This window comes from Pseudomonas sp. PS01301 (assembly GCF_029960215.1).
GTDB classification, from domain to species: Bacteria; Pseudomonadota; Gammaproteobacteria; order Pseudomonadales; family Pseudomonadaceae; genus Aquipseudomonas; species Aquipseudomonas coleopterorum.
In genome coordinates this window covers 1-114268 of sequence record NZ_JASCPM010000005.1, presented here as the reverse complement: position 1 = coordinate 114268, position 114268 = coordinate 1, and the positions used below count along the sequence as shown (strand labels likewise).

General features: G+C 61.5%; 106 protein-coding genes and 1 rRNA gene (1 of these 107 cut by a window edge). 52 read left to right on the top strand and 55 right to left on the bottom strand.

Annotated elements, in window-relative coordinates; all coding sequences use genetic code 11:
• The 6 genes from mnmG to rpmH form a co-directional block, all read right to left on the bottom strand.
• Positions 1-1255, bottom strand: partial view of a tRNA uridine-5-carboxymethylaminomethyl(34) synthesis enzyme MnmG gene (mnmG, locus tag QMX89_RS04195; protein WP_282347120.1) — the 5' portion only. It extends 644 nt beyond the left edge of the window; only the first 1255 of its 1899 coding nucleotides appear in the window; the start codon lies at positions 1253-1255; the stop codon falls past the left edge of the window.
• A 460-nt stretch (positions 1256-1715) separates the two neighbouring features.
• On the bottom strand, positions 1716-3086 hold the full coding sequence (mnmE, locus tag QMX89_RS04190) for a tRNA uridine-5-carboxymethylaminomethyl(34) synthesis GTPase MnmE (protein WP_049860456.1): 1371 nt from the start codon (positions 3084-3086) through the stop codon (positions 1716-1718).
• A gap of 79 nt (positions 3087-3165) precedes the next feature.
• A complete protein-coding gene (gene yidC / locus QMX89_RS04185) occupies positions 3166-4851 on the bottom strand; it encodes a membrane protein insertase YidC (RefSeq protein WP_282347118.1) in 1686 nt (561 codons plus the stop codon).
• Positions 4852-4853: 2 nt separating this feature from the next.
• A complete protein-coding gene (gene yidD, locus QMX89_RS04180) occupies positions 4854-5099 on the bottom strand; it encodes a membrane protein insertion efficiency factor YidD (protein ID WP_082223633.1) in 246 nt (81 codons plus the stop codon).
• The gene (rnpA, locus tag QMX89_RS04175) at positions 5092-5496 is read right to left on the bottom strand and encodes a ribonuclease P protein component (protein WP_043192022.1); all 405 of its coding nucleotides are present in this window, start codon (positions 5494-5496) and stop codon (positions 5092-5094) included. Before rnpA ends, yidD begins: the two co-directional genes overlap by 8 nt.
• Before the next feature lie 13 nt (positions 5497-5509).
• Positions 5510-5644, bottom strand: a complete 135-nt coding sequence (rpmH, locus tag QMX89_RS04170; RefSeq protein WP_043192020.1) for a 50S ribosomal protein L34 — start codon at positions 5642-5644, stop codon at positions 5510-5512.
• Between the two features lie 627 nt (positions 5645-6271).
• On the opposite strand from rpmH, the gene dnaA reads away from it, so the two are divergent.
• From dnaA to QMX89_RS04145, 5 genes are all read left to right on the top strand, one after another.
• Entirely contained in the window at positions 6272-7780 is a 1509-nt protein-coding gene (gene dnaA, locus QMX89_RS04165) for a chromosomal replication initiator protein DnaA (RefSeq protein WP_056844846.1), read from the top strand.
• A 38-nt stretch (positions 7781-7818) separates the two neighbouring features.
• A complete protein-coding gene (gene dnaN / locus QMX89_RS04160) occupies positions 7819-8922 on the top strand; it encodes a DNA polymerase III subunit beta (protein ID WP_049860460.1) in 1104 nt (367 codons plus the stop codon).
• Positions 8923-8933: 11 nt separating this feature from the next.
• A complete protein-coding gene (recF, locus tag QMX89_RS04155) occupies positions 8934-10037 on the top strand; it encodes a DNA replication/repair protein RecF (RefSeq protein ID WP_282347109.1) in 1104 nt (367 codons plus the stop codon).
• A 4-nt stretch (positions 10038-10041) separates the two neighbouring features.
• Positions 10042-12459 carry a DNA topoisomerase (ATP-hydrolyzing) subunit B gene (gyrB, locus tag QMX89_RS04150; protein WP_282347108.1) on the top strand — a complete coding sequence of 806 codons (2418 nt, stop codon included), beginning with the start codon at positions 10042-10044 and terminating at the stop codon, positions 12457-12459.
• A gap of 237 nt (positions 12460-12696) precedes the next feature.
• Positions 12697-14034: an MFS transporter gene (locus QMX89_RS04145; protein ID WP_282347106.1), complete on the top strand. Its 1338-nt coding sequence runs from the start codon at positions 12697-12699 to the stop codon at positions 14032-14034.
• A 236-nt stretch (positions 14035-14270) separates the two neighbouring features.
• Here the strand turns inward: QMX89_RS04145 and QMX89_RS04140 are convergent, their stop codons facing one another.
• Positions 14271-15158: a LysR family transcriptional regulator gene (locus tag QMX89_RS04140; protein WP_282347104.1), complete on the bottom strand. Its 888-nt coding sequence runs from the start codon at positions 15156-15158 to the stop codon at positions 14271-14273.
• A gap of 138 nt (positions 15159-15296) precedes the next feature.
• Between QMX89_RS04140 and QMX89_RS04135 the strand changes: the two genes are divergently transcribed.
• Both QMX89_RS04135 and QMX89_RS04130 read left to right on the top strand, forming a co-directional pair.
• Positions 15297-16949 carry a GMC family oxidoreductase N-terminal domain-containing protein gene (locus QMX89_RS04135; protein ID WP_282347102.1) on the top strand — a complete coding sequence of 551 codons (1653 nt, stop codon included), beginning with the start codon at positions 15297-15299 and terminating at the stop codon, positions 16947-16949.
• A 67-nt stretch (positions 16950-17016) separates the two neighbouring features.
• Positions 17017-18633: an MFS transporter gene (locus QMX89_RS04130; RefSeq protein WP_282347101.1), complete on the top strand. Its 1617-nt coding sequence runs from the start codon at positions 17017-17019 to the stop codon at positions 18631-18633.
• A 165-nt stretch (positions 18634-18798) separates the two neighbouring features.
• Here the strand turns inward: QMX89_RS04130 and QMX89_RS04125 are convergent, their stop codons facing one another.
• Genes QMX89_RS04125 through glyQ form a run of 4 tightly spaced genes read right to left on the bottom strand, consistent with a single transcriptional unit; the run spans position 18799 to position 23125 of the window.
• Positions 18799-19569 (bottom strand): lysophospholipid acyltransferase family protein, encoded by a 771-nt coding sequence (locus QMX89_RS04125; RefSeq protein WP_192066339.1) that lies wholly within the window; start codon positions 19567-19569, stop codon positions 18799-18801.
• Between the two features lie 14 nt (positions 19570-19583).
• Positions 19584-20117 (bottom strand): D-glycero-beta-D-manno-heptose 1,7-bisphosphate 7-phosphatase, encoded by a 534-nt coding sequence (gene gmhB, locus QMX89_RS04120; protein WP_056844852.1) that lies wholly within the window; start codon positions 20115-20117, stop codon positions 19584-19586.
• A 3-nt stretch (positions 20118-20120) separates the two neighbouring features.
• Positions 20121-22175 carry a glycine--tRNA ligase subunit beta gene (gene glyS, locus QMX89_RS04115; protein WP_192066334.1) on the bottom strand — a complete coding sequence of 685 codons (2055 nt, stop codon included), beginning with the start codon at positions 22173-22175 and terminating at the stop codon, positions 20121-20123.
• The gene (gene glyQ, locus QMX89_RS04110) at positions 22172-23125 is read right to left on the bottom strand and encodes a glycine--tRNA ligase subunit alpha (protein WP_043193756.1); all 954 of its coding nucleotides are present in this window, start codon (positions 23123-23125) and stop codon (positions 22172-22174) included. Before glyQ ends, glyS begins: the two co-directional genes overlap by 4 nt.
• Before the next feature lie 83 nt (positions 23126-23208).
• On the opposite strand from glyQ, the gene QMX89_RS04105 reads away from it, so the two are divergent.
• Both QMX89_RS04105 and QMX89_RS04100 read left to right on the top strand, forming a co-directional pair.
• Entirely contained in the window at positions 23209-23760 is a 552-nt protein-coding gene (locus tag QMX89_RS04105; protein WP_282347090.1) for a DNA-3-methyladenine glycosylase I, read from the top strand.
• A gap of 37 nt (positions 23761-23797) precedes the next feature.
• Positions 23798-24685, top strand: a complete 888-nt coding sequence (locus QMX89_RS04100; protein WP_282347088.1) for a lysophospholipid acyltransferase — start codon at positions 23798-23800, stop codon at positions 24683-24685.
• Between the two features lie 127 nt (positions 24686-24812).
• On the opposite strand, the gene trkA is transcribed toward QMX89_RS04100, so the two are convergent.
• From trkA to def, 4 genes are all read right to left on the bottom strand, one after another.
• Entirely contained in the window at positions 24813-26186 is a 1374-nt protein-coding gene (gene trkA, locus QMX89_RS04095) for a Trk system potassium transporter TrkA (RefSeq protein ID WP_056844856.1), read from the bottom strand.
• 13 nt (positions 26187-26199) lie between these two features.
• Complete coding sequence (gene rsmB, locus QMX89_RS04090; RefSeq protein ID WP_282347084.1) at positions 26200-27513, bottom strand: 16S rRNA (cytosine(967)-C(5))-methyltransferase RsmB; 1314 nt, start codon at positions 27511-27513, stop codon at positions 26200-26202.
• Complete coding sequence (fmt, locus tag QMX89_RS04085) at positions 27510-28442, bottom strand: methionyl-tRNA formyltransferase (protein ID WP_282347082.1); 933 nt, start codon at positions 28440-28442, stop codon at positions 27510-27512. The genes rsmB and fmt overlap by 4 nt, the downstream gene beginning before the upstream one ends.
• A 128-nt stretch (positions 28443-28570) precedes the next feature.
• Positions 28571-29077, bottom strand: a complete 507-nt coding sequence (gene def / locus QMX89_RS04080; protein ID WP_049860474.1) for a peptide deformylase — start codon at positions 29075-29077, stop codon at positions 28571-28573.
• 71 nt (positions 29078-29148) lie between these two features.
• Here def and QMX89_RS04075 point away from each other — a divergent pair, with 71 nt between their 5' ends.
• The 3 genes from QMX89_RS04075 to QMX89_RS04065 all read left to right on the top strand — a co-directional run bounded on the left by QMX89_RS04075 (position 29149) and on the right by QMX89_RS04065 (position 31992).
• The gene (locus QMX89_RS04075; protein WP_282347080.1) at positions 29149-30174 is read left to right on the top strand and encodes a LysM peptidoglycan-binding domain-containing protein; all 1026 of its coding nucleotides are present in this window, start codon (positions 29149-29151) and stop codon (positions 30172-30174) included.
• Between the two features lie 119 nt (positions 30175-30293).
• The gene (gene dprA, locus QMX89_RS04070) at positions 30294-31400 is read left to right on the top strand and encodes a DNA-processing protein DprA (RefSeq protein ID WP_282347078.1); all 1107 of its coding nucleotides are present in this window, start codon (positions 30294-30296) and stop codon (positions 31398-31400) included.
• A 37-nt stretch (positions 31401-31437) separates the two neighbouring features.
• Positions 31438-31992, top strand: a complete 555-nt coding sequence (locus QMX89_RS04065) for an L-threonylcarbamoyladenylate synthase (RefSeq protein ID WP_049860477.1) — start codon at positions 31438-31440, stop codon at positions 31990-31992.
• 69 nt (positions 31993-32061) lie between these two features.
• Here the strand turns inward: QMX89_RS04065 and QMX89_RS04060 are convergent, their stop codons facing one another.
• Positions 32062-33036 (bottom strand): NADPH:quinone reductase, encoded by a 975-nt coding sequence (locus tag QMX89_RS04060; protein ID WP_282347074.1) that lies wholly within the window; start codon positions 33034-33036, stop codon positions 32062-32064.
• Positions 33037-33201: 165 nt separating this feature from the next.
• On the opposite strand from QMX89_RS04060, the gene hemF reads away from it, so the two are divergent.
• On the top strand, positions 33202-34125 hold the full coding sequence (hemF, locus tag QMX89_RS04055) for an oxygen-dependent coproporphyrinogen oxidase (RefSeq protein WP_192066317.1): 924 nt from the start codon (positions 33202-33204) through the stop codon (positions 34123-34125).
• 17 nt (positions 34126-34142) lie between these two features.
• Entirely contained in the window at positions 34143-34967 is an 825-nt protein-coding gene (gene aroE, locus QMX89_RS04050; RefSeq protein ID WP_056844863.1) for a shikimate dehydrogenase, read from the top strand.
• A gap of 162 nt (positions 34968-35129) precedes the next feature.
• Here aroE and choX read toward each other — a convergent pair whose 3' ends face one another.
• Both choX and betC read right to left on the bottom strand, forming a co-directional pair.
• A complete protein-coding gene (choX, locus tag QMX89_RS04045; RefSeq protein WP_282347064.1) occupies positions 35130-36065 on the bottom strand; it encodes a choline ABC transporter substrate-binding protein in 936 nt (311 codons plus the stop codon).
• 24 nt (positions 36066-36089) lie between these two features.
• Positions 36090-37616, bottom strand: a complete 1527-nt coding sequence (betC, locus tag QMX89_RS04040; RefSeq protein ID WP_282347063.1) for a choline-sulfatase — start codon at positions 37614-37616, stop codon at positions 36090-36092.
• Between the two features lie 114 nt (positions 37617-37730).
• Here betC and QMX89_RS04035 point away from each other — a divergent pair, with 114 nt between their 5' ends.
• Positions 37731-38639, top strand: a complete 909-nt coding sequence (locus QMX89_RS04035; protein WP_282347062.1) for a LysR family transcriptional regulator — start codon at positions 37731-37733, stop codon at positions 38637-38639.
• A 94-nt stretch (positions 38640-38733) separates the two neighbouring features.
• On the top strand, positions 38734-39243 hold the full coding sequence (locus QMX89_RS04030; protein WP_282347061.1) for a hypothetical protein: 510 nt from the start codon (positions 38734-38736) through the stop codon (positions 39241-39243).
• An 8-nt stretch (positions 39244-39251) separates the two neighbouring features.
• Here QMX89_RS04030 and QMX89_RS04025 read toward each other — a convergent pair whose 3' ends face one another.
• The 3 genes from QMX89_RS04025 to trpB form a co-directional block, all read right to left on the bottom strand.
• Positions 39252-39743 (bottom strand): anti-virulence regulator CigR family protein, encoded by a 492-nt coding sequence (locus QMX89_RS04025; RefSeq protein ID WP_282347060.1) that lies wholly within the window; start codon positions 39741-39743, stop codon positions 39252-39254.
• Positions 39744-39865: 122 nt separating this feature from the next.
• Complete coding sequence (gene trpA / locus QMX89_RS04020; RefSeq protein WP_282347059.1) at positions 39866-40678, bottom strand: tryptophan synthase subunit alpha; 813 nt, start codon at positions 40676-40678, stop codon at positions 39866-39868.
• On the bottom strand, positions 40675-41901 hold the full coding sequence (gene trpB, locus QMX89_RS04015; RefSeq protein WP_056844868.1) for a tryptophan synthase subunit beta: 1227 nt from the start codon (positions 41899-41901) through the stop codon (positions 40675-40677). Before trpB ends, trpA begins: the two co-directional genes overlap by 4 nt.
• A gap of 107 nt (positions 41902-42008) precedes the next feature.
• Here trpB and QMX89_RS04010 point away from each other — a divergent pair, with 107 nt between their 5' ends.
• Entirely contained in the window at positions 42009-42905 is an 897-nt protein-coding gene (locus tag QMX89_RS04010; protein WP_282347055.1) for a LysR family transcriptional regulator, read from the top strand.
• Here the strand turns inward: QMX89_RS04010 and QMX89_RS04005 are convergent.
• A complete protein-coding gene (locus tag QMX89_RS04005) occupies positions 42902-43225 on the bottom strand; it encodes a DUF883 family protein (protein WP_282347053.1) in 324 nt (107 codons plus the stop codon). The two genes, QMX89_RS04010 and QMX89_RS04005, sit on opposite strands and share 4 nt — an antisense overlap.
• Before the next feature lie 143 nt (positions 43226-43368).
• Here QMX89_RS04005 and QMX89_RS04000 point away from each other — a divergent pair, with 143 nt between their 5' ends.
• Both QMX89_RS04000 and QMX89_RS03995 read left to right on the top strand, forming a co-directional pair.
• Positions 43369-43584 carry a dodecin gene (locus tag QMX89_RS04000; protein ID WP_043191958.1) on the top strand — a complete coding sequence of 72 codons (216 nt, stop codon included), beginning with the start codon at positions 43369-43371 and terminating at the stop codon, positions 43582-43584.
• Positions 43585-43716: 132 nt separating this feature from the next.
• Positions 43717-43941, top strand: a complete 225-nt coding sequence (locus QMX89_RS03995; RefSeq protein WP_049860487.1) for a DUF1161 domain-containing protein — start codon at positions 43717-43719, stop codon at positions 43939-43941.
• A gap of 101 nt (positions 43942-44042) precedes the next feature.
• Here QMX89_RS03995 and QMX89_RS03990 read toward each other — a convergent pair whose 3' ends face one another.
• Entirely contained in the window at positions 44043-45044 is a 1002-nt protein-coding gene (locus tag QMX89_RS03990; protein WP_056844870.1) for an LLM class flavin-dependent oxidoreductase, read from the bottom strand.
• A 211-nt stretch (positions 45045-45255) separates the two neighbouring features.
• Between QMX89_RS03990 and QMX89_RS03985 the strand changes: the two genes are divergently transcribed.
• Positions 45256-45681, top strand: coding sequence for an OsmC family protein (locus QMX89_RS03985; RefSeq protein WP_282347180.1), 426 nt, complete (start codon positions 45256-45258; stop codon positions 45679-45681).
• Positions 45682-45734: 53 nt separating this feature from the next.
• On the top strand, positions 45735-45968 hold the full coding sequence (locus tag QMX89_RS03980; RefSeq protein ID WP_049860489.1) for a DUF1161 domain-containing protein: 234 nt from the start codon (positions 45735-45737) through the stop codon (positions 45966-45968).
• A 42-nt stretch (positions 45969-46010) separates the two neighbouring features.
• Here the strand turns inward: QMX89_RS03980 and QMX89_RS03975 are convergent, their stop codons facing one another.
• Both QMX89_RS03975 and QMX89_RS03970 read right to left on the bottom strand, forming a co-directional pair.
• Positions 46011-46424, bottom strand: coding sequence for a hypothetical protein (locus QMX89_RS03975; protein WP_282347049.1), 414 nt, complete (start codon positions 46422-46424; stop codon positions 46011-46013).
• A gap of 110 nt (positions 46425-46534) precedes the next feature.
• Positions 46535-46948, bottom strand: coding sequence for a hypothetical protein (locus QMX89_RS03970; RefSeq protein WP_122743074.1), 414 nt, complete (start codon positions 46946-46948; stop codon positions 46535-46537).
• Between the two features lie 83 nt (positions 46949-47031).
• Between QMX89_RS03970 and QMX89_RS03965 the strand changes: the two genes are divergently transcribed.
• Positions 47032-48117, top strand: a complete 1086-nt coding sequence (locus tag QMX89_RS03965) for an aminopeptidase (protein ID WP_282347045.1) — start codon at positions 47032-47034, stop codon at positions 48115-48117.
• Positions 48118-48229: 112 nt separating this feature from the next.
• On the opposite strand, the gene QMX89_RS03960 is transcribed toward QMX89_RS03965, so the two are convergent.
• Positions 48230-48886, bottom strand: a complete 657-nt coding sequence (locus QMX89_RS03960; protein WP_090361751.1) for an HAD family hydrolase — start codon at positions 48884-48886, stop codon at positions 48230-48232.
• A gap of 4 nt (positions 48887-48890) precedes the next feature.
• Positions 48891-49436: a gamma carbonic anhydrase family protein gene (locus tag QMX89_RS03955; RefSeq protein WP_043191947.1), complete on the bottom strand. Its 546-nt coding sequence runs from the start codon at positions 49434-49436 to the stop codon at positions 48891-48893.
• A gap of 91 nt (positions 49437-49527) precedes the next feature.
• On the opposite strand from QMX89_RS03955, the gene prlC reads away from it, so the two are divergent.
• From prlC to QMX89_RS03925, 6 genes are all read left to right on the top strand, one after another.
• Positions 49528-51576: an oligopeptidase A gene (gene prlC, locus QMX89_RS03950; protein ID WP_282347035.1), complete on the top strand. Its 2049-nt coding sequence runs from the start codon at positions 49528-49530 to the stop codon at positions 51574-51576.
• Positions 51573-51830 carry a YheV family putative zinc ribbon protein gene (locus QMX89_RS03945; protein WP_043191945.1) on the top strand — a complete coding sequence of 86 codons (258 nt, stop codon included), beginning with the start codon at positions 51573-51575 and terminating at the stop codon, positions 51828-51830. The genes prlC and QMX89_RS03945 overlap by 4 nt, the downstream gene beginning before the upstream one ends.
• Positions 51831-51950: 120 nt before the next feature.
• Entirely contained in the window at positions 51951-54020 is a 2070-nt protein-coding gene (locus QMX89_RS03940) for a M3 family metallopeptidase (protein WP_282347027.1), read from the top strand.
• A 253-nt stretch (positions 54021-54273) separates the two neighbouring features.
• Positions 54274-55011: a gluconate 2-dehydrogenase subunit 3 family protein gene (locus tag QMX89_RS03935; RefSeq protein ID WP_049860496.1), complete on the top strand. Its 738-nt coding sequence runs from the start codon at positions 54274-54276 to the stop codon at positions 55009-55011.
• Between the two features lies 1 nt (position 55012).
• Entirely contained in the window at positions 55013-56797 is a 1785-nt protein-coding gene (locus tag QMX89_RS03930) for a GMC family oxidoreductase (protein WP_049860497.1), read from the top strand.
• A gap of 11 nt (positions 56798-56808) precedes the next feature.
• Positions 56809-58122 carry a cytochrome c gene (locus tag QMX89_RS03925; protein WP_282347022.1) on the top strand — a complete coding sequence of 438 codons (1314 nt, stop codon included), beginning with the start codon at positions 56809-56811 and terminating at the stop codon, positions 58120-58122.
• A 385-nt stretch (positions 58123-58507) separates the two neighbouring features.
• Here the strand turns inward: QMX89_RS03925 and QMX89_RS03920 are convergent, their stop codons facing one another.
• Positions 58508-59194, bottom strand: coding sequence for a FadR/GntR family transcriptional regulator (locus QMX89_RS03920; RefSeq protein WP_056844879.1), 687 nt, complete (start codon positions 59192-59194; stop codon positions 58508-58510).
• 269 nt (positions 59195-59463) lie between these two features.
• On the opposite strand from QMX89_RS03920, the gene QMX89_RS03915 reads away from it, so the two are divergent.
• The 4 genes from QMX89_RS03915 (at position 59464) to QMX89_RS03900 (ending at position 65038) form a co-directional block, all read left to right on the top strand.
• A complete protein-coding gene (locus QMX89_RS03915) occupies positions 59464-60807 on the top strand; it encodes an MFS transporter (protein WP_049860500.1) in 1344 nt (447 codons plus the stop codon).
• Positions 60808-60882: 75 nt separating this feature from the next.
• Complete coding sequence (gene gudD, locus QMX89_RS03910; protein WP_282347017.1) at positions 60883-62217, top strand: glucarate dehydratase; 1335 nt, start codon at positions 60883-60885, stop codon at positions 62215-62217.
• A gap of 398 nt (positions 62218-62615) precedes the next feature.
• Entirely contained in the window at positions 62616-63323 is a 708-nt protein-coding gene (locus tag QMX89_RS03905) for a carbonic anhydrase (protein WP_049860502.1), read from the top strand.
• A gap of 185 nt (positions 63324-63508) precedes the next feature.
• A complete protein-coding gene (locus QMX89_RS03900; protein ID WP_090361773.1) occupies positions 63509-65038 on the top strand; it encodes a SulP family inorganic anion transporter in 1530 nt (509 codons plus the stop codon).
• Between the two features lie 36 nt (positions 65039-65074).
• Here the strand turns inward: QMX89_RS03900 and QMX89_RS03895 are convergent, their stop codons facing one another.
• Positions 65075-65746, bottom strand: coding sequence for a hypothetical protein (locus tag QMX89_RS03895; RefSeq protein WP_049860504.1), 672 nt, complete (start codon positions 65744-65746; stop codon positions 65075-65077).
• 172 nt (positions 65747-65918) lie between these two features.
• Here QMX89_RS03895 and QMX89_RS03890 point away from each other — a divergent pair, with 172 nt between their 5' ends.
• A complete protein-coding gene (locus QMX89_RS03890) occupies positions 65919-66551 on the top strand; it encodes an SCO family protein (RefSeq protein ID WP_282347012.1) in 633 nt (210 codons plus the stop codon).
• Between the two features lie 38 nt (positions 66552-66589).
• Here the strand turns inward: QMX89_RS03890 and QMX89_RS03885 are convergent, their stop codons facing one another.
• Genes QMX89_RS03885 through QMX89_RS03875 form a run of 3 tightly spaced genes read right to left on the bottom strand, consistent with a single transcriptional unit; the run spans position 66590 to position 69080 of the window.
• On the bottom strand, positions 66590-67363 hold the full coding sequence (locus QMX89_RS03885) for a MetQ/NlpA family ABC transporter substrate-binding protein (RefSeq protein ID WP_056844884.1): 774 nt from the start codon (positions 67361-67363) through the stop codon (positions 66590-66592).
• 38 nt (positions 67364-67401) lie between these two features.
• Positions 67402-68073, bottom strand: a complete 672-nt coding sequence (locus QMX89_RS03880) for a methionine ABC transporter permease (RefSeq protein WP_049860507.1) — start codon at positions 68071-68073, stop codon at positions 67402-67404.
• Positions 68073-69080, bottom strand: coding sequence for a methionine ABC transporter ATP-binding protein (locus tag QMX89_RS03875; RefSeq protein WP_056844885.1), 1008 nt, complete (start codon positions 69078-69080; stop codon positions 68073-68075). The genes QMX89_RS03880 and QMX89_RS03875 overlap by 1 nt, the downstream gene beginning before the upstream one ends.
• 286 nt (positions 69081-69366) lie before the next feature.
• On the opposite strand from QMX89_RS03875, the gene katE reads away from it, so the two are divergent.
• A complete protein-coding gene (katE, locus tag QMX89_RS03870; protein ID WP_049860509.1) occupies positions 69367-71505 on the top strand; it encodes a catalase HPII in 2139 nt (712 codons plus the stop codon).
• Here the strand turns inward: katE and QMX89_RS03865 are convergent.
• Positions 71502-72209 carry a PA5502 family lipoprotein gene (locus tag QMX89_RS03865; protein ID WP_282347005.1) on the bottom strand — a complete coding sequence of 236 codons (708 nt, stop codon included), beginning with the start codon at positions 72207-72209 and terminating at the stop codon, positions 71502-71504. The two genes, katE and QMX89_RS03865, sit on opposite strands and share 4 nt — an antisense overlap.
• A gap of 179 nt (positions 72210-72388) precedes the next feature.
• Here QMX89_RS03865 and QMX89_RS03860 point away from each other — a divergent pair, with 179 nt between their 5' ends.
• Entirely contained in the window at positions 72389-72616 is a 228-nt protein-coding gene (locus tag QMX89_RS03860) for a CopG family transcriptional regulator (protein WP_282347003.1), read from the top strand.
• On the top strand, positions 72600-72869 hold the full coding sequence (locus QMX89_RS03855) for a type II toxin-antitoxin system RelE/ParE family toxin (RefSeq protein ID WP_049860512.1): 270 nt from the start codon (positions 72600-72602) through the stop codon (positions 72867-72869). The genes QMX89_RS03860 and QMX89_RS03855 overlap by 17 nt, the downstream gene beginning before the upstream one ends.
• 20 nt (positions 72870-72889) lie before the next feature.
• Here QMX89_RS03855 and znuB read toward each other — a convergent pair whose 3' ends face one another.
• The 3 genes from znuB to zur are packed head-to-tail and all read right to left on the bottom strand — an operon-like array spanning position 72890 to position 74917.
• Positions 72890-73672, bottom strand: coding sequence for a zinc ABC transporter permease subunit ZnuB (gene znuB, locus QMX89_RS03850; RefSeq protein ID WP_049860513.1), 783 nt, complete (start codon positions 73670-73672; stop codon positions 72890-72892).
• Positions 73665-74435 carry a zinc ABC transporter ATP-binding protein ZnuC gene (gene znuC / locus QMX89_RS03845; RefSeq protein ID WP_049860553.1) on the bottom strand — a complete coding sequence of 257 codons (771 nt, stop codon included), beginning with the start codon at positions 74433-74435 and terminating at the stop codon, positions 73665-73667. Before znuC ends, znuB begins: the two co-directional genes overlap by 8 nt.
• Complete coding sequence (zur, locus tag QMX89_RS03840) at positions 74435-74917, bottom strand: zinc uptake transcriptional repressor Zur (RefSeq protein ID WP_049860514.1); 483 nt, start codon at positions 74915-74917, stop codon at positions 74435-74437. Before zur ends, znuC begins: the two co-directional genes overlap by 1 nt.
• A 66-nt stretch (positions 74918-74983) precedes the next feature.
• Between zur and QMX89_RS03835 the strand changes: the two genes are divergently transcribed.
• Complete coding sequence (locus QMX89_RS03835; RefSeq protein ID WP_049860554.1) at positions 74984-75904, top strand: zinc ABC transporter substrate-binding protein ZnuA; 921 nt, start codon at positions 74984-74986, stop codon at positions 75902-75904.
• Between the two features lie 110 nt (positions 75905-76014).
• Here the strand turns inward: QMX89_RS03835 and QMX89_RS03830 are convergent, their stop codons facing one another.
• A complete protein-coding gene (locus tag QMX89_RS03830; RefSeq protein ID WP_049860555.1) occupies positions 76015-76965 on the bottom strand; it encodes a homoserine kinase in 951 nt (316 codons plus the stop codon).
• Positions 76966-77028: 63 nt separating this feature from the next.
• On the bottom strand, positions 77029-77316 hold the full coding sequence (locus QMX89_RS03825; RefSeq protein WP_282346996.1) for a DUF2782 domain-containing protein: 288 nt from the start codon (positions 77314-77316) through the stop codon (positions 77029-77031).
• Positions 77317-77420: 104 nt separating this feature from the next.
• On the opposite strand from QMX89_RS03825, the gene polA reads away from it, so the two are divergent.
• Positions 77421-80186: a DNA polymerase I gene (gene polA / locus QMX89_RS03820; protein WP_282346995.1), complete on the top strand. Its 2766-nt coding sequence runs from the start codon at positions 77421-77423 to the stop codon at positions 80184-80186.
• A 380-nt stretch (positions 80187-80566) separates the two neighbouring features.
• On the opposite strand, the gene yihA is transcribed toward polA, so the two are convergent.
• Positions 80567-81205, bottom strand: coding sequence for a ribosome biogenesis GTP-binding protein YihA/YsxC (yihA, locus tag QMX89_RS03815; protein ID WP_049860517.1), 639 nt, complete (start codon positions 81203-81205; stop codon positions 80567-80569).
• A 178-nt stretch (positions 81206-81383) separates the two neighbouring features.
• On the opposite strand from yihA, the gene QMX89_RS03810 reads away from it, so the two are divergent.
• From QMX89_RS03810 to QMX89_RS03790, 5 genes are all read left to right on the top strand, one after another.
• The gene (locus QMX89_RS03810) at positions 81384-81992 is read left to right on the top strand and encodes a c-type cytochrome (RefSeq protein WP_282346993.1); all 609 of its coding nucleotides are present in this window, start codon (positions 81384-81386) and stop codon (positions 81990-81992) included.
• A gap of 203 nt (positions 81993-82195) precedes the next feature.
• The gene (locus QMX89_RS03805; protein ID WP_056844893.1) at positions 82196-82831 is read left to right on the top strand and encodes a thiol:disulfide interchange protein DsbA/DsbL; all 636 of its coding nucleotides are present in this window, start codon (positions 82196-82198) and stop codon (positions 82829-82831) included.
• An 83-nt stretch (positions 82832-82914) separates the two neighbouring features.
• The gene (locus QMX89_RS03800; protein ID WP_282346989.1) at positions 82915-84870 is read left to right on the top strand and encodes a diguanylate cyclase; all 1956 of its coding nucleotides are present in this window, start codon (positions 82915-82917) and stop codon (positions 84868-84870) included.
• Between the two features lie 119 nt (positions 84871-84989).
• Complete coding sequence (locus QMX89_RS03795) at positions 84990-85763, top strand: N-acetylmuramoyl-L-alanine amidase (protein ID WP_282346987.1); 774 nt, start codon at positions 84990-84992, stop codon at positions 85761-85763.
• An 88-nt stretch (positions 85764-85851) separates the two neighbouring features.
• On the top strand, positions 85852-87471 hold the full coding sequence (locus QMX89_RS03790) for an EAL domain-containing protein (RefSeq protein WP_049860522.1): 1620 nt from the start codon (positions 85852-85854) through the stop codon (positions 87469-87471).
• Positions 87472-87497: 26 nt separating this feature from the next.
• Here the strand turns inward: QMX89_RS03790 and QMX89_RS03785 are convergent, their stop codons facing one another.
• Together QMX89_RS03785 and algB are read right to left on the bottom strand one after the other, a co-directional pair.
• Positions 87498-89285 carry a KinB sensor domain-containing domain gene (locus QMX89_RS03785; protein ID WP_282346984.1) on the bottom strand — a complete coding sequence of 596 codons (1788 nt, stop codon included), beginning with the start codon at positions 89283-89285 and terminating at the stop codon, positions 87498-87500.
• On the bottom strand, positions 89282-90628 hold the full coding sequence (algB, locus tag QMX89_RS03780; protein ID WP_049860524.1) for a sigma-54-dependent response regulator transcription factor AlgB: 1347 nt from the start codon (positions 90626-90628) through the stop codon (positions 89282-89284). Before algB ends, QMX89_RS03785 begins: the two co-directional genes overlap by 4 nt.
• 210 nt (positions 90629-90838) lie before the next feature.
• Here algB and QMX89_RS03775 point away from each other — a divergent pair, with 210 nt between their 5' ends.
• The 6 genes from QMX89_RS03775 to QMX89_RS03750 all read left to right on the top strand — a co-directional run bounded on the left by QMX89_RS03775 (position 90839) and on the right by QMX89_RS03750 (position 96223).
• Entirely contained in the window at positions 90839-91681 is an 843-nt protein-coding gene (locus QMX89_RS03775; RefSeq protein WP_056844897.1) for a BON domain-containing protein, read from the top strand.
• A 182-nt stretch (positions 91682-91863) separates the two neighbouring features.
• A complete protein-coding gene (locus tag QMX89_RS03770) occupies positions 91864-92148 on the top strand; it encodes a hypothetical protein (RefSeq protein ID WP_282346978.1) in 285 nt (94 codons plus the stop codon).
• Between the two features lie 59 nt (positions 92149-92207).
• A complete protein-coding gene (locus QMX89_RS03765; protein WP_043191899.1) occupies positions 92208-92372 on the top strand; it encodes a DUF1328 domain-containing protein in 165 nt (54 codons plus the stop codon).
• A gap of 2 nt (positions 92373-92374) precedes the next feature.
• Positions 92375-92845: an inhibitor of vertebrate lysozyme family protein gene (locus QMX89_RS03760; protein ID WP_282346976.1), complete on the top strand. Its 471-nt coding sequence runs from the start codon at positions 92375-92377 to the stop codon at positions 92843-92845.
• 619 nt (positions 92846-93464) lie between these two features.
• Entirely contained in the window at positions 93465-94778 is a 1314-nt protein-coding gene (gene gltP, locus QMX89_RS03755) for a glutamate/aspartate:proton symporter GltP (protein ID WP_282346975.1), read from the top strand.
• Between the two features lie 203 nt (positions 94779-94981).
• Positions 94982-96223: a spore maturation protein gene (locus QMX89_RS03750; protein ID WP_049860529.1), complete on the top strand. Its 1242-nt coding sequence runs from the start codon at positions 94982-94984 to the stop codon at positions 96221-96223.
• Here the strand turns inward: QMX89_RS03750 and QMX89_RS03745 are convergent.
• From QMX89_RS03745 to QMX89_RS03680, 14 genes are all read right to left on the bottom strand, one after another.
• Positions 96193-97233 (bottom strand): DUF5924 family protein, encoded by a 1041-nt coding sequence (locus tag QMX89_RS03745; RefSeq protein WP_056844901.1) that lies wholly within the window; start codon positions 97231-97233, stop codon positions 96193-96195. The two genes, QMX89_RS03750 and QMX89_RS03745, sit on opposite strands and share 31 nt — an antisense overlap.
• Before the next feature lie 57 nt (positions 97234-97290).
• Positions 97291-98727, bottom strand: a complete 1437-nt coding sequence (locus QMX89_RS03740) for an insulinase family protein (protein WP_282346969.1) — start codon at positions 98725-98727, stop codon at positions 97291-97293.
• A 119-nt stretch (positions 98728-98846) separates the two neighbouring features.
• A complete protein-coding gene (locus QMX89_RS03735; protein ID WP_049860531.1) occupies positions 98847-99590 on the bottom strand; it encodes a TerC family protein in 744 nt (247 codons plus the stop codon).
• Between the two features lie 110 nt (positions 99591-99700).
• On the bottom strand, positions 99701-101008 hold the full coding sequence (locus tag QMX89_RS03730) for a CitMHS family transporter (protein WP_049860532.1): 1308 nt from the start codon (positions 101006-101008) through the stop codon (positions 99701-99703).
• A 323-nt stretch (positions 101009-101331) separates the two neighbouring features.
• Positions 101332-103293 carry a DUF4105 domain-containing protein gene (locus QMX89_RS03725; protein ID WP_282346966.1) on the bottom strand — a complete coding sequence of 654 codons (1962 nt, stop codon included), beginning with the start codon at positions 103291-103293 and terminating at the stop codon, positions 101332-101334.
• Complete coding sequence (locus QMX89_RS03720; RefSeq protein ID WP_049860534.1) at positions 103290-103610, bottom strand: DUF2388 domain-containing protein; 321 nt, start codon at positions 103608-103610, stop codon at positions 103290-103292. The genes QMX89_RS03725 and QMX89_RS03720 overlap by 4 nt, the downstream gene beginning before the upstream one ends.
• 25 nt (positions 103611-103635) lie before the next feature.
• Positions 103636-103923 carry a DUF2388 domain-containing protein gene (locus tag QMX89_RS03715; protein WP_043191882.1) on the bottom strand — a complete coding sequence of 96 codons (288 nt, stop codon included), beginning with the start codon at positions 103921-103923 and terminating at the stop codon, positions 103636-103638.
• Between the two features lie 128 nt (positions 103924-104051).
• Positions 104052-104369, bottom strand: coding sequence for a DUF2388 domain-containing protein (locus tag QMX89_RS03710; RefSeq protein ID WP_043191880.1), 318 nt, complete (start codon positions 104367-104369; stop codon positions 104052-104054).
• 255 nt (positions 104370-104624) lie between these two features.
• Positions 104625-104837, bottom strand: a complete 213-nt coding sequence (locus QMX89_RS03705; protein WP_049860536.1) for a DUF1127 domain-containing protein — start codon at positions 104835-104837, stop codon at positions 104625-104627.
• A 319-nt stretch (positions 104838-105156) separates the two neighbouring features.
• Positions 105157-106650 (bottom strand): acetyl-CoA hydrolase/transferase family protein, encoded by a 1494-nt coding sequence (locus QMX89_RS03700; protein WP_282346959.1) that lies wholly within the window; start codon positions 106648-106650, stop codon positions 105157-105159.
• A gap of 188 nt (positions 106651-106838) precedes the next feature.
• A complete protein-coding gene (locus tag QMX89_RS03695; RefSeq protein ID WP_282346957.1) occupies positions 106839-108272 on the bottom strand; it encodes an NAD(P)(+) transhydrogenase (Re/Si-specific) subunit beta in 1434 nt (477 codons plus the stop codon).
• The gene (locus QMX89_RS03690; RefSeq protein WP_043191874.1) at positions 108269-108595 is read right to left on the bottom strand and encodes an NAD(P) transhydrogenase subunit alpha; all 327 of its coding nucleotides are present in this window, start codon (positions 108593-108595) and stop codon (positions 108269-108271) included. The genes QMX89_RS03695 and QMX89_RS03690 overlap by 4 nt, the downstream gene beginning before the upstream one ends.
• 11 nt (positions 108596-108606) lie before the next feature.
• Positions 108607-109728 carry a Re/Si-specific NAD(P)(+) transhydrogenase subunit alpha gene (locus QMX89_RS03685; protein ID WP_049860539.1) on the bottom strand — a complete coding sequence of 374 codons (1122 nt, stop codon included), beginning with the start codon at positions 109726-109728 and terminating at the stop codon, positions 108607-108609.
• Positions 109729-110145: 417 nt separating this feature from the next.
• On the bottom strand, positions 110146-111060 hold the full coding sequence (locus QMX89_RS03680; protein ID WP_134722153.1) for a LysR family transcriptional regulator: 915 nt from the start codon (positions 111058-111060) through the stop codon (positions 110146-110148).
• A 149-nt stretch (positions 111061-111209) separates the two neighbouring features.
• Here QMX89_RS03680 and QMX89_RS03675 point away from each other — a divergent pair, with 149 nt between their 5' ends.
• The 3 genes from QMX89_RS03675 to QMX89_RS03665 form a co-directional block, all read left to right on the top strand.
• Complete coding sequence (locus QMX89_RS03675) at positions 111210-112382, top strand: acyl-CoA dehydrogenase (protein ID WP_122743117.1); 1173 nt, start codon at positions 111210-111212, stop codon at positions 112380-112382.
• Between the two features lie 12 nt (positions 112383-112394).
• Positions 112395-113615 carry a CaiB/BaiF CoA-transferase family protein gene (locus QMX89_RS03670; protein ID WP_282346942.1) on the top strand — a complete coding sequence of 407 codons (1221 nt, stop codon included), beginning with the start codon at positions 112395-112397 and terminating at the stop codon, positions 113613-113615.
• Between the two features lie 562 nt (positions 113616-114177).
• Positions 114178-114268, top strand: a 16S ribosomal RNA gene (locus QMX89_RS03665); the annotation flags it as partial.

The following is a 114268-nucleotide window of genomic DNA, read 5'->3' as shown; positions in this document are numbered from 1 at the left end:
GGTCGTCGACCAGGACGCCGATGTACGCCTCGTCGCGGCGTGGACACCAGGCCTCTTTGCCCTGGGCGCGAAGTGCGGCGTTCGCGCCAGCCAGCAGACCTTGGGCGCCGGCCTCTTCGTAACCCGTGGTGCCGTTGATCTGCCCGGCGAAGAACAACCCGGCGATCACCTTGGTTTCCAGGCTGTACTTGAGATCACGCGGATCGAAGTAATCGTATTCGATGGCATAGCCGGGTCGCATGATGTGCGCGTTTTCCATGCCGCGGATCGAACGCACGATCTGCAGCTGCACGTCGAACGGCAAGGACGTGGAAATACCGTTGGGGTACAGCTCGTGGGTGGTCAGCCCTTCGGGCTCGATGAACACCTGATGGCTCTGCTTGTCGGCGAAGCGGTGGATCTTGTCTTCGATCGACGGGCAGTACCGTGGACCCACCCCTTCGATTTCCCCGGCAGCCGAGTACATCGGCGAGCGATCCAGGTTGGCGGCGATGATTTCATGGGTGCGCGCGTTGGTGTGGGTGATCCAGCAACTGACCTGACGTGGGTGCAGCGCCTTGGACCCCATGAACGACATCACCGGAATGGGTGTATCGCCCGGCTGTTCGGTCATGACCGAGAAATCCACCGACTTGCCGTCGATACGCGGTGGTGTACCGGTCTTCAAGCGACCTACTCGCAGAGGTAGTTCACGCAGACGATGGGCTAACGCGATCGATGGCGGATCGCCGGCACGGCCACCCGAATAATTCTGCAAACCGATGTGGATAAGTCCGCCCAGGAAGGTTCCGGTGGTGAGCACCACGGAATCGGCCATGAAACGAAGGCCCATCTGGGTGACTACTCCCTTGACCTCGTCCTGCTCGACGATCAGGTCGTCGGCCGGCTGCTGGAATATCCACAGGTTGGGCTGATTCTCGAGAATCTCGCGAATGGCAGCCTTGTACAGAACGCGGTCGGCCTGCGCACGGGTAGCCCGCACCGCCGGGCCTTTGCGGTTGTTGAGCACGCGAAACTGAATGCCACCCTTGTCGGTGGCCAGCGCCATGGCACCGCCGAGCGCATCGATCTCCTTGACCAGATGGCTCTTGCCGATGCCGCCGATGGCCGGGTTGCAACTCATGGCACCGAGGGTTTCCACGTTGTGCGTCAACAGCAGGGTCTTTGCACCCATGCGTGCTGAGGCCAGTGCTGCCTCGGTACCGGCATGACCGCCGCCGATGACGATCACTTCAAAACGGGAAGGGAAATCCACCACGCACCTCGTGCCTGTTCTATGTGGGTAATTGGGATAGCTGCGCAGTATAGGGAATTTGCCTTGGCTAAAGAACCCTTCTGCACAAAAAATAACCAGCTGTGGATAGCGTCGGTAATAGAAATTAAAAGAGAGAGATTTATTAAAGCTTTGTTTTTATGTTTATTACTAGGCAACACCGTATCTGTGGATAAAGCTCTGCAAGCCTGTATCGACAACGTGTACAGGGAAATTAAAGGTTGTGATCAGGTGCCTGTCAGCTCGGTGTATAACCCAAATTAACCTGTGGGTAACAGCTGCGCTTACTCACAGCGGCATTTATCATCAGCTTTCGGACCTGCTTATCAACCTAGCTCAGCTGGGGTTGTCCACAGGGCTCCTGAAGCATGTATAAAAAAAAAGCCACCTCGTAAGGTGGCTCTTGATGAGTCCATGCGGTGCTGCATGCATATCGGGAGATCTACTTGCCGATGCAGAAGCTCGAGAAAATGCGCCCCAGCAGGTCGTCCGAACTGAATGCACCGGTGATTTCCCCCAGCGCATGTTGGGCCAGGCGCAAGTCTTCAGCCAGGAGCTCGCCCGCGCCCGCCAGCGTCAGCTGATCACGCCCATGGTCAAGATGATCACCCGCATGCCGCAAGGCTTCCAGATGACGTCGACGGGCGCTGAAACTGCTCTCGGCTGTCTGCTCGTAACCCATGCAGGCTTTGAGATGGTCACGCAGCAGTTCAAGGCCTTGGCCAGTTCCCTTGGCTGTGAGACTCAAGGTCACGTGACCATCGTCGTCATGCTGGATACCGATCGCTTCACCACTCAGATCCGCCTTGTTGCGAATCACGGTGACCTTGCCGATGTCGGGCGTGAGTTCCAGAAACTCCGGCCAGACCGCGAAGGGATCGGCCGCCTCGGCAGACGTCGCGTCCACCACCAGCAGGATACGGTCGGCTTCGGCAATGGCCTTCAGCGCGCGCTGGACGCCGATCTGCTCGACTTCATCGAGGGTGGTACGCAATCCGGCAGTATCGATCACATGCAGCGGCATGCCGTCTATGTGGATATGTTCGCGCAACACGTCACGGGTGGTACCGGCGATGTCAGTGACAATGGCCGCTTCACGCCCGGCCAGCAGATTAAGCAGGCTGGACTTGCCGGCATTCGGCCGGCCAGCGATTACCACGTTCATCCCGTCACGCAGCAAGGCACCCTGCCCGGCTTCGCGCAGTACGGTGGATAACTCGCTGCGAACCTTGTCGAGCATGCTCAACACATGGCCATCGGCAAGGAAGTCGATTTCCTCCTCGGGAAAGTCGATGGCAGCTTCCACATAGATCCGCAGCGCGATGAGCTGCTCGGTCAAGTTATCCACACGCCGGGAGAAAGCCCCCTGCAACGAACGTACTGCGTTGCGTGCCGCCTGGGCGGAGCTTGCTTCGATGAGATCGGCAATGGCCTCGGCCTGAGCCAGGTCCAGCTTGTCGTTGAGAAAGGCCCGCTCGCTGAACTCGCCGGGACGTGCCAGGCGGCAGCCCAGTTCCAGGCAGCGCTGCAGCAGCATGTCCATCACCACGGGTCCACCATGGCCCTGCAGCTCCAGTACATCTTCGCCGGTGAACGAGTTGGGCCCTGGAAAGTAAAGGCCCAGCCCTTCATCGATGACCTGGCACTGCGCATCGAGCATCGGGCCATAGTGCGCATGACGAGGGGTCGGCACGCGGCCGATGATAGCCTGAGCGGCCTGGCTGGCCAGCGGCCCGGAGATGCGTACGATCCCTACTCCGCCTCGACCCTGGGCCGTGGCAATGGCAGCGATGGTTTCGCGAACGACGTTCATGCAGGTACTCCGGTCGAATTTCAGATAGCAAAACGCCCCACGAGGGGGCGCTTTGTTCACAGGTTAGTCGAGCAACCCGTCAGACGGCAGGTTTGTTTGCCGCGGCTTTCTCGATGCTGCGCGTGATGTACCACTGCTGGGCAATCGACAGGGTGTTGTTGGTCACCCAGTACAGCACCAGACCTGCCGGGAACCACAGGAAGAAGAAGGTGAACACGATCGGCATCATCTTCATCACCTTGGCCTGCATCGGATCCGGAGGCGTCGGGTTCAAGCGCTGCTGGATGAACATGGTCGCGCCCATGATGATAGGCAGGATGAAGTACGGATCCTTGATCGACAGGTCGGTTATCCACAGCAACCAAGGTGCCTGACGCATCTCGACGCTTTCCAGCAATACCCAGTACAGGGAAAGGAAGACCGGCATCTGCACCAGGATCGGCAGGCAGCCGCCCAGTGGATTGATCTTCTCTTTCTTGTACAGCTCCATCATGGCCTGGGACATTTTCTGCCGGTCATCGCCATGCTGTTCCTTGAGGGCAGCCAGTTTCGGCGCCACGGCACGCATGCGCGCCATCGACTTGTAGCTGGCGGCCGACAGCGGGAAGAACAGCAGCTTGATCAGGATGGTCAGGCAGATGATCGAGAAGCCCCAGTTCCCCAGGATCGCGTGGATATGCTTGAGCAACCAGAAGATCGGTTGAGCGATGAACCACAGGATGCCGTAGTCGACAGTCAGCTCCAGGCCTGGGGACAACTCCTTGAGCTTGTCCTGAACCTTGGGACCGGCGTACAGCGTGGCTGTGGTTTCAACCTTGCCACCTGGCGCTGCCGACAGCGTAGGGCCGGTGTAGCCAATGATGTAGTTGCCCTGGTTGTCCTTGCGCGTCATGACATTGTTGCTGTCACCGGCAGCAGGGATCCAGGCAGTCACGAAGTAATGCTGCAGCCAGGCGACCCAGCCGCCTTGTACGGTTTCCTTGAGGCCGGCCTTGTCCATGTCTTTCATCGACACTTTCTTGTACGGCTCGCCACTTGTCCACAGGGCTGCGCCCAGATAGGTAGCGGTACCGGTGGCCGTGGTCGACGAAGGATCGGAGCTGTTGTCGCGTTTGAGCTGGGCGAACATGTTGCCGCTCCAGTTCTGCGCGCTCTGGTTATCCACAAGGTAGCTGACTTTCAAGTCGTACTCACCGCGATCGACGGTGAAGCGCTTGAGGTAGTTCACACCATTGTCGCTGTAGGTCAGGTCGACCACGAGCTCGTTCTGGCCGTCAGCCAGTTGATAACTTTTCTGCGAAGCGCTGTACACAGGACGTCCGCTTGGACGCGCGTCCGGGCCGTTCGTACCGGTCAGGCCACTCTGGGCCAGGTAGGTCAGCTCACCACCGTTGTCGAACAATTGGAACGGAATGTTCGGCATGTCCTGGCGACGAGGGTACTCGGGCAGGTTCAGCTGGACGATATCACCACCGGTAGGATCGATAGCGAAGTTGAGCACGTCGGTCTTGACCCAGATCAGGTCCTTGCTGACCACAACAGGGGTCGGCACAGGCAGATTGGCATCAGGATTGGCGCTGGGTACATCGGCACTGGCTTGAGTGTTGGTGCCCGGTACCGTTTCCGGCAACGCCGGCGTCGGGTTCTGGGTAGCCACATTCTGAGTCGGCAAGGCGGCTTGACCGTAATCCTGGTTCCATTTCAGGACCATGACGTAGGCCACGACTGCCAGGGCGACGATCAGGATCGTGCGTTTAATATCCATGATTACTCGGCTATCGAAGAAGAACGGGGTGATGGGGCGTCTGGAACCGGGTCGAAACCACCGGCATTCCATGGGTGACAGCGGCCAAGGCGACGAACGGTCAGCCAGCTTCCACGCAAGAGGCCGTGGATTTCGATGGCTTCGAGCGCGTAGCAAGAGCAACTGGGGTAAAAACGACAGTGATTCGCCATGAGAGGGCTGATGGCGTAGCGGTAGAACTGGATCGGAACGATTGCCAGTTTACGCATCTTGACTGTCCACTCCTGCAGGTTCGGTCTTCACCACTGGAGCGGGCCGGTTACGTGCGAGGCGCTTCCAGAGCTTGCCAAAATGCTCATGCAATTCAGGGTTTTCCACGTCGCCCAAACCTTTACGCGCGACGATGACGATATCCCAGCCCGCCAGGATGCCCTGGTGCAGACGGAACGAGTCACGCATCAAGCGTTTCAAGCGATTGCGCTGAACGGCGAGCTTGACGCTCTTTTTACCGATGACCAGCCCCAGACGGGGATGTTCGAGGCCGTTCTCACGCGCAAGGAGCAGCAGGTTCTTGCCGGGTACCTTGCCAGATGGCGAGTCGAAGACTGCTTTGAAATGCCGGGCTGTCAGCAGACGCTTTTCCCGACCGTAGTCCTGACTCACCACCCGTGCCGAAGGATCAAACTGCCAGACGCTTGCGGCCCTTGGCGCGACGACGCGACAGGACGGTACGGCCGTTCTTGGTAGCCATGCGAGCACGGAAACCGTGGGTGCGAGCGCGCTTGATGGTGCTGGGTTGGAAAGTACGTTTCATGGTTGTTACCTGGTTCGTCCACAACGGGCCGGAATGGACCCCGTTTTAAGAGACCGGCGATTCTAGTGAAAGCGCGGCAGAAGGTCAATTTCCAACCAACTATTACTTTTTGGCCCCTTTGCTCAGATAGAGGGGGACTGAAGAACGCAGGTCGGGGATTGGGAGCCTTCATTGCCGGTGCCTTCTCAGGAGGATGGGTTGGACGATTCAGGCGATCAAATATAAAAATAGAGAAGGGACTTATTTAAAGCTTTTCTGTAATGCTTATAGATCTTAGAGAGGCCAACATCTGTGGATAACCGTCTGGAGGCCTTATTCACAGGGCGTTCTGGAGATCCGCAACCCTGTCCAGAAGATGGGCTGCGCCTGTGTCATTGCTCCGCACAACCTGTGGATTAAATCTATGGATATCCACAGGTGAGTTATACACAGAGCTCGACCCCTACTTGTGCATAGATCTCAAGACGGGTTATCCACAGAGCTCACAGATAGGTTTTCAAGGCATTGACGTTGTGTTTTTACGTGCGGCAGAGGCAGCGGACCCGACCTACATGTGGATAAGTGTGCGGAGCGCCGGTACAATGGCCGTTGTTTTTGCCTTGCCGGCTTTCAATTCAGGGGATACCTGTGTCAGTGGAACTTTGGCAGCAGTGCGTGGAACTCCTGCGCGATGAACTGCCTGCCCAGCAATTCAACACCTGGATCCGTCCGCTACAGGTCGAAGCCGAAGGCGACGAGTTGCGCGTCTATGCGCCTAACCGATTCGTGCTGGACTGGGTCAACGAGAAATACCTGACGCGGCTCCTCGAACTTTTGGGTGAACACGGCAATGGCCTGGCGCCGGCACTTTCGTTGCTGATCGGCAGCCGTCGCAGCTCGACGCCCCGCGCGGCCCCCAACGCGCCGCTGGCAGCCGCTGCAGCCGCGAACCAGGTGCAGGCCGCCCCGGTGGCGGCCGCACCTGCGGCAGCGCCTGTAGAAGCCGTTGCCAAGCCTTCAGTGGCCAGCGAAGAACCCTCGCGGGACAGTTTCGACCCCATGGCCGGTGCCAGCTCGCAGCCGGCACCCGTGCGTTCCGAGCAACGCACTGTCCAGGTAGAAGGTGCGCTCAAGCACACCAGTTATCTGAACCGCACCTTTACCTTCGAAAACTTCGTGGAAGGTAAATCCAACCAGCTGGCACGCGCGGCTGCCTGGCAGGTGGCGGACAATCCCAAGCATGGCTACAACCCGCTGTTCCTTTATGGGGGGGTCGGCCTGGGTAAGACGCACTTGATGCACGCTGTGGGTAACCACCTGCTCAAGAAGAATCCGAATGCCAAGGTGGTTTACCTGCATTCCGAGCGGTTCGTTGCAGACATGGTCAAGGCGTTGCAGTTGAACGCGATCAACGAATTCAAGCGCTTCTACCGATCGGTCGATGCGTTGCTGATCGACGATATCCAGTTCTTCGCGCGCAAGGAACGCTCCCAGGAGGAGTTCTTCCACACCTTCAACGCTTTGTTGGAAGGCGGCCAGCAGGTCATCCTCACCAGCGATCGCTACCCCAAGGAAATCGAAGGCCTCGAGGAGCGGTTGAAATCACGCTTCGGCTGGGGTCTGACCGTTGCTGTCGAGCCGCCCGAGCTGGAAACCCGTGTCGCCATCCTCATGAAGAAGGCGGACCAGGCCAAGGTCGAGCTGCCTCATGACGCGGCGTTCTTCATCGCCCAGCGCATCCGTTCCAACGTCCGCGAACTGGAAGGCGCACTCAAGCGGGTCATTGCGCACTCCCACTTCATGGGTCGCGAAATCACCATCGAGCTGATCCGCGAGTCGCTCAAGGACCTGCTGGCACTGCAGGACAAGCTGGTGAGTGTGGATAACATCCAGCGAACGGTGGCCGAGTACTACAAGATCAAGATTTCCGATCTGCTTTCCAAGCGCCGTTCGCGCTCGGTGGCCCGACCACGGCAGGTGGCAATGGCGCTGTCCAAGGAATTGACCAACCACAGCCTGCCGGAAATCGGCGATGTGTTTGGTGGGCGCGATCACACCACCGTGCTGCACGCGTGCCGCAAGATCAACGAACTCAAGGAATCCGACGCGGATATCCGCGAGGACTACAAGAACCTGCTGCGTACACTGACCACGTGAACATTCACTACGCAGCTTTTGAGGCAAGGGACTAGACCATGCATTTCACCATTCAACGCGAAGCCCTGTTGAAACCCCTGCAACTGGTCGCAGGCGTCGTCGAACGCCGCCAGACCTTGCCTGTGCTTTCCAACGTCCTTCTGGTGGTTCAGGGGCAGCAGCTGTCTCTGACCGGTACTGACCTGGAAGTGGAACTGGTTGGCCGCGTGCAGCTGGAAGAGCCGGCCGAGCCTGGCGAGATCACCGTGCCTGCGCGCAAGTTGATGGACATCTGCAAGAGCCTGCCCAACGATGCGCTGATCGACATCAAGGTCGATGAGCAGAAGGTCGTGGTCAAGGCCGGGCGCAGTCGGTTCACCTTGTCGACGCTGCCGGCCAATGACTTCCCTACCGTCGAAGAAGGCCCGGGTTCGCTGACCTGCAGCCTGGTGCAGAGCAAGCTGCGTCGTCTGATCGAACGCACCAGCTTCGCCATGGCCCAGCAGGACGTGCGCTACTACCTCAATGGCATGCTGCTGGAAGTATCGGCCGGCATCATCCGAGCAGTCGCCACCGACGGCCATCGTCTGGCCATGTGCTCGATGCAGGCCGATATCGGTCAAGCCGACCGCCATCAGGTCATCGTGCCGCGCAAGGGCATTCTGGAACTGGCCCGTCTGCTGACCGAGCCCGACGGCAATGTCAGCATCGTGCTGGGCCAGCATCATATCCGCGCAACCACGGGTGAGTTCACCTTCACATCCAAGCTGGTCGACGGCAAATTCCCTGACTATGAGCGTGTGCTGCCCAAAGGTGGCGACAAGCTGGTGCTGGGTGACCGTCAGGCACTGCGTGAGGCCTTCAGCCGCACCGCGATCCTGTCCAATGAAAAGTATCGCGGCATCCGCCTGCAACTGGCAGCCGGTCAGCTCAAGATCCAGGCCAACAACCCTGAACAGGAAGAAGCGGAAGAAGAAGTGGCCGTGGACTATAACGGCGGTGCGTTGGAAATCGGCTTCAACGTCAGTTATCTGCTCGACGTGCTGGGAGTGATGACGACCGAGCAGGTTCGCCTGATCCTGTCTGACTCCAACAGCAGCGCGTTGGTCCAGGAATCCGACAATGACGACTCGGCATACGTCGTCATGCCGATGCGCCTCTGACAGCCACCTGAATGTCCCTGACCCGCGTTACAGTCACCGCGGTGCGCAACCTGCACCCGGTGACCTTCTCCCCCTCCCCGCGTATCAACATTCTCTACGGCGCCAACGGCAGTGGTAAAACCAGCGTGCTGGAAGCCATTCACCTGTTGGGTCTTGCCCGATCGTTTCGCAGTACGCGTCTGGTACCGATCATTCAGCACGAGCAAGCCACTGCGACGGTATTCGGCCAGGTTGAGTTGGCCGAAGGCGGTCATAGCAACCTGGGTATTTCACGGGAAAGACAGGGCGATTTCACTATTCGTATCAACGGCCAGAACGCTCGAAGCGCGGCTCAGCTTGCCCAGATATTGCCCTTGCAGCTGATCAACCCCGATAGCTTTCGACTGCTGGAGGGGGCTCCAAAGATCCGCCGACAGTTCCTAGACTGGGGAGTGTTCCACGTGGAACCTCGATTCATGTCGACCTGGCAGCGGTTGCAGAAGGCCCTGAAGCAACGGAACTCATGGCTTCGGCATGGTACACTTGACGTTGCTTCGCAAGCGGCATGGGACCGTGAGCTCTGCCTTGCCAGCGCTGAAATCGACGACTATCGGCGCGCTTATATCAAAGCGCTCAAGCCAGTGTTCGAACAGACACTCGCCGAGTTGTTGAAGCTGGAAGGTCTCACACTGAGCTATTACCGAGGCTGGGACAAGGATCGCGAACTCGCAGACGTCCTGGCAGGGTCCTTGTTGAGAGATCAGCAGATGGGGCATACCCAGGCTGGACCTCAGCGCGCTGACCTTCGATTGCGAATGGGCGCCCACAACGCGGCCGACATATTGTCGCGCGGTCAGCAGAAGCTCGTGGTGTGTGCACTTCGCATCGCCCAAGGCCATTTGGTCGGCCAGGCCCGCCGCGGTCAATGCATCTATCTGGTAGACGACTTGCCGTCCGAGCTGGATGAACAGCACCGTCGCGCATTGTGCCGCTTGCTTGAAGACTTACGCTGCCAGGTGTTTATCACCTGCGTAGACCACGAATTATTGAGGGAAGGCTGGCAGACGGAAACGCCAGTTGCTTTGTTCCACGTGGAACAAGGCAGTATTACCCAGACCCACGATCATCGGGAGTGAAGGCATGAGCGAGAATCAAACGTACGACTCCTCCAGCATCAAGGTGTTGAAAGGGCTTGATGCCGTACGCAAACGTCCCGGTATGTACATCGGCGACACCGATGATGGTAGCGGCTTACACCACATGGTCTTCGAGGTGGTGGACAACTCCATCGACGAAGCCCTGGCTGGTCACTGTGACGAAATTACCGTCACCATTCATCCTGACGAATCCATTTCCGTGACCGACAACGGCCGCGGTATTCCCGTGGACGTGCATAAGGAAGAAGGCGTATCTGCAGCCGAGGTCATCATGACCGTACTGCACGCTGGCGGTAAGTTCGATGACAACTCCTACAAGGTGTCGGGTGGTTTGCACGGCGTGGGTGTGTCCGTGGTGAACGCTCTGTCCGAAGGTCTGCAACTGACCGTGCGCCGCGCTGGCAAGTTGTGGGAGCAGTTCTACGTGCACGGCGTACCGCAGGAACCGATGAAGATTGTCGGCGACAGCGAGACCACCGGCACCAAGATTCACTTCAAGCCGTCGGCTGAAACCTTCAAGAACATTCATTTCAGCTGGGACATTCTGGCGAAGCGGATCCGTGAGCTGTCGTTTCTCAACTCCGGTGTCGGCATTCTGCTGAAGGACGAGCGCAGCGGCAAAGAAGAGCTGTTCAAATACGAAGGCGGTTTGCGCGCGTTTGTCGAGTACCTGAACACCAACAAGACAGCTGTGAATCAGGTCTTCCATTTCAACGTGCAGCGCGATGATGGCGTGGGCGTGGAAGTTGCCCTGCAGTGGAACGACAGCTTCAACGAAAATCTGCTGTGCTTCACCAATAATATTCCACAGCGCGATGGCGGGACTCACCTGGTGGGTTTCCGGTCTGCGCTGACGCGCAACCTGAACAACTACATCGAGCAGGAAGGTCTGGCCAAGAAGAACAAGGTCTCGACCACCGGTGACGATGCGCGTGAAGGTTTGACCGCGATCATTTCGGTCAAGGTTCCAGATCCCAAGTTCAGCTCGCAGACCAAGGACAAGCTGGTTTCGTCCGAAGTGAAGACTGCAGTCGAGCAGGAAATGGGCAAGTACTTCTCGGACTTCCTCCTGGAAAACCCGAACGAAGCCAAGGCCGTGGTTGGCAAGATGATCGATGCCGCGCGTGCTCGCGAGGCGGCTCGTAAAGCGCGCGAGATGACTCGCCGTAAAGGGGCTCTGGACATCGCCGGCTTGCCAGGCAAATTGGCCGACTGCCAAGAGAAGGACCCTGCCCTTTCCGAACTGTACCTGGTGGAGGGTGACTCCGCCGGTGGTTCGGCCAAGCAAGGTCGTAACCGCAAGACCCAGGCGATCCTGCCGCTCAAGGGCAAGATCCTCAACGTCGAGAAGGCCCGCTTCGACAAGATGATTTCGTCGCAGGAAGTCGGCACCCTGATCACGGCGCTGGGTTGCGGTATCGGTCGCGAAGAGTACAACATCGACAAGCTGCGCTATCACAACATCATCATCATGACCGATGCCGATGTGGACGGTTCGCACATTCGTACCCTGCTGCTGACGTTCTTCTTCCGCCAGCTGCCGGAGTTGATCGAGCGCGGCTATATCTACATCGCCCAGCCGCCGCTGTACAAGGTCAAGAAGGGCAAGCAGGAGCAGTACATCAAGGACGACGACGCCATGGAAGAATACATGACGCAGTCGGCCCTGGAAGATGCGAGCCTGCACCTCAACGATTCGGCGCCAGGGATTTCCGGTGAAGCTCTGGAGCGTCTGGTCAATGATTTCCGCATGGTCATGAAGACGCTCAAGCGCCTGTCGCGCCTGTATCCGCAGGAGCTCACCGAGCACTTCGTGTACCTGCCGGCGGTTTCGCTCGAGCAACTGGGCGACCACGAAGCCATGCAAGCCTGGTTGGCCAAGTTCGATGCGCGTCTGCGCACCAGCGAGAAATCCGGCCTGGTGTACAAAGCCAGCCTGCGTGAAGACCATGAGCGCAATGTCTGGCTGCCGGAAGTGGAGATCACTTCCCACGGCCTGGCCAGCTACATCACCTTCAACCGCGATTTCTTCGGCAGCAACGATTACAAGACCGTGACCGCTCTGGGCGCACAGTTGGCCAGTCTGCTGGATGAAGGTGCCTACGTGAAACGTGGCGAGCGCAAGAAGGCTGTGGTCGAGTTCAAGGAAGCCCTGGACTGGCTGATGACCGAAAGCACCAAGCGTCATACTATCCAGCGCTACAAAGGGCTGGGTGAGATGAACCCGGATCAGCTGTGGGAAACCACGATGGACCCAAGCGTGCGCCGCATGCTCAAGGTCACCATCGAGGACGCGATCGGCGCCGACCAGATCTTCAACACCCTGATGGGTGATGCGGTCGAGCCTCGTCGCGAGTTCATCGAAAGCAACGCATTGGCGGTGTCGAACCTGGACTTCTGATAGGTCGACGCGCTCGGCGAACCAGACCCCGGTGCCTTTGGCCCGGGGTTTTTTTATGGGTGCTGATCTTGGGTCTCTTGCCTGGCAGGAAACAAGCGCGACGCTGGCTTGGATCTTGCGACGGCCTGTCACATGTGCGTTGCGGCCATGACTACGCCAATGCCGTTTTTTGGCAATCGTGGGATGGCACGCACCGGATAATCGATCGCTCGATACAACTGTGCAGAGGTGGAGATCATGAACCAGGCAATGGAGGGGCGGGTTTCTCCCGCAACGTTGAAAAAGGTGATCTGCGCGGCTGCCGTAGGCAACTTCGTGGAATGGTTCGACTTTGCCGTCTATGGTTTCCTGGCCACGGCGATTGCCCAGCAGTTCTTTCCCAGCGGGGATGCCACCACGGGGTTGTTGAAGACCTTTGCGGTGTTCGCCGTGGCGTTCGCTTTCCGGCCGTTGGGCGGGATCGTGTTTGGCATGCTCGGCGACCGGATCGGACGCAAGAAGGTGCTGGCCATGACCGTTCTGCTCATGGCTGGTGCAACGACGCTCATCGGCTTGCTGCCTACCTATGCCGCCATTGGTATTGCCGCGCCGATCCTGCTCACGCTGATCCGCTGCGCGCAGGGTTTTTCTGCAGGAGGCGAATACGCTGGAGCCTGTGCCTACCTCATGGAGCACGCCCCGCGTACCCAACGTGCCTGGTATGGCAGCTTCATCCCGGTGTCGACCTTCAGCGCGTTTGCCTGTGCGGCGGTCATGGCTTATGCACTGGACGCATCGCTGTCGCCCGAGGCGATGGCCAGTTGGGGATGGCGAGTGCCCTTCCTGATTGCGGCGCCGCTGGGTCTGGTCGGTCTTTATCTGCGCTGGCGCCTGGATGAGACCCCCGCATTCCAGGCTGTTAAACAGGATCACGACGTCGCCCATTCGCCGCTCAAGGACACCCTGCGCAGTCATGGCGGTGCAATCCTGTGCCTGGGGGCATTCGTGTCGCTGACCGCCCTCTCCTTCTATATGTTCACGACCTATTTCGCGACCTACCTGCAGGTGGTGGGTGGGCTGAGCAGAGCCACGGGATTGCTGATCTCGGTGATCGCGCTGGTGTTCGCCGCGTTGATGTGTCCGGTGGCGGGTGCGTTTTCCGACAGGGTCGGTCGCCGCGCGACGGTGGCCACCACCGGCGTGTTGCTGATCGCGGTGGTTTACCCTTCGTTCCTGCTGGCCAGTTCGGGCTCGTTCGCCGCCTCTGTATTCGGCGTGATGATGCTGGCGGTGGGCGCAGTGCTCAGCGGTGTGGTGACTGCTGCCCTGCTTTCGGAAACCTTCCCGACCCGGACCCGCTACACGGCGTCGGCGATTACCTACAACCTGGCCTATACCCTGTTTGGCGGTACGGCGCCGTTGATGGCTACTTGGTTGATCGGGATGACCGGGAGCAACCTGTCGCCGGCGTTCTACCTGATGGGGGTGTCGGTGCTGGCACTTGTGGGAGGGTTGGCGTTGCCCGAGACGTCGAAGATTTCCCTGCATGGCGATGCGGGGGAAGCTGTTCATGGCGGGCAGCCGGTGGTTGTTTGAGCCCGCTGAATCCGTGGTGGCGCGACTGACGCTTTCGCGGGCAGAGCCCGCTCCCACATGGCGGCAACACACCGCTCCCACATGAAGGCAACACACCTCTCCCTTGTGGGAGCCGGGCTCTGCCCGCGAACGATACACCTCGGTGCAACTGATACGCTGCAAGGGCCTCTTTCGCGGGCAGAGCCCGCTCCCACATGACGGCAACATTGAGTCACTTGTGGGAGCCGGGCATGGCTTCAGGTGGCGAGTAAGGTGGCTTGCTGGTCGGCGCACAGTTGCAGGAGGAAATCCCAGACCACGCGCAGCCGCACCGATTTGTGTAGCTCGCGCCGGGTGCTTATCCAGTAGCTGCGCTGAATGGTCTCGTCAGGCAATACGCGCACCAGGCGCGGATCATGGGCAGCCATGTACACCGGCAGCACAGCGATGCCGAGACCAATACAGGCCGCTTCCTGTTGGGCCAGGACGCTGGTGCTGCGGAAGGCAACCACCGGGCTGCGGCAGAAGCTGTTGAGCATGAGCAGTTCCTGACTGAACAACAGGTCGTCGACATAGCCGATCCAGCGGTGCTGTGCCAGGTCTTCACGGCTACGCAACGGTGACGCGGTGGCGAGGTAATCGGCACTGGCATACAGGGCCAGGTGGTAATCGGTGAGTTTGCGGGTAATCAGCAAGTCCGCGTTGGGACGCTCCAGGTGCACACTGATTTCGGCTTCGCGGTTGAGGATGCTGACGAAGCGTGGAACAGCCACCAGCTCCACTTCCAGGCCCGGGTAGCGGCGGAACAGTTCACCGATGCGGGGAGTGATGAAGGCGATGCCGATCCCTTCGGTCACGCCCAGGCGGATCTTGCCCAGCGGGTTGAACGACTGCGTGATGTCTTCCTGCGCGCGAAGCGCCACGTTTTCCATGGCCTCGGCATGCTTGAGCAGCGTCTGCCCCGCCGGGGTCAGTTCGTAGCCATGGGCATTCTGTACGAACAGTGGCGTACCCAGATGGCGCTCGATGCTTTCGATGTGCCGGGCGACGGTGCTATGGGTCGTGTGCAGGCGCTTGGCGGCGGTCAGCAGGCGACCGCTGCGGTGCAGTTCGAGAAAGAAGCGCAGGTCGTTCCAGTCGAACATCGATTTTCCCTTGTTAATCAACTGCGCGGTGCGCTGTGCGAAAACGCTCAGCCCCTGGGTGAAATCTTTCGTTTTCACCACGAAGCTAATCAATAACATGGGGAACGACAAGAACAATAAAACGGCGCGGAGTACACCATGCCATCGATCTCATCCGTCTACGACTACATCATTGTCGGCGCCGGTCCTGCAGGCTGCCTGCTTGCCAATCGACTGTCCGCCGATCCCTCGGTCAAGGTGTTGTTGCTGGAGGCCGGAGGCCGGGACAACTATGCCTGGATCCATATTCCGGTGGGCTACCTGTACTGCATCGGCAACCCCCGCACCGACTGGTGCTTCAAGACCCAACCGCAACCGGGCCTCGACGGCCGTGCCCTGAATTACCCACGGGGCAAGGTCCTGGGTGGCTGTTCGTCGATCAACGGCATGATCTACATGCGCGGCCAGTCCAGCGACTATGACCGCTGGGAAGCCTTGGGCAATCCGGGCTGGGGCTGGAAGGACGTCCTGCCGCTGTTTCGCAAGAGCGAAAACCACCATGCCGGCAATTCGGAATTCCACAGCGCCGATGGCGAGTGGCGCGTGGAGCAGCAGCGTTACCGCTGGCCCATTCTCGATGCGTTCCGCAGTGCAGCGGCCGAATCTGGGATTGCCAGCATCGATGACTTCAACACCGGCGACAATCAGGGGTGTGGGTATTTCCAGGTCAATCAGAAAGCTGGAGTGCGCTGGAATTCGACCAAGGCGTTCCTGCGTCCGGCGCTCAAACGGGCGAACCTGACGGTGCATACGGGCGTTCGAGTGGACAAGGTGCTGTTGCAGGACGGCCGTGCTCACTCCGTGGTTGCCCGCTGGCAGGGTGAGGACCATCGGTTCCAGGCTGGAAGGGAAATCATCCTCTGTGCAGGCGCGATAGGCTCCCCAACCATCCTTCAGAGATCCGGCATCGGTCCGCGGCCATTGCTCGAACGCCTGGGCATCCAGGTGCAGCACGAACTGCCTGGGGTGGGCGGCAACCTGCAGGACCACCTGCAACTGCGTCTGGTCTACAAGGTCAGCAATGCACGCACGCTTAACCAAGTGGCCAACAGCCTGTGGGGCAAGTTCGGCATGGGTGTGCGCTACCTATACGACCGCAGTGGGCCGCTGGCCATGGCGCCCAGCCAACTGGGTGCGTTCGTGCGCTCAAGCCCCGAGCAGCCCTCCCCCAACCTTCAGTATCACGTACAGCCCCTGTCGCTGGAGCGCTTCGGCGAGCCGCTGCATCGGTTTCCTGCGTTCACGGCCTCGGTGTGCAACCTGCGCCCGAAAAGTCGCGGGCGGGTCGATATCAGTTCTGCCGACCCGGATGCAGCGCCGCTGATCGATCCCAACTATCTGAGCGATCCCGAGGATATCCGGGTGGCCGTGGATGCCATCCGCCTGACACGCAAGATCGTTCAAGGCTCGGCACTGCAAGGCTTTGCTCCACAGGAATACCTGCCAGGGAAAGACGTGCAGAGTGAGGAAGCGTTGCGCGCAGCGGCAGGACGCATAGGAACGACTATCTTTCATCCAGCGGGTACCTGCCGCATGGGCAATGACACCCTTGCGGTGGTGGATGCGCAACTCAAGGTACGTGGCGTACAGGGCCTGCGTGTGGCGGACGCGTCGATCATGCCGGAAATCGTCTCGGGCAATACCTGCTCGCCGACGGTGATGATCGCCGAAAAGGCTGCGCAGATGATCCTTGATCCACAGCCCTTGCAAGCTGTGCCGGCGACATCGCTGCACATGCCGGAAAGGATTTGACCGAGCACAGGCAGTACTCGGGACAAGCAACAGTGGAACAACAACAATAATCACTGAGGATGCGAATATGGCGGATTATCTGCAACAGGGCGCGGCGGCCGCGCCTGCCGTGAACCGGGACGAGAAGAAGATCATCTTCGCCTCGTCCCTGGGGACGGTGTTCGAATGGTACGACTTCTTTCTGTACGGCGCCCTGGCTGCGGTGATCAGCAAGCAGTTCTTTGCCGGAGTGAACGAGACCACAGCCTTCATCTTTGCCCTGATGGCATTTGCAGCAGGCTTTCTGGTGCGCCCTTTCGGCGCTTTGGTGTTCGGCCGTCTGGGCGACATGATCGGGCGCAAGTACACCTTTCTCATGACCATCATTCTGATGGGGATATCGACCTTCGCGGTAGGCTTGCTCCCGACCTACGCCAGCATCGGCATCGCAGCGCCGATCATCCTGGTGATCCTGCGCATGCTGCAGGGCCTGGCACTGGGAGGTGAGTACGGTGGCGCGGCGACCTATGTGGCCGAACATGCGCCACAGGGCAAGCGAGGTTTTCATACCGGCTGGATTCAGTCGACTGCCACCCTGGGCTTGCTCCTGTCGTTGCTGGTGGTGCTGGGCAGCCGCTACATCAGCGGCGATCAGTTCGAAGTCTGGGGCTGGCGCCTGCCGTTCCTGCTGTCGATCGTGTTGCTGGGTATCTCGACCTGGATTCGTCTGAGCCTGAGCGAGTCGCCGACTTTCACCAAGATGAAGTCCGAGGGCAAGACCAGTAAATCACCGATCCGGGAGTCCTTCGGTTCCTGGCAGAACCTGAAGATCGTGCTGACCGCGCTGTTCAGCATCAACGCTGGGCAGGCGGTGACCTTCTACTGCGCGCAGTTCTACGTGCTGTTCTTCCTGACGCAAATGCTGAAGATGGATCCGGCGCTGGCCAACCAGTTGCTGATCATCAGTGTGATCATCGGTGCGCCGTTCTTCGTATTCTTCGGTTGGTTGTCCGACCGCATTGGACGCAAGCCCATCCTGATGCTGGGATTGCTGTTGGCAACCTTTGCCTATTTCCCGCTGTTCAAGGGCTTGAGCCACTACGCTAATCCGCAGATCGACCAGGCCACTCGCACAGCGCCAGTGACGGTCATGGCTGACCCGGCCACCTGCACCTTCCAGTTCGATCCGGTGGGCAAGGCCAAATTCGACAGTCCCTGCGACAAGGTCAAAACGTTGCTGATCAAATCGGGTGTGCCGTATTCCTCGGCTCCAGCCGACGGCAGCGATGTGGCGATCACGATCGGCGAGCAGCGCATCATAGGCTATGACGAGCCGGCGTTGCGGGCTGCCATCGCCCAGGCCGGCTACCCTGCCAAAGCCGATGCGAGCCTGGTGAATCAACCCATGGTGGTGTTGATCATCGTTGCCATGATTCTGATCGCTACCATGACCTATGGCCCGCTGGCAGCGGTGATGGTGGAACTCTTCCCCACACGCATCCGCTATACTTCCCTGTCCCTGCCCTATCACATCGGCAACGGCTGGTTCGGCGGATTCCTGCCCACGGTTTCGTTTGCGTTGGTGGTGTACACGGGGGATATCTTCTACGGGCTGTGGTACCCGGTGCTGGTGACCGGGATCAGCTTCGTGGTGGGGATGTTCTGTCTGAAGGAAACGCGGCACGTTGATCTGGACAAGGTCTAGACGCTGCGGTGAAAGGCTCGAAAGTCGAACCTTTCACCGCCGTGCAAAAAACTTATGCACCAATGGCAGGGATTTATAGCCTTTAGAAAACTTCATATCCAACAAATGGTTACGCAGTTTTCAAATAGTTTACGCGAGAAACAATACACAAGTTATCCACAGAAATCAGATAACCGGTGTCGGTGCGATTTCGGGCTTTTCCGGTAGCGCGCCCATGGCCTGCTGGGTTTGCTCATTCCACGTCTGTACGCGCTCGTTCAAGGCTGCAATGGCTCGCGGGCCGGTGCCCTCGGCATACATCGGTTCACCAATGACCACCTCGATGGTCCCACGGTGTTTGTTCCAGCCTTCCTTGGGCCAATAGCGCCCGGCATTGTGAGCGATCGGCAATACGGGTAATCCGGCATTCACCGCCAGGGCGCTGCCGCTGCGGGTGAATTTGCCAATCTGGCCGTAGGGAACGCGGGTACCTTCAGGAAAGATCAGCACCCACACCCCATCTTTCAACAGGGTGTCCCCCCTGCTCGCGACTTCCTTGAGTGCCAGCTTTGGGTTGTCGCGATCGATGGCGATGGGGCGCAGCATGGCCATGGCCCAGCCAAAGAACGGGACGAACAGCAGCTCACGCTTGAGCACCTGGCTCAGGGGCTGAAAATAGGCCGAGAGAAAAAAGGTTTCCCAGGTGCTCTGATGGTTGGAGACGATAACGCAGGGTGTCTTGGGAACGTTGTGTGCGCCCTTGATCTGCACATCGATGCCGAGCATGACGCGTGTCAGCCACAGCGCACAGCGGCACCAGTACACGTTGATGAAACGGTAGCGCGCCTTGAACGACAGGAACGGCGCGATGAAGAAGCTCAGCGTGCACCACAGCAAGGCGCTGCTGCCCAATAGCAGATAAAAGGCAAAGATTCTGATTGCCCGCAGGATCGACATAGCGGTGGGTACCGTCAAGTGTGGATAAGGTGCCCGGCGACTGCCGCCAGGTCATCGAAAATCAGCGTCCCTTCGGGCAGTTCATGGGTCAGGGTACGCAGGCCTTTGCCGGTTTTCACCAGCACCGGCTGAGCAGCCACCGCCGTTGCGGCGTTCAGGTCACTCAAGCTATCACCCACGAACCAGACGCCAGCCAGAGGCACGTCGTAGTGCGCAGCGATGGTCTGCAACAAGCCCGGACGCGGTTTGCGGCAGGTGCAATGGTCATCCGGACCATGTGGACAGTGCACGATCAGACCGACCTCGCCGCCCTGCTCGGCCACCAGCGAGCGCAGGCGCTCGTGCATGGCGTCGAGGGTGGCCAGGTCGTAGTATCCGCGCGCCAGGCCGGATTGGTTGGTGGCGACCGCCACCGTCCAGCCGGCCTGGTGCAACTGCGCAATGGCCTCGATCGCGCCAGGCAATGGCAGCCATTCGGCGACCGATTTGATGTAGGCATCGGAGTCATGGTTGATGACCCCATCGCGATCGAGAATCAGCAGTTTCAAGGCTTACCCCAGCAACGAAATGTCGGCGACGCCCAGGAACAGACCGCGCAGCCGTGCCAGCAAGGCATAGCGGTTGGCCCGCACATTGGCATCTTCGGCATTGACCATCACCGCTTCGAAGAACGCATCCACTGGCTCGCGCAAGGCGGCCAGGCGGGTCAGTGCTTCGTTGTAGCGACGCTCGGCGGCCATGGGCACCACGGCCTGGTCGGCCTGAGTGATGGCCGAATACAGCGAGAACTCGTTGGCGTTGTCGAAGTACTTGGGCTCCACGGTGGCGGAGATCTTGCCGTCGGCTTTGCTCAACAGGTTCGAGACGCGCTTGTTCACCGCCGCCAGGGCAGCCGCTTCGGGCAACCGGCGGAATGCCTGGACAGCCTGCACGCGCTGGTCGAAATCCAGCGCCGAACCAGGCTGCAGTGCACGGACCGACAGGTAGGTGGCGACATCGATGCCTTCGTCTTCGTAGCGAGCACGCAGGCGGTCGAAGATGAACTCCTGCACCTGCTCGGCCAGCCCTGCGGACTTCACCTTGCTGCCGAAGGCCGAGACCGCGAAGCCCACGGCATCGTTGATGTTCAGGTCCAGTTGCTTGTCGATCAGGATGCGCAGCACGCCTAGCGCGGCACGGCGCAGGGCATAGGGGTCCTTGCTGCCGGTGGGCAGCATGCCGATGCCGAAGATGCCGACCAGGGTGTCGAGCTTGTCGGCGATGGCCACGGCTGCGCCGGTCAGGGTGCTGGGCAGTTCGGCACCCGCGCCACGCGGCATGTACTGCTCGTTGAGCGCCAGAGCGACGTCTTCGGGCTCGCCATCGTTGAGCGCGTAGTAGTAACCGGCCACGCCCTGCATTTCCGGGAACTCACCGACCATTTCCGTGGCCAGGTCGCACTTCGACAGCAAGCCTGCCCGCGCGGCGCGCTGGGCATCGCCACCAATGCGCGAGGCAATGTAGGCCGCCAGTTTGGAGACCCGTACGGCCTTGTCGTAGACGCTGCCCAACTGGGCCTGGAACACCACGTTTTCCAGGCGCGCGTTGAAGCTTTCCAGCGGCTGCTTCTTGTCCTGATTGAAGAAGAACTCGGCGTCGGTCAGGCGTGGGCGCACGACTTTTTCGTTGCCCTCGACGATCTGACGCGGATCCTTGCTCTCGATGTTGGCCACGGTGATGAAGCGTGGCAGCAGCTTGCCGTCGGCATCCAGCAGGCAGAAGTACTTCTGGTTGTCCTGCATGGTGGTGATCAGGGCTTCCTGCGGCACCTCCAGGAAACGCTCTTCGAACGAGCACACCAGCGGTACGGGCCATTCGACCAGCGCCGTCACTTCATCGAGCAGGGCCGGTGGCACGATGGCGCTGCCTTCCTGCTGGGTGGCCAGCTCGGCAGTGCGTCGGGCGATCAGTTCACGGCGCTCCTGAGCGTCGGCCAGCACGTAGGCCTGGCGCATGTCTTCGCGGTAGCTGGCCGGCGAGCTGATGCGCACGCTCTCTGGATGATGGAAGCGGTGACCGCGTGATTCACGTCCGGCCTTCTGAGCCAGGATGGTGCAATCGACGACGTCGTCACCCAGCAGCATCACCAACCATTGGGTTGGCCGCACGAATTCTTCCTTGCGCGCGCCCCAGCGCATGCGCTTGGGGATCGGCAGGTCGTTGAGCGAGTCTTCGACGATGGTCGGCAGCAGGCTGGCCGTCGGCTTGCCGACGATGTTCTGGCTGTAGCGCAGCTTGGGGCCGCTACGATCGATTTCGCTCAGGTCCACGCCGCATTTCTTGGCGAAGCCCAACGCAGCCTGGGTCGGCTCGCCTTCGGCATTGAACGCGGCCTGCAACGGCGGGCCGTCAAGGTTGATGCTGCGGTCCGGCTGCTGGGTGTCCAGGCCCGTGATCAGCACGGCCAGGCGACGAGGCGCGGCATAGACGTTCTTGGCGCTGTAGTTCAGGCCAGCGGCCTGCAGGCCTTTCTCGATACCGGCCAGGAAAGCGTCGGCCAGGGTGTTGAGGGCCTTGGGTGGCAGCTCTTCGGTGCCCAGCTCGACCAGAAAATCTTGAGCACTCATTGCGCAGCCTCCAGCTTGGCCAATACTTCATCACGCAGATCGGGGGTCGCCATGGGGAAACCCAGCTTGGCACGGGCCATCAGGTAGGCCTGTGCCACGCCGCGGGCCAGGGTCCGCACGCGCAGGATGTACTGCTGGCGCGCGGTGACCGAAATGGCGCGGCGAGCATCGAGCAGGTTGAAGGTATGGGACGCCTTCAGAACCATTTCATAGCTGGGCAGCGGCAGGGGCTGGTCCAGCTCGAGCAGGCGCTTGGCCTCGCTCTCGTAGAAATCGAACAGTTCGAACAGCTTGTCGACGTTGGCGTGCTCGAAGTTGTAGGTGGACTGCTCTACCTCGTTCTGATGGAACACGTCGCCGTAGGTCACCTTGCCGAACGGACCATCGGCCCAGACCAGGTCGTAGACCGAGTCGACGCCCTGCAGGTACATGGCCAGGCGCTCGAGGCCGTAGGTGATTTCGCCGGTGACCGGGTAGCACTCGATGCCACCGGCCTGCTGGAAGTAGGTGAACTGAGTGACTTCCATGCCGTTGAGCCAGACTTCCCAGCCCAGACCCCAGGCGCCCAGGGTCGGCGACTCCCAGTTGTCTTCGACGAAGCGTACGTCGTGCACCAGCGGATCGAGGCCGATGTGCTTGAGCGATCCCAGATACAGTTCCTGGAAGTTGTCCGGGTTGGGCTTCAGAACGACCTGGAACTGGTAGTAGTGCTGCAGGCGGTTGGGGTTCTCGCCATAGCGGCCGTCAGTCGGACGGCGGCTGGGTTGCACGTAAGCGGCGTTCCAGGTTTCCGGGCCGACGGCGCGCAGAAACGTGGCGGTATGAAAAGTGCCGGCGCCCACTTCCATATCGTAGGGCTGAAGCACCACACAACCTTGCTCGGCCCAGTATTGCTGCAGGGCGAGGATCAAGTCTTGGAAGGTACGCACGGCTGGCGTAGGCTGGCTCACGAAATTCACCTGTTTCTAGGGCTGCGAATATAAAGAGCGGGAGTATACCGCGATTCCGCGGCGCCTCTACCCATGGAGCCCCAATGCCTCGCTGCTTTTGGTGTACCCAAGACCCGTTGTACCAGGCCTACCACGACCTTGAATGGGGGGTGCCGCTGCGCGAGGCGGGCGCCCTGTTCGAGTTGCTTTCGCTGGAAGGGTTCCAGGCTGGCCTGTCGTGGATCACCGTGCTGCGCAAGCGTGAACGCTATCGACAGGTGCTCCACGGCTTCGACCCGCAGCGCCTCGCGCAACTGAGTGACGCGCAGATCGAGGAGCTGATGCAGGATCCAGGCATCGTGCGCAATCGCCTCAAACTCAACGGGGTGCGCAAGAACGCCCGCGCCTGGCTGCAGCTTGAAGACCCGGTGGCTTTTCTCTGGTCGTTCGTCGGTGGACAGCCGAAGATCAATCATCCGCACGATCGCAGCGACATCCCCACGGAAACCGACGAGGCCCGAGCCATGAGCAAGGCCTTGAAGAAAGCCGGCTTCACCTTCGTCGGCCCGACCATCTGCTACGCCTTCATGCAGGCCTCGGGCATGGTCATGGACCATACCCGGGATTGCGATCGCTACGCCGCGCTGGCCGGCTGAGGCTAGAATGAGCGCCTGGGCAATTAAGGAGTGATCTGTGGATAAGTTCAAAGGGGCGCTGATGGTCGGTGCCTTGCGGTTGTTCGCGCTGCTGCCGTGGCGCACCGTGCAACGGGTCGGCACCGCCATCGGCTGGCTGATGTGGAAGCTGCCGACCCGGTCGCGCGATGTGGTGCGTATCAACCTAGCCAAGTGTTTTCCGGAGCTGGACGCTGCCGAGCGCGAGCGTCTGGTGGGCCGCAGCCTGATGGACATCGGCAAGACGTTGACCGAGAGCGCCTGCGCCTGGATCTGGCCGGCCCAGCGTTCGCTCGATCTGGTGCGCGAAGTCGAGGGCCTTGAGGTGCTCACTCAGGCGCTGGCTTCGGGCAAGGGCGTGGTCGGCATCACCAGCCATCTGGGCAACTGGGAGGTGCTCAATCACTTCTACTGCAACCAGTGCAAGCCGATCATTTTCTACCGACCGCCCAAGCTCAAGGCAGTGGACGAGCTGCTGCAGAAGCAGCGGGTGCAATTGGGCAACCGCGTGGCGGCCTCGACCAAGGAAGGCATCCTCAGTGTCATCAAGGAGGTGCGCAAGGGCGGCCAGGTGGGCATTCCGGCGGACCCGGAACCGGCCGAATCGGCCGGCATGTTCGTCCCCTTCCTCGGTACGCTGGCCCTGACCAGCAAGTTCGTGCCCAACATGCTGGCTGGCGGCAAGGCCGTCGGGGTGTTCCTGCATGCGCTGCGCCTGCCGGACGGTTCGGGCTACAAGGTCATTCTGGAAGCGGCGCCCGAGGCCATGTACAGCACCGATACGCACACCTCGGTGGCGGCGATGAGCGCTGTGGTCGAGAAGTATGTGCGGGCTTACCCGAGCCAGTACATGTGGAGCATGAAGCGCTTCAAGAAGCGGCCGGCGGGTGAGGCGAAGTGGTATTGAGGTAGCGGCCTGGCGTGATGGCCTCTTCGCGGGCAGAGGGCTCGGCCGCCCGCCCCGCTCCCACACGACATGCTTTCACAGAGCGGGCTCCTGGAGAGCCCGCTCCCTGAGGGAGCGGGATCGGGGGTCAGAAGAAGCTCAGGCCCACGTGGAACAGCTTTTCCACGTCGCGGATGTATTTTTTATCCACAACGAACAGGATCACGTGGTCACCGGCTTCGATCACCGTATCGCTGTGGGCGATGATCACCTGGTCATCGCGAATGATCGCGCCAATGGTGGTTCCCGGTGGCAGGTCGATGGTTTCGATGGGCTTGCCGATCACCTTGCTCGAGCGCGCATCGCCATGGGCAATGGCCTCGATGGCTTCGGCTGCACCGCGGCGCAATGAATGCACACTGACGATATCGCCACGCCGTACGTGCGCAAGCAGCGTACCGATGGTCGCCAGTTGTGGACTCAGGGCGATGTCGATCTCGCCGCCCTGGACCAGATCGACGTAGGCCGGGTTGTTGATGATGGTCATGACCTTGCGCGCACCCAGTCGCTTGGCCAGCAACGAGGACATGATGTTGGCCTCGTCATCGTTGGTCAGGGCCAGGAATATATCAGCCTGGGCGATGTTCTCTTCGAGCATCAGGTCGCGGTCCGAGGCGCTGCCCTGCAACACCACGGTGCTGTCCAGGGTGTCGGAAAGATAGCGGCAGCGCGCCGGATTCATCTCGATGATCTTCACCTGGTAACGGCTTTCGATGGCTTCTGCCAGACGCTCGCCGATCTGCCCGCCGCCGGCGATGACCACCCGCTTGTTGCTCTGGTCGACCCGACGCAGTTCGCTCATCACCGCGCGAATGTCTTCGCGGGCGGCGATGAAGAAGACTTCATCGTCCGCTTCGATGACCGTGTCGCCGCGGGGCAGGATCGGCCGATCCCGACGGAAGATGGCCGCCACGCGTGTATCGACCTTGGGCATGTGGTGACGAATCTGCCGCAATTGCTGGCCCACCAGCGGGCCGCCATAGTAAGCCTTGACCGCGACCAGCTGCGCCTTGCCCCCGGCGAAGTCGATGACCTGCAAGGCGCCGGGGTATTCGATCAGGCGCTTGATGTAGTTGGTCACCACCTGTTCAGGGCTGATCAGCACATCCACCGGGATGGCATCGTTATCGAACAGGCCGGCACGGGTGAGATAGGCCGATTCGCGCACCCGGGCGATCTTGGTCGGGGTATGGAACAGGGTGTAGGCGACCTGGCAGGCGACCATGTTGGTCTCGTCACTGTTGGTCACTGCCACCAGCATGTCCGCGTCGTCCGCACCGGCCTGGCGCAGCACGGTCGGAAACGAGCCGCGGCCCTGCACGGTACGGATGTCCAGGCGGTCGCCAAGGTTGCGCAGGCGTTCGGGGTCGGTATCGACCACGGTGATGTCGTTGGCCTCGCTGGCCAGGTGCTCGGCCAAAGTGCCGCCCACCTGCCCTGCGCCCAGGATGATGATCTTCATCCGTTATTCCCCGTCAATGGCCGCGTGTAGCGGCGATCTTGATCAGTTTGGCGTAGTAAAAGCCATCGTGACCGCCCTCTTGCGCCAGCAATTGGCGGCCATGGGCCTGCTTGATCCCGGCGGACGTGGCCAGGTCCAGTTCGCGGGCGCCGGGCGTGCGAGCGAGGAACGCTTCGATGACCTCGGTATTTTCCGTGGGCAAGGTCGAGCACGTGGCATAGAGCAACACACCGCCAACCTCCAGGGTCGGCCACATGGCGTCGAGCAGCTGGCCTTGCAGCACGGCCAAGGCATGGATGTCGTCGGGTTGGCGGGTCAGCTTGATGTCGGGATGACGGCGGATCACGCCGGTGGCCGAACAGGGTGCGTCGAGCAGGATGCGTTGGAACGGCTTGCCGTCCCACCAGGCTGAGGTATCGCGGCCATCGGCGGCGATCAAATGAGCCTGCAACCCCAGACGCTGCAGGTTCTCGCGCACCCGGACCAGGCGTTTCGCTTCGAGATCGATTCCCACAACCTCAGCCAGGGCCGGTTCGGCTTCCAGGATATGGCATGTCTTGCCACCTGGCGCGCAGCAGGCATCGAGCACGCGTTGGCCGGAGGCCAGGTCGAGTAGCTCGGCGGCCAACTGCGCGGCTTCATCCTGCACGCTGACCCAGCCTTCGCTGAAACCGGGCAGCCCGCGTACATCGCAGGCTCCTGAAAGAACAATGCCATCGCGGCTGTGGACACAGGCCTGCGCGGCCACGCCCTGCTCGGCCAGCAGGCCCAGGTAGGCATCACGGTCGTGATGGCGGCGGTTGACCCGCAGGATCATCGGCGGATGGGCGTTATTGGCAGCGCAAATGGCTTCCCACTGCTCTGGCCAGAAAGCTTTGAGCGATTTCTGCAGCCAGCGCGGGTGGGCGGTGCGTACTACCGGATCGCGTTCGAGTTCGGCCAGAATGGCGTCACTCTCGCGTTGGGCGCGTCGCAGCACGGCGTTGAGCAATGCCTTGGCCCAGGGTTTCTTCAGCTTGTCGGCGCAGCCGACGGTTTCGCCGATCGCGGCATGGGCCGGCACGCGGGTGTACAGCAGCTGGTAGAGGCCCACCAGCAGCAGGGCATGCACATCGGCATCGGCGGCCTTGAAGGGCTTTTGCAGCAGCCGCTCGGCCAGTGCGTCGAGACGGGGCTGCCAGCGTGCCGTGCCGAACGCCAGGTCCTGAACCAGGCCACGGTCCCGCGCTTCGACCTTGTCCAATTCCTTGGGCAGGGAGCTGTTGAGCGAGGCCTTGCCGTTGAGCACTGCCGCGAGCGCGCGGGCCGCCGCCAGACGCGGGTTCATTGGCCCAGCACCGTGCCGACCACGAAGCGATCGCGGCGGCTGTTGAACAGGTCACTGAAGTTGAGTGGCTTGCCGCCCGGCAACTGCAGGCGGGTCAGGCGCAGTGCTTGCACACCGCAGGCGACGGTCAGCCCGTCCTTGTCGACCTGAAGGATTTCACCCGGCTGACCGCTGCCCTCGGCCAACTCGGCCGCCAGCACCTTCAGGGCCTCGCCGTTCAAGGTGCTGTGGCAGATCGGCCAGGGGAAAAACGCCCGTACCAGGCGTTCCAGCACTTCGGCCGGCTGGCTCCAGTCGATGCGTGCTTCGTTCTTGTCCAGCTTGTGCGCGTAGTTGGCCAGGCTGTCGTCCTGGGTTTCGCCCGGCAGGGAGCCCGCAGCCAAGCCGGAAATGGCCTGGACCACGGCCGGCGGGCCAAGCTGCGCCAAACGGTCGTGCAGGCTGCCGCCGGTATCGTGGGCATCGATCGGGGTGCTGACCTTGAGCAGCATGGGGCCCGTATCGAGACCGGCCTCCATGCGCATCACGGTGACGCCGCTCTGCGCATCGCCAGCCTGCACCGCCCGCTGGATCGGCGCTGCACCGCGCCAGCGTGGCAGCAGCGAAGCATGACTGTTCATGCAGCCCAGCGGCGGAATATCCAGCACCGCCTGCGGCAGGATAAGCCCGTAGGCGACCACCACCATGAGGTCCGGAGCCAGTTCACGCAGCTTGGCCTGTGCCTGCGGGTCACGCAGCGTCGCTGGCTGGAGCACAGGGATGCCGTGCTCCAGGGCCAGTTGCTTGACCGGGCTTTGCATGAGTTTCTGCCCGCGTCCCGCCGGGCGATCCGGCTGGGTGTACACGGCGACGATATCGTGGGAGGTGGCCAGCAGGGCCTTGAGGTGTTCGGCGGCAAACTCGGGAGTGCCCGCGAAGACGATGCGCATGGAGTTCTCGCTGTTGGAGGTGGGCCGCAACCCTTTGTAGGAGCGGCTGGCAGCCGCGAAAGGGCCCTTCCTGACGCACCGAGGTGCGTTGTTCGCGGCTATTGACCGCTCCTACAGGGGCACCGGAATCAGGCTTGCTGCTTGTGCAGTTTTTCCAGCTTCTTCTTGATCCGGTCGCGCTTGAGATTGGACAGGTAGTCGACGAACAGCTTGCCGTTGAGGTGGTCGCACTCGTGCTGGATGCACACGGCCAGCAGGCCTTCGGCGATCAGTTCGTAGGGCTTGCCGTCGCGATCCAGCGCCGTGACCTTGACCTTCTGCGGACGATCGACATTCTCGTAGAAGCCGGGCACCGACAGGCAGCCTTCCTGGTACTGGTCCATCTCGTCGGTCAACGACTCGAACTCGGGGTTGATGAACACCCGCGGTTCGCTGCGATCTTCGGACAGGTCCATGACCACGATGCGCTTGTGCACATTGATCTGGGTAGCGGCCAAACCGATGCCCGGCGCGTCGTACATGGTTTCAAACATGTCATCGATGAGCTGGCGAACGCTGTCGTCCACCACCGTGACCGGCTTGGCGACGGTACGCAGGCGCGGGTCTGGAAATTCGAGGATGTTTAAAATAGCCATATGCGTATGTGCTGCACTGTGAGGTAAAGTCGTTATTTCGCGTGAACAGACATGATAAAGGGATTCACGGCATGAGGAAATCACTACTCGCCCTGCTACTGCTGGCAATGTCCGGCCTGACGCAGGCGCAGGTGCAGCTCAGGGACGGCTACCCACAGCGCTACACCGTGGTCCGTGGCGACACATTGTGGGACATTTCCGGCAAGTTTCTGCGCCAGCCGTGGCAGTGGCCGCAGCTCTGGCACGCCAATCCGCAGATTGCCAACCCCGACCTGATCTACCCCGGCGACTCGCTGGTGCTGGGCTTCGTCGATGGCCAGCCGCAACTGATGCTCGAGCGCGGCGCCTCGCGCGGCACCATCAAGCTCTCGCCCAAGGTGCGCACCACACCGATGGCCGAAGCCATTCCCAGCATACCGCTGGAATCGATCAACAGCTTTCTGCTGACCAACCGCATCATGGATTCGGTCGAAGATTTCAACGCCGCACCCTACATCGTCGCCGGCAATGCCGAGCGGGTGCTCAGTGGCATGGGCGACCGCATCTACGCTCGCGGATCGTTCGATCCGGCGCAGTCGGTCTATGGCATCTTCCGCCAGGGCAAGGCCTACACGGATCCCGATACCCAGGAGTTTCTGGGCATCAACGCCGACAATATCGGTGGTGGCGAAATCGTCGCGACCGAAGGTGACATTTCTACCCTGGTCCTGCAGCGCTCGCGCGAAGAAGTTCGCCTGGGCGATCGGCTGTTCAGCGATGAACAGCGTGCGGTCAATTCAACATTTTTTCCCAGCGCGCCGCAGTCGGACATCCATGGTGTGATCATTGATGTGCCACGAGGTGTTACACAGATCGGCAAGTACGACGTGGTCACCTTGAACCGCGGAACGCGCGACGGGCTGCGCGAAGGCAACGTTCTGGCGGTCTACAAGACCGGCGAGACAGTGCGCGATCGTATCACTGGCGAGCAGATCAAGGTCCCGGACGAGCGTTCCGGTCTGCTCATGGTGTTCCGCACTTATGAAAAGCTGAGCTATGGTTTGATCCTCAACGCCAACCGCTCGTTGGCAGTGATGGACAAGGTAGGCAACCCGTAGCCGCACCTGGCGCCTGGGTACGAGAGGATCGTGCCCAGGCGCATTCCGATACTTTTGTGCACAGAGTTATCCACAGCTTGTCCAGCTGCTTGCGAGCCTGCCGATTCAAGGATGATCGGATGCCGCTTTTCGAAAGCAACACCCACACCTGTTCCGAACTCGAAGCGCGTCTGCGCTTGCAACTACTCCCCGACATTGGCTCGCAACGCTTTCACAAGCTCGTTGCGCACTTCGGCTGTGCGCGTTCGGCGCTCGATGCCTCGGCCGTGCAATGGCGCGGTGCAGGTTGCAGCGACGCCAGCGCCCAGGCCCGCCGCGACCCCGGCATTCATCAATCCGCTGCGGCTGCGATGGCCTGGCTAGAGCGTGCGGACCAGCATTTGCTGATGTGGGACCAGCCCGACTACCCGGCCCTGCTCAAGGAGATCGCCGATCCACCGCCGCTGCTGTTCGTGCGCGGGGACCCCGGCGTACTGGAGCGGCCGCAGATCGCCGTGGTTGGCAGTCGCCGCGCCTCGCCGCCCGGATTGGACAATGCCCGGGCCTTCGCTCGCAGCCTGGCAGGTGCGGGATTCACGATCACCAGCGGTCTCGCCCTGGGTGTGGACGGTGCTGCCCACCAAGGTGCACTGGACGTGGGTGGACATACCATCGCGGTCTTGGGCACCGGGCTGGAAAAACTTTATCCACAGAAGCACCGTGCCTTGGCGCAGGCCATCGTCGAGGCCCGTGGCGCGCTGGTTTCCGAGTTTCCCCTGCAGGCCCAGGCACAGCCCGGCAATTTTCCCCGGCGCAACCGGATCATCAGCGGCTTGTCGCTGGGCGTGCTGGTCATCGAAGCGAGTCCGGCCAGCGGGTCGCTGATCACTGCGCGTCTTGCCGCCGAGCATGGTCGCGAAGTGTGGGCACTGCCAGGCTCGATTCATCATCCTGGCGCCCGCGGTTGTCATCAGTTGATCCGCGACGGTGCGCAGTTGGTCGAGACCATCGATCACATCCTCGAAGGCTTGCAGGGTTGGCAGCGCCTGCCGCCAGCCTCGTCGCCAGCACCGCAACGATCGCAAGATCCGCTGCTGAGCGCGTTGGTGGCAGCGGCGCATACCACTGAAGGTTTGGCCGCAGCCCTCGGCTGGCCATTGCCCCGGGTGATGGCGCAACTCACCGAGCTGGAACTGCAGGGGCGTGTGATCAGTCAGGCGGGGCGTTGGTTTGCACGTGCCAGCTAAGTACACTGGCGGCAGTTTCCAATGGGAGTGACAGCAGATGGTGAGCAGTTGGCGTGTGCAACAAGCGGCGCGCGAGATCCGAGCGGGCGCGGTGATCGCCTACCCGACCGAAGCTGTCTGGGGGCTGGGTTGCGATCCGTGGGACGAAGAGGCGGTCTACCGCTTGCTCGCCATCAAGGAGCGCTCGGTCGACAAGGGTCTGATACTGGTCGCCGACAACATTCGTCAGTTCGACTTCCTGTTCGAGGACTTCCCCGAGGACTGGATCGATCGGATGGCCAGCACCTGGCCCGGCCCGAATACCTGGCTGGTGCCTCATCAGGACCTGTTGCCCGAGTGGATCACCGGCATTCACGACTCCGTGGCCCTGCGCGTGAGCGATCACCCGCAGGTGCGCGAGCTGTGTGCGCTGGTAGGGCCGCTGGTGTCGACCTCGGCCAATCGCCAGGGCCGTCCGGCTGCCCGCAGCCGCCTGCGCGTGGAGCAATACTTCCGGGGCGAAGTGGACCTGGTGCTGGGGGGCGCGCTGGGCGGGCGGAAAAGTCCGAGCGTGATCCGTGACCTGGTCACCGGCGAGGTGATCAGGCCCTGACTCTGGACCTGACTCTTGCCCTAAAAAATATGGCGAGAGAGCCGTCAGCGTGCGGCTCCCTCCCCGTCTTCACGGCAGCAGGATGGTCGAGCCCACCGTCTCGCGTGCGGCGAGGGCCGTTTGTGCCTTCGCCGCATCGCTCAACGGGTACTGCTGGCTGACGTCGACCTTGAGCTTGCCGCTGGCGATCACCTCGAACAGTTCGTCGGCCATGCCCTGTACCGCACCGGGCACCGCGTAGCTGGCAAGGGTTGGCCGGGTGACGTACAGCGAGCCCTTCTGCGACAGGATCCCCAGGTTGACGCCACTGACCGCGCCGGAGGCGTTGCCGAAGCTGACCATCAGGCCACGTGGCTGGAGGCAGTCCAGCGAGGTTTCCCAGGTGTCCTTGCCCACGCCATCGTAGACCACCGGGCATTTCTTGCCGTCGGTCAACTCCAAAACTCGCTTGGCCACATCCTCGTGGCTGTAGTCGATCACTTCCCAGGCCCCCAGTGCCTTGGCTCGCTCGGCCTTGGCGGGCGAGCTGACGGTACCGATCAGCTTCACGCCCAACGCCGCTGCCCATTGGCAGGCGAGCGAACCCACGCCACCGGCGGCCGCGTGGAACAGAATGGTTTCTCCGGCTTCGACCTTGTAGGTCTGGCGCAACAGGTATTGAACGGTCAGGCCCTTGAGCATCACTGCAGCGGCCTGCTCGAAAGTGATCGCTTGCGGCAGGTGCACGGCCATGGCCGCAGGCAACACGTGCAGGTCGCTGTAGGCGCCCAGGGGACCGCCTGCGTAGGCCACACGATCGCCGACCTTGAAACCGTCCACCTCGCTGCCCACTGCCTCCACCACGCCGGCCGCCTCGGTGCCCAGGCCCGATGGCAGTTGTGGCGTCGGGTACAGGCCGCTGCGGAAATAGTTGTCGATGTAGTTCACGCCCACGGCGTGATTGCTTACGCGAATCTCCTGCGGGCCCGGTTGCCTGGGCTCGAAGTCGACGAACTCGAGGACTTCCGGGCCGCCGGTGGAACCGAACTGGATACGCTTTGCCATCTGTTCACTCCTGCTGTCGTTGGGCGAAGGCCTATCGGACGCCTTTGCTTGATCGGCGTCAACTGCCGCAGGCGGTGAGCGATGCTATGCTACGCGCCGACTTGATCGCCGGTCAGGCGTGCACGCAGGCCGCTGGCGGTATTTGCCCTTCTCCAAGGTGATGCCATGACTACCCGCACCGAGGCCGTAAAAGCCTATCTGCTCGATCTGCAGGACCGAATCTGCCACGCCTTGCAGGCCGAAGACGGCGGCGCGCAGTTCGTCGAAGATGCCTGGACGCGTCCTGCGGGCGGCGGCGGTCGTACCCGGGTGATTGCCGACGGTGAGTTGATCGAAAAAGGCGGGGTCAATTTTTCCCACGTGTTCGGCACCGGCCTGCCGCCCTCGGCCAGCGCCCATCGCCCGGAACTGGCCGGCCGTGGTTTCGAGGCGCTGGGCGTGTCCCTGGTGATTCACCCGCACAACCCGCATGTGCCCACGTCCCACGCCAACGTGCGCTTCTTCATCGCCGAAAAGGAAGGCGAAGAGGCGGTCTGGTGGTTCGGTGGTGGTTTCGACCTGACGCCCTACTATGCCCACGAGGAAGACTGCATCCACTGGCACCGCGTCGCCCAGCAGGCCTGCGAGCCCTTTGGCGCCGATGTCTATCCACGCTACAAGGCCTGGTGCGATCGCTATTTCCATCTCAAGCACCGCGGCGAGCCGCGCGGTGTGGGCGGCCTGTTCTTCGATGACTTGAACGAATGGGATTTCGACACCAGCTTCGCTTTCATGCGCGCCATCGGCGATGCCTTCATCGACGCCTATTTGCCCATCGTGCAGCGTCGCAAGGCCATGGCCTACACCGCGCAGCAGCGTGAATTCCAGGAATTCCGCCGCGGCCGCTACGTCGAGTTCAACCTGGTCTACGACCGCGGTACGCTGTTCGGTCTGCAGTCGGGAGGCCGCACGGAGTCGATCCTGATGTCGCTACCGCCGCAGGTGCGCTGGGGCTATGACTGGAAGGCTGCGCCTGGTAGCGAAGAAGCGCGGTTGACCGATTATTTCCTCCAGGACCGCGACTGGCTGGCACAAGCCTCCGCCCTTTGATTCAGGAACCGTTTCGCATGGACAGTTATGTGGTTTTCGGCAACCCGGTGGGTCACAGCAAGTCACCGGCCATTCACCGATTGTTTGCCGAGCAGACCGGCCAGGCGTTGGACTACAGCACGCTGCTGGCGCCCATCGATGGCTTCACCGACTGTGCCCTGGGCTTTTTCAAGGAAGGCCTGGGCGCCAACGTCACCGTGCCGTTCAAGGAGCAGGCCTTCAGCCTGTGCAGCGTGCTGACCCCACGCGCGCAGCGTGCCGGCGCGGTGAACATGCTCAGCCGTCTGCCCGATGGCGGCCTGCGTGGCGACAACACCGATGGCGTGGGGTTGGTGCGCGATCTGGTCGACAACGCCGGTGTGACCTTGCAAGGCAAGCGCATTCTGTTGCTGGGTGCCGGCGGTGCGGTGCGAGGGGTGATCGAGCCGCTGCTCGAACAGCAGCCGCTGTCGCTGGTGATCGCCAACCGTACGGTCGAGAAAGCCGAACAGCTGGCGCGGCTGTTCGCTGATCTGGGCCCGGTTGCGGCCAGTGGCTTCGATTGGCTGGAAGAGCCTGTGGATATCATCATCAATGCCACGTCGGCGAGCCTGGCAGGCGATCTGCCGCCCATTGCCAGCAGCTTGATCGAACCCGGTGTCACGGTCTGCTACGACATGATGTACGGCAAGGAACCGACGCCGTTCTGTCGCTGGGCCAGCGAACACGGTGCGCGGCTGTCGCTGGATGGTTTCGGCATGCTGGTCGAGCAGGCGGCGGAAGCCTTCACCTACTGGCGGGGCGTGGCGGTGGATACAGCGCCGGTGCTGAGCCAGTTGCGGCGGGAGATGGCGGCGGGTTGAGTCGATTGAAGGGGTGTCAGTGAAGGCCTCTTCGCGGGCAGAGAGCTCGCCGCCCGCCCCGCTCCCACAGAGATCCAGTGCTCAACGCGGTATCCATGTGGGAGCGGGCTCTGCCCGCGAAGAGGCCATCACTGACACCCACCACCATCAAGCCCGTAAAAATCAAAGCTTCGCCCGCACCACCGGCAGCGCATCCTTGCCATCCAGTGTCTTCACCCCGTCCAGCCACTTCTCCAGCACCGCCGGATTGGCTTTCAGCCAGGCATGCGCCGCCTGAGCGCTGGTCTTCTTGCTGTTGGCCACATCGGCCATGATCCCGTTTTCCATCTCCTGGGTGAACACCAAGTTGCTGAGCAGCTTGGCGGTGTTCGGGCAGCTCTGGGCATAACCCTTGCGGGTCAACGTGTGCACGGTCCCGGTGGAGCCGAAATACTTCTCGCCGCCCGTGAGGTATTTGAGCTTGATCTGCACGTTCATCGGGTGCGGCGTCCAACCGAGGAAGACCACGAACGCCTTCTTCTTCACGTTGCGATTGACCTCGGCCAACATGGCCTGCTCGCTGGACTCCACCAGCTTCCAGTCACCCAAACCGAATTCGTCTTTCTTGATGATCTCGGCCAGTGACAGGTTGGCCGGTGCCCCCGAACCAATGCCGTAGATCTTCTTGCCGAACTGATCGGCATGCTTGTCCAGGTCGGCGAAATCCTTCACTCCGGCGTCGTAGACATAATCGGGAACGGCCAGGGTGAACTCGGTACCGTCCAGGTTCTTGGCGTACTGCACCACATCGCCGTTGGCGACGAACTTGTCGTAGAAACCCTGTTGAGCCGGCATCCAGTTGCCAAGGAAGACATCCACCTGCCCATCCTTCAAGCCGCCGAAAATGATGGGCACGGCCAGGGTGTCGATCTTGGGCTTGTAGCCCATGCCCTCCAACACCAGGCTAGCCAGCGCATTGGTGGCGGCGATGTCGCTCCAGCCCGGGTCGGCCATCTTCACGGTGGCGCAACTTTGTGGGTCAGACAGCGGTTCATCGGCGAACGCCGGCCAGCCGGCAACCGCCAACCAGCTGGCTGCCAGGGCTGTGGATATCTTCATGGTGACCTTCATGCGGACTTCCCCTCAAAGCGTCTGATGTAATGGGCAGGGTTGTGGATAACGTGCCTTGCGCTCCAGGTCGTCGAGGTCGATGTGGTTGCGCATGTATTGCTGACTGGCGTCCACCAGCGGCTGGTGATCCCAGCTCTTCAGCGTGCCCTGGGTCAATGCACTGGCCACGAAACGACGGCGGCGCTGGCTGGCGAGCACCTGTTGGTGTATCGCCGGCATGTCCCATTTACGGCGGGCTTCACTCAGAAAAGCCTCGAACAGTGCCCGGTGCGAGGGTGACTGGCTCAGGTCTTCGCGTTCGTGTGGGTCGGTGTCCACGTCGTAGAGCAGGCAGGGGTCTTGCTCGCTGTAGATGAATTTCATCGCCCCGCGGCGGATCATCATCAGCGGACTGTTGGTGCCTTCGGCCATGTACTCGCCGAACGCCTCGTCGTGGCCGCCTTCACCCTGCAGGTGGGAAACCAGCGAACGGCCATCCAGAGGCAGGCCGGGCTCGAGTTCGCCGCCGGCCAGCTCGACGAAGGTGGGCAGCAGGTCGGCGGTGGAAACAGCCGCCTGTACGCGCCCCGGCTGGAACTGGCCAGGGGCGCAGACCAGCAGCGGCACTCGCGCTGACATCTCGAACCAATGCATCTTGTACCAGAGCCCACGCTCGCCAAGCATGTCGCCGTGATCACCGGAAAAGACGATGATGGTGTCGTTTGCCAGCCCGGTTTCTTCCAGGGTCTGCATCAGCTTGCCGACATTGTGATCGATGTAGCTGCACGCGCCGAAATAGGCGCGTCGTGCGTCGCGGATCTTATCCACAGGCAAGGGTTTGTCCCACAGGTCATAGACCTTGAGCAGGCGTTGCGAATGCGGGTCCAGTTCGGTCTGGCTCGGCACGTTCTGCGGCAGGGGAATGTCTTCATCGCGGTACAGGTCCCAGAACGGCTTGGGAATGGTGTAGGGATCGTGCGGGTGGGTCATCGACACCGTCAGACAGAAAGGCCGGTCACCGTCTTCGCGAATGTGATCGAACAGGTACTGCTGGGCCTTGAACACCACTTCTTCATCGAAATCCAGCTGGTTGGTGCGCAAACAGGGGCCAGCCTGCAGCACCGAGGACATGTTGTGATACCAGCTGGGGCGCACGTCGGGTTCGTCCCAGTTGACGGCCCAGCCATAGTCGGCGGGATAGATATCGCTAGTCAGGCGTTCCTCGTAACCGTGCAGTTGGTCAGGGCCGCAGAAATGCATCTTCCCCGACAGCGCCGTGCGATAACCCAGGCGGCGCAGATAGTGGGCGTAGGTGGGCACGTCGGCGGCAAAGTCGGCAGCGTTGTCGTAGGCGCCGATCTTGCTCGGCAACTGCCCACTGACCAAGGTGAAACGCGACGGCGCGCACAGCGGGCTGTTGCAGTAGGCGGCATCGAACACCACGCCGGTTTCGGCCAGGCGGCTGATGTTCGGCAGCTTGATGGGAGACGCCGCGTAGATCGGCAACAGAGGGGCGGCCATCTGATCGACCATGATGAAAAGAATGTTCTTGCGCTTCATCGGCTCAGGGCATTCCATAGTGGAGATTAATGCGAAGTTTCTACCGTTCACCATGCGGTGCGGCTGTGGCCTGGTAAAGCCCACGCAGAACAATACCTAGGATAAGTAGCGCTTATGTTGGCAAGCCTCGGAGAGCTTTCCCTTGACCTGTTGCGGGCCTTCGAGGCCGCCGCCAGGCTGCGCAGTTTCACGGCTGCCGCCGCCGAGTTGGGTACGACGCAACCTGCCGTCAGCCAGCAGATCAAACGGCTCGAGGAACAACTGGCCATCCGCCTGTTCGATCGTATCTACCGAGGCATCGAGCTGACCGACGCAGGCTACACCCTGTTCGAGGCGGTACAGGGAGGGCTGCGCAGCATCGACGACTGTCTGGGCTTGATCACCACCCAGACCCAGCACGAAGTGCTTCAGGTCTCCACCGACTTCGCGTTCGCCGCCTATTGGCTCATGCCCCGCCTGCATCGCTTCCATCAGCGTTATCCACAGGTCGATGTCAGCCTGGTCACCAGCGAACGCAGCCACGCCATGCTCGGCCCGAACATTGACGTGGCAGTCCTGTTCGGCGATGGCCGTTTCCGTCAGGGTGAAAGTCACTGGTTGTTCAACGAAGAAGTCTTCCCGGTCTGCAGCCCGCGCCTGTTGGACGATCGAACGCTACCGCTCGGCCCTGATGCATTGCTCGAATGGCCGCTGCTGCACCTGCGCGGTGAAAGCAGCTGTCAGTGGTTCGATTGGAGCGGCCTGTTCCGCGCCTTGCACATCCCCAGTGCCCCAGCGCCGGGGCAATTGCGCTTCGACAACTACACGCTGCTCATCCAGGCCGCGATTGCCGGGCAAGGCGTTGCCATCGGCTGGCGTCACCTGGTGGACGCATTGCTGGAGCAGCAACTGCTCTGCCGCCCTTTCGAAGGCGCCGCCACATCGGCGTTGGGCTATTTCGTGGTGGTGCCGCAACGCAAACGCCGTGGACAAATGGTGCAACGGTTCGTGGATTGGGTGATGGAGGAGCAGAGCCGGCGGTAGAGGGGATATCTCACATTCACTTGGGAAACGGCTGCTACTGCACAATCGGTCGACTGGCTAACCTGCATGTCCCGCCGATCAGGAATGCATCGACATGCGCCGTGCCATAGCAGTCGCCGTTGTATCTACCGCCGTTTCAGGATGTTATCTACCCATCCCTCAAGATTATCAGCCGCCTGCCCCAATCGATATCTTCACCTATACGATCATCCGCATGATGCCAGATGATCACTCGCCTTCCCTTCGTCTTGATGAAGGTAGATCCATAGGCGCTCGGGCATTTCGACCGTTGGACCATGCATCACTGGTAGCGTTTTTCAAAGGCATGAAAGGCGAATGCGTTTCTGCTCAACACGCCTCGAACCGGATTGTATGTACGGTAATCAGCGAAACCCATTTCCAGCAGCCGGATCGCAACGTCGAAAAAGTGAGCGGCTGTTGGGGCAATATCACGCTTGTTTACGGTTTCGACTATCTCGAGCCTGTTTCAGACCTGTCGAATTGGTCATCCATGGATTTTTTTGCCAGTGAGATGGGGTGCGTAAACGCTTGGGCGACTCCGAGCTATAGCGCTTCTGATTCGGGACAGGCAGTGCATCTCTAGATGGTTGATCAGTTCAACACCCCCTGCAATACCTCATAAACGATCCCGGTACCAATGGCGATCAGCACCACATCCGTGCCCATGCGGCGCCATTCGTAGCCTTCGTAACGTGGTAGGTGCTTCAGCGCGGGACCGTCGAGGCGGGCACCGTAGCCGCGAGGCAGGGGTTGTCCCTTGATGGCGCGGATACTGGCGGGAGGTGGGGTGCCGGGCCGGAAGACGTCGCGGTGATCCTGAATGGTCTGGCGTACGGGGCCGAAATCCTGGGGTGGACCACCGCGCGCGATGCCGCCACCTGGGTTGCCTGGGCCACGGTTGCCTGGACCGCGCTCGTCATGATCAGGCCGATCGGGTCCGCCCTGCCGCTGATGGGATTGTTCCTGGCGCCCTTGACGCTGCTCATCCGGTCCACCTGGACCACCGGGGGCGGCTTGCACCAGCGGTGCACAAGCGATCAACAGTGCGCCCACGCTCAGGATCAGGTTTTTTGGCATGTTCATCATGGATTTCCTTCACGGCCAAACAGCAAAAAGGGGCACCGAACACAGGTTCGATCCCCCTTGGTCTTGCCGTTTAGTCCCGTGAACCGGAGGCTAATTCCTCTGTATTGGAATCTTTACCTTCAGTTGACACGAGCCTTACGTACGCCCTGCGCCAGTTGACTGCACAGCGACAGCACATCTTCCACAGCCTGACCGTGGTGCTGGGCATGGGCGATCTTGTCCACCAGCGCCGAGCCGACCACCACGCCATCGGCCAAGCGGGCAATGGCGGCGGCCTGGTCGGGCGTGCGGATGCCGAAACCGACGCTGATCGGCAGGTCGGTATGCCGACGCAGCCGCTCGATGGCAGCGCCTACGTGCTCGGTGGTAGCCGAGCCGGCACCGGTCACGCCGGCCACCGATACGTAGTAGACGAAGCCGGAGCTGCGCTCCAGCACCCGTGGCAAGCGTGCATCGTCGGTGGTTGGCGTGGTCAGACGGATGAAGTCGATACCGGAGGCCTGTGCCGGGGTCGCCAATTCACCATCATGCTCGGGCGGCAGGTCGACGATGATCAGGCCGTCGACACCGGCCTCCTTGGCCTCGGCCACGAAGGCTTCGACGCCGAAGCGGTGAATCGGGTTGTAATAACCCATCAGCACGATGGGCGTGGTGCTGTTTTCGACGCGGAACTCACGAACCATCTGCAGGGTTTTCGCCAGCGTCTGACCGGCGTTCAGTGCCCGCAGGGTCGCCAACTGAATGGCCAGGCCGTCGGCCATCGGATCGGTGAAGGGCATGCCCAACTCGATGACATCCGCACCGGCGGCTGGCAGGCCCTTGAGGATTGCCAGCGAAGCGTCGTAGCCGGGGTCGCCAGCGGTGACGAAGGTGACCAGGGCCGCGCGGCCCTCGGCCTTGAGTTCGGCAAAGCGTTGTTCGAGGCGGCTCATGCCAGTGTCTCCTTCGCGCCCTGGGCGCCCATATGGCTCATCACGGTTTGCATGTCCTTGTCGCCGCGGCCCGACAGGCACACCACCATAAGGTGATCGGCAGGCAGCGTCGGCGCGCGCTTCATGGCTTCGGCCAGGGCGTGAGCGGTTTCCAGCGCTGGGATGATGCCTTCAAGGCGGCAGGTGGCATGGAACGCAGCCAACGCCTCTTCATCGGTGATGCTGGTGTAGTTCACGCGCTTGATTTCGTGCAACCAGGCGTGTTCAGGACCGATACCGGGGTAGTCCAGGCCAGCCGAGATGGAGTGTGCGTCAGTGATCTGCCCATCGTTGTCCTGCAGCAGATAGGTGCGATTGCCATGCAGTACACCGGGAATGCCACCGTTGAGGCTGGCGGCGTGCTTGCCCGAATCCACGCCATGGCCGGCAGCTTCGACGCCGATGATCTCCACGCTGCTGTCATCCAGGAAGGGGTGGAACAGGCCCATGGCATTGGAACCACCGCCGACGCAGGCAACGAGGCTGTCGGGCAGGCGACCTTCCTTCTCCTGCATCTGCTCACGGGTTTCCTTGCCGATGATCGACTGGAAGTCGCGCACCATCGCTGGATACGGGTGTGGGCCGGCCACGGTACCGATCAGGTAGAAGGTGTCGTCGACATTGGTGACCCAGTCACGCAGGGCATCGTTCATGGCGTCTTTCAAGGTGCCGGTGCCGGAAGTGACCGGTACGATTTCGGCGCCCAGCAGTTTCATGCGAAACACGTTCGCCTGCTGGCGCTCGATGTCGGTGGCACCCATGTAGATCACACAAGGCAGACCAAAGCGCGCGGCCACGGTGGCCGTGGCCACGCCGTGCATGCCGGCGCCGGTTTCGGCGATCAGGCGCTTCTTGCCCATGCGCTTGGCCAGCAGCACCTGACCGATGCAGTTGTTCACCTTGTGTGCGCCGGTGTGGTTGAGTTCTTCGCGCTTGAAGTAGATTTTCGCCCCGCCGCAATGTTCGGTCAGGCGCTCAGCGAAATACAACGGATTGGGTCGGCCGATATAGTCGCGCTGGAAGTAGGCGACCTGCTCGAGAAACTCGGGATCGGCCTTGGCCGCTTCGTATTCCCGAGCCAGCTCAAGCACCAGCGGCATCAGGGTCTCGGCGACGTATCGGCCGCCGAAGGCGCCGAACAGGCCGTTGCTGTCCGGGCCACTGCGAAGATTGCTCTGGGTCATGCGAAGCTCCAGGGGAAATGAAAGGGCGATGTCACTACTGTACCCATGACAGCCGCTCAGGAAAACCGATAAGATCTCGGCAACCTGTCAGGAATTCTCACATTACCATGAGCCGTGACCTGCCCCCGCTGAATGCTCTCAAGGCATTCGAAGCCACTGCCCGCCTCAACAGCGTCAGCAAGGCGGCTGAATCCCTGAGCGTGACCCACGGTGCCGTCAGCCGACAACTGAAGCTGCTCGAAGAGCATCTGGGCATCGCATTGTTCGTCAAGCAGGGACGTGGCCTGAAACTCACAGATGCCGGCAGTCGGCTACGCGATGCCAGCGCCGAGGCTTTCGAACGCCTGCGTCTGGTCTGTGCGGAATTGAGTCAGGCCCATGCTCAAGCGCCGTTCGTCCTGGGCTGCTCGGGAAGCCTGCTGGCGCGCTGGTTCATCCCGCGTCTGGGTCGGTTGAACAGCGACTTGCCGGACTTGCGCCTGCACCTATCGGCCGGCGAAGGCGATCTGGACCCTCGCCGTCCTGGCCTGGACGCCTTGCTGATGTTTGCCGAACCACCCTGGCCCGCCGACATGGACGTGTTCGAACTGGCCGAAGAACGCATCGGACCGGTGCTCAGCCCGCGCTTCCATGGATTCGAGGCCTTGCAGAATTGTGCCGCCAAGGACTTGCTCAAGCACGCGCTGTTGCACACGACATCACGGCCACAGGCCTGGCCCAGCTGGGCACGGCGCAACGGCCTGGAACCCGAGGCATTGACCTTGGGACAGGGGTTCGAGCATTTGTATTATCTGCTGGAAGCCGCAGTGGCTGGACTAGGCATTGCCATCGCACCCGAACCGCTGGTGATCGATGACCTGCGGGCCGGGCGTCTGGCCGCGCCATGGGGTTTTACGCAAACCCCGGCGCGGCTGGCGCTTTGGGTCCCGCGGCGCGCCTCGGATGGGCGCGCCCGACAACTGGCGCTATGGCTCAAGCAAGAGCTGGCGCGCCAGGTCGATTAGTTGCTGCGATTGCACATCAGGTAAGCGGCAATCAGGCCCAGCGCGCCGACGGCCACGCCAGCTGCTGCCCAAGGGTGCTCTTGAGCGTATTCACGGGTAGCGATACCGGTTTCCTTGGTCTTGACCTTCACTTCTTCGTACGCATCGCTGATCAGGCTGCGCGAGTGACTCAGCGCGGTCTCGGCATTGGCCTTCAGCGCTTTGAGGGTCTTGCGCGACTCCTCGGTGGAATCTTCCTTCAGGCTTTCCAGGGAGCGCAGCAGACTTTCGATTTCTGCTTCCATGCTTTGCAGCGAGGCCTTGCGGGTCGAAATTGCCATCGGTATCTCTCCTTCGTTGTGATGAATAGCGTGTGTAGATTCCGACTGCGCGGCAGGATGAAAGTGCAGTGCGTATGAACTTTTAGCGCAGAAATCCCCACACAGGTAGACAACCTTTCGTAGTCCATCCACTGGAGAGCACCATGAGCGATCACCACACGTACAAGAAAGTCGAACTGGTCGGTTCCTCGACCACCACCATCGAAGACGCCATCAACAATGCTTTGGCCGAAGCGAGCAAGAGCATCGAGAAAATGGAATGGTTCGAAGTGACCGAAACCCGTGGTCACATCGAAGATGGCCGGGTGGCGCATTTCCAGGTCACGCTGAAAGTCGGCTTCCGTATTCAAAATAGCTGACAGAAAACACGGAATCTTCCGACTGGCCGAATGCCATAGGTTAAGTTACAACACCCTCCCGGCGTATCGACCTGACCACAGGCGATCCGCCGTTTGTCTTAAAGCGGCAGTACCAAACCAAGGATGCAAGCGATGAAGCGAATTTTGTTGGCTGTGGGTTTGTTGAGCGTGGCAAGCGGCGTGTTCGCTGCAGGCAAGCCGTGCGAGGAGCTCAAGAGCGAAATCGCCGCGAAGATCGATGCCAACGGCGTGTCGGGTTACACGCTGGAAGTGGTCGACAATGTCACTCCGGATGAAGGTTTCCAGGTTGTCGGTTCGTGTGAAGGCGGCACCAAGGCCATCGTCTACAAGCGCTGATGACGTTGCTGCCATGACCCGCTCCCGCAGGATATTAAATCCCCTGTAGGAGCGGTCAGCGGCCGCGAACAGGCGCCGCAGCAACTCAGGTCAGTGCACGCTCAGCCCTGCATCACCTGCGCCAACAGCTCATAGGATCTGAGCCGATCGGCATGTTCATACAGATCGCACGTGAAGATCAGTTCGTCCGCCTGCGTCTGCTCCTGCAACACCTCAAGCTTGGCCTGGATCTTCGCCGGTCCCCCCACCACCGCCAAGCCCAGAAAGTCCCCGACCGCAGCCTTTTCATGGGGCAACCACAACCCTTCCATGCTCTTGACCGGTGGCTGCTGCACCAGGGTCTGGCCACGCATCAGGTTGAGAATGCGCTGGTAGACCGAAGTGGCCAGGTAGTCTGCGTGCTCGTCGCTGTCGGCGGCCACCAATGGCACACCGAGCATCACATACGGCTTGTCCAACACCTCGGAAGGCTGGAAATGGGCGCGATAGACACGGATCGCCTCATGCATGTAACGCGGCGCAAAATGCGATGCGAAGGCATAGGGAAGGCCATACATGCCTGCCAGCTGAGCACTGAACAGGCTCGAGCCCAGCAGCCAGATCGGCACGTTGGTTCCGCTACCCGGCACGGCGATCACTTTCTGATCAGGAGTACGAGGCCCCAAGTAGGCCATCAGCTCGCGAACGTCGTCGGGAAAATCGTCGGCACTGCCAGAGCGTTCACGGCGCAGCGCGCGCGCGGTCATCTGGTCCGACCCAGGCGCGCGGCCCAGGCCCAGGTCGATGCGTCCTGGATACAGACTTTCCAGCGTGCCGAACTGTTCGGCGATCACCAGCGGCGCATGGTTGGGCAACATCACCCCGCCCGAGCCCACGCGGATCGAGGACGTGCCGCCGGCCAGATAGCCCAGCAGCACGGAGGTCGCCGAGCTGGCGATGCCGTCCATGTTGTGGTGCTCGGCCACCCAAAAGCGGTTGTAGCCCCAGGTTTCGGCATGGCGCGCCAGGTCCAGGGCATTGTGCAGCGACCGTGCCGGGCCATGGTCGGCACGTACGGGCACAAGGTCGAGGACGGAGTATTTCGTATCGGTCAAAACGGTCATGATCAATGGCATCCTGTGGGTATGTGGCAGGTGGGATGCCCCGCGCATCTTTGCTACCGAATGTTTATTTCTTATGAATAGTCAGTATGGGCATCTTGCCCGGATTCAATAGCCAGCTGTCCGAATCGCGCTGAACTTGCCCAGCGCCCTGCCCTCTGAACACATGACACCGCGCGAACCCGTCGCGCCCATCATGGAGGCTTTTATGAGCATCAAGAAAACCGCATCGGCTGTCTGGAAAGGCGATCTGAAAACCGGTAAGGGCGAGATTTCCACTCAGAGCGGCGCTCTGAAAAGCAATCCCTACGGCTTCAACACCCGTTTCGAAGGCCAGCCGGGCACCAATCCGGAAGAGCTGATCGGCGCAGCGCATGCCGGCTGTTTCTCCATGGCATTCTCGATGATCCTGGGCGGCGAAGGCTTCACCCCCGATGAAATCAAGACTTCCGCCGAAGTCAGCCTGGACAAGGAAGGCGAAGGTTTTGCAATCACCGCCATCAAGCTGACCATGTCGGCCAAGATCCCGAACATCGATCAGTCCAAGTTCGAAGAACTGGCCAACAAGGCGAAGGAAGGCTGCCCGGTATCGAAAGTACTGAACGCCGACATCACCCTGAGCGCCACCCTGGAATCTTGAGGTAGCGTGCGCCTGGTTGCCTTACACTGCCCACTCATCAGGAGAATCGAGTCATGAAGCAATTGATTTTGGCGATGGCGTGCAGTGTGTTGGCAACCACGGCGTTGGCAGCACCCAAGCCATGTGAGGATTTGAAGGCCGAAATCGAGGCCAAGATCCAGGCCCAGGGTGTCACATCGTACACACTGGAAATTGTCGACAACCTAGATGCCAAGGACCCGAATATGGTCGTGGGCTCCTGCGACAATGGCACGCGCAAGATCGTCTATCAGAAAAACGACGACTGATTGCGCTGCGGTGCAATCACGCCATGGCGCTCAAGCAGCCGCTCAGGGAATGCAGTGAATGGCCCGGTCCTCGGCCACGATCTGCCTGCTCGAATCATATAGCCGCGCACTGGCTTGCATGGCAATCGCCCTGCCCTCCAACCGGTAGCGCTCGCCAGCCTTGAAACCGTCATAGCGCACGGTCAGGTAGCAGGTACGGTCGAACGGGTCGTTGACCAGCCCGCCTCCGGCATACATCTCGTAATCAAACCGCACTTCAAGCTCATGGCTTCCGGGATTCACCTGGAAATAGCGCCCATCGTTGAGCTTGCGGCCATCCAGACTTTCCGCCATGACCAGGCGCCCGGTCGTGGTGAACATGTCGATCCAGGCTTTGCCCGGATCGACGGTGGGCAACGGCGGGTTGGCGCAGCCAGCGAGCGTGGCGAAGGTCAACAGGGCGAGCATGGCGCGCATGGGAGTTCCTTGGCTGCAGAGAACCATCGGCAAGACGAGTATCGAGTCTAGAAGCTTTGTGCCGACGGCGCGAGTCGGCGCCGTCAGTGGTTATACCGGGTGAGCGGTGCTCAAGTGCTCTGACAGCCCGCGGGTTGGGCCTGGCCGACCAGCTTGCGCTGCTCGTCGTAGAGTCTGGCCCAAGGGCTGAAGCCGACGCTGCCCGCTTCCAGGAAATAGCGTTGGCCCGCATCGAAGCTTGCGTAGGTAACGTTCAATTCACAATTACGCCACAGCGGTGCGGGCACCGGACCGATGTTGGTTGGCTCTACCGGAAATTGCAGGCGTACGGTCAGCTCATGGCGGCCGGGTTCGACTTCGAAATAACGCGTGTCGGTCCATTCCTTCTCGTCGACCTGGGTCGCGTGCAGGGCGTTGTGATCGTCGGCCGCAAGGTCGATCCAGGCCTGGTTTGGATCCGGGTCGGGCAGTCCGGCACAGCCGGCAAGCGTCAGCAGGCTGCTGGCAATGATCAATGCGCGCATGGAATTCTCCTCATGGGATCGTAAGATGCAGGGTCAGCGCCGATAACACCTGCTCGCTGGCGGGCCTGGCCATGGAAAACCACATGCATGAATTCGTTGTTGTTCGTCGTTCCATTCTTGCCGCACTCGACCGCGGTTTGCGCCTGTTTGTTCCCCTGAGCCTGCTGTTCCTGCTCAACGGTTGCAGCAGCGCGGGCTATTACGGCCAGTTGATGCAGGGCCAGTGGCAGCTGTTGCAGGCACGCGAGCCGGTGGCGCAGATCCTTGCCGATCCGTCGCGCGACCCGCGGCTGCGCGAGCAATTGCAGCGTGCCCAGGCGGCCCGCGACTTCGCCAGCGAGCACTTGCATCTGCCGGACAACCGCAGCTATCGCCTGTACGCCGACATCGGTCGGCCATTGGTGGTGTGGAACGTGTTCGCCACACCGGAGTTTTCCCTGGCGCCGTTGACCCATTGCTTCCCCGTTGCCGGGTGTGTGGCTTATCGCGGTTACTACAGTCAGTCCGGTGCTCGGGGTGAAGCGGCGTTGCAGAAGCTGGCGGGCCAGGATGTGTATGTCGGGGGCGTCGAGGCTTACTCGACCCTGGGCTGGTTCGACGATCCGATTCTCAACACCATGCTCGGTTGGGGCGACGAGCGTCTGGCCACTCTGATCTTCCATGAGCTGGCGCATCAGCGTGTGTATGTGAAAGACGACACCGAATTCAATGAGTCCTTCGCCACCTTCGTCGAGCAGGAAGGCACCCGGCAGTGGCGTGTCCAGCGAGGATTGCCGTCGGCGGCAAGCACGCTGGTGGCGCAACGTGACCAGTTCACCGCATTGGTGCTCGCGACCCGCGAACGCTTGGCTGCGCTGTACGCCCAACCGTTATCAGCGCAGGCCCTGCGCACGGGCAAGGCTGCCGAGTTCGAGCGTTTGCGTCGTGAGTATCGCCAGCTGCGTGATGGGCCTTGGCAGGGAGACAGGCGTTTCGATGCCTGGATCAACGGGCCGATGAACAATGCCAAGCTGCTGCCGTTTGGCCTGTACGACCAGTGGGTGCCGGCGTTCGCGGGTTTGTTCCGGCAGGTCGCTGGCGATTGGCGCGCCTTTTATGATCGGGCGACGGCACTGGGCAAGTTACCGATGGACGAGCGCAGAGCTGAGTTGGCGCGGTTGGGTGGGTAGTTTTGCAGTGCCCTTTCGGGCCTGTTCGCGGCCACTGGCCGCTCCTACAGGATTGCGAGAAGTCTTGTGTAGGAGTGGTCAGTGGCCACGCATGGCCCGCATCGTTACCGATTCATCCTGCGCCTTGCAGGAACGCCTCATGCAGCGCCTGCAACGTGTCGAAATGATACGTCGGGTTCTCCAGGACCAATTCCTCCCGCGAACCGAAACCATAGCCTACCGCCGCGCAATCCAGACCGTTGCGGCGGGCACCGATCAGATCGTGCTTACGGTCGCCGACCATCAAGGTCTGGGCAGGGTCCAGCTTTTCCTGTTCCACGATGTAGGCAATCAGCTGCACCTTGTCGGTCCGCGTGCCATCCAGTTCGCTGCCGTAGATGACCTTGAAGTGCCTGGCGAAATCGAAGTGCCGGGCGATCTCCCGGGCGAATTCCCAGGGTTTTGAAGTGGCGATATACAGATGCCGGCCTTGTCCCTGAAGGGTTTCGAGCAGTGCAATGACACCGGCGAAGATCTGGTTTTCGTACAGACCGGTGACGCGGAAGCGTTCGCGGTAGAAATTCACCGCCTGCCAGGCGCGGGCCTCGTCAAAGCCGTAGGCATGCATGAACTGCTCAAGCAGAGGCGGACCGATGAAGTGTTCCAGATTGCGCAGGTCGGGTTCGTCGATGCCCAGCTTGGCCAAGGCATACTGGATGGAGCGGGTGATGCCCTCGCGCGGGTCGGTCAAGGTGCCGTCGAGGTCGAACAGAATGTTTTGATAGTGCACGGAATCAGTCCTTGTCGAAGCCTTCGGCCAGGTGTTGGTCCTTGAGCTTCACGTAGTTGCCAGCGGTATAGGTGAAGAACGCACGTTCCTTGTCCGTCAGCGGCCGGGCCTGCCTGGCCGGACTGCCCACGTACAGAAAGCCGCTCTGCAGGCGTTTGCCCGGAGCTACCAGGCTGCCGGCGCCGATGATCACGTCGTCTTCCACCACCGCGCCGTCCATGACGGTACTGCCCATGCCGACCAGGATGCGATTGCCCAGGGTGCAGCCGTGGAGCATGACTTTGTGTCCAATGGTGACATCGTCGCCGATCAGCAGCGGGAAACCGTCCGGATTGAAAGGGCCGGCATGGGTGATGTGCAGCACGCTGGCATCCTGCACGCTGGTGCGTTTGCCGATGCGGATCCGGTGCATGTCGCCGCGGATCACGGTCAGCGGCCAGACCGAGCTGTCGGTGCCGATCTCGACGTCGCCGATCACCACCGCCGAGCGGTCGACGAAGGCGCGTTCGCCCAGGCGCGGCGTATGCTGCTGGAAATTGCGAATGGCCACGATAGGCATCCTCTGTGTTGTCGATAGCTGCGGTGAGTCGTAATTGTAATTAAGATGTCCCAGTGTTTCTTCATAGCCAAGGTGTTTAACCGTGAGCGCGAATCCCCTTCTGCAGTCCTACGACCTGCCGCCGTTCTCGGCGATCCGTGCCGAGCACGTACAACCGGCGATTGAACAGATCCTGGCCGACAACCGCGCGGCCATTGCCCACATTCTGCAAACCCAGGGCAGCCAGCCTACCTGGGCCGGCCTGGTGCTGGCCATGGACGAGCTGAACGACCGCCTGGGCGCTGCCTGGAGCCCGGTCAGCCACCTCAACGCCGTGTGCAACAGCGCCGAACTGCGCCAGGCCTATGAGGCCTGCCTGCCGGCGCTCAGTGCCTACTCCACCGAATTGGGTCAGAACCGCGAGCTGTTCCAGGCCTTCGAAACCCTGGCCAACAGTCCTGAAGCCGCGGGCTTCGACGTAGCCCAGAAGACCATTCTGGAGCATTCGCTGCGTGACTTCCGCCTGTCCGGTATCGATCTGCCGGTGGATCAGCAGCAGCGCTACGCCCAGGTGCAGAGCAAGCTGTCGGAGCTGGGTAGCCGTTTCTCCAACCAATTGCTCGACGCCACCCAGGCCTGGACCAAGCACGTCACCGACGAAGCGGCCCTGGCCGGGCTGACCGATTCGGCCAAGGCGCAAATGGCGGCCGCAGCCCAGGCCAAGGGTCTGGACGGCTGGCTGATCAGCCTGGAGTTCCCCAGCTATTACGCCGTCATGACCTACGCTCACGACCGCGCCCTGCGTGAAGAAGTCTACGCAGCCTATTGCACCCGCGCCTCGGACCAGGGCCCCAATGCCGGCCAGAACGACAACGGCCCGGTGATGCGCGAGATCCTCGACCTGCGGCAGGAATTGGCCGAGCTGTTGGGCTATGCCAGTTATTCGGAACTGAGCCTGGCCACCAAGATGGCCGAGTCGACCGATCAGGTGCTGACCTTCCTGCGTGACCTGGCCCAGCGCAGCAAGCCGTTCGCGGCCCAGGACCTGGAGCAGCTGCGCGCCTATGCCGCCGAACAGGGCTGTGCCGACCTGCAAAGCTGGGACAGCGGTTTCTACGGGGAAAAACTGCGTGAGCAGCGCTACAGCGTTTCTCAGGAAGCACTGCGCGCCTACTTCCCGATCGACAAGGTACTGGGCGGCCTGTTCGCCATTGTGCAGCGCTTGTACGGTATCGAGATCGCCGAGCAGAAAGGTTTCGACACCTGGCACCCTGACGTGCGCCTGTTCGAGATCAAGGAAAACGGCCAGCACGTGGGCCGCTTCTTCTTCGACCTCTACGCCCGCGCCAACAAGCGTGGCGGCGCCTGGATGGACGGCGCCCGCGACCGCCGTCGCACCGAGAATGGCGAGCTGCAGAGCCCGGTGGCCAACCTGGTGTGCAACTTCACCCCGGCCGATGCCGGCAAGCCGGCGCTGCTGACTCACGACGAAGTCACCACGCTGTTCCACGAATTCGGCCACGGCCTGCACCACTTGCTGACGCGGGTCGAGCACGTCGGCGTGTCGGGTATCAACGGCGTGGCGTGGGATGCGGTCGAGCTGCCCAGCCAGTTCATGGAAAACTGGTGCTGGGAGCCCGAAGGCCTGGCCTTGATCTCGGGTCACTACGAAACCGGCGAGCCGCTGCCTCAGGACCTGCTGGAAAAGATGCTGGCGGCGAAAAACTTCCAGTCTGGCCTGATGATGGTCCGCCAGATCGAGTTCTCGCTGTTCGACTTCGAGCTGCATGCCTCCCATGGCGATGGCCGCAGCGTGATGGAAGTGCTGGACGGTGTGCGTGACGAGGTTTCGGTCATGCGTCCGCCGGCCTACAACCGCTTTCCCAACAGCTTCGCGCACATCTTCGCCGGTGGCTACGCGGCAGGCTATTACAGCTACAAGTGGGCTGAAGTGCTGTCGGCCGATGCGTTCAGCAAGTTCGAGGAAGACGGTGTGCTCAATGCCGACACCGGTCGCGCCTTCCGCGAAGCCATTCTGGCGCGTGGCGGATCGCAGGCTCCGATGGTGTTGTTCGTCGACTTCCGCGGTCGCGAGCCGTCCATCGATGCCCTGCTGCGCCATAGCGGTCTGAGCGAGGAAGCGGCGGCATGATCACCAAGAAACGCTTCATCGCCGGGGCCGTCTGCCCGGCCTGCAGCGAGCCGGACAAGCTGATGATGTGGAGCGTCGACGAGGTCCCCCATCGTGAGTGCGTGGCCTGTGGTTACAGCGACACGCTCAATGCGCAGGGCCAGTCGGTGCCCAGCGAACTGGGCACGCGGGTCAACAAGGTGGCCGTCAAGGTCGCCCGGCCCACCTCGCAACCGGTGCAGTTCTTCCCCAACCCCAAGCTCAAGAAACCTTGAGCCAGGCTTGCCGTCGACTTGCCGCAAGGGCAGGTCGACGGCAATAGCCGGCTACCACTTCACAGGTTGTTCGCCTTCCTAGACTGGCTCGCCACTCAGGCGTCACTCAAGGAATCGAACATGACCACCGCACCCTCGTCGGTACTCCCCGCGCTTCTTGCCGACAACCCCTTGCTGGGCAACCACGAGATAGTCCCCTATCACCTCATCAAGGCCGAACACGTCGAGCCGGCCATCACCCATGTGATCGAGAGCAACTTGCGTCAGCTAGCGCAACTACTCCCCGAGCAGCTCGAATCACCCACGTGGGAAGGCTTGGTCAAGCCATTGGAAGACATGCATCAGCGCTTGCTGGCGGTGCTGCAACCCGAGCAGTTGCTCAGTCGCCATCACCATCTGGCGGTGATCGAGGCTTATGCGAAATGCCGCGAGCGGGTACGGGCCTATGAGTCGGCCATCAAACACAACCGCACGGTGCAGGCCGCCTTGCAACTGCTGCAGCAAAGCCCGCAGGCCCTCGAATTCGATTCGACCCAGCAGGCGGCATTGAATCACGCCCTGCGCGCCGCGCGATTGGCCGGGGTGGGCACTGCGCGTGCGACCCAGATGCGCATCGAACGCCTGCACGTGGAACTGGCGGGGTTGTACCAGACGTTCGCCGATAACCTGGACGCGGCCAGCCAGGCCTGGACCTTGGCCTTCGACGACGAAGCTGCACTGGCGGGTATCGCCCCCGCCGTACGCGCCAGCATGGCCCAGCGGGCACGCGAGGCCGGCCTTTCCGGTTGGCTACTGACCCTGGAACTGCCGATGGTGCTGGCGGTGGCGAGCCAGGCTCACGACCGCTCGCTGCGCGAACAGGTGTACAAGGCCTTCTACACCCAGGCTTCGGACCAGGGCCCGCGCGCTGGAGAGAATGACAACGGGCCGGTGCTGCAACGCATCCTCGCGGCCCGTGCCGAGTTGGCCGAAGCGAGTGGGTATCGCAGCTACGCCTCGCTGGCTCAGGCCACACGCATGTTCGACGAAGCCGCCGACGTGGAGAAGCTGCTGCTGCAGCTGATCGACAAGGTTCGCCCCGCGGCGCAGGCCGAATTCGCCCCTGTGCAGGAACTGGCCGCGCTGTTCAGTGTGCCAACGCTGGAGGCCTGGGACTGCCACTACTATCAGGAAAAATACCTGCAGATCCATCACGGTGTGACGGAACTCAAGGTGCGCGAATATTTCCCCATGCAGGCGGTGATGGACGGCACGCAACACCTGCTGGCCCAGTTGTTCGACGTGCAGTGGCACGAATGCCCGCCAGCACCGCGCCAACCGGCTTCGGTGCGGTTGTTCCAGATCAGCGAAGGGGATCAGGTGCTTGGCTACATTTACCTGGACCTGCACACCCGGCCGAAGAAGCGCGCGGGTGCCTGGATGGAGGCTCTGCGTGACCGCCACCGCTTCGCCGACGGACGCCTGCAACTGCCGATTGCCCATGTGGGCTGTGATTTCGCTGCCCAGACGCCAGAGTTTCCCTGCCTTTTGAGCCTGGGCGATATCCAGACGTTCTTCCACGAGTTGGGCCATGCGTTGCACCACGTGCTGACCCGCATCGATCACGGCAGTGTCTCGGGCATCAAGGGCGTGGCCGAAGATGCGGTGGAACTGCCCAGCGGCGTGTTCGAACACTGGGCCATGCAGCCGGAAATGCTGCAATCGATGTCGCGGCATTATCTGACCGGTGAACGGATCGACAGCGCTTACGTTGAACAGGCGCTCGCGGCCAAGGCTCGCTTCCGCGCCCAGGCCCTGCTGTGGCAGCTCGAATACGCCCTGGTGGACTATCGCCTGCACAGCACGAGCAGTGGGCTTTCACCGCAGGAGATCGGTGAACAGGTGCTTGAAAACACGCAAGTGGTACGTCATCCACCCTATGTGCGTTGGCTCAACACCTTCGCTCACGTATTCACTGCCGCGGACTACGCGGCCGGTTATTACAGTTATGTCTGGGCGCAGGTGCTCGCGGCCCACCTGTTCACTCGCTTCGAACGTGAAGGGCTGTTGGCGAGTCAGGCGGGTGAGGATTTCCAGCGTCTGATTCTGGCCTCCGGCGGAACGCGGCCATTCGCGGAGCTGGTCGAAAGCTTTGCCGGCAGCAAGCCGGGTATCGAGGCGTTACTGGCGGATCTGGGCATCAAGGCTTGACGGATTTGAACAATGACGTCCAGCCAGTCAGTGCATATTGAGGCTGAAACCGGTTTCATTTGCCGTCACAAATAGATACATTTGTCGGTTGAAGCGCCAGGGCGGCATTTTGCCGCGCCTGGCTTCGTGCCGAATGTGTCGCGTCTGCGCCTTCCACAAAGCATCACCCGCCTCTGGCCGCGTGGTGCAACGAACACGTACCGCTGAGCTGCGCATCGATAAAAACCGTATCGAACAGCTGATGAGAACCCTGATGTCCGAGCAAGAAAACAACCCGCGCCGGGATTTTCTGCGCAAAACACTGACCTTGATTCCGGTGGTGACCGTTGCCAGTAGCGGCCTGGGCCTCGGTGCCCTGACGGCCGATGCCCAGGCGGATACGCGGACCGCGCCGCCTAAGCCGGTGCCAACCGCCGATTATCAGCCGTCGTTTTTCACCGCTGAAGAGTGGGCTTTCGTACAGGCCGCGGTGGCTCGGCTGATTCCAGCGGATGACCTGGGCCCCGGTGCCCTGGAAGCCGGCGCAGCGGAATTCATTGATCGGCAGATGAACACCCCGTATGCCACGGGGGCATTGTGGTACATGCAAGGTCCGTTCGTGACCGATGCCCCGCCCCAGATGGGCTATCAACTGCAGCTGGTGCCCCAGCAGATCTACCGTCTGGGCATCGCTGCCACTGATGCCTGGTGCAAGGCTCAATCGGGCAAAGTGTTCGCTGAGCAAGACAGCGCTACCCAGGACCGTATTCTCGGCAAGATCGAAGCCGGAGAGCTGGTTTTCGACGAACTGCCCGCCACTGCCTTCTTCAGTCTGATCCTGCAGAACACCCGTGAAGGCTTCTTCTGTGACCCCGTGCACGGCGGCAACAAGGGCATGGTCGGCTGGACTCAGATCGGTTTTCCCGGCGCACGCGCCGACTTCATGGATTGGGTGGAACGCAACGAGCAATACCCCTTCCCGGCTGTATCGATTCGCGGCGAGAGGGCCTGACATGACAACGGTAATGAAGAAAGTCGACGCGGTCATCGTCGGGTTCGGCTGGACAGGCGCGATCATGGCCAAGGAACTCACCGAGGCAGGTCTCAACGTGGTAGCGCTGGAGCGCGGCCCGATGCAGGACACCTACCCGGACGGCAGTTATCCACAGGTGATCGACGAGTTGACCTACAGCGTGCGCAAGAAGCTGTTTCAGGACATCTCCAAGGAAACCGTGACCATCCGCCACAGCGTCAACGACGTTGCACTGCCCAACCGCCAGTTGGGTGCGTTTCTGCCGGGCAAGGGTGTCGGCGGCGCCGGTCTGCATTGGTCGGGCGTGCACTTCCGTGTCGATCCGATGGAACTGCGCATGCGCAGCCACTACGAGGAGCGCTACGGCAAGCAGTTCATCCCCAAGGACATGACCATCCAGGACTTCGGTGTCAGCTATGAAGAGTTGGAACCGTTCTTCGATTTCGCCGAAAAAGTCTTCGGCACCTCGGGTCAGGCCTGGACGGTGAACGGCGTGCGGGTCGGCGAAGGCAAGGGTGGCAACCCGTATGCACCGGATCGTTCCAACCCGTTCCCGCTGGCCTCGCAGAAGAACACCGTTTCGGCGCAGCTGTTCCAGAAGGCCGCCGCCGAGGTCGGTTACAAGCCGTACAATCTGCCGTCGGCCAATACATCGGGGCCGTACACCAACCCCTATGGTGCGCAGATGGGCCCCTGCAACTTCTGCGGTTTCTGCAGCGGCTATGTCTGCTACATGTATTCCAAGGCGTCACCGAACGTGAACATCCTCCCGGCGTTGCGCCAGGTCGAAACCTTCGAGCTGCGCACCAACGCCCATGTACTGCGGGTCAATCTGGACAGCACCAAGCGCAAGGCGACCGGCGTGACCTACGTCGATGCCCAGGGGCGTGAAGTCGAGCAGCCGGCGGACCTGGTGATTCTCGGTGCTTTCCAGTTCAACAACGTGCGCCTGATGCTGCTTTCCGGCATCGGCCAGCCCTACGATCCCAAGACCGGCGAAGGTGTGGTCGGCAAGAACTTTGCCTACCAGAACATGGCCACCATCAAGGCCTTCTTCGACAAGGACACCCACACCAACAACTTCATCGGCGCCGGTGGCAACGGTGTGGCGTTCGACGACTTCAATGCCGACAACTTCGACCACGGCCCCCATGGCTTCGTCGGCGGCTCGCCGATGTGGGTCAACCAGGCCGGCAGCCGACCCATCGCCGGCACGGCCAATCCACCGGGCACGCCAGCCTGGGGCAGCGCCTGGAAGAAGGCCACCGCCGACTACTACACCCATCAGGTGTCGATGGACGCCCACGGCGCCCATCAATCTTACCGCGGCAACTACCTGGATCTGGATCCGGTGTACCGCGATGCCTATGGCCTGCCGTTGCTGCGCATGACCTTCGACTGGCAGGAAAACGACATCAAGATGAACCGCTTCATGGTCGAGAAAATGAGCAAGGTCGCCCAGGCCATGAACCCCAAGACCATTGCCTTGCTGGGCAAGAAGGTCGGCGAGCATTTCAATACCGCCTCCTACCAGACCACCCACCTTAACGGTGGCGCGATCATGGGCACCGATCCCAAGACCAGTGCGATCAACCGCTACCTGCAGTGCTGGGATGTGCACAACGTGTTCGTTCCAGGCGCCTCGGCCTTTCCCCAGGGGCTGGGCTACAACCCCACCGGCCTGGTGGCGGCACTGACCTACTGGTCGGCACGGGCCATTCGCGAGCAGTACCTGAAGAACCCCGGCCCGCTGGTGCAGGCATAAGGAGCGCAGAGATGAACGTTATCCAGATCGCTGCGCTGACCCTGCTCGCCAGTCTGTTGACCAGCCTGCCGGCCAGGGCCGCAGAGTCCGACGACGCCCTGATCGAGCAGGGCCGTTACCTAGCCCGTGCCGGTGACTGCGTGGCCTGCCATACCGCCAAGGGCGGTGCGCCGTTCGCCGGCGGGTTGGGCATGGAGACGCCGATCGGCACGGTTTACTCGACCAACATCACGCCGCACAGCGACGGCATCGGCAACTACAGCTTCGAAGACTTCGACAAGGCCGTGCGCCACGGCATCGGCAAGAGCGGCAGCAGCCTGTATCCGGCCATGCCCTACCCGTCTTATGCAAGGGTCAGCGACGCCGACATGCACGCCCTGTACGCCTACTTCATGAAGGGCGTGGCGCCGGTGGCCGAACCGAACAAGCCGACCGACATTCCCTGGCCACTGAGCATGCGCTGGCCGCTGGCGATCTGGCGCGGACTGTTCGCCCCTCCGGTCAGCGCCTATCAGCCGCCGCCGGGCTCCGATCCGGTGATCAGCCGCGGCGCCTACCTGGTCGAGGGGCTTGGGCACTGTGGCGCCTGCCATACTCCGCGGGCGATCACGATGCAGGAGAAGGCCCTGAGCGCCGGCGACAACGCCGACTTCCTGGCTGGCAGCGCACCGCTCGAAGGCTGGATCGCCAAGAGCCTGCGCGGCGATCACAAGGACGGTCTGGGCAGCTGGAGCGAAGAGCAACTGGTGCAGTTTCTCAAGACCGGCCGCAGTGATCGCAGTGCGGTGTTCGGCGGCATGAGCGATGTGGTCGAGCACAGCATGCAGTACATGACCCATGAAGACCTCACTGCCATCGCTCGATACCTGAAGACGCTGCCGGCGGTGGACCGTGCCGACAAGCCCCATGAATACGACGCACGTGTGTCTGACGCACTGTGGAAGGGAGACGACAGCAAGGTCGGTGCCGGGGTGTACATCGATAACTGCGCGGCCTGTCATCGGACCGATGGCCAGGGCTACACCCGTGTGTTCCCGGCCTTGGCTGGCAACCCGGTGCTGCAGACCGAGGATGCCAGTTCGCTGATCCATATCGTGCTGGCAGGTGGCACGTTGCCGGCCACGCACACGGCGCCGTCGACCTTCACCATGCCCGGCTTCGCCTGGCGCCTGTCTGATCAGGAAGTGGCTGATGTGGTGAACTTCATCCGCACCAGCTGGGGCAATCAGGGCTCGACGGTGTCTGCCGACGACGTCAAGCAGATGCGCGGCGACGACATGAAGCACACCTCCGGCGATGACCTGGGGCAGTCCACCAGCCACTGATCATGGCTGGCGGCCTCTTCGCGGGCAGAGACCCGCTCCCACAAGGCCGGTTGAGAATTCACCCCGCTGTGGGAGCGGGTCTCTGCCCGCGAAGAGGCCCTCACTGACACCCTCCAGTAAAAAGGCCCCCTCAATCTCAGCCTTGTGGGAGCGGGTCTCTGCCCGCGAAAGGGCCCTCACCGACACCCTCCAGTAAAAAGGCCCCCTCAATCCCAGCCTTGTGGGAGCGGGGCGGGCGGCGAGCCCTCTGCCCGCGAAGGGGCCCTCACTGACCCCCTCCAGTAAAAAGACCCCCCTCAATCCCAGCCTTGTGGGAGCGGGGCGGGCGGCGAGCCCTCTGCCCGCGAAGGGGCCCTCACTGACACCCTCCAGTAAAAAGGCCTCCTCAATCCGCATTGAAACGATCACGGCTGTTGCTCAAATGCAGCCACATCGCCGCCCGTGCCGCATCGGCATCCTGCTTACGAATCGCCTGGTAGATCGCTTCATGTTCCAGGTTCGCCACCTGCCCCAGCTGGGACAGATCGGCATCGCCCTTCTCCAGCGCGTTGAGCCGAGTGCGCGGAATCATCGCATCGCCCAGGTGCTGCATGATGTCGGTGAAATACGTATTGCCGGTCGCCTCGGCGATCAGCAGGTGAAAGCGCTTGTCTTCCTCCACGCAGCTGTCGTTGTTGGCCAGCGAGCGCTGATAGTCGTCCAGTGCCTTGCGCATGCGTTGCAGTTGAGACTCGCTGCGGCGCTTGGCCGCCAGGGCGGCCGCCTGGGTCTCCAATCCCAGACGCAACTCGAGAATGCCGCGCACACTGAGCGCCGTGTCGACGTTCAAACGCAGGCCATGGGCCGGCTCGCGTTGCAACACGAACGTCCCCACCCCATGCCGGGTTTCCACCAGACCCGATGCCTGCAACCGTGACAAGGCTTCGCGCACCACGGTTCTGCTGACGCCGTGCTCGGCAACGATAGCGCCCTCCGACGGCAGCTTGGCACCCGGCGCCAGGGTGCCCAGGCGGATCTGTTGGCTCAAGGCCTCGACCAGCCCATGGGCCAGGCTGTTTGGTCGCTTCGACATCGATGAGGCTCCCGGACGAAAAAACCGATCATACCCTGCGAGCATCTTCCGGGCGCTGCCGGACCAGCCACAGGATGACGCCGACCGTTCAGCAACAGCATCGACAACGCTGAAAAAGATGTATGACAACGACGAATGGCAGATTGGTTGGCCCTGTATACGTTGAGTTCAACGAATATCTAGTTGTATGATGTCTGCTGACCGAGCACGCAGCTGCCGATCGACACAGAAACTACCCGCATAAAAACAATCAGTGGGAGATTTGAATTGTGAGCAATTCAAACGTTGCAACCGGCGATGCCGTCCTGGCCCGCGCCGTCTCGAAAGTGAAGAGTCACGTACTCCCGCTGTTCGTCATCATGTTCATCGTCAACTACATCGATCGGGTCAACATCGGCTTCGTGCGCACGCACCTGGAGCATGACCTGGGCATCGGCGCGGCGGCCTATGGCTTCGGTGCCGGGCTGTTCTTCATCGGCTATGCACTGTTCGAAGTGCCGTCCAACATGCTGTTGCAGAAAGTCGGCGCACGGGTCTGGCTGACGCGGATCATGTTCACCTGGGGCATCGTCGCCACGATGATGGCGTTCATTCAGAACGAAACTCACTTCTACATCCTGCGCTTCCTGCTGGGGATCGCCGAAGCCGGCTTCTTCCCTGGTGTGATCTACTACTTCACTCGCTGGTTGCCTGGCGTCGAGCGTGGCAAGGCGATTGCCATCTTCCTCAGCGGCTCGGCCTTGGCCTCGCTGATTTCCGGACCCCTGGCCGGTGCGCTGTTGCAGATCGAAGGCTTGGGGATGCACGGCTGGCAGTGGATGTTCCTGATCGAAGGCCTGGCTTCGGTGCTGCTGTGCTTCTTCGTCTGGTTCTGGCTGGATTCCAAGGTCCACGACGCCAAATGGCTGACCCTGGAGGAGAAAGACGCGCTGGTGGGCGAGATCGATCGCGAACAGCGCGAACGCGATGCCATGCACACCGTCAAGCCGACCTTGGGCACGCTGCTCAAGGATCGCCAGATCCTGCTGTTCTGCCTGATCTACTTCTGCATCCAGCTGACCATCTATGCCGCCACCTTCTGGCTGCCCAGCATCATCAAGAAAATGGGCGGTCTGGATGACCTGCAGGTGGGCTTCCTCAATTCGATACCCTGGCTGATCTCGATCATCGCCATGTACGCGTTTGCCGCGCTGTCGGGCAAGTTCAAGTTCCAGCAGGCCTGGGTGGCCACAGCGCTGCTGATCGCCGCCGCCGGCATGTTCCTTTCCACCACGGGCGGCCCGGTGTTTGCCTTCGTGGCCGTGTGCTTCGCCGCCATCGGCTTCAAGTCGGCGTCCTCGCTGTTCTGGCCCATTCCCCAGGCCTACCTGGACGCGCGCATTGCCGCGGCGGTGATCGCACTGGTGAACTCTGTGGGTAACCTGGGCGGCTTCGTCGCGCCGGCCACCTTCGGTTTCCTGGAGCAGAGCACCGGCTCGATCCAGGGCGGGCTGTATGGCCTGGCCGCGACATCGGTGCTGGCCGCGATCGTGGTGTTCTTCGCCCGTACGCAGCCCAAGCCTGGCAAACCCGTGAGCGGCATTGCCGAACCCGTGCAGGCGCGACCGCTCTGACGAACGCGATCCCCTATACCGTTTTCGCCAGGCCCCTGCAGCGCCTGGCGTGGATTCAATGACAAGGAAAACGACATGACCACGCACAACGCCCCCATCGTCACCAGCCTGCAAGTCATTCCGGTTGCCGGGCACGACAGCATGCTGCTCAACCTCAGCGGTGCCCACGGCCCGTTCTTCACCCGCAACATCGTGATTCTCAAGGACAGCGCCGGCAACACTGGGGTTGGCGAGGTGCCCGGGGGCGAGCGCATTCGCGAGACCCTGGAAGACGCCCGCAGCCTGGTGGTGGGCCAGCCCATCGGCGAGTACCAGCAGATCCTCAACCGCATGCGCACCACCTTTGCGGCTCGCGACAGTGCAGGCCGTGGTCTGCAGACGTTCGACCTGCGCATCACCATCCATGCCGTGACGGCCATGGAGGCCGCCCTGCTCGACCTGCTCGGGCAGTTTCTGGAGGTGCCGGTGGCAGCGCTGCTCGGTGAAGGCCAGCAACGCGATGCGGTGAAGATGCTCGGCTACCTGTTCTATGTGGGTGATCGTGGCCAGACCGACCTGGCCTACCGCAGCGAGCCGGACGCCGCTGATGACTGGAGCCACCTGCGTCACGAAAAGGCAATGACCCCCGAGGCGGTGGTGCGGTTGGCCGAAGCGGCCAAGGCCAAGTACGGCTTCAACGACTTCAAGCTCAAGGGCGGCGTGCTGCGCGGTGCCGAGGAAATCGAGGCGGTGACGGCACTGGCCGAGCGTTTCCCTGACGCGCGCATCACTTTGGACCCCAACGGTGCCTGGTCACTGAAAGAAGCGATCAGCCTGTGCCGTGATCAGCACCATGTGCTGGCCTACGCCGAAGACCCCTGTGGCGCGGAAAACGGCTATTCGGGACGTGAAGTCATGGCCGAATTCCGCCGTGCCACGGGCCTGCCCACCGCCACCAACATGATTGCCACCGACTGGCGCGAGATGGGTCACGCCATTCAATTGCAGTCAGTGGACATCCCGCTGGCCGACCCGCATTTCTGGACCATGCAGGGTTCGGTACGGGTTGCGCAGATGTGCAACGACTGGGGGCTGACCTGGGGCTCGCACTCCAACAACCATTTCGATATTTCGCTGGCGATGTTCACCCAGGTGGCCGCTGCGGCACCGGGCGAGATCACCGCGATCGACACGCACTGGATCTGGCAGGACGGCCAGCGCCTGACCAAGGAGCCGTTGCAGATCATCGATGGCTTCGTCAAAGTGCCCGCCAAGCCGGGCCTGGGCGTGGACATCGACATGGACGAAGTGGCCAAGGCCCACGAGCTGTACAAGACCAAGGGCCTGGGCGCGCGGGATGACGGCATTGCCATGCAATACCTGATTTCAGACTGGAAATTCGATAACAAGCGCCCCTGCCTGGTGCGCTGATCCATCCCTGCATCGCGTGGATCGCTGACGCGGCTCGCGCCGCTGCTACAAAGATTGCGTGGCTCATGACGCGGCCTGCGCCGTTGTTATGAATTTCACGATTCCTGTAGCAGCGGCGCAAGCCGCGTCGGCGGTTTAAGCGGTGCATCTGGGCGAACGCGGTGAAGCCGGACGCGACTCGCGCCGCTGCTACAGGGACGCCGTCCATCGTCTCGACAACCCCCATCCCCGCACAATAGAGCGCTCGATTCAGGTTCAGTTAAGTTTTCACCGGTAACGTTAGTGACAAATGACTCACAAGTCATAATCCTATGTAAATCGTCTCGTCCAGCCGTGAGCTGTGGGAATTTTTACCCGGTAAACTGGGAACCATCTCAAATCCAGCAAGAGGATGAATCATGAGCGACAAGGATCCTACACCGAGCCATGCCGATACGGCTGAAGCCTCCCTGAAACAGATCGTCGACGGCTTTCTGCATTTCCATCATGACGTCTTCCCTCAGCAACAAGAGTTGTTCAAAAAGCTTGCTACCGCACAAGCACCGCGGGCCATGTTCATCACCTGCGCCGACTCGCGCATCGTCCCCGAACTCATCACCCAAAGCTCTCCCGGCGACCTGTTCGTTACTCGAAACGTGGGTAACGTCGTACCGCCCTACGGACAAATGAACGGTGGCGTTTCCACCGCGCTGGAATACGCCATCCTGGCCCTGGGCGTGCAGCACGTCATCGTCTGCGGCCACTCCGACTGCGGCGCCATGCGCGCCGTACTCAACCCCGCTTCGCTGGAAAAGATGCCAACCGTCAAGGCCTGGCTGCGCCACTCGGAAGTGGCCCGCACCGTGGTCGAAGACAACTGCAACTGCGCCAACGAAGCCGAAAGCATGAAAGTGCTGACCGAAGAAAACGTCATCTCCCAGCTGCAGCACCTACGCACCCACCCATCGGTGGCCTCGCGCATGGCCAGTGGCCAGTTGTTCATCCATGGCTGGATCTACAACATCGAAACGAGCGAAATCAAGGCCTACGACGCCGAGCAGGACTGCTTCCGTCCGCTCGACAGAACGACCACGACGCCTAGCGCCACGCCCAAGGGCCGCTTCTAGGTCGCCGTGGCGTCCGTTTGACAGGGCCTGCCTGGCCATCATCTGTCGACAGCACACCTCAAAGATCGCTTGCCGAATCCACCTGTAACCGCCGCGCCGGTTGGGCTACAGGGGATTGGGCAGGCACGCTGCTGCCTGTCGAAAAGTATGGCCCGGCTCGCTTGAATGCTTGCAGGAGATTGAACGTGAATATTGCACACATGAAAGCGGTGTTGCCGCGCGAGTTGCTCGCCTCGGTCGTGGTATTTCTGGTCGCGCTGCCGTTGTGCATGGGTATTGCCATCGCCTCGGGAATGCCGCCCTCCAAAGGCCTGATCACCGGCATCATCGGCGGTATCGTGGTCGGCTTCCTGGCCGGCTCGCCGTTGCAGGTCAGTGGTCCGGCCGCCGGCCTGGCCGTGCTGGTCTTCGAACTGGTTCGCCAGCACGGCATGGCCATGCTCGGCCCCATCCTGCTGCTGGCCGGTCTGCTCCAGCTGTTGGCCGGTCGTTTCAAGCTCGGCTGCTGGTTTCGCGTCACGGCGCCGGCGGTGGTCTACGGCATGCTGGCCGGTATCGGCGTGCTGATTGTCTTGTCTCAGGTCCACGTCATGCTCGACCGGGCGCCGCAGCCCTCGGGTCTGAGCAACCTGATCGAATTCCCTGCGGTCGTCGGCCAGGCCATTCCCAGCATCGGGGGCGGGTTGGGCTGGCAAGCCGGGTTGTTGGGCCTGCTGACCATTGCCGTCATGTACGCCTGGGAAAAGCTGCGTCCGCAAAAGTTGCGCTTCGTTCCCGGCGCGCTGCTGGGCGTGGGGCTGGCCACCGGGCTGAGCCTGTTCTTCGCCATGCCGGTCAAGCGTGTCGAAGTGCCGGCGAACCTGGCTGAAGCCATCGACTGGCTGCGCCCCGCCGACCTGCTCAACCTGGCCGATCCGGCCCTGTTGATCGCCGCCATTGCCGTGGCCTTCATTGCCAGTGCCGAGACGTTGCTGTCAGCGGCTGCGGTGGATCGCATGCACAATGGCCAGCGTTCGGATTTCGATCGCGAACTGTCGGCGCAAGGTGTGGGCAACATGCTGTGCGGCATCCTCGGCGCGCTGCCGATGACTGGTGTGATCGTGCGCAGTTCGGCCAACGTCCAGGCCGGTGCACAGACCCGTCTGTCGGCGATCCTGCACGGTGTCTGGCTGCTCGGTTTCGTCGTCCTGCTGTCCAGCCTGTTGCAGAGCATTCCGGTGGCAAGCCTGGCGGGCGTACTGGTCTTCACCGGCGTCAAGTTGGTCGACTTCAAGGCCTTCAAGGGCCTGGGCCGCTACGGGCGCATGCCGATGTTTACCTACGCCGCCACGGCCCTGGCGATCGTCTTCACCGACCTGCTTACCGGTGTGCTGCTGGGCTTCGCCCTGACCCTGCTCAAGCTGGCCTTCAAGGCAGCGCGCCTGAAGATCACCTTGGTCGACCAGGCCCCTGGTGAGGTGGAGTTGCGCATGGTGGGCTCGGCAACCTTTCTCAAGGTCCCGGCGCTGACCAAGGCATTGGCGAGCATTCCGGAAGGTACGATTGTCCATGTGCCGCTGGCCGGCCTGACCTACATCGACCACTCCTGCCTGGAACTGCTGGAAGACTGGGGCCGCGCGAATCAGAGCAAGGGCTCGCGGATGATCATCGAAAGCCGCGGCCTCAAGCGGCGCATCGAAGGTCAGCTGCGGACCAGCGCAGGCTTCGGCAGCTGACCCGGCAATCGGGAAGCGCTCTGCAGGGCTTGGCGACTAGTGCTCGTCAGGCCCTGTCGCAGCCTGCGAGGTTGCATTCAAGTCCAGGCCAATCCCCAGGCGCCGTGACATGCACGGCCACTGTTTCCATGCTGCCCCGGTCTCGGGGCTGACCAGCTTGTCGCGGTAGGCTTGCACCGACGGCAGCTCGAAGCTTTCATCGCACAGCATCTGGTCCACCGAATGGTGCACGACCTCGTCCAACTCGTTGGCGAACGTTTCACCGATCAACTGGTGGGCGATCAGGTTGGCAACGGTCATGTCCAGCGGTATCAGCGGCTGGCCAAGGTGACGGATGTACAGATCGTTGATTTCCTCTACCAGACGATGGGCCAGGTAGGCTTCATCGAGCAGGCCATCCATGCCTGGATGGTCCGCGAGAATGCCGGGCGGTTGCAGGAAGTATTCTTCGGCAATCTTCAGCACCGGATCGATCTGCGATTGGATACCCGCCTTGACCGCCACTTCGCTGGCGGCGTCGAGCAGTTGCGGGACTTCATCGATGTAGGCGCTGACGAAGCGCCACAGGGCGGTGTCGTTGCCTTCAGCGATGTCGATGGACGGGTGCAGCTGCGGCAGCTGTTTTTCCAGGCGCTGCTGCAGCTGGCCGGAAGCGGCCTCGTGTTCGGTGGCACGTTGGATCTGCTCGCGCAATGCGGCGGTGTTCATGAAGGCTCCAGGCGGGTGTCACGAAAGTGAAGTGGGAACGATAGCTGGCCCATCGGGAAGGCTAAGACGCATTTGTCATAGTCGGGACACATTTCATAACGACGCGAACCACTACCCTCCTCATGGCTCGCCTGATAACGTCGCCCCTCCTACGTGCATTGACCCCAGACTCATGACAAAAGCGCAGAAAATCGTCTTCATCGTTGCCGGCGTCCTCGCCTTGCTGATCGGATTGAGCGTTCACCAGCTGCTCACCCGGCAGAGCCAACCCAACCGCGCCGCACTGGTCGATGCGGGGATTATCCTGTTGGCCCAGAGTCGCGCGATGCCTGCGCTGCAGATGACCGACCAGGACGGCGCGCCCGTTCACGTCGACCAGCTCAGGGGCAAGTGGTCGCTGCTGTTCTTCGGCTACACATTCTGCCCGGATATCTGCCCGACCACCCTGGCCAACCTGCGCGACGTGCAGCAACAGCTGCCCAACGCCACGCGCGAGCGCCTGCAGGTGGTGCTGATCAGTGTCGACCCGCACCGCGACACCCCCGAGCGGCTCAAGCAGTACCTGGGTTATTTCAAGGCAGGCTTCGAAGGGTGGGTCGCGCCGGTCGAAACCCTACAGACGCTGGCCAGCGCCATCAGCATTCCGTTCATCCCCGCCGACACGCGCAAGCCCAATTACCTGGTGGAGCACAGCGCCAACCTGGCGTTGATCGGGCCGGATGGGCGCCAGCGGGGGTTCATTCGCGGGCCGATCGACAATGCGAAGATGATCGCCCAGCTTCCGGGGCTGGTCGCGGGCGATTGAGAGATGTAGGTCGAGCTTACACTCGACCTGTCACGGGCTTAAAAAGCGGGAAGCACCGCGCCCTTGTATTTCTCGGTGATGAACTGCTTGAGCTCGGGGCTGTGCAGCGCGGCGGCCAGTTTCTGCATGGCCGGCGAGTCCTTGTTGTCCGGGCGCGCCACCAGAATGTTCACGTAGGGCGAGTCGTTGCCTTCGATGAACAGCGCATCCTTGGACGGATCCAGCTTGGCTTCCAGAGCGTAGTTGGTGTTGATCAGCGCCAGGTCGACCTGCGTCAGTACGCGCGGGATGGTCGCCGCTTCCAGCTCACGGATCTTCAAGCCCTTGGGGTTCTCGACGATGTCCTTGGTGGTGGCCAGGATGTTGCTCTGGTCCTTGAGGCGAATCAGGCCGTATTTCTGCAGCAGCAACAGGGCACGACCGCCGTTGGTGGCGTCGTTGGGCACCACCACGTTGGCGCCGTTGCCCAGCTCGTCGAGCTGCTTGATCTTGCTCGAATAGGCGCCCAGGGGCTCCAGGTGAACGCCGGTCACGGCGACCAGATCGGTACCCTTGCCCTTGTTGAACTCATCCAGATACGGCTGGTGCTGGAAGAAATTGGCGTCCATGTTCTTCTGCGCGACCTGGACGTTGGGCTGGATGTAGTCGGTGAACACCTTGATGTTGAGGTCCACGCCCTGCTCGGCCAGTTGCGGCTTCACGAATTCCAGAATCTCGGCATGGGGCACGGCGGTGGCCGCCACGTTCAGGCTTTCGTTGGCCTGGGCGGACAGTGCAGCGACGGCGGCCATGGCGGCCAGTAGTCTTTTCATCTTCGATTTCCTTTTCGGCCCGTGGGCCAGACCTACGATTATTTGCGAGAGAAGTGCACGACCAGGCGGTCGCCCAGCATCTGCAGCAGTTGGACCATCAGAATCAGGATGATCACCGTGACGTACATCACGTTGTCCTGGAAACGCTGGTAGCCGTAGCGAATCGCCAGGTCACCCAGGCCCCCGGCGCCGACCACGCCAGCCATGGCGGTGTACGACACCAGCGTGATGGTCGTCACGGTGATGGCCGCGATGATCCCCGGCAGGGCCTCGGGCACCAGCGCCCGGGTGATGATCTGCCGCGTCGTGGCGCCCATGGCCTGGGTTGCCTCGATGATGCCGCGGTCGACTTCGCGCAGGGCGGTTTCCACCAGCCGCGCGAAGAACGGCACGGTGCCGATGACCAGCGGCGGAATCGCCCCGGCCACGCCCAGCGAGGTACCCACCAGCACCACGGTGGTGGGGATGAGCAGAATGATCAGGATGATGAACGGCAGCGAGCGGACCACGTTGACGATGAACGACAGCACCGCATAGAGCCGGGGCTTTTCGAACATCTGCCGCGGGCTGGTGAGGAACAGCAAAACACCCAGCGGCAGGCCGAGCAGGATGGTGAACAGCAGCGAAGCACCGAGCATCACCAGCGTGTCGAGGGTGGCCTGCCAGATTTCGCTCCAGTCGACGCTGGCGAAGAAGTTGATCAGGTCCATCAGCGCAGCACCTCCATGTGAACGTCGGCAGCGGTGAAGCGGGCGAATGCCGCGTCCATGTCGCCGCCGGTGATTGCCAGGGTCAACTGGCCATAGGGGGTGTCCTTGATGCGGTCGATGCGACCGGCCAGGATGCTGTAGTCGACGCCGGTCTCGCGCGCCACGGTGCCCAGCAGCGGCGCGTAGGTGGCCTCGCCCTGGAAGGTCAGGCGCACGATGCGGCCCGCCACATGGGCGAAGTCGCTGCGCTGCTCGTTCTCGTCGACCTGCTCGTCTTCCTGAACGAAACGACGGGTGGTCGGATGCTGTGGGTGCAGGAATACGTCGGCCACAGGGCCTTGTTCGACGATGCGTCCGGCGTCCATCACCGCCACCTGATCGCAGACCCGACGGATCACGTCCATTTCATGGGTGATGAGCACGATGGTCAGTTGCAGTTCGCGGTTGATCTCGGCCAGCAGTTGCAGGACCGAAGCCGTGGTCTGCGGATCCAGGGCGCTGGTGGCCTCGTCGCAGAGCAGGATCTTGGGGTTGGTCGACAGCGCGCGGGCGATGCCGACACGCTGCTTCTGACCACCGGACAGCTGTGCCGGGTACTTGCGCGCATGATCGGACAGGCCGACGCGCTCGAGCAATTGGGCCACGCGCTGGTCGATTTCCTTGCGCGACAGGCGCCCGGCCAGGTTCAGCGGCATCGCCACGTTATCGGCAACGGTCTTGGAAGCCAGCAGATTGAAATGCTGGAAAATCATGCCGACCTGTTGCCGAAAACCGCGCAGGCCGTCGGCATCGAGCGCGGTGACGTCTTCACCGTCGACGATGATCGTGCCACCGCTGGGGTTTTCCAGGCGGTTGATCAGGCGCAGCAGCGTGCTTTTGCCCGCGCCGGAGTGGCCGATGAGGCCGAACACCTGGCCTGCCGGCACCGTGAATCGGGTGGGATGCAGCGCGGGAATTTCCCTACCGGCCACGCGGTAGGTCTTGTGGACATCTTGGAACTCGATCACGTAGCGAACCTTGTGGGGCGCATGAATGGGGTAGCAGCTGATAGCCGGGCGCGCATTTTAGCCCAGGCGTCCAGTCGTATTTAGCATTTATTTTCGCCGCAACCTGCGATTTGGCAATAACGCGACTAAAGGTCGGCTTGGCGACCGTTCGTGAAAAAAAAAGGAACGCCCCTGCAATTTGTCAGGTCACTTGCTGAGTATTCCTGACCCATGCCTGCCGTGATCAGGTGAGGGTACTTATCAAAGTCCGTCCACGGACTGCCGTGAACCAAGGAGTTAAGGCCCGATGAGCAACAAGACCCCCCCTGCCGGCAAGAGCGAAGCGGCTGGCACCGACACCCTGGATCGTCAGAACACCAACGCCAAACTGGAATCGCTCGAGCAGTTCCGTGCCGATGGCACCGGACAAGCGCTGCGCACCAACCATGGCGTGAAGATCAGCGATAACCAGAACACCCTCAAAGCCGGCGCACGCGGCCCGTCCTTGCTCGAAGACTTCATCATGCGTGAGAAGATCACGCACTTCGACCACGAACGCATCCCGGAGCGTATCGTCCACGCCCGCGGTACTGCTGCCCATGGCTTCTTCGAGACCTACGAAGACCATTCGGCTCTGACCAAGGCTGGCTTCCTGCGCGACCCGGCGAAGAAGACCCCGGTCTTCGTCCGCTTCTCCACCGTGCAGGGTCCACGCGGCTCGGGTGACACCGTGCGCGACGTGCGTGGGTTCGCCGTGAAGTTCTACACCGACGAAGGCAACTTCGACATGGTCGGCAACAACATGCCGGTCTTCTTCATTCAGGACGCGATCAAGTTCCCCGACTTCGTTCACGCCGTGAAGCCTGAGCCACACAACGAGATCCCGACCGGCGGTTCCGCTCACGATACCTTCTGGGACTTCGTCTCGCTGGTGCCTGAGTCTGCGCACATGGTGCTGTGGACCATGTCCGACCGTGCGATTCCGAAAAGCCTGCGTACCATGCAGGGCTTCGGTATCCACACCTTCCGTTTCGTCAACGGCGAAGGCAAGGGAACGTTCGTCAAGTTCCACTGGAAGCCAAAGTTCGGCACCTGCTCGCTGGTCTGGGACGAAGCGCAGAAACTGGCCGGCAAGGACACCGATTTCCACCGCCGCGACCTGTGGGAATCCATCGAGATGGGTGACTACCCGGAATGGGAACTGGGCGTGCAGATCGTGCCGGAAGAAGACGAACACAAGTTCGAATTCGACCTGCTCGACCCGACCAAGATCATTCCCGAAGAGCTGGTCCCGGTCACTCCGCTGGGCCGCATGGTCCTGGACCGCAACCCGGACAACTACTTCGCCGAAACCGAACAGGTTGCCTTCTGCCCGGGCCACATCGTTCCCGGTATCGACTTCAGCAACGATCCTCTGTTGCAGGGTCGCCTGTTCTCCTACACCGATACCCAGATCAGCCGTCTCGGTGGGCCGAACTTCCACGAGATCCCGATCAACCGTCCGATCGCGCCGAACCACAACGGTCAGCGTGATGCCCAGCACCGCACCCGCATCGACAAGGGCCGTGCGTCCTACGAGCCAAACTCCATTGACGGTGGCTGGCCGAAGGAAACTCCATCGGCACCGATCGATGGCGGCTTCGAGACCTATCCCGAGCGTGTCGACGCACACAAGGTCCGCGAGCGCAGCGAATCGTTCTCCGACCACTTCTCGCAAGCCACGCTGTTCTTCAACAGCATGAGCCATGCCGAGAAAGAGCACATCATCGCGGCCTACAGCTTCGAATTGGGCAAGGTCGAGCGCGAGTACATTCGTGCCCGTCAGGTCAACGAAATCCTGGCCAACATCGATCTGGAACTGGCTTCGCGCGTTGCAGCCAACCTGGGTCTGCCTGCGCCGACCAAGGGCACCGTATCGGTCAAGCCTTCTTCGCTGAAGGAATCGCCTGCGCTGAGCCAGACCAACCTGCTGTCGGGCGACATCAAGAGCCGCAAGGTGGCGATCCTGGTCGCCAACGGTGTGGATGGCAAAGCGGTCGCTGCTCTACAGAAGGCGCTCAAGGCCGAAGGCGCACACGCCAAGGTTCTGGGCCCGACCAGCGCACCGGTCAAGACTGCCGACGGCCAGACTTTGGCAGTCGACGCTTCCCAGGAAGGTCTGCCGTCGGTGGCTTTCGACGCAGTGTGGGTGCCAGGTGGCGCGGATTCGATCAAGGCACTGAGTGCCGATGGCGTGGCCTTGCACTACCTGCTCGAAGCCTACAAGCACCTCAAGGCAATCGGTGTCAGCAAGGATGGCAAGGCGCTGCTCGAAGCGCTGCGCCTGCAGGAAGATGCCGGTCTGCTGGTGGGCGACGATGACAGCACCATCAAGGCGTTCATCGCTGCGATCGCCAAGCATCGCGTGTGGGATCGTGAACCTGCCGCCAAAGCCATTCCGGCTTAACGGCGCGGTATAAGCACCACTTGGGTCGGTTGTCCGTGCACCACACGGCGACCGACCTTCAGTTGCATTTCTGGCAACTGTTCGCTGACGCGCTGCTTGAGCAGCGCTTCCAGCCGGCGATATTCGCCTGGTTGGGCCACCTGAATGATCACATCACATTGGTAATGAACGACGTCGGTCGCGATGTCGCGCATCTGTGCGCGCAACTGAGGTGCGCTGTGCATCTTCAAAGGCACTGCTGAAACACCGGCGTTCGGATCCAGCACCAAGGCCTTCGGCCGCGCTTCGGCCGCTTTCAGGGCCGCTTCGGCTTTTTCCAGCTCGGCCTTGCGCGCCTGGGCGATCGCGCCATTGACGCCACCGATGAGGGCCGGTGCCTGAGGCATCAACACGCGAGCACGGCCCAGCGCGGTGGCCGCCGCATTGACGTCACCCTTCTGCAGCATCACCTGGCTGCGCTGCAGATAGGCCTCGGCCAATTGCCGCTGCGCCTCGTTGACGCGCGGATCCTGCGGAGCCTGGGCCTGCAGCTTGACCAACTGATCTTCAGCCGTGGCCAGCTCGCTGCTGGCGATGTTGGTTTCCAGCTGTTGCCAGGCATCGGGACCTGCGTCAGCGGCAGGGTCGCGCGACGAAGTCTGGCAAGCGGTCAACAGCAGGGAAAGTGTGGCAAGTAGCAGATAACGGGAGGCGAACGGCTTCATTGCTGCGACTCTCTATTTGCCCAAAAAACGGCCAAGTCTACACCGTGGGGGTGTCGGCGAAAATATGGACGCCAAAAATCGCTTCCCCATGATCCCTTTGTTGTGACATGCCGCGTCCATTCTTGAACACAACCTTTGTGTGATACAGTGAATACACGTATCACACGGGAGTTTCTGTCATGCCCACCTCTATTCGATTGGCTCCGGAAACCGAGCAGCGCCTCGATTTTCTGGCAAGTAGCACCGGGCGCACCAAAGCGTATTACCTGCGCGAAATTATCGACAATGGCCTGGCCGACCTGGAGGACTACTACCTGGCAGCGGACGTTCTGGAGCGTGTCCGTAGAGGTCAGGAGGGTGTGCATTCGGCAGCGGACTTGAGGAAAGACCTTGGTCTGGACGATTGATTACACCGACACGGCCAAAACGCAATTGCGCAAACTCGACAAGCAGGCAGCCAGGCGTATCCTCGATTTCATGGATGAGCGCATTGGCGGTCGGGATGATCCACGGAGCACTGGCAAGGCACTCACGGGGCCGCTGGGTGGTTTGTGGCGATATCGGGTTGGGGATTTCCGAGTGATCTGTGACATCCAGGATGGGGCGCTGCGAGTTCTGGTCGTTCAATTGGGCAATCGGCGCGAGGTCTACAGGTCATAGCGACTCGCGCCTGACGCGCCCTACCGCTTGGGCAACGCAAAACTCAGCAGAAACAACACCGCAGCACTCACCACGATCGACGGCCCGGCCGGGGTGTCCTTGAACCACGAGAGCGCCAACCCGGCACACACCGCGATGACCCCCAGCACGCTGGCGCCCAGTGCCATCTGCTCGGGCGAGCGTGCATGGCGTTGGGCGGCCGCCGCCGGAATGATCAGCAATGAAGTGATCAGCAATACGCCGACGATCTTCATCGCCACCGCGATCACCACGGCGATCAACAGCATCAAGGCCATACGCAGACCTGCCACGGGCAGCCCTTCGATGCGTGCCAGCTCTTCGTGAACGGTGATCGCCAGCAATGGCCGCCACAGGGCGATCAACAGCCCCAGCACGGCCACGCTGCCGCCGACGATCCAGTACAGGTCGGTCGCACTGATCGCCAACAGATCACCGAACAGATACCCCATCAGGTCGATGCGCACGTCATGCATGAAGCTCAGTACCACCAGGCCCAGCGACAGGGTGCTCGGCGCCAGGATCCCCAGCAGGGTGTCCGAGGCCAGCGGCTGGCGTTGCTGCAGCGTCACCAGCAATATCGCCAGCAGCAGGCAGCCGACCGTTACCGCCAGCGCCGGGCTGATGTCGAGCACGAAGCCCAGGGCTACGCCGAGCAGGGCCGCATGGGACAAGGTATCGCCGAAATAGGCCATGCGGCGCCAGACCACGAACGAACCCAGCGGTCCCGCGACCACTGCCAGGGAAAGGCCTGCCAGCAAGGCATACAGTAAAAAATCAGCCATGCTTGCAGCTGTCTCCGTGTACGTGAGTGTCACTGACCACGCCGCCATGCAGGTCGTGGGCGTGGTCGTGATGATGGTGATAGATCGCCAGGCTCGGCGCGTGGCTGCCGAACAGCTCGACGAAGGCCGGATCGCCGCTGACCTGCGCAGGATGACCGGAACAGCAGACGTGGCGGTTCAGACAAACCACCTGATCGGTGGTGCTCATGACCAGATGCAGGTCGTGGGACACCATCAGCACGCCGCAGCCATGGCGCTCGCGCAGGCGTGTGATCAGTGCATAGAGTTCGGCCTGGCCGGCCACGTCGACGCCTTGCACCGGCTCGTCGAGCACCAGCAGTTCGGGCTCGCGCAGCAGCGCTCGCGCCAGCAGCACGCGCTGCATTTCACCGCCGGAGACCGTCTGAATCGGGCTGTCGATGGTCTGGGCGGCCCCCACTTCCTCCAGCGCCGCCAGGGCGCGCGCGCGGTCCACACCCGGCACCAGGCGCAGGAAACGCAGCACGGACAGCGGCAGGGTCGGGTCCACGTGCAGCTTCTGCGGCATGTAGCCGATGCGCAGCCGAGGCTTGCGCCAGACGCTGCCCGAGTCGGGCTTGAGCAAACCGAGCACGGCACGCACCAGGGTGGTCTTGCCGGCGCCGTTGGGGCCGATCAAGGTGACGATCTCCCCAGGCTGCACGCACAGATGGATGTTATCGAGCACACGTTGGCCGGCGAACTCCACGCTCACCTGGTCCAAGCGGATCAAGGCTTCGCTCATCACGCCCCCCGGCAGGCCGCGCACAGGCCGACCACTTCCACGGTCTGCCCCTCGACGGCGAAGCCGATACCCTGCGCGCTCTCGACGATGGCATCGCTGATGGTCTTGTGCTCCAGTTCCACGGCCACATGGCAGGTGCGGCAGATCAGGAACTGGCCTTGGTGGGCGTGCTCGGGATGGTTGCAGCCGATGAAGGCGTTGAGCGAAGCAATGCGGTGCACCAGGTTGTTGTCGAGCAGAAAGTCCAGGGCGCGATAGACCGTGGGCGGCGCTGCGCGACGGCCATCCTGTTCGCTGAGCACGGCGAGAATGTCGTAGGCGCCCAGCGGCTTGTGGCTTTGCCAGACCAGCTCCAGTACGCGACGGCGCAAGGCAGTCAAACGCAGGCCCTGTTTCAGGCACAAGGCATCGGCCTCGCTCAGTGCGTGATGGACGCAATGGGAGTGGTCGTGGGGACGGCTGGCCAGCGGTGTTTTGGACATGAGCGGCGACGAATTCTGATAGAGACGTTATTATGTTACCTGTTCTTGCCCCCGAGAGTGTCCATTGTGGTTCGTATTTTTGCTCTTTCCATCGGTTTGCTCGCCGCTTGCATGACCGCCCTGCCGGCACAGGCCCAGGTGCGTGTACTGACCAGCATCAAGCCGGTGCAGCTGATCGCAGCCGCCGTGCAGGACGGCGTGGGCCAGCCTGAAGTACTGCTGCCGCCCGGCGCCTCGCCGCACCACTATGCGCTGCGACCATCAGACGTACGCCGGGTAGGCGACGCCGATCTGCTGTACTGGATCGGCCCGGACATGGAAGGCTTTCTGCCGCGCGTCCTGGAGACTCGGCAGAAGCCCACGGTGACCATCCAGACGCTGCCGGGGCTGCATCTGCGCCATTTCGCCGAGGACAGTCACTCCCACGCCGAGGAAGCGTCGGACCACGATCACGACCATCGCCCAGGCACGCTGGACGCCCACCTGTGGCTTTCCACCGTCAACGCCCGGGTGATCGCCACGCGCATGGCCGCCGACCTGTCCGCGGCCGATCCGGCCAATGCGCCCCGCTACCAGTCCAACCTGGCGGCGTTCACGCAACGTCTGAATGCACTGGACACCCGCCTGGCCGCGCGGGTGGCGGGTATCCAGGGCAAGCCCTATTTCGTCTTCCACGAGGCTTTCGATTATTTCGAGGAGGCCTATGGCCTCAAGCATACGGGCGTATTTGCCGTGGCAGCCGAAGTGCAACCGGGCGCGCAGCATGTCGCCGCAATGCGCCAGCGGCTGCAGGAAGTGGGCAAGACGTGCGTGTTCAGCGAGCCGCCGATGCGCCCCAAGCTGGCGCAGACCCTGACCGCCGGCCTGCCGGTGACCCTGGCCGAACTGGACGCCCTGGGCGGTTTCGACGAGGCCACGGCGACGGGCTACGAGACCCTGCTGGCCAACCTGGCCGACAACCTCGCCGGCTGCCTGGAAAAGCTCTGACGCTCCTCCCACAAGCCTGAACCCCTGCCCTGTGAGAGAGGGTTCATGCCAGAAGCAGGTTCCTGTGGGAGCGGGCTCTGCCCGCGAAGGCCGCCCCACGATCTCGGGAGCTAAAAAGCAAACGGCAACGCCACCCCAACCTTTTGCCGCAACCCCAAGCGATCCTGAAAATCCTTGGGATCGTGAATCAGCACATCCATCCCGGCAAACGACTGCGCCGCGATCAAGCGCGACAGCCAGAAACGCACACAGGCCACGCGCAACATCAGCGGCCAGAGCTGCGCTTCGGCTGCGGTGAACGGCCGCAGCGCCGCATAGGCACCCAGCAACGCCCGCGCCCGTGGCGCATCCAGCGCACCCTGCTCGTCCGAGCACCAGTCGTTCACGGTGATCGCCAGGTCGTAGAGCATTGGCCCCGAGCAAGCATTGTAGAAATCGATCACGCCGGTCAGGTGCGTGCCTTCGAACATCACGTTGTCACGGAACAGATCGCCGTGCAGGTTGGCCTGCGGCAGCGCCAGGATCTGCGCGTGATGCGCCTGGATCTCGGCCAGGGCCGGACGCAGTAATTCGGCAGCCGCCGCGTCGAGGCCAGCGACCAGCTTTTCGCCCTCCTCCAGCATCCAGTCCAGGCCACGGTCGGTTCGGCGTACCAGGGGTGCGTCCAGGGTTGCCGTATGAATGTGCGCCAGCAACTCGCCTACCTGAACGCAGTGCTGGTTGTTCGGTGCCTGCACATGCCGACCGTCCAGGCGCGGCTGCAGCAGGGCCGGTTTGCCGGCAAGGGTACGCAGCGCGACCCCGTCGGTGGTGCGCAAGGCATAGGGCACCGACAGCTGCGCGTCGTGCAGCACATCGAGCAGTTCGATGAAGAACGGCAAATCCTGAGTCGGCCCGCGCTCTACCAGAGTCAGTACGTATTCACCCTGCTCCAGGCTGATGAAAAAGTTGCTGTTCTCGGTACCGGCGGCAATCCCCTGGAAGTCCCGCAGACGGCCAAGGCCATAAGGGGCCAGAAAGGTTTCGAGCTCGGCGCGGGTCAAGGGTGTAAACACAGACATGTCGTAGATTTGCCCATACTGGCGCCACAACGGCGGCGCCCGGTTGAATTGAAAATTACAGCCTCACCACTCGAAGATCTTCCAGGCCGGGATCAACATGTCCGGCTGGTCGGAGCGGATGAAATTGTCGTCGGTGCCATCGGCGCGCACCAGAAAGTACGGCTTGCCGTGCTTCGGGGTGATCTTGATGGCGTACAGGAAGCCGTTCTGGCGGTACTCCTGAATGGTCTTGTCGCCGTCCTGGCGAATGGTCACGTCCGGATCGGCCGAAGGCGCATCGTCAGCAGCCTGGACCATCAGCGGGCTGCTCAGCAGCAGTGTCGCGAGCAACAGGCGTTTTACATTGCGCATGATAACCTTGTCCCTTTGTTGTCACAGTTCTTGTTGACATGGTTCTTGTGGTCACAGCTCGGGGCATTCTAACGCCGAGCTCGCCGAAAAGGTTGATTCTGCTCATGAGCAAAGCTCCTCTCGTCCTGGTGGACGGTTCCTCCTATCTGTACCGCGCTTTCCACGCTCTGCCGCCGCTGGCCACCTCCAAGGGCATGCCCACGGGCGCCGTGAAGGGCGTGCTGAACATGCTCAAGAGCCTGCGCCGACAGTATCCGGACAGCCCGTTCGCCGTAGTATTTGACGCCAAGGGCGGGACCTTCCGCGATGCCATGTACGTCGACTACAAGGCCAACCGACCCAGCATGCCCGACGACCTGCGGGTGCAGGTCGAACCCTTGCACGCGGCGGTCCGCGCGCTGGGCTACCCGTTGCTATGCGTGGACAATGTCGAAGCGGACGACGTGATCGGTACCCTGGCCCGCAGCAGCGCGGCCGCGGATCGGCCGGTGGTCATTTCCACCGGTGACAAGGACATGGCGCAGCTGGTCGATGGCCACATCACGCTGGTCAACACCATGACCGGCAGCGTGCTGGACATCGAAGGCGTGAAAGAGAAATTCGGCGTCGGCCCCGAGCACATCATCGATTTTCTGGCCCTGATGGGCGACAAGGTGGACAACATTCCCGGTGTTCCCGGTGTGGGCGAGAAAACCGCTCAAGGCCTGCTCACCGGCATCGGCGGTGGCCTCAAGGAGCTCTACGAGAACCTCGACAAGGTCCCGACCCTGGCCATTCGCGGCGCCAAGTCGTTGCCGGCCAAGCTGGAAGAGCACCGGGAGATGGCCTTTCTTTCGTACGAATTGGCGACCATCAAGATCGACGTGCCGCTGGACGTCGAAGTCGATCAGCTGATGTGCACCGAGCCGGACCGCGACGCCCTGCTGGAAATCTACAGCGAGCTTGAATTCCGCAGCTGGATCGAAGACGTCGAGCGCGACGCCCGGCGCGCCGGTGAGGAACTGGCCCCGGTGCAGGAGCCGGTGGCCGCCATCGAGGTCCGCTACGAGACGATTCTCGATCAGGCCCGTTTCGATGTCTGGCTGGAGAAGCTCGAACAGGCCAGCCTGTTCGCCTTCGATACCGAGACCACCGGCCTGGACGCACAGCGCGCGCAATTGGTGGGCATTTCCTTTGCAGTCGAACCGCACGAAGCGGCCTACATTCCGTTGACCCATTCCTACATGGGCGTGCCCGAGCAGCTCGACCGCGACACCGTACTGCTGGCACTCAAGCCGCTGCTCGAAGACCCGCGCAAGCTCAAGGTCGGGCAGCACGCCAAGTACGACATGAACATCCTGGCCAACTGTGCGATTGGCGGCGTGCAGGAAAACGGCATCGAGGTTCGCGGCGTGGCCTTCGACACCATGCTCGAATCCTACGTGCTCGACTCCACCGCGACGCGGCACGACATGGACAGCTTGGCCTTCAAGTACCTGAACCACACCACCATCAAGTTCGCCGACATCGCCGGCAAGGGCGCCAAGCAGCTGACCTTCGACCAGATCGCTCTGGAACAGGCCAGCCCCTACGCCGCCGAAGACGCCGACATCACCCTGCGCCTGCACCAGCTGTTCCAGGCCAAGCTGGACGCCGTGCCCAGCCTCATGCCCGTGCTGCAGGACATCGAAATGCCGCTGGTGCCGGTGCTGGCGCGCATCGAGCGCCAAGGCGCACTGGTGGATGCCAAGCTGCTGGGTATCCAGAGCGTGGAGCTGGGCGAAAAGATGGTCGCCCTGGAGCGCGAAGCGTTCGAGATCGCCGGTGAAGAGTTCAACCTGGGCTCGCCCAAGCAGCTGGGTGTGATTCTCTACGAGAAACTCGGTCTGCCGATCATCTCCAAGACGGCCAAGGGCCAGGCTTCCACGGCCGAAGCGGTGCTTGCCGAACTGGCCGAGCAGGATTACCCGCTGCCCAAGGTGCTGATGCAGTACCGCTCGATGAGCAAACTCAAGAGCACCTACACCGACCGTCTGCCGGAGCAGATCAACCCGCGCACCGGGCGTATCCATACCTCCTACCATCAGGCGGTCGCTGCCACCGGGCGCCTGTCATCCAGTGATCCGAACCTGCAGAACATTCCGATCCGCACCGCCGAAGGCCGCCGCATCCGTCAGGCGTTCATCGCCGCGCCGGGGTATCGTCTGCTGGCTGCCGACTATTCCCAGATCGAACTGCGCATCATGGCCCACCTCGCCAAGGACGAAGGCCTGCTGCATGCCTTCCAGAACGATCTGGACGTGCACCGCGCCACGGCAGCGGAAGTGTTCGGTGTGGACCTGGCTCAGGTCACCACCGACCAGCGACGCAGCGCCAAGGCGATCAACTTCGGCCTGATCTACGGCATGAGCGCGTTCGGCCTGGCCAAGCAGATCGGCGTCGATCGCAAGCAATCGCAGGCCTACATCGATCGCTATTTCGCCCAGTACCCCGGCGTGCTCGAGTACATGGAGCGCACCCGCGCCCAGGCCGCCGAGCAGGGCTTCGTCGAAACCCTGTTCGGCCGCCGGCTGTATGTGCCGGACATCAATGCCAAGAACCCGGCCCTGCGCCGCGGCGCCGAACGCACCGCGATCAACGCCCCGATGCAGGGCACGGCGGCAGACATCATCAAGCGCGCCATGGTCGCCGTGGACACCTGGCTGGCCGACAGCGGGCTGGATGCGCGGGTGATCCTGCAGGTGCACGATGAACTGGTGCTGGAAGTACGCGAAGATCTGGTCGAACAGATCGGCACCCAGATCCGTCCGCACATGAGCGGCGCTGCGCAGCTGGACGTGCCCCTGCTGGTGGAAGTGGGCGTGGGCTCCAACTGGGACGAGGCGCACTGATTCGACACCGTGTCGGCTGCTTCGCGGCCACTGGCCGCTCCTACACACCGATTTTCCGTAGGAGCGGTCAGTGGCCGCGAACAGACCTGTCTCTCGTAGGAGCGGTCAGTGGCCGCGAACAGACCTGGCCCGATGCCAGCAATCATGAAACCCTGAACTTCACATGAAACCAACGACTTAGTGCAAATAGTTTGCATCTACCGAGGAACTCCGCCGGCCATCCTCAGTCAGATATTGGGATTGGCTGGTGAAGCCTTTCGATGCTCCTATGTTGTGTTAAGTGTTGGCAGATATCCGGACCCTCAGCGGTTCGGACCTTGAGCCCCAGACTTCCCCCTCCCCATACGAAGTCCGGGGTTTTTTTTGCCTGGCTTTTCTGTTCAGGCTTCGGCGCTGTCCTTGTCCGGCAACTCCATCCAGCGCGCAAGCACCGTGTAGGCCTCTTCCAGACCCAGACGCTTGGGCGCAGAGAACAACTGGATGCTCACCGCATCGCCCCAGCCCTTGCGAATTTCCGCCTGAACCTTGAGCAGCGTGTTCTTGGCCGCGCCATAGGTCAGCTTGTCGGCCTTGGTCAGCAGAATGTGCATGGGCATGTGGCTGGCCACCGACCAGTCCAGCATCAGCAGGTCGAAGTCGGTCATCGGATGGCGGATGTCCATCATCAGAATCAGCCCCTTGAGGCTTTCACGGCTGCCCAGGTACGCCTCCAGGTGACGCTGCCAGTGCTGCTTGAGCGGGATCGGCACCTTGGCGTAGCCGTAACCCGGCAGGTCGACCAGGCGGCGGTCTTCGTCCAGATTGAAGAAGTTGAGCAACTGCGTGCGGCCCGGGGTTTTCGACGTGCGCGCCAGGCTGGCGTGGGTCAGGGTGTTCAAGGCGCTGGACTTGCCGGCGTTGGAGCGGCCGGCAAACGCGACCTCGAACCCTTCGTCATCGGGGCACTGGTCGACCTTGGCAGCGCTGAGCGAAAAGGTAGCCTGTTGGCACAGGCCCAGGATGGGGTTTTTGAGTTGCATGTGATTTCCGGTAGAGGCAGGGCCCGATGCACAGGCCGCAAGAACGATGCAGCGAAGTATATAGGGCTGGGCAATATGTGGGTGATTTTGCCGGCAATGGCGTGCGCACAGGCATAATGCATCCAGGCCTGCCGTGGGGTACGGCAGGCTGCGAACTTCACCCTGGTTGGATCAGTCGATGAGCGCAATACGTGTGATGGGCCTGCTCGGCGCCCTGCTGGCCAGCGGTGCGGCGAGCGCTGCCGAGCTGGTGGGCGATGGCGCCCGAGGTCAGCCGCTGACGACCCTGTGCGCGGCGTGCCATGGTCCCAGCGGCAACAGCCTGGTGCCGATCTTTCCAGCGTTGGCCGGCCAGGGCGAGCGCTATCTGAACCAGCAGTTGCTGGACATCCGCGACAACCGTCGCGTGGTCCCGGAGATGGCCGGCACGCTGGCCGGCTTCAGCGATCAGGATCTGCTCGACATTGCCAACTGGTACGCCAGCCAGAAGCCGACCCCTGGCGAAGCCCAGGCCGCCGCGCCGCAGCGTGGTCAGGACCTCTATCGCGGCGGCGACCTTGCCGTGGGGCTGCCCGCCTGCAGCGCTTGCCACAGCCCGGACGGCGCCGGCGCTGCGCTTGCCGGCTTTCCCCGGCTGGGCGGGCAGCACGCACCCTACCTGATCAAGCGCTTGACCGATTTCCGTCAGGGTGACGACGCTGCGGCGCCGATCATGCATCGGATTGCGGCCAAACTGAACGATGACGATATCGCGGCCCTGGCAGCGTATATCCAGGCGCTACGTTGAAGCCATACGATTCGGGTCAGGATCAGGTCCGCCCTTGCGGTTCGCTCACGCCGTGTTGCATCCATTGCGCAATGAAATTAGTGCAAACGCCCTTCCCGTCTACCCTTTTTTGACATCACTGCCGTTACACTACCCGCCTCCATCAGGCAGGTCCGGTGCTCACACCGATCCGTCCCTTGTATGAAACTGCTCAGGAGTCACGCATGCGTAATCTGATTTTCGGCGCCTTTCTCGTTGTCGCCAGTGCCATGGGCGTTACCGCCCAGGCGGCGGATGTGCCGCTGGAAGCCGGCAAGACCTACGTTCAATTGAGCGCCCCGGTGCCTGTGGCCGAGCCTGGCAAGATCGAAGTCGTCGAAATGTTCTGGTACGGCTGCCCGCACTGCTACGCGTTCGAACCGACCATCAATCCATGGGTCGAGAAGCTGCCGGCCGACGTCAACTTCGTGCGTATTCCTGCCATGTTCGGCGGCCCTTGGGACGCCCATGGCCAGCTGTTCCTGACCCTTGAAGCGATGGGTGTGGAGCACAAGGTCCACAACGCCGTGTTCAACGCCATCCAGAAGGAACACAAGCGCCTGACCGACCCTCAGGAGATGGCCGAATTCGTCGCCACCCAGGGCGTGGACAAGGACAAGTTCCTGCAGACGTTCAACTCCTTCGCCATCAAGGGCCAGATCGCCAAGGCCAAAGAGCTGGCCAAGAAGTACGAAATCTCCGGCGTGCCGACCATGATCGTCAACGGCAAGTATCGCTTCGACCTGGGCACCGCCGGTGGTCCGGAGCAGACCTTGAACGTGGCCGACCAGCTGATCGCCAAGGAACGCGCTGCCAAGTAAGCGGCGACACCCGCGATACGACGTTTTCGCAGCGTGCCCATCGCGGGTGGGCGTGAGCTGCAGGTCAACGAGCAGCCCTTGCCATGAGCGACGACAGCCAGCGCTGGAAAGAGAAATACCTGCACAGCATCGACCAGCAGGAAAAGCTCGAGCGGCGCTGGAACGCTCGGCTCGACCTGCTGCGTCGGGGTCTGGTGCGCAGCAGTCTGGCCGCCGAGGGCAGCGACCGCGCGGTGGACGCGTGCATGAAGGAAATGCGCGAAGTACTGCGTGGCGAGGACATGGATGCCAAGCTGGCCGCGTTGATCCCACGCCTGGAAACCGCAGTGCTGGAGTCCGAACAGCGGCGTCAGTCCCGTGTCCAGCAGATCGGCACCGCACTGGGGGCGTTGGTCACCCAGCTGCAATCGCTACCCTTGCCGCGCGACATCAGCAAACCCTTGAAGAAGCTTGCCCACGGCTTGGAGGAGCGCGCCGGCCAGGCACGCGAGATGCCGCTGCTGCTCAGCGAGCTCAGTGGTTTGCAAGAGCGGGCACTCAATACCCTCGACCGACCGTTGCGCGCGCAGCGGGCGGGCTTGCTGCAGCGTCTGTTCGGCAGTCCCGATGCGGTCGATGCAGGCTCGCTCCGGCCCATGCAGGATGGGTCGCCGGTGCCAGACTCGGTGCCTCCAGCAGCTATGGCAAAGCCCGAAGTGCCCGAAGTGGCAGAAGTACAAGAAGCACCGGAAGCACCCCCAGTACAGTTGTCATCCGGTGCCGAGCCTGAGCCCGTTCGCGTTCAACCCGTAGAGCCCCATCCAATCCTGCTCGCTCGCAGCACTGGCACTGTGGAGCCTGTAGTCAGCGATGCCGAGGCCGTCGCATCGCCCGCCATCACCGAGCCGACCGAACAGTCCACCGAGCAGCCCATCGAACAGATGGAAGTGCTCGACAGCGACTTGACCGACGAGCAGGCCTTCTACGCCTTGCCCGCCAGCCTTGAACCGCCCTATAGCAGCGTGGCCAGCCACATCGAAACCACTTTGCTCGAACTGCTGAGCGAATTGACCCTGCCCGAGCGCTATATGGCTCAGGCCCAGGCCATGCACGCGCGCATCCAGCGTGGGCTGAACTGGTATGAGCTGTTGCCGGTGCTCGATGAGCTCGCCATATTGATGCTGGCCGTCAACGACGGCAGCCAGCAGGAATTCGAGCGCTACCTGCAGCAGCTCAATCAACGCTTGGAGAATTTTCAGCGTCAGTTGCAGCTCACCCATGGCGACCATGTCGAGTCGCGCAGTGCCGCCCTGGCGCTGGACGATGTATTGCGCGAACACGTCGACGGTCTGCAGACCAGCATGCGCGGCGCCACCGATATCGACGGCCTCAAGCAAGTGCTGGAAAGCCGCCTCGAAGGCCTGCTGGCCAGCATGGAACAGCACCGTCTGCAGCGTGAGGCCCGCGAGCAGGAAATCGCCGCGCGTCTGCACGGTCTCGGCGAGCGAGTGACCAGTATGGAGCGCGAAGCGCTCGATTACCGCGACAAGCTCGAACAGCAACGCCACAAGGCGTTGCTCGACCCGCTCACCGGCTTGCCCAACCGAGCCGCCTGGAACGAGCGGCTGGCGCTGGAGCATGGGCGCCTGCAACAAACCGGCACGGGCCTGCTGCTGGCCATTCTGGACCTGGACCATTTCAAATCGATCAACGACACCTATGGCCATCAGGCCGGCGACAAGGTTCTGAAGATCATCGCCAATGTCCTGCGCAAGGGCCTGCGCGGTGACGATTTCATCGCCCGCTTCGGTGGCGAGGAGTTCGCCCTGCTGATGCCCGGCAGCGATCTGAGCGGCGGCAGTCGCTTGCTCGAACGCCTGCGTGCAGCGGTGGAGCAATGCCCTTTCCATTTCAAGGGCGAGCGCGTCACCGTGACGATGTCCGCCGGTGTGGCAGTGTTCAAATCAGGTGAAAACGCCAGTCAGGTGCTCAAGCGTGCCGACCAGGCGCTGTACCGTGCCAAGGAAACTGGACGCAACCAGATCGAACAGGCGCCCTGAGCCTGCCTCGAACGTGTACGCAACATTCGGCAACGAGGCGTCATGCATGTCACCTCAATCCGAGCCACCAGCTAGGCTATGCTCACGCTCTTTTCCTACAACCTGCATGTGACCCTCCCATGAAGTTGCTCCTAGTTGCCCTATCTTTGCTGGTGCTGGCCGGTTGCTCGAACGGTTTGAGCATCGATCGCAGTCACCCTTCCGCGAATCACGACAACCGCGTGCAATTCGTGGTGCTGCACTACACCTCGGCTGACGAGGCGCGGTCCCTGCAATTGCTGACCCACGGGGAAGTCAGCAGTCACTACCTGATCGGCGATCGCTCGGCCACGGTCTACCAATTGGTGGACGAGAGCCAGCGTGCCTGGCATGCCGGCGACAGCCAGTGGGATGGCCGGACCTGGCTCAACTCCAGCTCCATCGGCATCGAAATCGTCAACCCCGGCTACAAGGACACCCCGAACGGTCGTGTCTGGTACCCCTACAGCGAAGCGCAGATCCAGGCGGTGATCGCGCTGCTCAAGGATATCGTCCAGCGCAACGGTATCGCCCCGCGCAACATCATCGGCCACAGTGATATCGCCCCGTTGCGCAAGACCGATCCGGGGCCGATGTTTCCCTGGCAGCGCCTGGCCGAGCAGGGCCTGGGCATCTGGCCCGATGCGCAAGCCGTGGCGCGCAATCAGGCGCGTTTCCAGGTCAGCCCGCCAAGCATCTCCTGGTATCAGCAGCAGCTGGCCCGACTGGGTTACAACGTGGTCCAGAGCGGCGAGCTGGACATCGCCACGCGGCATGTGATCGCGGCGTTCCAGATGCACTTCCGCCCGCAACGCTTCGACGGCGAGCCCGATGCACAAAGCGCCGCGATCCTGCAGGCGCTCAACAGCAGGTAACGATGGCTTTCACGTTGATGGGCCCGAAAGCGCGGGCCAATCGCCATCCTGTTGCTATACATTGATGCCCCCGACTGGATGATTCTCGATGGCCGCCGTTTTCCCGCAGCTCCGCAGTCTTCTGTACCGCCCTTGGGCGCTGGCCATGCTCGCCGCACTGGCCAGCGCGCTGTTGCTGTTCGCGGCCAGTTTCGCGTTGATCATGCATCAGCTTCAGCTCAGCGAAAGGCAGCAGATGAATGCCAGCGGCGAACGGTTCCTGGTGCGCCTGGAGCAGGTGTTCGGTCAATTGCGCGAGGGGGTCGATGCGTTGCAGGCGCAACCCGTCCGCCATTGCGGCCCGCAGATGATGGACGCCCTGGAGAAGATCGGCTTCGATAACCGCTTCGTTTTCGAGGCCGCGTTCATCGACGGCGCCCAGCGCTGCTCCAATCGCCGTGGCAAGGACGTCGCCAGCCTGAGTCGCCCCCCGGACATCCAGGGTTCCACCTACAGTTATTGGCTCAACACCACTACCCAACGCAATGACAACTGGGCCGCGCTGATGCTCGGACGCGGGCCGTTCCGGGTCTCGACCTCCCGAGGGCACTTGAGCGATGTGGTCGATCTGCCCGCCGGTGGCAGCCTGCTGGTGGTTCTGGATCAGGGCCGCCGGGCGATTCCCGTGCTCGGCTCCGAGCAGCCCTGGCCGCCGGCCTCGGGCTGGCGCGCCGATGCGGTCGATGCCCTGCAGGTAACGTCGGACCGGCTGATCTACCGCATGTCCACCAAGTCCCCGGACTTTCAGTTGGTGCTGATCGCGCCGCGCAGCAAGGAACTGCCCATATTCAATACCCTATTGTGGCTGCTGTTTCCGGTCAGCCTGGTGGTGGCCCTGTGCATTGGCTGGCTGGTCCTGCAGCTGATCACTCAGCGCCGCTCGATGGGTGGCGAGTTGCACGGTGCGTTGCGTCGCGGGGAACTGCAGGTGCTCTACCAGCCGATCTTCGATCTGAGCAATCGGCGCTGTGTCGGTGCCGAGGCCTTGGTACGCTGGCGCCGACCCGACGGTACCCTCACCAGCCCGGAGCTGTTCATTCCATTGGCCGAGCACAGCGGGCAGATCCGGCAGATCACCGACTTCGTCCTGCAGCAGTCGCTGGAGCAGCTCAGCCACCTGTTGCGAGCCAATCCGCACCTGTACATCTCGGTGAACCTGGCCGCGTGCGACGTCACCGTGCCGCGTATCGGTGAGGTGGTGGCCCAACTGCTGGCGATCTATCGCGTGGCACCCGAGCAGATCGCCTTCGAGGTTACCGAACGTTCCCTGATCGACGTCGACGTGGCGCGCGAAAACCTTCAGGCCCTTCGCGATGTCGGTCATACGGTATTGATCGATGATTTCGGCACCGGCTACTGCAGCCTGGCCTACCTGCAAAGCCTGCCCGTGGACTGCCTGAAAATCGACAAGGCGTTCATCGACGCCCTGGGCGATGACGCTGAAAGCAGTGGTGTGGCGCCCCATATCATTCGCATGGCCCACGCCTTGGACTTGCGCGTGATCGCCGAAGGCATCGAGCACGAGGCTCAGGCGTTGTTGCTCGAAAGCGAAGGCGTCGACTATGGCCAGGGTTGGCTGTTTGCACAGGCGTTGAATGCGCGCCAGTTCAAGGAACTGATCACCAAGGGCCGGCGCCGCGCTGGCCGGCGTGCGGGCGACGAAGCCTGAGCGCGGACAGCGCTCGCGACGTCCGCCTAGATCGACAGGGTCATGTAGAACTGGGTGCCTTGCCCAGGCCGTGAATAGACGCCCATGCGGCCACCGTGCAGTTGCACGATTTCCTTGCACAGCGCCAGGCCCAGACCGGCTCCGCCCTTCTTGCGGCCCACCTGCACGAAAGGCTCGAAGATCCGCCCCTGCTGGCCGTAGGCAATGCCCTCACCGTTGTCTTCGACGCTGATGATCACCCGCTCGGCGTGGCGACGCGCCTGCAAGCGGATGTGACCGTTTTCCGCGGTATGTCGCAGGGCATTTTCCAGCAGGTTGTCCAGCACCCGATCCAGCTGCCCTGCATCCACGTGCAGGCGCGGCAGCCCTTCGGTCAGCTCGACGGTCAGCGTAATGCCCAGCTCATGGGCGCGGCTGGCGAAACGCTCGTAGGCGCGTTGCAGCAGGTCATCCAGCGCACAGGGGGCCAATACCAGCTTCTGCAGACCGTTCTGGTAGCGAGAGAAGTTGAGCAGGTCATTGATCAACTGCATCAAGCGCTGCATCTCTTCGTTCACCGTCATGAGCAGGTCCGCCTCGCGGCTCTGCTCGGGAAAATGCACGCGCTCCTGCAACAGCCCGAAGGCCATGTGCATGCCCGTCACCGGCGTACGCAGTTCGTGGGAAGCACGCAGGACGAACTCGCTGCGCACGCGCGCGAAGGCGCGCTGCTCGGTCACATCGTGCAGCACCATGACCGCGCCAAGGATATTGCCTTGGGTGTGGGTCACGGGCGTCAGGCTGTACGACAGCAGCCGCGCCTCTCCATCGACATCGAAACTCAGGTCGTCCAGCGCACGTTCCATGCTGCCGCCGCGCAGGATCAGGTTCAGCTGCTCGTCCAGGTCCGGTCTGCCCAGCGCCTCACCCAGACCCAGGCCCAGACGATGGTCTTCCCAGCCCAGCTGACGCTGCGCCACAGGGTTCAAATGCTCCAGCTGACCTTGCCGATCGATCATCAGCAAGCCGTCGTCGATACTGTCCAGGACCGCCTGCAACCGTTGCTGACCGGCGCGAAGCTCATCGACGTTGGTCGCCTGGTGCTGACGCAGCGCGTGGGCCATGGTGCCGAAGCGGCTGGCCAGGCGATTGAGTTCGGCCGCCGGTGACACCGGCAGTTGCACGTCGAAGTTGCCCTGACTGATATCGTCTGCAGCCTTGGCCAAGGCTTCGATGGGTTCACCGAAACGGCGGGCGATACCGTGCGCGGTGAAGTAGCCGACGATGAGCACCGCCAGCCCCACCAGGCCGAGCAGGCCCGACACCCACATCGCTCGCTGATGAGACTCATGCTCCAGCGCCGCGATGCTTTGCAAGGTGCCCTTGTAGGAGTCGATCAAACCGGTGCGCAAGGTATTGAACGCCTGGCTCAAGGGCGGGTTCTGGCTCAACGGCAAGTGTTGCGTAGCCGTGGCGCGGTATTGCGTCACGAAGGTCTGGAAGTTTTCGGCGGACTGCAGAAAGCCATAGTGGGCACTGTGGCTTTGCTCGTGCGCAATGCCTTCATCGAGCAGGGCCTGAAACTGCTGCTGTGCCTGAGCGATGCCCGCTGCGTCCGGGTTCGCGTCCAGCATCATGACCAGTTGATCGCCCAGGTTCTGGCGCATCTTGAGCCCCAGGTCCAGGGTGGTGAAATGGCTGCGCAGCATGCTCTCCTGCGAAGCAGCCATCTGCATCACGCTGACCAGACCCAGCACCAACCCCAGCAACGCGACGGTAATCAGCGCCGAAATGCTGAGAAACAGCCGGGTATGCAGCTTCATGGCCAGTTTCATAGGTTGTACTGTTTACGTTTGCGGTAAAGCGTCGAGGCGTCGATGCCCAGGGTCTTGGCGGCCTGATCCAGGGTATCGCTGGTGGCCAGCACCGCACCGATGTGGGCCTTCTCCAACTCGTCCAGACTCAGCGCGGCACCGATGCGCGGCGCATTGTTGGCAGGCTGCTCGGCCATGCCCAGATGGCTGACCTCGACGCGCTCCTGGGGGCAGATAATGCTGGCCCGTTCGATCACGTTGCGCAGCTCACGAATGTTGCCCGGCCAGCGGTAGTTGAGCAGAGCGGCGCGGGCCTCTTCGCTGAAGCCACGGGCAGGCCGCGCGTATTCCTTGACGAAGCGCGCTAGGAAACGATCGGCCAGGGTGAGAATGTCCTCGCTGCGCTCGCGCAGTGGCGGCAGGTGCAGGGTAATCACGTTCAGGCGATACAGCAGGTCTTCGCGAAAACGTCCCTCGCGAACCATGTCTTCGAGGTTGAGGTTGGTCGCCGCCAGAATGCGCACGTCGGCGCGACGCGTGACCGGGTCACCCACCCTTTCGTATTCCTTGTCCTGAATGAAACGCAGCAACTTGGGTTGCAACGTCAGCGGAAAGTCGCCGATCTCGTCGAGGAACAGCGTACCGCCATCGGCTTGGTTGACCCGGCCCAAGGTGCTTTCACTGGCGCCGGTGAACGCGCCGCGGCTGTGGCCGAACAGTTCGCTCTCCATCAGCTCGGCGGTCAGGGAAGGACAGTTGATGGTCACGCAACTTTTCTTGGCGCGTTTGCTCCAGCCATGGATGGCCCGTGCCAGTTCGCCCTTGCCGGTCCCCGACTCGCCGAGGATCAGGATGTTGGCATCGGTGACTGCCACCTGACGCGCGGTTTCCAGCACGACCATCATCGCCGGGCTGTGCGAGTCCAGGCCGTCCTTGGGCTTGCGCACCTCGCCTTCGAGTGCCTCGAGGCGTGCCGAGAGTTGGCGTACCTCAAGCTGCTTGGCGGTCGCAAGACGCAACTGATCAGGGCTGCAAGGCTTGACCAGATAGTCGGCAGCACCGGCCTGGATTGCGTCCACAGCAGTATCCACCGCCGAATGCGCGGTCACGATCACGACGCGCATCCAGGGCGCCTGCACGCGCATCTGCGCCAGGACATCGAGGCCGTTGTCTTCGCCCAGGCGCAGGTCGAGGAAGCACAGATCAAAGACCTGACGCTGCATCAGGGTATCCGCCTGGTTGGCGCTGTTGGCCGTCGCGACGCTGTAGCCTTCGTCTTCCAGGCAATAGCGGAAGGTACGCAGGATGGCAGACTCATCGTCGACCAGCAGAATGCGGCCTTTATGCTCCGTGCCAGATTCCATTTTCCTACGCTCCTTAGAGAAATTTCTTGGTTGATCCCGGAAAGATCGGGCAGCTTGCATGGTCAATTCTGATTGATTCGGCAGGCTGCATGGTAGCTATTCGCTCATGACATTTCTAACTGTATGAAATGTCTGAGCTTTCAGTAGGTAAAAAGTTTGGCATGTGCCTTGCGACATCAGCTGTTTGTCTTGAATTGGAGGAGAGTACGAATGAGCAGCTTCAAACGACTCACGTTGGCGAGCGTCATCGCAGGCCTGGTCAGCCTTTCGTCGTTGGCCGCGGCGGCCCCCGCCAGTCTCGATCAGCAATTGCAGGCGGCCCGGCAAGAGGGCTCGATCTGGACGGCATTGGCCTTGAATCGCCAGCTCAACGGCTTCGAGTTCGGCGTGAAGGTCGACCAGGGCACCGCCACCCTGACAGGCGCCGTGGAAGACGAAGTCGACCGCGAGCTGGCCGAGCAGGTAGCGCTCAATACCCAAGGTATCGACAAGGTCGACAACCGTCTCACCTTGAATCCGGAGTTGGTTGAGCACGTCAATCAACGGCAGCAGTTCGCGCAACATCTGGAAGACGCCACGCTCACGGCAATCATCAAGTCCAAGCTGCTGTGGAACACCAGCACTCAGGCATTGGACATCGTGGTCAGCACGGCTGATGGCGTCGTCACGCTCAAAGGCCAGGCACAGACGGCCGACGCGAAACAGTTGGCAGGCACCCTGGCGACCAATACCGATGGCGTCTACCAGGTGAACAATCTGATCAGCCTCGGCGCGGCGGATACGGCTACCACGCGTGCCGAGACCCAGGCGAAGAAAACCGAGGAAGCGCTGAGTGATACGTGGGTCACCAGCAAGATCAAGGCGAGCCTGCTACTCAATCGCGATCTCGACGGGCTGAGCATCGACGTGGAGACCCGTACCGGTATGGTCACGCTCAAGGGCGATGTCGCCAGCTCCGAGCAGAAAACCCTGGCGGTCGAGGTTGCGCGCAACATTCGCGGTGTCCGCGGAGTTGATGCCGATCTGCTGAAAATATCCAAGCCCATTATCTGATCGTGCAAATAGCCCGACCTTGACGGGCTCATCGTGCAGGTTGCTACCCAGCGGCAATTTAAATTGTCTATAAGTAACTGATTTAAAGGGGAATTATTGGAACAAAAAGGTTGGCATGCAGGCTGCAATATCCGTATCAAGATTACACGTACAGCCGCCATCCTAGTTCAAGGAGTTACCGGATGAACCGTCCTCAAGCCGCTCAAGCGTCCGCCCTGTCCCAATCGATGCGCCAAGCATTGTTCTTGGTCCTGGCCGCTTTGGTGACGTTGTTGGCGGTTCAGCAGTATGCAAGCTGGGCAGCCTCGCAGCAGCAGGAGCTTCTCCTGCCGTCTCAAGAGCGTCTTGTCGATACGGCTCATCTCAATCCTGCCAGTGCGCACTGGGTGGGCTACAAGCAATCCGGAAACATCGAACGCGTACAAACCAGCGAACCGGTTGAACACATTCGCAGTTGGGTGTTCTGAGCTTGGGTAACGCATCTGATCAACAGATAAAACACGACAAATCGTAAAGGAGATACACCATGCTGAGTTGGGCAGTCACATTCCTGATCATCGCCATCATCGCCGCCGTTCTGGGCTTCGGTGGTATCGCCGGCACCGCAGCAGGCATCGCCAAGATCCTGTTCGTCGTATTCCTGGTGCTGTTCGTCGTTTCGTTCATTTTCGGCCGTCGCGGTCGAGGCTGACCATGACCAGCGTGACCCTCAAGGGTATAGCCATGGCGCTGTCGCTGGTCGGCAGCAGCATGGCGATAGCCGCCAATGACGGTCAGAACCGAGTCAGTGAAATTCTGAGCTCGGGTGCCGAATACCGTGACACCTGGCAGTCAGTGATCAAATCCGAAGAACGCGTGCCGGATTGGATCATCAATCTGTCCGGCGTTTCGACAGAGCAGATGACTGCCGTCGCCGAAGATGGCGACAACTATCTGGTGGGCCCGCTGTGCGAGACCGCCGACAGCTGCAAGAGTGGTCGATTGTTGGTGGCATTCAGCATGGACAAGGAAGATGCCTACGCCTTGTACGTTCAGGTGCCAGCAGGCTTGCCCGCTGACAAGTCGCCCACACGTCACGCCACCTATCGCTTCCTCGGCAAGCCTGATGACGGCATGCAGCAGATGTTGATGGAACAGTTGAAGAAAGACCCTAACTGGTACTGACTTCCTGATTGGTGTGGCATGCAGCGCAAGTAGCGCAACGTGGTATGGATTTACAGATTGGGCCAGGTCTACCCGGCCCGAATGGTCGGCACTCAGAAGGTGTCGGTCATGACCATGGGGTCGGGTTGTTCTGAATGCAGTTGGTTCGGAGTGACCTAGGGGTACAGGGAGGACCTCCAAACCGGGCCGGGTCAGGCAACAGCTGCTGCGCAAGCCATGTACGACCATTGCGTACCCTGGCTTGCGCAGAGCCTATACAGGCGAACTTGGCTGCCTTTCATCTTGTTTCATACTTTTCCTACATTCTTGACTGCGTGTTCGGTTTCTCGAACGCAATGGGTCATGCCGCCTTATCAATCCGTTGAAACCTCCCGAATCGCCTGTCATGACCAGTCGTCTATCCGAACGAAGGCGTTTGCGCGATAAATCCACTCGATTACATTATGCCGATTCTGCATGGGGTAGTCGTTTCCGGCATTAGACGCTGCTGCAACGCATCGGAATAGTTGCGCCTTTTTTCGTTCGCCAAAGCGCTTCGCTACGGGCGACGAAGCCTCTACGGAGGGCTGCTCGGTTTCCGCGCGGCGCTCACTAGTTGACTTGGAAAAAGGGTAACGACATGAAGAAGGCAAAACTGAGCCTCGCTTGGCAGATACTCATCGGCTTGGTACTGGGTATCGCACTGGGTGCATTGCTCAACCATTTCAGTGCCGAGAAGGCCTGGTGGATCAGCAACATCCTGCAGCCGGCAGGGGATATCTTCATCCGCCTGATCAAGATGATCGTGATCCCCATTGTGATCTCGTCGCTGATCGTCGGCATCGCCGGGGTTGGTGATGCGAAAAAGCTGGGCCGCATCGGCGTCAAGACCATCCTCTACTTCGAGGTGGTGACGACGGTGGCCATTCTGGTCGGCCTGGGCCTGGCCAACCTGTTCCAGCCCGGTGTGGGCATCGACATGAGTACCCTGGGTACCGTGGACATCTCGCAGTACCAGAAGACTACGGCCGAGGTGCAGCATGACCATGCGTTCGTGGCCACACTTCTCAACCTGATTCCCTCTAATGTGTTCGCCTCGATCGTGCGCGGCGACATGCTGCCGATCATCTTTTTCTCGGTGTTGTTCGGCCTTGGCCTGTCGAGCCTGCCCGGCGAGACACGCGAGCCGTTGGTGAAGGTCTTCCAGGGCGTATCGGAAACCATGTTCAAGGTCACGCACATGATCATGAACTACGCCCCCATCGGGGTCTTCGCCCTGATTGCAGTGACGGTGGCCAACTTCGGCTTCGCTTCGCTGCTGCCCCTGGCCAAGCTGGTGGTGCTGGTCTACGTGGCGATCCTGTTCTTCGCCATCGTCGTGCTTGGCCTGATTGCACGCCTGTTCGGCTTTTCGGTCTTCAAGCTGTTCCGGATCTTCAAGGATGAGCTGGTACTGGCGTATTCCACGGCCAGTTCGGAAACCGTACTGCCGCGGGTGATCGAGAAGATGGAAGCCTATGGTGCACCGAAGGCCATCAGCAGCTTCGTGGTACCGACCGGGTACTCGTTCAACCTCGATGGCTCGACCCTCTATCAAAGCATCGCTGCGTTGTTCATCGCCCAGCTGTATGGCATCGACCTGTCGATCGGGCAACAGCTGATGCTGGTGCTGACCTTGATGGTGACCTCCAAAGGCATCGCCGGCGTGCCGGGCGTGTCGTTCGTGGTCCTGCTGGCAACACTGGGCAGTGTCGGCATCCCCCTCGAAGGCCTGGCCTTCATCGCCGGCGTCGACCGCATCATGGACATGGCCCGCACCGCGCTCAACGTGATCGGCAATGCCTTGGCAGTGCTGGTGATCTCGCGCTGGGAAGGCATGTACGACGATGCCAAGGGCGAGCGCTACTGGAACTCCCTGCCGCATTGGCGCAACAAGGAGCGCGTCGCTTCCTGACACAGCTCGCGCCGCAGCTACATGAAACTGTGGGAGCGGGCTCTGCCCGCGAAGGGCCCACAACCGCTATAGGTGCCTCCCTGTCGCGGTGCAAGCCGCGTCCGGCTTCACGCGAATATCCTGGCACCCCCCACTGCCCTGCGGGGCAGAATCCCACTTCGCTTTGGGCTATCATCCGCGCATCTTCGAATGAGGGAATACCCATGCTGAACGGCCTGTGGCTCAGCTTCTTTCTGATCGCCGCGATCTCGGCCTTCGGCCAATGGCTGGTCGGCGGCAACGCCGGTATCTTCGCCGCCATGGTCGAAAGCCTGTTCGCCATGGCCAAGCTGTCGGTCGAAGTGATGGTCCTGCTGTTCGGTACCCTCACCCTCTGGTTGGGCTTCCTGAAGATTGCCGAGAAGGCGGGCATCGTCGATTGGCTGGCCAAGATCCTCGGGCCGCTGTTCAGCCGGCTGATGCCCGAGGTTCCGCGCGGGCATCCGGCACTGGGGCTGATCACCATGAACTTCGCCGCCAATGGCCTGGGCCTGGACAACGCCGCGACGCCCATCGGCCTCAAGGCCATGCGCTCGCTGCAGGAACTCAACCCCAGCGCTACCACGGCAAGCAATGCGCAGATCCTCTTCCTGGTGCTCAACGCCTCGTCTCTGACCCTCCTGCCGGTATCGATCTTCATGTACCGCGCCCAGCAGGGCGCCGTGGACCCGACTCTGGTCTTTCTGCCGATTTTGCTGGCCACTTCCGCCGGTACGCTGGTCGGCCTGCTGGCAGTGGCTGTGATGCAGCGCTTGCGCCTTTGGGATCCGGTGGTTCTGGCCTATCTGGTCCCGGGTGCGCTGCTGCTGGGCCTGTTCATGGCGTTTCTGGGCACCCTGTCGGCGACCGCGCTTGCAGGGCTGTCGTCGATCCTGGGCAACCTCACCCTGTTCGGCCTGATCATCCTCTTTCTGGCCATCGGGGCGCTACGCAAGGTCCAGGTCTACGAAGCATTCGTCGAGGGCGCCAAGGAAGGTTTCGATGTCGCCAAGAGCCTGCTGCCCTACCTGGTCGCCATGCTCTGTGCTGTCGGCGTGCTGCGCGCTTCGGGCGCTTTGGAGCTGGGGTTGGACGGGATTCGCCACCTGGTCCAGTGGCTGGGCATGGACACCCGTTTCGTCGACGCCCTGCCAACCGCACTGGTCAAGCCGTTCTCCGGCAGTGCCGCGCGAGCGATGTTGATCGAAACCATGCAGTCCCACGGCGTGGACAGTTTTGCGGCCCTGGTCGCGGCCACCATTCAAGGCAGTACCGAAACCACCTTCTATGTGCTGGCGGTGTACTTCGGCGCCGTGGGCATCCAGCGCGCTCGCCACGCCGTGGGCTGCGCACTGTTGGCGGACCTGGCCGGGGTCATTGCGGCCATCGTCGTGTGCTACTGGTTCTTCGGCGCCACCGCTGCCTGAGTGGCGTCGTCGGTCACCTTGAAGCGTAATACGCCGACGATCTGGCCATCTTCGGTCAGGACCCGCACCTGCCACCTTCCCGTGACATCGTCGGGGAAGTTCTGCTTGTGGCTCCAGGCGCGATAACCTTCCTTGCGGCCGCCGTGGATGTCCAGGGCGATGCGGTCGACTTCCTTACCCTTGTGCTGCCACACATGGTAGATCCGTTCGTCCAGCCCCCGTGGAGCGTTGATTGCAGTGTAGGCATACAGACCACCACTGCGCAGTTGCGCCGCGCTGACCGTCTCCAGACTGTCCCCGTGAGTGCGGCTACGGTTGTCCAGCTCCGTGGTCACCGCCACCTCCGTCAGCCACAGGGTCGCAGGCGGTACCCAGGAACGCAGCAGCCACCCGGCGCCGCCGATCATCAGGGTCACCCCCACCAGCGCCACGCCCCGGCGCCAGTGATTGATCGGAAAGCTGACGGCGAGGCTTGGAAAAGCCAGCAGCATGGCGATGGCCAGCGCCAGCTTGAAGCTTTCGTCGGTGGTCAGGTGCAGGATGATCGGCAGCGCCGTGAGCAACGCCGCGAACAGCGTGAAGGTGTGCAGCGCCATGAACAGCCAGCGCCGGGGCGCGACCCATTTGTAGTACAGCGGATCGATGATCGACACCAGCCCGGCCAGGGTCAGCAAGCCGGTGAACACCCACTGGCCACTGTTCCATGTGGTGGTGATATAGAAGAAAGGCAGCACGAAGAACAGACTTTCCTGGTGGATCATCTGTGTGGCATAGCGCAGCACCGGCGTCGGTATCTCGCGCTTGAACACCCGTGCGAACAACTGGGTGAAGGTGTTTTCCAGCATCAGCCAGACCCAGGTCAGCAGCATCACCACCGCGATCCAGCTGGCCAGCCCTGCCTGCCGATCGACCAGCACGAAGCTGCCGATCCCGGACAGGAAACCGCCCAGCGCGATCACGCCCGGATAGCGTTTGATAAGGTCGATGAGTCGCTGGACGAAGTACGGCATGGTCTTCCACACAAAAAAGGCAAAGAAACGGCAATCAGAAGACGGCTCTGGCAGGGCTCAGTGTCGTTTGGCGCGACGCCGCCATACGATCAGGCCCATCAGCATTAGTGCCAGGCCGATCAACACTGCCCAGGCAAGCTGATAGAACTGGTCATAGCTGAGCAGCGGTTTTTCCACACGTATGTACCCCGGCTTGCTGACCAGCTGACGCAATGCAGTATTGGCATCTTCCACGGTGACCTGCCCCAACTGCCGTGCCGGGCTGGCAAAGCGGCCGTCGGTATAGTCGGCCAATGCCCCCCAATAGTAGTCGGCCAAGGCAATGTTGCCTTGTGCCGCCCATGCTTGCCGGACAATCGCCAGGTTCTTGAGGCGCTTGAAGGTCGCACCGTCCACACCGGTGTCGCGCAGACGCGCGATCATCTGCCCCATGACCAGGCCTGCCTGACCGATATCGGCCTGGTCCACCGCGGCATTCAGGCTCAACAGCCCGCTGTCGCCATACGACTCGCGGGCCACCCAGGGGCCGTACGACAATCCGTGGGCCAGTCGCAGTTCGCGGTACAGCTCCCACTCCAGATAACTTTGCAGCAGGTCCAGCGTCGCCGGGTGGGCGGTATCCAGCACCGGTTCGAGGAAATACAGGTGAAGCGTGGCGTCGTCGCCCAGCCAGCCGCGTATCAGGTCGGCCTGCGGCTCGGCCTCGTGGGTGACTGAACGAAGATCCTGATGATCGCTGGGCTCGACCGCGTCCAGCGCGCCCCAGGTCCGCTCCAGATAGGCGGGCAACAGCTTGTCCAGGCCTCCGACGACGATCAGGCTCATATTGTTCGGTGCATACCAGTTCTGCCGAACCTCACGCACCTGTTCCAGGGTCAGATCGGTGACTTCCGCAGGCTGCGGACACTTGAGCCCCAACTCGATGGCCAACTGGCTGCTGGCATTGCTGTCCTGAGCTGGCTTGTCGAGCAGGTGCTGCAGGTGGGAGTGATGGGTGCCATCTTCGTGCTCGATGATGCGCTTGGTGCTTGCCAGGACGTTGTCATCGATTCTGGTCTGGGTGATGGCAGCCAGCAGCAGGTCGAGCACCTTGCGCTGATTGCGCGCTGGTGCTTCGATCACGAAAGTGGTATCGGCACTGCTGGTGAAGGCATTCCATTCGCCGCCCAGCGCTTGCATGCGCTCTTCGAGGCCGCCTTCGCCGTGCTCGTCGATACCGCTGAACAGCAGGTGCTCGAGCAGGTGGGGCAATTCCTGATCGGTGCAGGAGAAGTCGTCGAAACCCACCCCGACAATCAGGCGGATGGACACATGGGCACGTTCGTCGCCAGGCTTGAGCAGCAGTTGCAGGCCATTGGGCAACAGATAGCCCTCAACCTGGAAACGGTCCAGCGCCAAGGCTTCACGGCCGGCGCACAACAGCGCCGCTGCCAGAAGCCACAGGCACAACAGGCGGCGCTGTGTACCTGGAGCGCTTTTCACCCGCTCGTGCATGAATCCCTTCCATCGAAATCGGCCAAGTCAATGGAACAGACTCCCTGACCGGCGAGTCGTTCATAGCACATTGCTGGCCATCACCGCGTGCCGCGAGGGCAGCACGCAGCTCTGCAGGCTCAGGACTCTTCCTGAGACTCGCGACGCTTGCGCGCGATAGCGGTACGCATCTTGATGTTGATCGCTTCCACGGCCAGGGAGAAGGCCATGGCGAAATACACGTAACCCTTGGGCACATGCACATCGAAGGCTTCGGCGATCAGTACGGTACCGACCACCAGCAGGAACGACAGCGCCAGCATCTTCAACGACGGGTGCTGATCGATGAAGCGGCTGATGGTGCCCGAGGCGACCATCATCACCAACACCGCGACGATGATCGCAGCGACCATGACCGGCACATGGGACACCATGCCGACCGCGGTGATGACCGAATCCAGCGAAAACACGATGTCGATGATGGCGATCTGAATGATGGTGTAGATGAAGTTGCCGCCCTTGCCTGCAACTTCGTCACCGCCCTCTTCTTCGCCTTCCATGCCGTGGTAGATCTCTTGCGAGCTTTTCCACAGCAGGAACAGGCCACCGAAGAACAGAATCAGATCACGCCCGGAGATGCCCTGGCCGAACACCACGAACAGGTCGGCGGTCAGGCGCATGACCCAAGTGATCGAAAGCAGCAGCAGGATACGCGTGACCATCGCCAGCGCCAGGCCGAAGATTCGCGTACGCGCCTGCATGTGCTTGGGCATGCGGCTCACCAGGATCGAGATCATGATGATGTTGTCGATGCCCAGCACGATTTCCAGTGCTGTCAGGGTCAAGAAAGCAACCCAGATTTCCGGGTTGGTGAACCATTCCATGTGAAGTCCTTCGTGTTGGAGGCCAGGGCGACGCAAGGCCGGAGACTATGGCGCCGCTACCTGTGAATGGCAGCGGCGCAACGTCATCCGGCCTGGCCCGCGAATAAGATTTATAGACTGCTGAACAGAGGAAAGATCCCCATGGCCAGTGCGGCGAACATTATGCACAGGCAAACCAGTACTGCCCACTTGAGGGTGAAGCGCTGGTGGTCACCGAACTCGATACCGGCCAGGGCCACCAGCAGGTAGGTCGAGGGGACCAACGGGCTGAGCAGGTGCACCGGCTGTCCGACGATCGAGGCACGCGCCATCTCGACCGGCGAGATACCGTAGTGCGCAGCCGCCTCGGCGAGTACCGGCAGGACGCCATAGTAGAAGGCATCGTTCGACATGAAAAAGGTGAACGGCATGCTCACCAACGCGGTGATCACGGCCAGGTACGGGCCCATGGCATCTGGAATCACGGCCAGCAGGCTCTTGGACATGGCGTCGACCATGCCGGTACCGGTCAGGATGCCGGTGAAGATACCCGCGGCGAAGATCAACCCGACCACTGCCAGAACGCTGCCGGAGTGAGCGGCAACACGTGCCTTCTGCGCTTCCAGGCACGGGTAGTTGACGATCATGGCGATACTGAACGCGATCATGAACAGCACCGGCAGCGGCAGCAGGCCCATGATCAAGGTCACCATCAACAGCAGGGTCAAGCCGCCGTTGAACCAGATCAATTTGGGCCGGCGCGCGTCCGGGTACTGCGAGACGCTGATCTCGCTGTGGTCTATTTCATCGCCTTGCAAATGCAGCTCGCCCAGGCGAACCCGCTCGCGCTTGCCATACATGTAGGCAATCACCAGGATGGCGATGACGCCGAACGCCATGGCCGGGATCATCGGCACGAAGATGTCCGAAGGGTCGACATGCAAGGCGCTGGCGGCACGTGCAGTGGGACCACCCCACGGCGTCATGTTCATGACCCCGCCTGCCAGGATGATCAAGCCGGCCATGATCCTCGGGCTCATGCCGATGCGCTGGTACAGCGGCAGCATGGCCGCCACGCAGATCATGTAGGTGGTCGCGCCGTCACCGTCCAGCGAAACGATCAGTGCCAGCACCGCCGTGCCGACCGACACTTTCAGCGGGTCACCCTTGACCAGCTTGAGGATCTTGCGCACTGCCGGGTCGAACAAACCCGAATCGATCATCAGGGCGAAATACAGGATGGCGAACATCAGCATCACGCCGGTCGGCGCAAGCTTGGTGATGCCCGCAAGCATCATCGGGCCGATTTCCGGTGCGAAACCACCGAACAGGGCGAACAGGATAGGCACGATGATCAAGGCGATCAGCGCGGAAAGGCGCTTGGTCATGATCAGGAACATGAACGTGATGACCATGGCAAAGCCAAGGAATGTCAGCATGGGAATACTCCAGGCACAGCGCGGCTAAGGACGAAGAACGATAGGTTCAGCGAAGAATGGCAAGAGCCGGGAGTATGGGAAGAGAGGCACTACGGGTAGGGATCATCAAGGACATCGGTTTCACCATTGTTGTTGTTCAAGAGGCCGAAAGCGCATCTGGATGCTGCTTTCTGGCCGGCCGGTCTTACGCCGGGGGTGAGTCGATGCTAAGTCGGCAAGCTTTCAACAACCTTTCGCCATTCAAAACGATACAATTGACCTTGCGGGAGCAGGCTCTGCCCGCAAAGAGGCCAGTCAGATCACCCAAGATCCAACGGCCCCGCCTAGGGCAACACCAACCCCCCCGCCGCCTTGTGCAATTCACGCAGATGCTCCCCCACCTGCTTGAGATTCGCTTCGGTGGCCGCAATCTCTCTGGCCCGCTCAGGCGTCAACAGCGCTCTCACCTCTTTGTCCAGATCGGTACTCAGGCGCTGCAGCTGTTGCTGACGCTGACTGCTTTCCGATTCCAGACGCTGCCATTCCGCCGTCTGCGGCAGACCGTAGCCCCCGTTGTCGAGCAACTCCGCCGGTCGGCTGAGAAATCCGCTGTTGGCGAGGATCTCCTGCAACATCTGGTTGGCATTGGCCACGCTACCGTCACCCAGCTCGCGAGCACCCAGGTAGCGCTGCTTCACTTCCTCCTGGGCCAACAGCAGCTGACGTCGGTAACTGGCCTGCTCCAGCAACAGCAGCGCGGCACTGGTGCGCAGATCGGCCTGGGCAAACCAGGGTTGCCGCTGCTGCGCGCTCTGCTCCAACCACGCCTCGACGCTTTGCTGCGGAATCGGCAGATGCTTGCGCAGCACCTCGAACATGGCCTGATAGCGATCGCGATACGAATCGAACCGATAACCCAGGCGCAGTGCCTCGCGCGGATCATCCAGTACGCTGCCATCGGCCAGCCCGCGGCCTTCCAGAACCTCGAGCAAGCCGTTAGGCAAGATGCTGTCGATACCCTGCAAGCGCGGATCATGCGTACCACTGCGCAGCAGCTTGAGGTTTTCCACCGCACAGTTGTTGGACAGAAAGTAGTAGCTGCCGTCGTAGCTCCAATGCATTTCGGCCGCGTGGCGCACCAAAGACTCGATCTCCGGTCGATCCAGCTTTAGCGGCACCGAAGCCAGACTGCGCAGTTCGGTCTTGGTGTATTCGTCGATCACCTGCGACAACGGCAACACGAACAGGCGCGAGGGGTATTGCCCCATCAGCCCGCCCCAGGTGGAAAGCTGCACGTCATTGACGAACGCGCGGTAGGACAACACCAGGTGCTGTTCCAGATCCAGTCGACAGTCCGGGCCACGTGGCCGCCCCGGTGCGCAGATGACCAAGCGCAGCATGCTGTGCCCCCAGCGGCTGGCCAGGTTCTGATTGGCCTCGGCCAGCAGGTAGTCCACCGCATAGACCCGTTCAGGATCGATCTTGCCCAGCGGCGTCTTGGCAAAGTCGCTGCCCGCATTCAGATACGGCAGGCCTTGAGCACAGCTTTGCTGGTGTGCGGGCGCCCAGTCGAACCGCGCTTTGAAATATTCGAACAGTGCCGGACGACGGCAGGCATAGGTCGGGTCGAGGAGAAAATACTCCATGTTGACCGCGACGAATTCCTTGGGGCTGCTCACCTCATAGATATCAGGGCTGCGCACGATCTGACGGTTCTGCTCTTCGCGCTCGCCCCGGCGCCCGACATATTGCTGCCAGCCGGCCAGGTCCAACAGGCGTGGATCGTCGCTCAGGGTGAAGCGGCGGGTCGTCTGGCCACGGCACTCATCGGGCAGGCCTACCTTGCCCAGGCTTGCATCCTGTCGGCCGCAGCGGCTGACCAGCGTGCGCTCGGCAGGTGTCCAGAGGCGCGCGCGGTCATAGATATGGGTCAGCTCGTGAAGCACGGTGGCCAGCAGCTCCTCGCGCACCGTGCCGTGGGGACGGTTGGTCCGCCGCTGGGCCGAAGAACCATCGGCCAGTCCTTGCAGCTGGTTCAGGTTCAACTCCAGGCTCGAGACCAGGGAGGCCTGACCATAGGCGTTGTCAGGCATGCGCGACGACCAGCTGACGTCGATCCGGCGGTCCAGTTGCTCGACGAAGCGCGGCGGCAATGCAGCCATCGCATCGTCGAGCAGTGCCTGGCTGGCATCGGCCTGTCGAGCGTCCAGCCCGCTGCGATCAAGGACCAGCTGCAAGCCGGCAGTGGCCTGCGCCGTCGTCAGCAGAAGGCCTGCCGCCAGCAGCCAGCTGGCCAATCGTCTCACAGTGCGAGAATGGCTTCGGCGAGGTCCTGGTCACTGGCGCTGCGCGCCTGTGGAACGCGTTCGCGCAGCGTATTGAAAGCCGCCTCCAGTTGGGCGCCACGAATATCGCCCTGGCTGGCCACGTAGCTGGCCGCATCGTCCCGAGCTTCCAGGACCACCTTGGAGTCACGGATCGAAGTGGTGGTGTCGGACGTGAAATCGATCGATCGGCCGAATGCACGAACGATGATATTACTGGTGGCCACGACAGTTTGGGCCTGGGCCACATCGGCCAGCAAGAACAGGCCGAGGGTAGCGGCAATCAGTGGGGTACGCATGGAGCTTCTCCGTAATACGAGGTGTCTATTGGACGAGTATCGCCTGCGCCAGTTCAAGGTCACTGGCAGCAATTTGTGGGTGCTTCTGGCGAATGCTCGCCAGAGCTGCCTGCAACCGTGCCCCACGGCATCGCCCGCTGCTGGCGACGAAGCAGGCAGCATCGTCACGGGCAGACAGGATCAACTTGCGATCGAAGGGCGCCGTCGTGACCTTGCTGGTTACATACAGGGTGATCACCGAGGACTGCAGACTCACGTCGAAGGCCGCAGCCGACGACGCCCAGATGACGAGAATCAGTGGCAAATAACGCATCAGGCTTCAGCTGTCGAGCGATTGGGCCGGCAAGGCTAGCCCAACGTGGGTCCGAGAACCACCCGCGATGCGCAGGCTGCAGCAGCCTGTCGCATTCTTCATCTGCGGGAGGTACCCGTTGCAGAGCATCAGATGGCCAGAATGGCCTGGGCCAGTTGCGCGTCGCTGGCCTGCATCTGCGGGGCGACTTTGCGGATGTGGGCGAAAGCGCTTTCCAGCTTGGCACCGCGGATATCGCCCTGGCTGGCGACGAAGCTCGCCGCATCGTCCCGCGCTTCACGCACGATCTTGTTGTCGCGCAGCGACGAAGACAGGTCAGAGGTTGCATTGGTCGATGCATTGACCCCACGGACCAGTGCATCGGTCGTGACGACGAAGCTTGAAGCCTGCGCGCCGCTGGCCAGAGCCAACAATACGGCGGCACCCAACAGATGATTACGGGACATGATGGATCTCCAGATCAGGGCGATGTTTGAGCGCTATGAAGCTTATTAGAGCGCCTCGAAGCTTCGGGCGCCAGCACTCCGACCATCCAGCGTGAGCGATGATTCAACTGTTATGGTCTTTTATCATAATCATATAACTGTATCTGTCAGCTTTCGTGCAGGCAAAAAAAAGCCCGTCAGCGTTGACCGCGACGGGCTTTTTTAGAATTCGTTGCTGGTTCGGCCTTCAGGCTCTGTCACCAGCGCGGCGTTGCATCAACGCCAGAACGGCTTGCTCAACTCTTCGCAACGCTGGGCTTCGCTGATACCGGCATCGGCCAGCAGACGAGCATCCAGACGAGCCAGTTGATGGCGGCTGGCGATACGGCGCTGCCAAAGCATCAGGTTGGCGAAAAAGCGCAGAGGAGCCGAAGTTTGAGCAGTTTTGGTGTTGGCCTGGAACAGGTCGGAACTGAGGGTACGTTCCATGATGTACATCCTTCCGCTTGTGGCGGGGCTGAGTAGTGGTTTATCTGGTACCCATTTTCCGCGCTCCCTGTCCAGAACAGTAGGCACAGTTCACCTGTATTGTGTGCGGTCAGTTGACTGTTAAACCCAACTGTCTTGCTCTGGAATGAGGCAACTGTACGGGTCTGCCCTCAAGTAGTGCATTTTTGCTCGATATGCATTCACTCCAAGCAACTCGACCTCGATTTTTACCCGTACAGTAGTACAGTTTATGCTTCATGCTGGTGAGTCCAGATACCATTTCCAAGAACTGTATTGCATCACAGCTAAACTGTGCGCTTCAGCTCGCCAACATGCGCCCGGTCTCTTCCAGGTTGATGTGCCATTGCAGTGCTTCCTGCAAGACATGAGGCGTGTGGCCGCCGCGTAGGCATGCCTGGTCGAAATAGCCCTGCAGGGCCTCTCGATACTGGGGATGAACACAGTTATCGATCACCGCCTGCGCCCGCTCCTGCGGTGCCAGGCCGCGCAGATCCGCCAGGCCCTGCTCGGTCACGAGGATATCGACGTCGTGTTCGGTGTGGTCGACATGGCTGACCATGGGTACGACGCTGGAAACTGCACCACCCTTGGCAATCGATTTGGTGACGAAGATGGCCAGGTGGGCGTTGCGCGCAAAATCACCCGACCCGCCGATGCCGTTCATCATCCGGGTGCCGCAGACATGGGTAGAGTTCACGTTGCCGTACAGGTCGAACTCCAGCGCAGTGTTGATACCGATGATGCCCAGGCGTCGAATCACCTCCGGGTGATTGGAAATCTCCTGCGGACGCAGCACCAGGCGCGATTTGTATCGTTCGAAGTGGCTGAAGACTTCCGCATGCTTTCGCGCCGACAAGGTCATGGAGCTGCCCGAAGCGAACGCCAGCTTGCCGGCATCGAACAGGTCGAAGGTCGAGTCCTGCAGCACTTCGGAGTACATCGTCAGGTTGTCGAACGGTGAATCCAGCAGGCCGTGCATCACCGCATTGGCGATGGTGCCGATGCCCGCCTGCAACGGCATGAGGCTGTTGGTCAAACGCCCTGCGTCGACCTCGCTCTTGAAAAAGTCCACCAGATGCCCCGCGATCGCCTGGGTATCGTCGTCCGGTGGCAGCACGGTCGACGGTGAGTCGGCCTGCTGGCTGATGACGATGGCGCTGATCTTCGCCGGGTCGATCTGTACCGCGCAGCGACCGATGCGGGTATCGGCGCTCAACACCGGGATCGGCAGGCGTGTGGGCCGATAGCTGGGAATATAGATGTCGTGCAGGCCTTCCAGCTCCAATGGCTGCGCCAGGTTGATCTCGACGATCACCTGTTCGGCCAGGATCGCGAAACTTGCCGAGTTGCCCACCGATGTACTGAGCACCAGATGCCCTTCCTCGGTAATGGCGACGCATTCGATGACGGCCAGGTCGACGGCCTTGATCTGGCGGTTGCGCAGCTGTTCCACGGTATCGGACAGATGCTGGTCGATGAACATCACCGAGCCGGCATTGATGGCCTTGCGCAAGGTGCTGTCGACCTGGAATGGCATGCGCCGGGCCAGCACGCCGGCTTCGGTCAACTGCTTGTCCAGGTCATTGCCTAGGCTTGCGCCAGTCATCAGGCTGATCTTGAGCGGTGTGCGCAGCGCGCGTTCGGCCAGCGCTTGGGGAACGGCCTTGGCCTCCCCGGCACGGGTGAAGCCACTCATGCCCACGGTCATGCCATCTTCGATCAGTTCAGCGGCCTGGGCGGCGCTCATTATCTTGTCCTGCAAGGAAGCCAGGCGAATACGGTCAGCGTGCATGTTCATTATCCCGAGAAGCGAAACGCGTGCTGCGCAGTCTAGTGAATGTAGGCAGTCGCGTCCTGCGACCAAAGTCGCATCAACCGCTCTATTCCGCACCTTTTCCCGTAAAACACTTTTACCGTAGATGCAAAAAACCCCGCCATGGGCGGGGTTAGCCGTTCACAGTGCAGCACCTGGTGCGGCGTTTACTCCACAGCTTTGACCATGTCTTCGATGACTTTCTTGGCATCGCCGAAGACCATCATGGTCTTGTCCAGGTAGAACAGCTCGTTGTCCAAACCGGCGTAGCCGCTGGCCATCGAGCGCTTGTTGACGATGATGGTCTTGGCTTTGAACGCTTCAAGGATCGGCATCCCCGCAATGGGTGATTTCGGATCGTTCTTGGCCGCCGGGTTGACCACGTCGTTGGCGCCAAGCACCAACACCACGTCGGCCTGGCCGAACTCGGAGTTGATGTCGTCCATCTCGAAGACCTGGTCATAAGGCACTTCGGCCTCGGCCAGCAGCACGTTCATGTGCCCCGGCATACGTCCGGCCACCGGATGGATCGCGTATTTGACGGTCACGCCGGCGTGGGTCAGTTTCTCCGTCAGCTCCTTGAGCGCATGCTGCGCGCGGGCCACGGCCAGGCCATAGCCGGGCACGATGATCACGGTATCGGCGTTGGTCAGCAGGAACGTGGCATCGTCCGCCGAACCCGATTTCACTGGCCGTGCTTCCTTGGCACCCGCCGGGCCCGCGTCCGCAACGGCACCGAAGCCACCGCCAATGACGTTGAAGAACGAACGGTTCATCGCCTTGCACATGATGTAGGACAGAATCGCACCGCTGGAACCCACCAGCGAACCGGCGATAATCAGCATCGAGTTGTTCAGCGAGAATCCGATGCCCGCTGCAGCCCAGCCCGAATAGCTGTTGAGCATGGACACCACCACCGGCATGTCGGCCCCGCCGATCGGGATGATCAACAGCACACCCAGAACGAACGCCAGGGCCAGCATCAGGCCAAAGGCGGCATAGCTGCCCGTGAACATGAAGACCAGACCACACAGCAAGGTACCCAGGCCGATCAGCAGATTAAGCTTGTGCTGGCCGGCAAACTGCACGGGCGCGCCCTGGAACAGGCGGAACTTGTATTTGCCGGACAGCTTGCCAAAGGCAATCACCGAGCCGGAAAAGGTGATGGCGCCAATCGCTGCGCCCAGGAACAGTTCCAGGCGGTTACCGGTTGGAATCGCGTCACCCAGGTGCGCGACGATGCCCAGCGATTGCGGCTCGACCACAGCGGCGATAGCGATGAACACTGCTGCCAGACCGATCATGCTGTGCATGAAGGCCACCAACTCCGGCATCTTGGTCATTTCCACGCGCTTGGCCATGATCGACCCAGCGGTACCGCCCACCAGCAGACCGACGAGCACGTAGCCGATGCCGGCGGTTGCCAGTTCTGCGCCCAGCTTGTAGATCAGGCCGACGGTGGTGAGCACCGCGAGGGTCATGCCCAGCATGCCGAACAGGTTGCCGCGTCGCGACGTGGTTGGATGGGACAGACCCTTCAATGCCTGGATGAAGCACACCGATGCCACCAGATAAAGAAGCGTAACCAGGTTCATGCTCATTGTTTGGACGCCTCATCCTTCACTTTCGGGGCTTTCTTCTTGAACATCTCCAGCATCCGCCGGGTCACCAGGAACCCGCCGAATACGTTCACCGCTGCCAGCGCAACGGCAAGGGTGCCCATGGTCTTGCCCAGAGGCGTCACGGTCAGCGCTGCGGCGAGCATGGCACCAACGATGACAATGGCCGAAATGGCGTTGGTCACGGCCATCAGTGGTGTGTGCAGCGCAGGTGTCACGTTCCAGACCACGTGATAGCCGACATAGATGGCCAGCACGAAAATGATCAGGTTGTAGATACCGTGGGAGATCAGCATGTCTTCCATTTGTAGTGTCCTCAGCCGTTCTTGCGCACGATCTGGCCATCGCGGCACATCAGGCACGCGGCGACGATGTCGTCTTCCAGGTTGATGGTGAACTGCCCTTCCTTGTCGAACAGCAGCTTCATGAAATCCAGTAGGTTGCGGGCATACAGCGCCGAAGCGTCGGCACCCACCTGCGCCGGCAGGTTGGTCGGCCCGACGATGGTCACGCCGTTATGCACCACCACCTGATCGGCCACGGTCAGTGGGCAGTTGCCGCCCTGCAGGGCTGCGAGGTCGATCACCACCGAGCCAGGCTTCATCTGTGCCACTGTTTCGGCGCTGAGCAACGTAGGCGCCTTGCGCCCCGGAATCAGCGCAGTGGTGATGACGATGTCAGCCTGCTTGGCCCGCTCGTGAACCGCCTGCGCCTGACGCTGCATCCAGCTGGCAGGCATGGGCCGGGCGTAACCTCCCGTGCCTTCGGCGCATTCGCGTTCCTCGTCGGTTTCATACGGCACATCGATGAACTTCGCCCCCAGCGATTCGATCTGCTCCTTCACCGCCGGACGCACGTCCGAGGCCTCGATCACTGCACCCAGGCGCTTGGCCGTGGCGATGGCCTGCAGCCCCGCCACACCGGCACCCAGAATCAGCACCCGTGCCGCCTTGACGGTACCGGCTGCGGTCATCAGCATCGGCATGAACCGTGGGTAGTGATGCGCCGCCAGCAGAACCGACTTGTAGCCGGCGATGTTGGCTTGCGAAGACAGCACGTCCAGGCTCTGCGCACGTGACGTACGAGGCGCTGCCTCGAGGGCGAAAGCACTGATGCCCCGCTCCGCCATCTTGGCGATCAACTCGTTGTTGAACGGGTTGAGCATGCCCAGCAGCACCGTACCGGTGCTCATCTGCAGCAGTTCTGCGTCGTTGGGGGGATTGACCTTGAGCACCAGCTGCGTGGCAAACACCTGCGCCGCGCTGCCAATGATCGCGCCAGCGGCCTCATAGGCGCCGTCGGTCACGCTCGCGCGCACGCCTGCGCCACTTTCAACCGTCACCACATGGCCCTGAGCGACCAGCTTCTTGATGGTCTCCGGGGTGGCGGCTACACGTGTCTCGCCCTGCTGCGTTTCGAGAGGAACACCAATGTGCACGTTATATCTCCTGCTGGATCTTCTTCCTGGTCGTACCCAAGCACTGGCTATGGCTCATTCTGCGATGGCCCATCAGCACGATACCGCCTGAAAACGGCGGGCCGCGGCATTTTGCAGGCCCCGACGAGCGGCTTCAACAGGTTGTGGAGCGATACACGCAAAGCACTACAAGTCACGCTGTGACCGAATGTCACAGCGGTAGGCCTCAAAGCCTTCTAGATCGGTACTTACAGCGATGACTGGATGCGTCGAAATATTTTGCGAAATATTTGCAGGGTAGAGACCAATCAGCGTCAAAAACACGCCATAGTCAGGCAGTGCAAAGGCTGGCGCTGAAAATTCGCCATTTTTCGTATGTTTCAGAAACGCGCCAAAAACATATATCTGTAGGGTCTTTCAAGGCACCACTACGCATCGTCAGCGATGCTGGCGCCCTTCCATTGCGTGATAATCCTGCGCCTGCTGCATCAGCCAATCGCGAAAAACCCGCAGCGATCCCAGCTCGCGATGCCTGTCCGGCACGGCCAGGTAATAGGCTTTGGAACTGGTCAGCTCGTGGGCATTAGCAACGACCAGGCTGCCCTCGCGCAATTCCCGCTGGATCAGAAACGGAGGTATGAGCGCAATCCCCATTTCGTGCACCGCTGCCTGAGCCAGCATGGAGAACAGCTCATAGCGCGGACCGCTCAGATCACGCGGCACGTTCATGTCCAGGCTGGCAAACCACTGTCGCCATGCATAGGGACGTGTGCTCTGCTGCAGCAGCGCAAGTTCGGCAATACGGGCCGGCGTCAATGCCGACTGCCCTTGCAGCAGCGCCGGACTGCACACCGGAACGGGATGCTCTTCCATTAGCCTGCTGGTCTGCGTGCCCGGCCAGTCACCGTCCCCGAAGTAGATTGCCGCATCGAAGTCGGTGTCGGCGAACAGGAAAGGTCGAGTCCGGTTGGTCAGGTGGACCGTGATCTGCGGGTTATGCCGCTGGAAGTCCTTCAGCCGCGGCAGCAGCCATTGGGTACCGAAAGTCGGCACCACGGCCAGTTCCAGGGTACTGGCGCCCTGCTGCCCCATCACCGCCAGCGTCTCGCGCTCCACGGCATCGAGTTGCGCGGCCACCCGGCGGCTGTATGACAATCCCGCTTCGGTCAGCTTTACGCCTCGCTTGGAGCGTCGAAACAGGCGCACATCGAGAAACGCCTCGAGATTGGCAATCTGCCTGCAAACCGCCCCCTGGGTCAGGAACAGCTCGGCAGACGCCTTGGTGAAGCTCTCATGGCGCGCTGCTGCCTCGAAGCAGATCAATGCGGCCGTGCTGGGTATTCGTCTGCGCATGTAACCATTCCTCACTCAATTCCCGATGCCATGCACCGTGGCTCACTTACGAAGTGAGAAATTATCACAACCTCATGCGCAATCTTGCTTTGTCCGCCAAGTCGCAGCGGCCTAATCTGCGGATATACCGCTTTCTAGAGGACGGACACATGGCAAGCTTCAACTGGATCGACCCACTGCTACTGGACCAGCAACTTACCCAGGAAGAGCGCATGGTGCGCGACAGTGCGGAGCAGTACGCGCAGGACAAGCTCATGCCGCGTGTCCTGGAAGCCTTTCGTCATGAAACCACCGATCCCTCCATCTTTCGCGAAATGGGCGAGATGGGTCTGCTCGGCGCCACCATCCCGGAAGAATTCGGCGGCAGTGGTCTCAACTACGTCTGCTATGGCCTGATCGCCCGTGAGGTAGAGCGGGTGGACTCCGGCTACCGCTCGATGATGAGCGTGCAGTCGTCATTGGTGATGGTTCCAATCAATGAATTCGGCACTCAAGCGCAAAAGCAGAAATACCTGCCCAAATTGGCCAGTGGCGAGTGGATCGGCTGCTTCGGCCTGACCGAACCCGACCACGGCTCCGATCCAGGCGCCATGGTTACACGGGCGCGCAAGGTCGACGGCGGCTACCGCATGAGCGGCAGCAAGATGTGGATCACCAACAGCCCGATTGCCGACGTGTTCGTGGTGTGGGCCAAGGACGATGCGGGTGACATCCGCGGCTTCATTCTGGAAAAAGGCTGGGCCGGCCTCAGCGCACCCGCCATTCACGGCAAGGTCGGCCTGCGCGCCTCCATCACCGGTGAAATCGTCATGGACAACGTGTTTGTCCCGGAAGAAAACATGTTTCCCGATGTGCGTGGTCTCAAAGGGCCGTTCACTTGCCTCAACTCCGCGCGTTACGGCATCTCTTGGGGGGCGTTGGGAGCAGCGGAATTCTGCTGGCACACCGCTCGGCAGTACACCCTGGATCGCCAGCAGTTCGGTCGCCCGCTCGCCGCCAACCAACTCATCCAGAAGAAGCTGGCCGACATGCAGACCGAGATCACCCTCGCCTTGCAAGGCTGCCTGCGTCTGGGGCGGATGAAAGACGAAGGCACCGCGGCGGTGGAGATCACCTCGATCATGAAGCGCAACTCCTGCGGCAAATCCCTGGACATCGCACGCATGGCCCGAGACATGCTCGGCGGCAACGGCATCTCCGACGAATTCGGCATTGCCCGCCATCTAGTCAACCTGGAGGTGGTCAATACCTACGAAGGCACTCACGACGTGCACGCCTTGATCCTGGGGCGTGCGCAAACCGGCCTGCAAGCCTTCTATTGACAGGAGGTTGTCATGGGCGCGCTTTCGCATCTTCGTGTACTCGATCTGTCGCGCGTGCTGGCCGGGCCCTGGGCGGGTCAGATCCTCGCCGACCTCGGCGCCGAGGTCATCAAGGTCGAGCGTCCAGGCCGGGGTGACGACACCCGAGCCTGGGGACCGCCGTTCCTGGCGGATCAGGCAGGCAACAGCACCGGTGAAGCCGCCTATTACCTGGCAGCCAATCGCAACAAGCGCTCGGTCACCATCGACTTCACTCGGCCCGAGGGGCAACAGCTGGTCCGCGAGCTGGCTGCGAACTCCGACATTCTCATCGAGAACTTCAAGGTCGGCGGTCTGGCTGCGTATGGGCTGGACTATGCGTCACTCAGTGCCGTTAATCCGCAACTGATCTACTGCTCGATCACCGGTTTCGGCCAGACCGGCCCCTATGCCACCCGCCCAGGGTATGACTTCATGGTGCAAGGCATGGGCGGCCTGATGAGCCTCACCGGCAAGGCTGATGGCGATCCCGGTGCCGGACCCGCCAAGGTGGGCGTCGCTCTGACTGACATCCTGACCGGTCTGTATTCCACTGTCGCCATATTGGCTGCATTGGCGCATCGCGACAAAGGCGGCGGTGGCCAGCAGATCGACATGGCCCTGCTTGACGTGCAGGTAGCCTGTCTGGCCAACCAGGCCATGAACTACCTCACCACAGGGGTCGCGCCTGGGCGCCTGGGCAATGCCCATCCAAACATCGTGCCCTATCAGGATTTTCCTACAGCCGACGGCGATTTCATCCTGACGGTGGGCAACGATAGCCAGTTCGCCAAGTTCGCCCAGGTGGCCGGCCATCTCGAATGGGCCACCGACCCCCGCTTCGCCTCCAACCAGCAGCGGGTCGCCAATCGCACGCAGCTGATACCCTTGATCCGGCAGGCGACGGTGTTCAAGACGACCCAGCAGTGGGTCACCGAACTCGAAGTGGCTGGCGTGCCCTGCGGTCCGATAAACGATCTGGCCCAGGTGTTCGCCGACCCCCAGGTGCTTGCCAGGGGGCTGGCCATTGAACTGAAACATCCTCTGGCGGGCACCCTCCCCATGGTCGCCAGCCCACTACGGCTGAGCGCCAGTCCCGTGGAGTACCGACATGCGCCTCCTTTGCTGGGCGAGCATACCCAGGAAGTCCTGAAGCAGCTGTTGAACATGGATGCCCAGACCTATGACCAACTCCACGCCGCAGGCGTGGTGTAGTGCTGCTTCTATATAGGAGCAGCACGTGAATAACGTTTATGACAGTTTTCTGAATTGGGGGTTGACGGCAGATTTCAAGTGTCTATAATTCGCCCCACTTCCGGCGCAGCCGAAACGATAAACGCCTTGTTAATCAATGAGTTAGTCGTTCAGGCAGTGAGGAAGTGCTTCGATCTTCAAGTTCGGAAGCGGTGAAAAAGGTGGTTGACAGCGGTTTGAAACGCTGTAGAATTCGCCTCCCGCTGACGAGTGATCTAAGCGAGTCAAGTGTTTGAAGTTGTTCAGGTTTCTGGAAAAATACTTCGAAATAAACGCTTGACAGAATATGAGGCCAGCGTAGAATGCGCGCCTCGGTTGAGACGAAAGAATCAACCCACCGCTCTTTAACAATTGAATCAAGCAATTCGTGTGGGTGCTTGTGAGTTAAGACTGTTAGTCAACAAGATTATCAGCATCACAATGACTCCACGAGAAATCAAAGAGTTACCTCGATCCTTCGGGTTCGAGTTTGCGATTGCTGAGCCAAGTTTATAGGGTTTTCTCAAAACCCGATTGCAGTATTGAACTGAAGAGTTTGATCATGGCTCAGATTGAACGCTGGCGGCAGGCCTAACACATGCAAGTCGAGCGGTTGAAGGAAGCTTGCTTCCTGA

Excerpts from the sequence above, each read along its gene's own strand:
- QMX89_RS03905 (WP_049860502.1), top strand. The coding sequence starts at position 62,616 with ATGAGCGACAAGGATCCTACACCGAGCCATGCCGATACGGCTGAAGCC.
- QMX89_RS03675 (WP_122743117.1), top strand. The coding sequence starts at position 111,210 with ATGGCAAGCTTCAACTGGATCGACCCACTGCTACTGGACCAGCAACTT.
- QMX89_RS03830 (WP_049860555.1), bottom strand. The coding sequence starts at position 76,965 with ATGTCTGTGTTTACACCCTTGACCCGCGCCGAGCTCGAAACCTTTCTG.
- QMX89_RS04125 (WP_192066339.1), bottom strand. The coding sequence starts at position 19,569 with ATGTCGATCCTGCGGGCAATCAGAATCTTTGCCTTTTATCTGCTATTG.
- gudD (WP_282347017.1), top strand. The coding sequence starts at position 60,883 with ATGACCACGCACAACGCCCCCATCGTCACCAGCCTGCAAGTCATTCCG.
- QMX89_RS04130 (WP_282347101.1), top strand. The coding sequence starts at position 17,017 with ATGGCGGATTATCTGCAACAGGGCGCGGCGGCCGCGCCTGCCGTGAAC.
- QMX89_RS03810 (WP_282346993.1), top strand. The coding sequence starts at position 81,384 with ATGAGCGCAATACGTGTGATGGGCCTGCTCGGCGCCCTGCTGGCCAGC.
- znuC (WP_049860553.1), bottom strand. The coding sequence starts at position 74,435 with ATGAGCGAAGCCTTGATCCGCTTGGACCAGGTGAGCGTGGAGTTCGCC.
- QMX89_RS03740 (WP_282346969.1), bottom strand. The coding sequence starts at position 98,727 with ATGCACGAGCGGGTGAAAAGCGCTCCAGGTACACAGCGCCGCCTGTTG.
- QMX89_RS04145 (WP_282347106.1), top strand. The coding sequence starts at position 12,697 with ATGAACCAGGCAATGGAGGGGCGGGTTTCTCCCGCAACGTTGAAAAAG.
- QMX89_RS03735 (WP_049860531.1), bottom strand. The coding sequence starts at position 99,590 with ATGGAATGGTTCACCAACCCGGAAATCTGGGTTGCTTTCTTGACCCTG.
- QMX89_RS03995 (WP_049860487.1), top strand. The coding sequence starts at position 43,717 with ATGAAGCGAATTTTGTTGGCTGTGGGTTTGTTGAGCGTGGCAAGCGGC.
- dnaN (WP_049860460.1), top strand. The coding sequence starts at position 7,819 with ATGCATTTCACCATTCAACGCGAAGCCCTGTTGAAACCCCTGCAACTG.
- QMX89_RS04025 (WP_282347060.1), bottom strand. The coding sequence starts at position 39,743 with ATGAACATGCCAAAAAACCTGATCCTGAGCGTGGGCGCACTGTTGATC.
- QMX89_RS03775 (WP_056844897.1), top strand. The coding sequence starts at position 90,839 with ATGAGCAGCTTCAAACGACTCACGTTGGCGAGCGTCATCGCAGGCCTG.
- QMX89_RS03705 (WP_049860536.1), bottom strand. The coding sequence starts at position 104,837 with ATGGAACGTACCCTCAGTTCCGACCTGTTCCAGGCCAACACCAAAACT.
- QMX89_RS03975 (WP_282347049.1), bottom strand. The coding sequence starts at position 46,424 with ATGCGCGCCATGCTCGCCCTGTTGACCTTCGCCACGCTCGCTGGCTGC.
- dprA (WP_282347078.1), top strand. The coding sequence starts at position 30,294 with ATGCCGCTTTTCGAAAGCAACACCCACACCTGTTCCGAACTCGAAGCG.
- rsmB (WP_282347084.1), bottom strand. The coding sequence starts at position 27,513 with ATGAACCCGCGTCTGGCGGCGGCCCGCGCGCTCGCGGCAGTGCTCAAC.
- QMX89_RS03695 (WP_282346957.1), bottom strand. The coding sequence starts at position 108,272 with ATGAGCATGAACCTGGTTACGCTTCTTTATCTGGTGGCATCGGTGTGC.
- QMX89_RS03760 (WP_282346976.1), top strand. The coding sequence starts at position 92,375 with ATGACCAGCGTGACCCTCAAGGGTATAGCCATGGCGCTGTCGCTGGTC.
- QMX89_RS03980 (WP_049860489.1), top strand. The coding sequence starts at position 45,735 with ATGAAGCAATTGATTTTGGCGATGGCGTGCAGTGTGTTGGCAACCACG.
- QMX89_RS03965 (WP_282347045.1), top strand. The coding sequence starts at position 47,032 with ATGCATGAATTCGTTGTTGTTCGTCGTTCCATTCTTGCCGCACTCGAC.
- QMX89_RS03785 (WP_282346984.1), bottom strand. The coding sequence starts at position 89,285 with ATGAAACTGGCCATGAAGCTGCATACCCGGCTGTTTCTCAGCATTTCG.
- betC (WP_282347063.1), bottom strand. The coding sequence starts at position 37,616 with ATGAAGCGCAAGAACATTCTTTTCATCATGGTCGATCAGATGGCCGCC.
- trpB (WP_056844868.1), bottom strand. The coding sequence starts at position 41,901 with ATGACCCAGAGCAATCTTCGCAGTGGCCCGGACAGCAACGGCCTGTTC.
- QMX89_RS03770 (WP_282346978.1), top strand. The coding sequence starts at position 91,864 with ATGAACCGTCCTCAAGCCGCTCAAGCGTCCGCCCTGTCCCAATCGATG.
- glyS (WP_192066334.1), bottom strand. The coding sequence starts at position 22,175 with ATGAGTGCTCAAGATTTTCTGGTCGAGCTGGGCACCGAAGAGCTGCCA.
- QMX89_RS03710 (WP_043191880.1), bottom strand. The coding sequence starts at position 104,369 with ATGTCCCGTAATCATCTGTTGGGTGCCGCCGTATTGTTGGCTCTGGCC.
- yidC (WP_282347118.1), bottom strand. The coding sequence starts at position 4,851 with ATGGATATTAAACGCACGATCCTGATCGTCGCCCTGGCAGTCGTGGCC.
- QMX89_RS04030 (WP_282347061.1), top strand. The coding sequence starts at position 38,734 with ATGCGCCGTGCCATAGCAGTCGCCGTTGTATCTACCGCCGTTTCAGGA.
- QMX89_RS04105 (WP_282347090.1), top strand. The coding sequence starts at position 23,209 with ATGCCTCGCTGCTTTTGGTGTACCCAAGACCCGTTGTACCAGGCCTAC.
- QMX89_RS03715 (WP_043191882.1), bottom strand. The coding sequence starts at position 103,923 with ATGCGTTATTTGCCACTGATTCTCGTCATCTGGGCGTCGTCGGCTGCG.
- QMX89_RS03750 (WP_049860529.1), top strand. The coding sequence starts at position 94,982 with ATGCTGAACGGCCTGTGGCTCAGCTTCTTTCTGATCGCCGCGATCTCG.
- QMX89_RS03945 (WP_043191945.1), top strand. The coding sequence starts at position 51,573 with ATGATCACCAAGAAACGCTTCATCGCCGGGGCCGTCTGCCCGGCCTGC.
- QMX89_RS03690 (WP_043191874.1), bottom strand. The coding sequence starts at position 108,595 with ATGGAAGACATGCTGATCTCCCACGGTATCTACAACCTGATCATTTTC.
- hemF (WP_192066317.1), top strand. The coding sequence starts at position 33,202 with ATGACTACCCGCACCGAGGCCGTAAAAGCCTATCTGCTCGATCTGCAG.
- QMX89_RS04010 (WP_282347055.1), top strand. The coding sequence starts at position 42,009 with ATGAGCCGTGACCTGCCCCCGCTGAATGCTCTCAAGGCATTCGAAGCC.
- QMX89_RS03765 (WP_043191899.1), top strand. The coding sequence starts at position 92,208 with ATGCTGAGTTGGGCAGTCACATTCCTGATCATCGCCATCATCGCCGCC.
- QMX89_RS03790 (WP_049860522.1), top strand. The coding sequence starts at position 85,852 with ATGGCCGCCGTTTTCCCGCAGCTCCGCAGTCTTCTGTACCGCCCTTGG.
- trpA (WP_282347059.1), bottom strand. The coding sequence starts at position 40,678 with ATGAGCCGCCTCGAACAACGCTTTGCCGAACTCAAGGCCGAGGGCCGC.
- def (WP_049860474.1), bottom strand. The coding sequence starts at position 29,077 with ATGGCTATTTTAAACATCCTCGAATTTCCAGACCCGCGCCTGCGTACC.
- QMX89_RS03925 (WP_282347022.1), top strand. The coding sequence starts at position 56,809 with ATGAACGTTATCCAGATCGCTGCGCTGACCCTGCTCGCCAGTCTGTTG.
- trkA (WP_056844856.1), bottom strand. The coding sequence starts at position 26,186 with ATGAAGATCATCATCCTGGGCGCAGGGCAGGTGGGCGGCACTTTGGCC.
- QMX89_RS03880 (WP_049860507.1), bottom strand. The coding sequence starts at position 68,073 with ATGGACCTGATCAACTTCTTCGCCAGCGTCGACTGGAGCGAAATCTGG.
- gltP (WP_282346975.1), top strand. The coding sequence starts at position 93,465 with ATGAAGAAGGCAAAACTGAGCCTCGCTTGGCAGATACTCATCGGCTTG.
- QMX89_RS03670 (WP_282346942.1), top strand. The coding sequence starts at position 112,395 with ATGGGCGCGCTTTCGCATCTTCGTGTACTCGATCTGTCGCGCGTGCTG.
- polA (WP_282346995.1), top strand. The coding sequence starts at position 77,421 with ATGAGCAAAGCTCCTCTCGTCCTGGTGGACGGTTCCTCCTATCTGTAC.
- QMX89_RS03795 (WP_282346987.1), top strand. The coding sequence starts at position 84,990 with ATGAAGTTGCTCCTAGTTGCCCTATCTTTGCTGGTGCTGGCCGGTTGC.
- QMX89_RS03895 (WP_049860504.1), bottom strand. The coding sequence starts at position 65,746 with ATGAACACCGCCGCATTGCGCGAGCAGATCCAACGTGCCACCGAACAC.
- QMX89_RS03970 (WP_122743074.1), bottom strand. The coding sequence starts at position 46,948 with ATGCGCGCATTGATCATTGCCAGCAGCCTGCTGACGCTTGCCGGCTGT.
- QMX89_RS03680 (WP_134722153.1), bottom strand. The coding sequence starts at position 111,060 with ATGCGCAGACGAATACCCAGCACGGCCGCATTGATCTGCTTCGAGGCA.
- yihA (WP_049860517.1), bottom strand. The coding sequence starts at position 81,205 with ATGCAACTCAAAAACCCCATCCTGGGCCTGTGCCAACAGGCTACCTTT.
- znuB (WP_049860513.1), bottom strand. The coding sequence starts at position 73,672 with ATGGCTGATTTTTTACTGTATGCCTTGCTGGCAGGCCTTTCCCTGGCA.
- zur (WP_049860514.1), bottom strand. The coding sequence starts at position 74,917 with ATGTCCAAAACACCGCTGGCCAGCCGTCCCCACGACCACTCCCATTGC.
- QMX89_RS03730 (WP_049860532.1), bottom strand. The coding sequence starts at position 101,008 with ATGCTGACATTCCTTGGCTTTGCCATGGTCATCACGTTCATGTTCCTG.
- QMX89_RS03700 (WP_282346959.1), bottom strand. The coding sequence starts at position 106,650 with ATGCACGCTGACCGTATTCGCCTGGCTTCCTTGCAGGACAAGATAATG.
- QMX89_RS04140 (WP_282347104.1), bottom strand. The coding sequence starts at position 15,158 with ATGTTCGACTGGAACGACCTGCGCTTCTTTCTCGAACTGCACCGCAGC.
- QMX89_RS03885 (WP_056844884.1), bottom strand. The coding sequence starts at position 67,363 with ATGAAAAGACTACTGGCCGCCATGGCCGCCGTCGCTGCACTGTCCGCC.
- QMX89_RS03940 (WP_282347027.1), top strand. The coding sequence starts at position 51,951 with ATGACCACCGCACCCTCGTCGGTACTCCCCGCGCTTCTTGCCGACAAC.
- QMX89_RS04075 (WP_282347080.1), top strand. The coding sequence starts at position 29,149 with ATGAGGAAATCACTACTCGCCCTGCTACTGCTGGCAATGTCCGGCCTG.
- QMX89_RS03720 (WP_049860534.1), bottom strand. The coding sequence starts at position 103,610 with ATGCGTACCCCACTGATTGCCGCTACCCTCGGCCTGTTCTTGCTGGCC.
- QMX89_RS04060 (WP_282347074.1), bottom strand. The coding sequence starts at position 33,036 with ATGGCAAAGCGTATCCAGTTCGGTTCCACCGGCGGCCCGGAAGTCCTC.
- rpmH (WP_043192020.1), bottom strand. The coding sequence starts at position 5,644 with ATGAAACGTACTTTCCAACCCAGCACCATCAAGCGCGCTCGCACCCAC.
- QMX89_RS03825 (WP_282346996.1), bottom strand. The coding sequence starts at position 77,316 with ATGCGCAATGTAAAACGCCTGTTGCTCGCGACACTGCTGCTGAGCAGC.
- recF (WP_282347109.1), top strand. The coding sequence starts at position 8,934 with ATGTCCCTGACCCGCGTTACAGTCACCGCGGTGCGCAACCTGCACCCG.
- fmt (WP_282347082.1), bottom strand. The coding sequence starts at position 28,442 with ATGCGCATCGTCTTCGCGGGCACTCCCGAGTTTGCCGCCGAACACCTC.
- QMX89_RS03800 (WP_282346989.1), top strand. The coding sequence starts at position 82,915 with ATGAGCGACGACAGCCAGCGCTGGAAAGAGAAATACCTGCACAGCATC.
- QMX89_RS03890 (WP_282347012.1), top strand. The coding sequence starts at position 65,919 with ATGACAAAAGCGCAGAAAATCGTCTTCATCGTTGCCGGCGTCCTCGCC.
- QMX89_RS04065 (WP_049860477.1), top strand. The coding sequence starts at position 31,438 with ATGGTGAGCAGTTGGCGTGTGCAACAAGCGGCGCGCGAGATCCGAGCG.
- QMX89_RS03920 (WP_056844879.1), bottom strand. The coding sequence starts at position 59,194 with ATGTCGAAGCGACCAAACAGCCTGGCCCATGGGCTGGTCGAGGCCTTG.
- QMX89_RS03860 (WP_282347003.1), top strand. The coding sequence starts at position 72,389 with ATGCCCACCTCTATTCGATTGGCTCCGGAAACCGAGCAGCGCCTCGAT.
- algB (WP_049860524.1), bottom strand. The coding sequence starts at position 90,628 with ATGGAATCTGGCACGGAGCATAAAGGCCGCATTCTGCTGGTCGACGAT.
- gyrB (WP_282347108.1), top strand. The coding sequence starts at position 10,042 with ATGAGCGAGAATCAAACGTACGACTCCTCCAGCATCAAGGTGTTGAAA.
- QMX89_RS03990 (WP_056844870.1), bottom strand. The coding sequence starts at position 45,044 with ATGACCGTTTTGACCGATACGAAATACTCCGTCCTCGACCTTGTGCCC.
- QMX89_RS03745 (WP_056844901.1), bottom strand. The coding sequence starts at position 97,233 with ATGCCGTACTTCGTCCAGCGACTCATCGACCTTATCAAACGCTATCCG.
- katE (WP_049860509.1), top strand. The coding sequence starts at position 69,367 with ATGAGCAACAAGACCCCCCCTGCCGGCAAGAGCGAAGCGGCTGGCACC.
- QMX89_RS03865 (WP_282347005.1), bottom strand. The coding sequence starts at position 72,209 with ATGAAGCCGTTCGCCTCCCGTTATCTGCTACTTGCCACACTTTCCCTG.
- yidD (WP_082223633.1), bottom strand. The coding sequence starts at position 5,099 with ATGCGTAAACTGGCAATCGTTCCGATCCAGTTCTACCGCTACGCCATC.
- QMX89_RS03935 (WP_049860496.1), top strand. The coding sequence starts at position 54,274 with ATGTCCGAGCAAGAAAACAACCCGCGCCGGGATTTTCTGCGCAAAACA.
- QMX89_RS04000 (WP_043191958.1), top strand. The coding sequence starts at position 43,369 with ATGAGCGATCACCACACGTACAAGAAAGTCGAACTGGTCGGTTCCTCG.
- QMX89_RS04005 (WP_282347053.1), bottom strand. The coding sequence starts at position 43,225 with ATGGCAATTTCGACCCGCAAGGCCTCGCTGCAAAGCATGGAAGCAGAA.
- aroE (WP_056844863.1), top strand. The coding sequence starts at position 34,143 with ATGGACAGTTATGTGGTTTTCGGCAACCCGGTGGGTCACAGCAAGTCA.
- QMX89_RS03805 (WP_056844893.1), top strand. The coding sequence starts at position 82,196 with ATGCGTAATCTGATTTTCGGCGCCTTTCTCGTTGTCGCCAGTGCCATG.
- choX (WP_282347064.1), bottom strand. The coding sequence starts at position 36,065 with ATGAAGATATCCACAGCCCTGGCAGCCAGCTGGTTGGCGGTTGCCGGC.
- QMX89_RS04135 (WP_282347102.1), top strand. The coding sequence starts at position 15,297 with ATGCCATCGATCTCATCCGTCTACGACTACATCATTGTCGGCGCCGGT.
- mnmE (WP_049860456.1), bottom strand. The coding sequence starts at position 3,086 with ATGAACGTCGTTCGCGAAACCATCGCTGCCATTGCCACGGCCCAGGGT.
- QMX89_RS03930 (WP_049860497.1), top strand. The coding sequence starts at position 55,013 with ATGACAACGGTAATGAAGAAAGTCGACGCGGTCATCGTCGGGTTCGGC.
- QMX89_RS04035 (WP_282347062.1), top strand. The coding sequence starts at position 37,731 with ATGTTGGCAAGCCTCGGAGAGCTTTCCCTTGACCTGTTGCGGGCCTTC.